Raw genomic sequence first — 114082 nt, forward strand, 5'->3', positions numbered from 1 at the left:
GCGGTGCAATCGTCGAGGGGCCGAAGCGCTCGCCCTTCGGCACGGCCACGGAGATCGCCGACCCCCAAGGCGCACGTTTCCACATCGTGGAGAACCCCAGGGCCTGATTCCCCGGGCCGGGAGGCACTCCGGGGGTGGTGGGGGTTGTTTCCTAATGGGGACGTTTCCCGTGGTCGCTCCGGTGGGACTCCGTTTCTTTAATGTTTAAACACTGTCACAAAGTTCAGAACTCCCTGTAAACGTGGTTAACATCGGGCTACCCCATGGCGCCCCGACACCTGCTGTGGGTTTAGTCCCTTTCCCGAGCAATCGGGATGCGTGCATAACACTGAAAGTTGAGCAGCATGACCCAAGCGACACAGGCGACGGACACACCTCAGTTCCGTCAATCAGAGGGTGATCTCGCCGAGAACCGGCCTCCCCGTGAAGTGAATTTCCAGTACTTCGGACTGTTCATCGGCCTCGTGCTCGCGGCGCTGATCTACGTCTTCTTCCCGGCCAACGCCGTGGAGCTGGTCGAGCAGTCCGTCGGCGCCGACCCCGAGACTGAGTACACCCACCACGCGCTGCGCGTCACCGCCGCGGTCACCGTCCTCATGGGAGCCTGGTGGATGACCGAGGCCATCCCGCTGGCCGCCACCGCCCTGGTGCCGATCATCATCTTCCCGCTGGCGCAGGTCGCCCCGATCAGCACGGTCGGCGCGCCCTACGCCTCCGCCACGATCTTCCTCTTCCTCGGCGGTTTCCTGCTGGCCATGGGCCTGCAGCGCTGGGACGTGCACCGTCGCATCGCGCTGATGGTCGTCCTCGCCGTCGGCACCAGCCCGAAGCGGCTCATCCTCGGCTTCATGGTCGCCACCGGCTTCATGTCCATGTGGGTCTCCAACACCGCGACCGCCGTCGTCATGCTGCCGATCGGCATCTCCGTGCTCAAGCTGACCGCCGACACCGTCGGCGGCATGCACAACCAGAAGAAGTTCGCCACGGCGCTCATGCTGGCCATCGCCTACGCGGCCTCCATCGGCTCGCTCGGCACCCTGATCGGCACCCCGCCCAACGCGCTGCTGGCCGGTTACATGGAGACCTCCCACGGCATCACCATCGGCTTCGCCCAGTGGATGCTCGTGGGCCTGCCGGTCGCCATCATTTTCACGGCGCTCGCCTGGCTGGTGCTCATCACGGTCTTCAAGCCGGAGATGGACGAGATCCCGGGTGGCCGTGCGCTGATCAAGGAGGAGATCGCCAAGCTCGGCCCGTGGACCGTCCCGCAGATCGCCGTCACGCTCATTTTCGCGGCCGCGGCCGTCGCCTGGATCGTCGTTCCGCTGGTGCTTGACGCGCTGGGGACCGAGTTCATCTACGACGACGCCGTCGTCGGCATCATCGCCGGCCTGCTCATGTACGCCATCCCGGGCCGCAAGGACGGCGTGAAGCTGCTCGACTGGAAGACGACCAACGACGGCGTCCCGTGGGACGTCCTGCTGCTCTTCGGCGGCGGCCTGGCCCTGTCGGGCATGTTCACCAAGACCGGCCTGTCGCTGTGGATCGGCGAGGTGGCCAAGGGCCTCGGCAACCTGCCGACCGTCCTGCTCATCTTCGCGGTCGCCGCGCTGGTGCTCGTCCTCACCGAGTTCACCTCCAACACCGCGACCGCCGCCACCTTCCTGCCCATCATGGGCGGCGTCGCCACCGGCATCGGCCTGACCGAGGGCGGCAACGAGCACAACGTGCTGCTTCTGACCATCCCGGTGGCCCTGGCCGCGACCTGTGCGTTCATGATGCCGGTCGCCACCCCGCCCAACGCCATCGCCTACGGCTCCGGCTACGTCAAGATGGGCGAGATGCTCAAGGGCGGCTTCTGGCTCAACGTCATCGCCGTCTTCCTCATCACCGCCACCGTCTACCTCATCGCGATTCCCGTGTTCGGATTAGTTTTGTAGGTATGACGTCTGCGCAGCATCCCCCGAGCCCGAACGACCGGATCGTTCGGGCTCGTCGGGATCTGGACAAGTTCCTCCGTGATCCCGACCCGAATCCCGAGCGGGCCGAGGACGTCGCCGGGCAACTGGCGACCCTTCCCCTGTCCGAGGTCATCGACATCCTCGAGCGGTCCACCCCGGTCCGGGCCGCACTGGTGCTGCGCATGCTGCCCCGCGCCCGCGCCATCCTCGCCTTCGACGCGCTCGACGCGGCCCACCAGAGCGACCTGGTCGGCGCGCTGTCCGATGACGCGGTCAGCGACTATTTCGGGGCGATGGAGCCCGACGACCGTGTCTCACTCCTCGACGAGCTGCCCGCCGAGATCGCCCAGCGGCTGCTCCACAGCCTGGATGAGCGGGACAAGGACACCACCTCGCTGGTCCTGGGCTACGAGAAGAACTCAATCGGCCGTCACATGTCCCCGGACGTGCCGATGATCCGGGCGGGCCAGACCGTGGGGGAGGCGTTGGCCAGCCTCCGCGCCCAGAACGACCACGTCGAGACCATCTACACCGTGCCCGTGGTCACCTCCGATCACCGCCTCGTGGGCGTGACCAGCCTGCGCACGCTGTTCACCGCGGATGAGGACGTCCCCGTGGTCGACCTGATGTCGGAACCGATCTCGGCGACCACCTCGGCGGAGGACGAGGAGACCGCCCGCCGGTTCCTGGCGCTGGACCTGCTGGCTCTGCCCGTCGTCGACGACAGCGGTCGGCTGGTCGGGATCCTCTCCAACGACGACGCCTTCGACATCGTCGAGGACGCCGATGACGAGGACACCGCCCGGTCCGGCGCGGCCGAGCCGCTGAGACAGCCTTACTTGACGACGCCCGTGTGGCGCCTCGTGCGCTCCCGCGTCGTCTGGCTGGCGGTCCTGGCGCTCTCCGGCCTGCTGACGGTCACCGTCCTCGACACCTTCGAGGACGCCCTGGCCTCCGCGGTCGTGCTCAGCCTGTTCATCCCGCTGCTCACCGGCACCGGCGGCAACACCGGCAATCAGGCCGCCACCACCATCACCCGCGCCCTGGCGCTCGGCGACGTCCGCCGCCGCGACGTCTTCGCCGTCATGTGGCGGGAAGCCCGGGCCGGTCTCCTACTCGGACTGCTGCTCGGCGGCACCTTCAGCCTCCTCCTCGGTTTCTTCTACGGACCCCAGATCGGCCTCATCCTCGGGCTCACGCTGCTGATCGTGTGCACCCTCGCGGCGACCGTCGGCGGGGCCATGCCGATCCTCGCCAAAGCTATTGGCGCAGACCCGGCCGTCTTCTCCAATCCCTTCATCACCACCTTCGTCGACGCCGCCGGACTCATCATTTATTTCCTCATCGCCAAGGCCGTGCTGGGAATCTGAGCGGGCGTACTCTCGGGCGCATGACCACCACTCACGGCGATCCGATCTACACGGATCTGTTCACCCGCGACCTCGCCGGCGCCGTCCACTTCTACTCCACCCTCTTTGGCTGGGACATCGTCGACTCCGGCCCCGAATTCGGCCACTATCACCTCGCCAGCTACCGGGGGACCCCCGTCGCGGGCATGATGAGCTCCCTGTTCGGACCCGAGGGCCCCTCCGACACCCCGCTCGGACCCACCGCCTGGGGCGTGAGCCTCCACGTCACGGACATCGACGCCACCGCCGAGGAAATAGTCCGTGCCGGCGGCGGCATCACCTCCGGCCCAATGGAGGTGGGAGACCTCGGCATCAGCGCCCAGGCAACGGACCCCGCGGGCGCGGGATTCGGACTGTGGCAACCGAGCGGTTTTCGCGGCATCGACGGCGCCACCGGCCCCCACGTCCCCTCCTGGTTCGAGGTCATGAGCACCGACTACGACGCCGCCTGCGCCTTCTACACGGACGTCTTCGGCTGGACACTGACCTACACCGCGGCGGACGGGTCTTCCCGGGAGGAGCCCGGCGCGGGGGATTTCCGCTACGCCACCAATACCCGCCAGACAGCCGGCATCTGCGACGCCTCCGGATTCTCCGACCGCTCCTACTGGCGCCACTACCTCCCCGTCGACGACGTCGACGCCGCCGCGGTCCGGCTCTCCGAGCTGGGCGGCACTGTCCTTGACGGGCCGACGGATTCCCCCTTCGGTCGCCTCGCCACCGTCGCCGACCCCCAGGGGGCAAATTTCCAGATCATCACCATGGCTCGATAACCTGGCGTTTTGTTGTTGAGGGTGCAGGGCGTGTAATCTCATTTCTCGTTGCCAGCGAGTCTGGCGGCAGGTACGCGCCCGTAGCTCAACGGATAGAGCATCTGACTACGGATCAGAAGGTTGGGGGTTCGAATCCCTCCGGGCGCACCACAGGACAACCCCGCGGTCGAGGCTGCGGGGTTGTCACTTTTCCCGTTCCCTGAAAGCAGTCGCCCTTTCGGTCGACTCCTTTCAGGGCGCGCGATCTAGAAGATCTCGATCCGTCCGCCCAGGTCCTCGGTCTGGGCCAGCTGGCGGACCCAGTTCGGGCCGCCCGGGTGCAGGCGCAGGACGGGGCGGGAGGAGATCTTGACCGGCGAGACGGATTCCTTGCGGGCGCCGGAGCGGGCCTCGAGGCGCACACGTGTGCGGTGCCCGGCCTCGACCAGTTCGGAGACGTCAGGTTTCTCGGAGTCCAGGCCGGCCCGGGCGTCGTGGAGTATCGCGATGAACTCGTCGAGGGCGGCGACCAGCGCGTCGGCGTTGGACTCGCACATCGCACGCTGCAATTCCGGGGCGGTGCCGGCGACGCGGGTGGCGTCCTTGAAGGAGCCGGCGGCCAGCGACTGGGCGAGGGTGCCGCCGTTGTCGCCGACGATGGAGAGCGCGGAGGCCACGACGTGGGGGAGATGGCTGACGCGGGCGACGGCGGCGTCGTGGTGTGCGACGCGGGCGGGGACGGCCTCGGCCTTGACGGCGTGGGTGAGGCGGACGACGTCGCTGAAGATGTCAATCCATTCCTGGGGGACGCGTTCTCCGGCGGCGTCGAGTTCGGCCGCGTAGTCGTAGGTGACGACCCAGGCTGCGCGATTGAACAGGCCCTCCCGGGAGGCCCGCCAGCCGGAGAATTCGGTGCCGGCCATGGGATGGCCGCCGACGTAGCGGGACTCGAGGCCGCGGGCGCGGATTTCCTCGTAGACCGGCTTCTTCACGCTGACGACGTCGGTGATGCCGCAGTGGGGGGCTAGCTCGACGATCTTGTCCAGGAGGGGGCCGACGGCGCCCATCGGTACGGCCAGGACGATGAGCGCGTTGTCCTCGGCGGCCCGCCGGAGGACGGCGTCGAGGTCGTCGGAGGCGTCGAAGCCTTCCCGCACGGCGGTGCGGGTGCCGGAGGTCGACCGGTTGTAACCGTAGACGGAGAGGCGGCCCGCGGCCGTGAGGTCGCGCAGCAGGGAGCCGCCGATCAGGCCGAGGCCGACAATGCAGACAGGACGCTTCACATCAAGAGCTTTCACGGTGACAAGTATGCCTCACACGCGCTACGCTCACCGATTATGAAGGACTACAGCTTCGCCGTCACCGTCACCCGTGACGGCGCTGAGTGGCAGGTGCGCACGTTCCGTGACGCCTTCGACGATCCGCAGGTGGCGGTCGACACGGTCCGTAATCTGCGCAGTGAATCCGCGTCCTTCGCCATGCTCTGCGTGGAGAACGAGTACTTCGTCATCGTCCGTCCCCACCCGGAGCGCACCCGCTTCCTGCTTTCCGACGCCACGATGGCCGTCGACGACGACTACGCCGCCGACATTCTCGACGAACTGGGCGTTGAGGTGCCGGACGTGGATCCGGAGGAGCTCGACGACATCGACGGCTGGCCCGACGGTGACTTCGACATTCTCGAGGATCTGGGTCTGAGCGAGGAGGTCCTGAGCGTCCTCGCCGAGGATGAGGACGCCTGGCCGGTGGAGTCCCTCATGAGGATCGCCGAGGAACTGGGTTTCGACGAGGAGCTTGCCGACGCCGCCGGCGTCGACCTGTGAGGGTGCTGCCGCGGGAGGAGGGGCGGGTGCGGGCGGAACTTCGGATGCGTCGCGCCCTCGAGATCGCCCGCACCGAGACCCCGGCGGGCGACATTCCCATCGCCGCCGTGATCTACGACGCCGACGGGGTGGAGTTGGCCTGGGGGACGAACCGTCGGGAAGCGGACGGGGACCCGACGGCGCACGCGGAGGTCGTCGCGCTGCGCGCTGCGGTCGGGCGGCACGGTGACGGGTGGCGGCTGACCGGTTGTGAACTCGTCGTGACGGTGGAGCCGTGCATCATGTGCGCGGGTGCGATCGTCAACGCGCGTGTCGGCTCCGTGGTCTACGGGGCGGCCGAACCGAAGACCGGGGCCGCAGGTTCCCTGGTCGACGTGCTGCGGGAGCCGCCGGGGCTCCACCACCCGCAGGTGCGCGCCGGGGTGCTGGCCGAGGAGGCCACCGGCCTGATGACGGGGTTCTTCTCCGAGCTGCGTGGCTGATAGACCGGGCAGGTAGCATCACGACCGGAGGCGATTCAGCGTTACTCCGCGACACTCAGGGAGAAGACATGAACTTCATCGACAAGGCCAAGAATTTGGCCGGAGAAGCGATCACCCGGGCCAAGGACGCCGCGGCGAACATCGACGCCGACGTGATCCACGAGCAGGTCGATAAGCTTCAGGAGCGGATCGGCAACGAGAAGGTCAACGAGCAGATCGACAACCTGCAGGAACGTTTCGGCGGCGACAGCATCACCGGTACCGTCGACGGTCCGCTGGACGCTGAGGCCGATCCGGAGCACCCCGCTCCGTAGACGGTCGTCAGGAATGCGCCGCCCCGTGCTGACGGGGCGGCGCATTCTGTCTTTTTCCTTGAGGTGGCCTCATAGTGTGGTGAGCGTCATAGAAAATCATGGCGGCCCGGAAAACTCGCCGTTACGCTGGTTGATGTAAGCCACAACGAATGAGTGAGGCGGGTGATCAACTATGGGAATCATGGACAGGGCCAAGGACGCCGCCCGGAACCTCGACAAGGACCAGGGGAACCGGGCCGTCGACCAGGGCCAGGAGAACCTCGACAACGAGGAAATCAACAAGCGCATCGACGACGCCCAGGAGAAGTTCCACGGCGACCGCCAGGAACGCTTCGGTGGCGAGACCAGCGAAGAATTCGACGAAGACCAGCGGTAGACAATCACCGATACACGATCACTGACCAAGGAATAAGGAGATAGACATGGGAGACATTCGAAACAAGGCGGAGGAGCTCGGCGGCAAGGCCAAGGAGGTCGCCGGCGAGGTCACCGACAACCGTCGACTCGAGAACGAGGGCAAGGCGGATCAGACCAAGGCGCAGGCGAAGGACAAGCTCTCCGACGCCGGCGAGGCCATCAAGCACAAGAGCGACGAGGCGCTGGGCAAGTTCCAGGACCGGAAGTAGGCGATTTGGCCGCGGGTCACCGCCACCAGTAGACTTCACCACGCTGGTGGCGTGTCCGAGCGGCCGAAGGTACTCGCCTCGAAAGCGAGTGTGGGTAAAACCACCGAGGGTTCAAATCCCTCCGCCACCGCCATAAACTTCAGGAAGCCCCGCATCCCACGCCGGATGCGGGGCTTCCTTCATGGGCGTCCCGTTACACTTGGGGCGTTGCGGCCGATAGGCTCAATGGTCTTTAAAGGTCTTTAAACTGGTTCGTTTTTAAGCAACCGAGCCCTTAACACCCATCAACAGTTGATTTCAGGGAGCGAGCGCACAGCGTGGCACAATTCCTCTTCCGTCTCGGGCGATTCTCTTTCCGCAATGGCTGGAAGGTCCTGACGGCGTGGATCATCCTGCTCGCGGGCGTCGCTTTCGCGGCCCTGACTCTGGCAAAGCCCTTCACCTCCGAGTTCGCCATCTCCGGCACCCCGTCCATCGAGGCGATCACCAACCTCGATGAGAAGTTCCCCGGCGCCGGCGACTCGGTCAATGCCGCGGGCGTCAACGTCGTGTTCCACGCCCCCGAGGGGGAGACACTCGACGAGCCGCAGAACGCGGCGGCCATCGATGATGTGGTCGCCTACATCCGGGACAACATGGCCGGGGAGATCACCGGCACCGAGCGCTTCGGCAATCCGCTGCAGGTCTCGCCGGCGCTGCAGGACATGGTCTTCGAGCAGGAGACCTCGATGGGACTGCCGGAGGAGACCGCGCGCGCCGACGCCGAAAATCTCGCCATGGTGTCCGAGGACCGCACCATCGCGTACACCACCTTCACCATCGACGTGGAGAGCGCGCAGGCCGTGACCCAGGAGCACCGGGACACCATCAACGAAGCTCTCGATCTGGGCCGCTCCGAGGGGCTTCAGGTCGAGGCCGGCGGTGCGGGATTCGGCGATCCCATCGTCGTCGAGGGCACCAGCGAGATCGTGGGCCTGGTCGTCGCGTTCTTCGTCCTCATCGTGACCTTCGGTTCGGCCGTGGCGGCGATCATGCCCGTGGTGACCGCCGTGGTGGGCGTGGGCATCGGCGTCCTGCTGCTGGTCATGTCGACCCACTGGGTCGAACTCAACAACATCACCCCGGTCCTGGCGGTCATGATCGGCCTGGCCGTGGGCATCGACTACTCGCTGTTCATCCTCTCGCGCTACCGATCCGAGCTGCAGCGGATGAGCAGGGAGGAGGCGGCCGGCATGGCCGTCGGCACCGCCGGCTCCTCGGTGGTCTTCGCCGGCGCCACGGTGTTCGTGGCCCTGGTGGCGTTGTCGGTGGTCAACATCGAGTTCCTCACCTGGATGGGCCTCTCGGCGGCCGTGACGGTGGCCATCGCCGTCGTGGTTGCGCTGACGATGACCCCGGCGCTGCTGGGCGTCTTCAAGGGCAGGGCTTTCGGCGGCAAGATTCCGGGTGCCGCCGGCAACCCCTGGCGCCGCGGCGGCGAGTCCCGCGGGCTGGGCAACACGATGGGATCGCGCTGGATCAAGCTCGTCCACAAGGCGCCCGGCCTGGTCATGGCCGTGGTCGTGCTCAGTCTGGGTCTGATGACGCTGCCGGTCCTGGACATGGAGATGTCGTTGCCCTCGGACTCGACCTCGAACAAGGACACCACCCAGCGCAAGTCCGCCGACCTCATGGCCGAAGGTTTCGGAGAGGGCGTCAACTCACCCTTCCTCGTCATCGTCGACGCCGACGAGGTCAACCCGGACGCCCCGGCCCTGCAGCCGCTGATCAACGCGCAGTCCTCCATGGCGGGGCAGGCCCCGGATCTGCAGGCGATCGCTCAGACCTCCTCCTTCCTGTACACGGTCAACAACCTGCAGACCGTCAACGGCGTCAAGCACGCCCAGCTCATCGCGCAGAGCGAGGACGGCACCGCCGCCCAGATCCTGGTCACCCCGTACACCGGCCCGGAGAAGCAGGTCACCGTCGAGGTCGCCAACGCGTTGCGCACCGAGACCCGGGAAATCCAGGACTCCACCGGCGTCGACATCGGCCTGACCGGACTGACGGCGGTCCAGATGGACATCACCGAGCGCCTCGGCGGGGCGATGGGCCCGTACCTGGCCATCGTCGTCGGCCTGGCGATCGTGCTCCTGCTGCTGGTGTTCCGCTCGATCATGGTGCCGCTGGTCGCCGGCCTGGGGTTCCTGCTCTCGGTCGGCGCCGCCTTCGGCCTGACCGTGCTGGTCTGGCAGCAGGGCCTGTGGGGCCTGGTCAACACCCCGGCGCCGCTGATTTCCTTCATGCCGATCTTCCTCATCGGCGTGACCTTCGGGCTGGCCATGGACTACCAGATCTTCCTCGGCACCCGCATGCGTGAGCACTACACGAAGCACCACGGCCGCAGCGTCCTCGGCGAGGGCTACAACGCCATCGAGGAATCGGTCATCGTCGGTTTCACCCAGGGCGCGCGCGTGGTCACCGCCGCCGCGATCATCATGATCGCCGTGTTCGTGGCCTTCATCGACCAGCCGCTGCCCTTCATCCAGATCTTCGGCTTCGCCCTCGGCGTGGGCATCTTCTTCGACGCCTTCTTCATCCGCATGGCGCTCGTTCCGGCGATGATGTTCCTCATGGGCCGCGCGACCTGGTGGATGCCCCGGTGGCTCGACCGCGTCCTCCCGAACATCGACATCGAGGGCACCGCGCTCGAGGAGGAGTTCGAGAAGCGCCAGCTTGTCGACGCCTGACCCCCGCCGTCTACACTCAGGACCCATGACTGAGGACCTGAAGTTTGAGGTGGGCACACGCCTGGCGGACGTCGACAAGCCCGGCGTCAATGCCCGCACCGGGGTGATCCGGACCCCGCACGGCGATATCGCCACCCCGGCGTTCATTCCCGTCGGCACGAAGGCGACGGTCAAGACGCTCACCCCCGAGCAGATCCGGCAGACCGGTGCCCAGGCCATCCTGGCCAACGCCTACCACCTGTACCTCCAGCCCGGCCACGACCTGGTCGACGAGGCCGGCGGCCTGTCCCGGTTCACCAACTGGCGGGGCCCGACCTTCACCGACTCCGGAGGCTTCCAGGTGATGAGCCTCGGGGCAGGCTTCAAAAAGACCCTGGCCATGGACACCAAGGGTCTCGAGCGCGGTGACATCAAGGCGGAGAAGAAGGAGCGTCTGGCGCAGGTCGACGAGGACGGCGTCGACTTCAAGAGCTTCATCGACGGCTCCCGGCACCGCTTCACCCCGGAGGTGAGCATGCAGATCCAGCACGGACTGGGCGCCGACATCCTCTTCGCGTTCGACGAGCTGACCACGCTGGTCGACTCGAAGCGGTACCAGGGCGAGGCCGTGGAACGCACCCGTCGCTGGGCGCAGCGCTGCCTGGACGAGCATCACCGGCTGACGGAACTTCGTTCCGACAAAAAGAAGCAGTCCCTGTGGGGCGTGGTGCAGGGCGCGCAGTACGAGGATCTGCGCCGCGACGCGACGCGGGGACTCATCGAGCTCGACCGGCGGGCACGGGAGGACGGCCGCCGCGGCTTCGGCGGCTTCGGCATCGGCGGCGCCATTGAAAAGGAGAACCTCGGCCAGATCGTCGGCTGGGTCTGCGACGAGCTGCCCGAGGACAAGCCCCGCCACCTGCTGGGCATTTCCGAGCCGGACGACCTCTTCGCCGCGGTCGAGGCGGGCGCGGACACCTTCGACTGCGTGGCCCCCACGCGCCTGGCGCGCCGCGGCGGGGTCTACACCCTCGACGGACGCATGACGCTGACCAACGCCCGCTTCAAGCGCGACTTCAGCGGCATCGACGAGGAGTTCGGCGGCTACGTCTCGCAGAACTACTCCCGCGCGTACATCCACCACCTGCTCAAGGCCAAGGAGTACCTGGCCGGCACGCTGTGCACCATGCACAACGTGGAATTCACGGTGCGACTCGTCGACAACATCCGGACGTCGATCGACGAAGGCCGTTTCTACGAGTACCGCGAGGAGTTCCTGGGGCGCTACTACGCCTCCTTGAAGTAGGGGTGCCCGATTCCGCATCCGCCGTCCTGTCCGCCCAGGTCGCGGCTCGGCTCAGGCAGAATCGGGCACCGAAACCGGCCCTAGTATTCCTCGCGTTTCTTGACCCAGCGGATCACCAGCGAGGTCAGCGGCAGCAGCACCGCCTCCATCCCGGTCTTCCACAGGAAGCCCACGACCACGTAGTTGGCGAAGTCGGCCACGGTGCTGATGCCGATGACGGGGGCGGCGATCGCGCAGAAGAGCAGCGTGTCGCCGAACTGGCCGACCACCGTCGAACCGAGCAGGCGCGCCCACATGCTCCGCTCGCCCGTGCGCTGTTTCATCCGGGTCAGCGTCCACGCGTTGAGCAACTGGCCGACGAGGTAGCCCGACAGCGAGGCCACGACGATCTGCGGCACCAGCCCCAGGGTGGCGGCGAACTCCGCCTGGCCCCCGTAGAAGTCGGCGGCCGGCAGCCAGATCGCGACGTAGAAGCTCAGGACCGCGAGGATGGTCACGCCGAAGCTGGTGAAGATGGCCAGGCGCGCGTTGCGGAAGCCGTAGACCTCGGAGATCACGTCGCCGACGATGTAGGACAGCGGAAAGAGGAAGAACGCCGCGTCCAGCACGAACGGGCCGATCTGCACCCCCTTGGAGGCGGTGATGTTGGAGACCAGAAACACCGTGGACGCCAGCGCCACGAGCACCGGGAAGATCACCGAGTTCAGTCGTACCGACCTGGGTTGAGTAGTTGTCACAGGCGCACATTATGCCCCACTAGCCTGGTGGTCATGACTTCTGCTGCCACCGGGGCTGGGCGCTACGCGCCGTCGCCAAGCGGGGACCTTCATTTCGGCAACCTGCGCACCGCCGTGCTGGCGTGGCTCTTCGCCCGCCAGACGGGCCGCCGTTTTCTCATGCGCGTCGAGGACATCGACACGCAGCGTTCCTCGCGGGAGTCCGCGCGGCGCCAGCTGGCGGATCTCGCGGCATTGGGCATCGAGTGGGACGGGGACGTGATCTACCAGTCCGACCTCTTCGACACCTACCGGGCCGCCATCGCGTCGCTGCCGCACTACGAGTGCTACTGCTCGCGCAAGGACATCCAGCGCGCCTCCTCGGCGCCGCACGTGGCCCCCGGCTCCTACCCGGGCACCTGCCGGGACCTGAGCGAGGTCGAGCGCGCTTCACGACGCGCCGAGCTCGCCGCCGCCGGTCGTGTTCCGGCGCTGCGCCTGCGCGCCGCGGCCACGGAATGGACCGTGCAGGATTTCTACGCCGGCTCCTACACCGGCGTCGTCGACGACTTCATCCTGCGCCGCGGAGGCAACGCGGACCAGGGGCGCGACTACGCCTACAACCTCGCGGTGGTCCTCGATGACGGGGCGGCGGGCGTCGACCAGGTGGTGCGCGGCGATGACCTGCTCTCCTCGGCGCCACGCCAGGCCTACCTGGCGCACGTCCTCGGCTACCCGGAGTCGTCCTACGTCCACGTGCCGCTCGTGCTCAACGCCGACGGTGCCCGGCTGGCCAAACGCGACGGTGCGGTCACCCTGCGCCAGATGCTTGCCGACGCCTCCGTCACCGACGTCGTCACCCGCCTCGCGGAGTCCGTGGGCTGTCCCGGCGTGACCACCCTCGACGGGCTGCTCGGGGACTTCGACCCGGCCACCCTGCCCCGGGAGCCCTGGGTCTGGGTCGGCTGAGGGCGTGGGCGGGGTGGGCGGCACCCCGGAATGCCAGAAACCCGGTAGCACGGGGCTACCGGGTTTCTTGAGTGGCGGAGGATGTGGGATTTGAACCCACGAGGGTCGTGAAACCCGCACGCGTTCCAGGCGTGTGACATAGGCCGCTAGTCGAATCCTCCAGCGATGCGCACTGCGCTTCGGGGGATAACTTTAGCGTAAACATGCCGCTTCCCAAAATTGCAGGTCGGAGCGGGGATGTCGGGTGCCGTCGCGCGTTTGGCCTTGCGGGTGCCTGATGGGTTAGGATGGCTGCAGGATCCCGCGTGGCGCCATCTTGTGAACTCCCCCAGGGCAGGAATGCAGCAAGGGTCAACGAGCTCTGACGGGTGCGTGGGGTCCCCTTAATTTTCCGCCGCATAGGCAGCAGGGCCAGGTCGAGTGACCTGGCCCTTTTTGTGTGCCCGGAAACGACGGAACCCCCTGCCGGGGCAGGGGGCCGCAGGGCGGGGCTTAGCCGTCCTTGCGCAGGAACTTCAGCGCGTAGTCGAAGATCTTGGTGACGGCGTAGTCATCCTCGGCGCCGGTGGAGGCGGTGACGAGCAGTTCGCCGAGCTCGTCCTGGGACCTGCCTTCCAGGAGGGACTTCTCCTCGTGGTCGGCCATGTACTTCTCGAAGTGGCCGACCAGCTTCTCCTGGGGGACGTCCTTGAAGATGTCCCACATGTCAACGTGTGCCATGAAAATGTTCTCCTTTTATATCTGGTCGGGTTAGAGGTCGATGACGAGCTTGCTGCCGCGGCAGGCGCGGGAGACACAGGTCATGATCGAGTTGTTCGCCTGCTTCTCCTTGTCGGTGAGCACCTGGTCGTTGTGCTCGGCCTCGCCGGAGACGATGCCCACCTCACAGGTGCCGCAGATGCCCTCGCGGCACTCGGCGTAGAGTTCCTTGCCGGCCTCCTCGAGGGTCTCGAGCAGGGTCATGTTGGCCGGGACCTCGAAGGTCTCGCCGGAGCGGGAGAGCTCAACCGTGAAGGCCTCGTTCTGGGTGGGGTCCAGCAGGTTGGTCGCGGTGAAGGACTCGCGGCGGACGGTGTCGGCCGGCCAGTCCTTGGTGACCTCGAGGACCTCGTTGGTGAAGCGGTCCGGGCCGCAGGTCAGCAGCTGGGTGCCCGCCTCGTAGCGGTCGGCGAACTGGCTGATGTCCATGCGGCCGTCCTCGTCGGAGACGTAGAGGTTGGCGTTGCCGCCGTGGTCGCGGACGATGCGCTCCAGGTAGGACATCGTGGTCTTGGAGGAGCCGGAGTAGTGCAGCTCGTAGTCGATGCCACGGGCCTTGGCCTCGTCGGCCATGGCGATCATCGGGGTGATGCCGATGCCGGCGCCGACCAGGATGAGCTTCGTGGCGTCGGGATCGAAGCGGAAGTTGGCGCGGGGGCCGCGGACCTCGACGATGGCGTCCTCGTGCAGGTTCTCATGAATCCACCTGGAGCCGCCACGGGAGTCGTCCTCGAGCTGGACCGCGATCTCCCAGGTGTTTCCCTCGGCGCCGACGATCGAGTACTGGCGGTTCAGGCCGCCGGCGTTGATCTCGATGTGGGAGCCCGAGAAGGTGGCCGGCAAGGCGGCGCCCTCGGACGGGGCCAGGACGATGCGACGGATCTTGTCGGTGACGTCCTCGGTCTCCACGACCTTCATCGAACGGGTCTTGAGGGCGCGATTGGGGCCGTTGTAGATGATCTCCGGGTTCTCCTCGGAGATCTCCCCCAGGCGCTCCGGGTTCTTGGTGACGTCCCACCTGACCTTGAGGGTGGACGGGCCGCGGAAGGAGACCGACGGTGCGCGACCGTAGTCGTCCTGCTCGATGAGCTCCATGTGCGGCAGGCGCTTGAGCAGCTGCTGCAGCAGGACCTGCATCTGCAGGCGGGCCAGGTTGCGGCCCATGCACAGGTGCATGCCGTAGCCGAAGAGCAGGTGCTTGGTGACGTTGTCGCGGTAGAGGTCGAAGGTGTGCGGGTCCGGGAAGACCTCCGGGTCGCGGTTGGCCATGGAGGTGACCAGCAGGATGCGGGAGCCCTTCGGGATCTTGACGCCACGGATCTCGACGTCGTTGATGGCTTCCCGACGCCAGGCGTGGGAGCCGCCGTTCATGCGCAGGGACTCCTCGACGGCGTTCGGGATCAGCTCCGGCCTGTCCTTGAGCAGGTTCCAGACGTCCGGGCGCTCCGTGAACAGGTAGATGAGCATGTTCGAGATGGAGTTGACCGTGGTGTCGTGGGAGGCGGTGACTGCGGACATGGTCTTGGAGCGCAGGTAGTACATCGGGACCGACTCCGGGTCTTTGCGGTGTGCCCGGATGGAGTGGGGGACCCAGCCGGGGGCCTCGGTGTGCTCCTCCTGCATCATCAGCTTGTGCAGGACGCGCTGGGAGTGCTGCCAGAATTTTCCGTTGTCCTCAGCGTTCTTGAGGACGGCGTCCTTGTCCGGGCGGCCCCAGGTCGCGGTGGCGTGGGCCTTGGAGTAGACGTGGATTTTGTGCATGTCCTCGGCCGGGACGCCCATGAACTTCAGGGCGACGGTCAGCGGGGAGATCTGCAGCAGCTCATCGAAGATGTCGACCTCGCCCTTGTCGATGAACTTGTCGATGTAGCCGTCGACGGTCTCGCGGACCATCGGCTCGAGCTTGCGCAGCTCCTCGACGTTAAAGGGCTCCTCGAGGGCGCGGCGACGGGGGTTGTGGACCGGCTGGTCGGTGTTGACGATGGTGTCGCGGAAGTCGTAGCCATAGTCGTCGAGGATGTCCTTGGCGTCCTCGGACATCGGGATGGCCTTTTCGAGCGCCGTGTTGGCGGTGTAGTTCTCGGTGTCCTTGAACACCTTGATGACGTCCTCGTAGCGGGTGACGACCCAGTAGTCGCGCTCGCCGTCCGCGTTCTTGGAGAAGAAGACCGGCTCGTTCTCGAAGCCGTTCTTGACGTAGTCCCACGGAGAGTCCACGAACTCCTGTGACAGCGGATCCCAGCCCTGGCCCGCCGGGACGCCGGTGTTGCCGAAGAAGTCGGCGGTGTCGACGATCTCGCCGTTGAGGTACGGGCAGTTGGACTCCGCGGCGTCCCGGTCCCGGATCTGGCCGTCGGCCGCGGCGGCGGCCTCGTTCAGCCGGTTGATCTGGTGTGCCAGAGTGTCAGTCATGGTGAGCACCCTCCTCAGGATGTGGTGAATTCCGTCGCCGTCAGGGTGGTCCGCCCCGCGCGCCGGAGATGATGTGTCGTGCGATACAAAAGGAACCATATGGGTGACCTGCGCAACAGGGGAAGTTCTTACTTGCGCGCTCGGCACAATTGCCCCATTCCGGGGGAAATTAAGGAATATTAAAGGCCGGGTATCGGAAATGCGTTTTCTGGAATAGGTCCGTATCCATGCAGCTCATCCCCCATGCACCCCCTGAAGGGGGCTTTTAATAAGATCAATAGGATGTCAATCGGGCACCCCTAATGTCCGAACCTGAACGCCGACGTTCGGAGAGCGCCCGGAATGGGCCCGGCGGCACCCGGATCCGGGGTTGGCCGGGCCGAAACCGTCGGTGGCCCGTGGCGGGCAATGGTTGGCAACTGGCTGATCATTGCGTCCGGGGTGCGGGGAATGGGGGGATAAAAGGGTAGCGTCATAGGGGAAACGTCGGGCCTGCGGCCGGATAAGCCGACGCGTGAGCGTCGTGGCGCACCAGCCCGAACCGCACCGGGAACACATAGGAAAGGACTCCCACCGTGTCACTCCTCGACCTCAACGCCGATCAGCTGGCCGACCTTGCCACGAACGTCCGCAGGGACTACGACGAGCTGAAGTCCCGCGGCCTCAAGCTGGATCTCACCCGCGGCAAGCCGTCCGCCGAGCAGCTCGACGTCGCCGAAGCCCTGCTGGAACTGCCGGGCAAGGGCGACCACGTCGACGCCGACGGCGTCGACGTGCGCAACTACGGCAACCTCAAGGGGATCCGGGACATCCGCGAGATCTGGGCGGAACTGCTGGGCATCAACCTGGATCAGATCATCGCCGGTGACGCCTCCAGCCTGAACATCATGTTCGACCTGGTCTCCTACTCCTACATCTGGGGAACCAACGACTCCGAACGCCCGTGGAAGGACGAGGAGAAGGTCCGCTGGATCTGCCCGGTCCCGGGTTATGACCGCCACTTCACCATCTCCGAGAAGTTCGGCTTCGAGATGGTCACCGTCCCGATGCTCGAGGACGGCCCCGACCTCAACGCCATCAAGGAACTGGTCAAGGACCCGTCCGTCAAGGGCATGTGGCTGGTCCCGATGTACTCCAACCCGTCGGGGATCACCACCTCCGACGAGATCGCCAAGGGCCTGGCCGAGATGGAGACCGCCGCCCCGGACTTCCGCATCGTCTGGGACAACGCCTACGCCATCCACACCCTCGGCGACTCTTTCCGGACCTCCACCAACGTCCTCGACTACGCCGAACAGGCCGGCAACCCGAACCGCTTCTGGTACATGTCCTCCACCTCGAAGGTCACCTTCGCCGGCGCCGGCGTCTCCTTCCTGGCCTCCTCCCCGGCGAACCTGGCCTGGTACACCGGCATCGCCGGCACCCGCGGCATCGGCCCGAACAAGGTCAACCAGCTGGCCCACGCCCGCTACTTCGGCGACGCCGAGGGCGTGCGCAAGGTCATGCAGCGTCACTCCGATATCCTGGCCCCGAAGTTCCGCGCCGTCCTCGACATCCTCGAGAACCGCCTTGGCCAGTACGAGGTCGCCCGCTGGACCGAGCCGGAGGGCGGCTACTTCATCTCCCTCGACGTCATCGACGGCACCGCGTCCCGTGTCGTCGAGCTGGCGAAGGAGGCGGGCATCGCGCTGACCGAGGCCGGGTCCTCCTTCCCGCTGCACGATGACCCGAACAACCGCAATATCCGTCTCGCCCCGTCCCTGCCGCCGATGGCGGAGATCACCGAGGCGATGGACGGCGTCGCCACCTGCGTGCTGCTGGCCGCCGTCGAGAAGCTGGGGGCGTAGTTTGCACCAACAGGTCGCCTACTGGCTCTCCACGCTCTTTCCCACCCAGCTCGAGATGCGCAAGGTCGACGGCTCCCGCGTCGCCTACGGGCAGTGGGGGGAAGGGAACCTCGCCTTCACCTACGACCTGCACGAGCTCGACTCCGGGCTGACGCTTGCCGACGACGCGGACACGTCCGTCCGTGTCGAGCTCGTCACCCGCACGTCTGGGCCGGCGGAACTCGCCGTCGGGGCCGTCACCCGGGCCGCAGCCCGGCTCAAGGAGATGGCGGGAGCCGTCGCCGCCCAGCCCGGTGTGCTGCTGCCGGATCTGGCCCTGCCCGGCACGACCATGACCAGCGGACTGCTCATCGCCCCCCGCTTCTGGGACGGGCAGACCCCGCACCTCAGTCAGGAGGGGATGATGATCGTCCCGCTGGAGCTGGTCATGCTGCTTGACGACGAGTACGAGATCGCCCGGGAGCGCGGGGTCGAGGGGCTCGAGCGACGCCTGCGTCGCCGCGGCACCGACGACTCCGACTGGCAGCGCGACTAGGTGCCCGCCGGCGGCGCCCCTTTAACCCGAGGTGCGCAGGCCGGTGGCCAGGCCGTTCATGGTGACCTGGATCGTCTTGGACACCAGGAAGGAATCGTCGCCCGCGCGGTAGCGGCGCAGCAGCTCGATCTGGATCGCGTTGAGCGGCAGCAGGTAGGGGTAGCGGCGCTCCACCGAACGCTCGAGACGATCGTTGCCCGCCATCAGCGAGGTGTGGTCGGTGATTCGGTGGAACACCTCACGGGTCAGCTCGTACTCCGCCTCGATGGTCTCGAAGATGCGCTGCGACACCTCCGGGTCGTCGACCAGACGCGAGTAGAGCTTCGCCAGGTCCATCGACGCCTTTCCCATGACCTGGGCCATATTGTCCAGCACCGACTGGAAGAACGGCCAGGCCCGGTACAGGGTGCGTAGATCCGCCCAGCGGGCGTCGTCCTCGCCCGCCCAGCGGGTCACGCCGGTGCCGACGCCGAACCAGCCCGGCAGGTTCACCCGCGACTGGGACCAGGACAGCACCCACGGAATCGCGCGCAGATCCGAGACCGAGGAGGTCTGCTTGCGCGCGGTCGGGCGTGAGCCCATGTTGAGGTCGCCGATCTCGTGGAGCGGCGTCGACTGCGTAAAGTAGTCGATGAAGCCCGGATCGCGGCGGATGAGGTCGCCGTACTTTCGGCCGGCCAGCTCCGCGATCTCGCGCATGATGGCGTAGGCGCGCTCCGGCTCCCGGAGGGATTCGGTGTTGAGCAGCGAGGCCTCCAGCGTGCCGGCGACGAACGCCTCCAGGTGTCGGCGGGCGGTGGGGCCGGTGCCGTAGCGGGCGGAGATGACCTCGCCCTGCTCCGTGATGCGGATGGAGCCCTGAACCGCGCCCTTCGGCTGGGCCAGGATGGCGTCGTAGGTCGGTCCGCCGCCGCGGCCGACCGCGCCACCGCGGCCGTGGGAGAAGCGAAGGTCGAGGCCGCGGGCGGCGCAGGCCTCGACGATGGCGTGCTCGGCGTCGTAAAGCGCCCAGTTGGCGGACATGTAGCCGCCGTCCTTGTTGGAGTCGGAGTAACCGAGGACCACCTCCTGGATGTCACCGCGGCCGCGCAGGTACTGGCGGTAGACGGGCACGTTCCAGAGTTCCTCCAGGATGGCGGCGCCGGCCTTGAGATCGTCGATCGTCTCGAAGAGCGGGGCGACGTCGACGGAGCCGATGACGCGGCCCTGTTCCGGGTCGAAGCTGATCAGGCCCATTTCCTTCAGCAGGACCATCGGCTCGAGGACGTCGCTGACCGTGCCCGTCATGGAGACGATGCAGTGGGGGATGACCTCCGGGCCCAGGGTGTTGACCGCGTTGGCGGCGGCCCGGAAGATGCCGAGCTCGCGTTCGGTTTCCTCGCTGAAGGGCTCGGCCCAGGGGAAGGTCAATGGCCGCGCGGAGGTCAGTTCCGCGACGAGGATCCCGCGCTTGTCCTCCTCACTCAGGTCCCGGTAGGAGGGGGTGACGCCGGCGCGGGAGAAGAGCTCGTCGAGGACGTTCTCGAAGGACTCGGAGTTCTGGCGCAGATCGAGGGCGTTGAGGTGGAATCCGAAGGTGTCGACGGCGGAGCGCAGTCGTAGCAGCCGATCGTCGGCGATGATCGCGTCGTTGAACTCCCGCAGCGAGTGGTCGATGACGTCGAGATCCGCCTTGAACTCCCCGGGGGAGTCATAGGGCTCATACTTGCCGGAGGGGGCGGAGCCGACGACCGCGGAACGAGTGGCGCGGATGCGGCCGTGGACGCCGTGGATGGCGCGTCGATAAGGCTCGTCGACGCGGCTGGGGACATTGTTCCGGCCCCGATCGGCGAGCTCCTGGAGGGCGTCGGAGCTGTCCGAGTAGCGGTCGGAGAGGCTGAGCTCGCGCTCGAGCTCGCCGAGCTGTTCGACGTAGTAGGTCAGCACGGTCTCGGCGGCCTTGCGGGTGGCGTAGGTCAGGGTGTCGCCGGTGACGAAGGGGTTGCCGTCGTGGTCGCCGCCGATCCACGAGCCGGTGCGCACGATCTGGCGGTCGGGCACCGCGTCGCCGAAGATCTCGCGCAGGCCGTCGAGGGTGTCGCGGTTGATGGCCGGGACCTCCTCGAGCAGGCTGAGCTTGAAGTAGCGAAGGCCGACGTTGACCTCGTCCTCAATGCGCGGACGCGCGATGCGAATCAGCGCGGTCTGCCAGAGCAGGGTCATACGCAGGTGAATCTCGCGCTCGATCTCGGCGAGACGGGCCGAGCGGCGCGGAGTCTCCGGCAGGTCGACGATGCCGTGCCGCTCGCGCAGCAGCTCGACGATGCGCTTCTGCACGTCAAAAACCGTGCGGCGCCGCGTCTCGGTGGGGTGGGCGGTGAACACCGGCGAGACCTGGGCGTTGGCCAGAATCTTCGCGACGTCGCCCTTCTTCACCGCGCCCGGATCCCTGAGCTTGTCGAGGACGCCCTCGAGGGTCGCGTCCGGGGCGGCCTCCCCGGCGTCCTCGGCGGCGGCGAGCGCGGACTGGTCGTCCAGGTCCTCGGCGATGTTCGCCATCAGCGCGAAGTGGCTGAAGGAGCGCGCGACGAGGTTGATCTTGTTCTCGTCGACGTTGCGGAAGGTCGCCAGCAGCGCCTCGGCGTCCGCCTCCCCGTGGGCCACCGCGAAGGCCAGCTGCCGGGTGCTCTCCACCAGCTCGTATACGTCCTCGCCCTCCTGCTCGGCGATGACTCGGCCGAGGATGCGGCCGAGGAGGCGGATGTCGTCGCGAACCTGTTCACTCACTGGTTGAGGGTCCCTTCGGGAGAACGAATGTGGCAGTCAATTGAAGATAGCGCAGCAGAGTGTGGGATGCGTCCGGTACCCGAGGTCGGGTGCCCTGGCTCACGCGTTCCCATGCGGTCGCGCCTCCCGGGCAATTGGGCGATCCGTGTCGATTCCCACCTCGGAATTTAACGGAACGGCTCGCGGCGTCCCGGCCGATCCACTGGCTAATCGATCGTGCCCGGCGGGCCGGGTAGGCTGACACCCGTGGCTCTCTACCGGAAATATCGTCCCGCGACATTCGCAGAACTCATCGGCCAGGAGCAGGTCACCGAACCTCTGTCGGTGGCGCTGGACAATGGCCGGATCAATCACGCCTACCTGTTTTCCGGTCCGCGCGGCTGTGGCAAGACCTCCTCGGCCCGTATCCTCGCCCGTTCCCTGAACTGTGTGGAAGGGCCGACCTCCACCCCCTGCGGAGTGTGCAATTCCTGCGTCTCCCTCGCGCCGGGCGGCCCCGGCAACCTCGACGTCACCGAAATGGACGCGGCCTCCCACCGCGGCGTGGAGGACATGCGCGCGCTGCGTGATCGCGCGATCTACGCGCCGGCGGAGTCCCGGTACCGCGTCTTCATCATCGATGAGGCCCACATGATCACCAACGAGGGTTTCAACGCCCTGCTCAAGATCGTGGAGGAGCCGCCGGCGCACCTCATCTTCATCTTCGCCACCACCGAACCGGACAAGGTCATCCAGACCATCCGATCCCGCACGCACCATTACCCCTTTCGCCTGCTGACGCCGCAGTCGATGAAGCAGCTCGTCTCCTCGGTGGCCGCCGAGGAGGGCGCCCTCATCGAGGAGGCCGTCTATCCACTGCTCATCCAGGCCGGCGGCGGTTCTCCGCGTGACACCCTTTCCGTCCTTGACCAGCTCCTAGCCGGCACCGGCCCCGAGGGCCTGACCTACGAGAAGGCCGTGCCGCTGCTCGGAATCACCGACGCCGGGCTTCTCGACGCCACCGTCGACGCCCTCGCCACCGGCGACGCGGGACGTCTCTTTACTACCATCGACGACGTCATCGAGGCCGGCCACGACCCCCGCCGTTTCGCCCTGGACCTCCTGGATCACTTCCGTGACCTGATGATTCTGGCCTCGGTCCCCAACGCCTTCGAACTGGACCTCGTCACCGCACCTGCCGGGCGTCAGGAAGTGCTCAAACACCAGGCCCAGCAGTTCACCGGCGGCCAGCTCGCGAACCTGGCCACCACCCTCAACGACGGCATCGGCGACCTTCGTGGCGCCACCTCCGCCCGCCTCCTCCTCGAGGTCCTCTTCGGCCACCTCCTCGTCGAATCCCGCCACGCCCCGGCCCCGGTCGCCCCGTCCGGTCGGGACGCCGCCGCCTCCGTGGCCCAGTCCCAGGCGCACGCCGCAGTGGAGTCCGCCGGTGGATCGGCGCAGAACGCTGTCCCCGGGGAATCCGCCGCCGACCGGTGGCTGCGCCAGCGCCGCGAGTCCGGCCCCGCCAGCGCCAAGACCGCCCCGCCCCGGGGAACGCCGCAGGCAGCCGGTCCCGCCCCGGCTCGTCCGGAGCAGCAGCAGGAACCGGACATGCCGCACCAGCCAGACTTCACGCCCGCCCCGGTTCAGCAGGAACCACCGGCCCAGCAGGTCCAGTCAGTCGATCAGATCGTCGATCAGGCTTCGCCGGAGTCCCGTCCGGAACCGCAGGAACCGGACATGCGGCACCAGCCAGACTTCACGCCCGCCCCGGCCCAGCAGGAACCACCCGCCCAGCAGGTCCAGCAGGAGTCTCGCGACGAACCGGGGGCGCCCCAGCCCGAACCCCGCAGGGAACCGGTGGCACCGACAGCCGGCCCGGAGGAGCTGGGGGAGAAGCTGCGCACCGAGTGGGCCACAATCCGCAGGGAGATCATGCAGCGCAACCGCACGGCCGGAATCATGCTTGCCCAGGCCAAGGTTCTCGGTGTCCGGGACGACACTCTCGTGCTCGGGCACAACACCGGGGTGCTTGCGGAGCGTCTGAACACCCCAAGCAACAACGACGACATCGTCGCGGTAGTCAACGACTACGTGCCGCAGCCGTTGCGGGTGGAGTGCGTGATCGGCACGGATCCGGCCGCCGCGGGATTTACCAGGTCGGCCCCGACCAGCGCGGCCTGGTCCCCGACCCGCTCCACCCCGAGGGAAGGCCATGCCGCAGCGACGGGCGGCGATGACGTCCCCGACCCCGCCGAGGAGCCGGAGAGACCCGCTGAGCACGGATCGCGGGAACAGTCGCCGCCGGCTCCTCAGCCGACCGCTCCCGCACCGGCGCCAGAACCGCAGGCGTCGGCATGGCGCTCACCGGCGGCCCTCGGAGGCGAAGCGTCGCAGTCCCAGCCACCGACACCGCCTCAGCCCGAGCAGCCGCCGTCCTCCCGGCAGGCGCCGACCGGGCAGTCGCTGAATCAGGAGCCCGCCGTCCCGGGCTGGCAGGAGGCCGCCCGCCAGGGAACGCAGGCGGCGGCCGAACGTGCCCAGCGCCAGCGGGAAAGCCCCACTTTCGGCAACGGCGTCCCACTGCCGCCGGAGCCGGGGGACATGGCTCCGCCACCGGAGGAGCCTCCGTATGACCCGGCGGAGCTCAGCCAGGCGGCCCCGCAGCGGCCGGCCCCGCAGGCCCAACCCGCCCAGCCGCCCCAGCAGTCGGCTGTCCGGCCGGAACAGCGGGCGTCGGCAAGCGTGCCTCCGGCGGCGCTGAGCCGCGACGAGGAGGAGGAGATGATGCTCAAGCAGGCGCAGGAACCCGGGCAGGCCGATCGTCGCGACGCGATGCAGATTGCCGTGGAGCTTCTTAGCGAGGAACTGGGAGCCAAGCGCGTCTAGCCTGCGTGCTTGTAGACTGGCCGGAAAACTATTCTCACGAATCGCAGGAGTGAACAACACATGAGCCAGCCCGATATGAACGAGATCATCGCCCGCGCCGCCGAGGTCCAGGCGCAGCTGCAGAAGGCCCAGCAGGAGATCGTCGACTCCGAGGTCACCGGCACCGCCGGCAACGGCCTGGTGACGGTGCGGATGACGGGTTCGGCGGTTGTCAAGGACATCAAGATCGACCCCTCCGTCGTCGATCCGGAGGACGTCGAGACCCTCCAGGACCTCATCCTCGGCGCCTACGAGGATGCGCACGCGCAGGCCGGCAAGATCGCCGAGGAGAAGATCGGGCCGTTCGCCCAGGGCGGCGGCGGCGACGCCCTCGGCGGCCTGTTCGGCTAGTCGGGCCCTCAACGCCTATCCTGGAACGGTTACTCAAAGCCGTGAAAGGGTGGGCGCTTTTTAATGTTTGAAGGACCTCTGCAGGACCTCATCGACGAGCTCTCCAGGCTCCCGGGGGTCGGCCCGAAGTCCGCGCAGCGCATCGCGTTCCACCTGCTCAAGGTGGATCCGGAGGACATCGACCGACTGACCGCCGCGCTGGGCGGAGTACGTGACGGGGTGACGTTCTGCCGCATCTGCGCCAACATCTCGCGCGAGGAGGTCTGTCGCATCTGCGCCGACTCCGGCCGCGACCGGGGCCTGATCTGCGTGGTCGAGGAGGCCAAGGACATCCAGGTCATCGAGCGCACCGGTGAATACGGGGGCCGTTACCACGTGCTCGGCGGCGCGCTGGATCCGTTGGCCAACGTCGGGCCGAAGGACCTGACCATCTCGCAGCTGCTGCAGCGCATCGGCGGCGTCCTGCCGGACAGGCAGCTGGCGGATTCCACCCCCGAGCACCCGCTCTACGATTCCACGCCGGACGTCCACGAGGTCATCCTCGCCACCGATCCGAACACCGAGGGCGAGGCGACCGCGTCCTATCTGGCCCGCCTGCTCAAGGACTTCCCGGATCTGCGGGTGTCCCGACTGGCCTCCGGCATGCCGCTGGGCGGCGACCTGGAATTCGTCGACGAGCTGACGCTCTCGCGGGCGCTCTCGGGCCGCCAGACGCTGTCCGGCTAGTCAGGTTCCGCACGCGCGCGGTGCCCGATTCCGCACGGGGGAACCGCGAACTGGGCTTTCGCCCCGGCCGGTGCAGAATCGGGCACCGGTACCTCTAGGCCAGGCGCTCGGCGCGCAGCCGCGTCACTGCCGGGATGTCGAGCGGTTCGAGTTCGGCGAGGGTCTTGCCCATGGCCTTGGCCAGGAGGAGATCCGCCAGCTGCGGGTTACGCGCCAGCGCCGGTCCGTGCATGTAGGTCGCGATGACCGAGCCCTGCACCGCGCCCTCGGAGGAGCGCTGGATCTGGCCGTCACTTTGGGAGATGTCCAGGAACGTGGTGTTGTCCACGTTGCCGGTGCCTTTGACCAGCTTGCCCAGCGGCTTCGCCTCGCGGCCGAGGATGGATGCGCCGAGGTGGTTCTCGAAGCCGGTGAGCTGTTCGGTCAGCTCGGCGGTCCAGCCGGCGCCGGTCGGGTTGGAGACGACCTCGCCGATCGCGCGGGTGGGCATGGCGGCGGTGGTGGCGTCGATCAGCCCCACGCCGTCGTGGACCCTGCCGCCGGCGCGGAAGGACTCGCCGAGGACCTGGAGGCCGGCGCAGATCGCGAAAATGGGGCGTCCGGCCCAGGCGGCACGGGTCAGGCCCTTGTCGGAGATGAGGTGCTCGGCGGCGAGCACCTGCGCGGAATCCTCGCCGCCGCCGATGGTGTAAACGTCGAGGTGCTCCGGGACGGGTTCACCCAGGCCGACGCGGTGAATCTCGGCGGTGTAACCGCGCATGCGGGCGCGCTGGCGCAGCACGAGGGCATTGCCGTCGTCGCCGTAGGTGCCCAGCACGTCCGGCAGAATCAGTCCAATGTGCAGTGACTCAGGCACGGTAATCCTCCTGTTGGGCGAGCGCCTTCTTAAGGTCGCGGAACGCGGTGTAGTTGGCCAGCACCTCGACGCGCCCCGGCGGGCAGGCGCGGATGGCCTTGACGGGATCGGCGATGAGCTGGTGGTCGATGTCGGCGTAGACCAGGCGCACAGAAAGGTCGGTGCCGCGCTCGCCGGAGGCCTTGACCGAGGTGCGGCCGAAATCCTCGAAGCGGACGTCCCACAGCCAGGACAGGTCCTCGCCGTCGGCGACCTGGCCGTTGACGGCGATGACCACGCCGTCGGCACCCCGGTCGATCATGGACAGCGCCTCCTGCCAGCCGGCCGGGTTCTTGGCCAGGAGGAAGTGGACCTCGCGGTCGCCCAGGTGGACGGTGGAGTAGCGCCCGGCGACGTTGTCGACGTCCTCGGCGGCCGCCACGGCGTCCGCGAGCGGCACGTCGAAGCCCTCGACGGCGGCGGCGATGGCCTGGATGGCGTTGCCGCGGTTGGCGCGGCCCGGCAGCTGCAGATCCAGCGGCACCGGCTCCGGAGCCAGGGGCGAGACGACGCCCTCCGGGGTGATGGACCACGACGGGTCCGGGCGACGGAACTCGCGGCCGTCCGGCAGCCGGCGCAGCGCCCACCAGTCGTTCTCGTGGCGCACGACGTGGCCGCCGGTGCGCGGGCAGGTGACCGAGTCACCGAGCCAGCCGGCGCCGGCGGAGACCCAGATGACGTTCTTCGCGTCAAAGGCCACCGAGGTCATGAGCACGTCGTCGCAGTTGGCGATGACGAGCATGTCCGGGTGGGCGGCGACGGCGCCGCGCAGGGCGTTCTCGATCTTGTTGATCTCGCCGACGCGGTCGAGCTGGTCCCGGGAGAGGTTGAGCAGCACCAGGGCCTTCGGGTTGATCTTGTCGGCCACGGCCGGGACGTGCAGCTCGTCGACCTCGAGAACGATGTGGGAGGCGTCCCTGCCGGCCATGAGGGCGGAAATGATGCCGGCGTCCATGTTGTCGCCGCCGTCGTTGGTGGCGACGGTGTATCTGGCGCGCATCGCGGCGGCCAGCATCCGGGTGGTGGTGGACTTGCCGTTGGTGCCGGTGACCAGGACCGCCGGTCGATCGTCGGCGAGGCCGGCCATGATCTGCGGGTCAATCGCGTTGGCGACGAGGCCGCCGATCATGCCGCCCGCGCCACGGCCGGTGGCACGCGAGGCGGCGGTGGCCGCTCTAGCCGCTGTGGTGGCCACGGTGGTGCGCAGCCGTTGCATGCGGTCGGTGAAAGAACTCATGCGCACCAGAGTAGTGCCTAGGACTTGCGCTGCTCCGGATTGTCCTTAACACGTTCGACCGCGTCCATGAAGGCGGTGTCGGCCATGAGGGGGATGCCCTTGCGATGGGCGTGCATGCCCTTGCCGTCCAGGGTCGGATCGCCGGGGGTGCGGTTGCACACGACGAGGGAGGTCTCCCGGGTGAGCTTTTCCGAGTAGACCAGCCCCTCGCGCACGGCGGCGGCGATGACGTCATTGGGATCCATCTCGATCTCCGGGGCGACGACGATCTCCATGCCCCGGATCAGGTTCTTGCCCGGTTCGTGGCGGCCGGGGTTGGGGTAGGGCCGGGGCGCCTCGACGGCGTCGACGCGCACGTGGGAGCGCTGCAGGCCGAAGCGGTCCGCACGCAGGTCCTGCGGGGAACGGGCGGCCATCTCACCGGCGGCGCGTTCGGCGAGGTAGAGCTCGCGCAGCAGGAGCGTCGACTCCCGGGCGACGTCCGCGGCGGGGTGGTTCGCGCGCGCCACCGACGCCTTCGGCGAGGCGGCCTCAATGCCGAAGTGACCGGCCACGGCCGCCAGGCGGGTGTCGTCCAGGGGCACCCCCTGCCGACGCGCGCTCACCAGCGTGTCCACGATCTGCACCGGGCGCGGGACGTGCCCCACACGCTGTCGACGGCGGCCCCGACCCCGTCCGCGACCACGGGAACGGTTCGCCCGGGCGGCGGCGTTCATCGCGCGACGGGCCTCGGACACGACGAACCCCCAGGTTCGCGCCGCGTTGTGGACGACGAGGGTGCGGTCGTCGATGAACCGGTCCAACGTCTTGAGCACCTGCGAAAAACGTCGCCCCTCGGCGACCTCCTCATGGGTCAACCCGTGCTGATGCACTGGACCCGGGTCCGCGTCCGGCCCCGGGTTGATCACCATGTGCTGGCTCTCGCCGACCTCGCCCTCATCATTGAAGGTGAGGACGTCCAGGCTGATGAGCCTGCTTGTCGACGGATGAATGCCACTCGAGTGAGCCACCAACGCGACGTAGGGGAAGGCCTCGACGGCCTCCAGCCGCTGCGCCTCCCGGGCTTCGGCGGCCTCACGACCGGCGCGCGCACGCTCTTCCTGCCCGCCCTGCTCCGCGTCGCCGGCCTGGTCCTCGGCTTGGTCGCCGGCCTGGTCGGTGGCCCTGTCCTCGGCCAGAGCGGTGTACTCGTCATCGAGGTTCGAGCTGCGTGTGGTCATTACCCCATAGTAGAACAGTGTCCGGCATACGCCGCGACCGGGCATTATGATCACCGGCATGTCCACAGACGCACCTCAGATCACCCCCCTGACCGATGACGAGCAGTCCTGGCTGACCGAGCGGCTCGCCGCCGCCCAGGAGGCCGGCCTGCTGGCCGATCCCCAGCTGCTCGCCGACTCCTTCGACACCAGCCGCGATGATTTCCACGCCCGCCCGGAACATGAGCGCGGCGACGCCTCCATGCTGGTCAACATCTACTCGGCGGCCTTCGGCGAACACTTCTCCCGCGTGTACGGACTGCAGTGGTGCATCGTGACGGCGGGGGAGAACGCCGAAATCGGACTCTTCGACCCCGCCTCTGAATCAGTGCTGCTTCCCCTGGCGACCGTCGCCGGCCGCTGGACCGACCCCGGCATGCGCCCGATGGCGGACCTCATCGCCCAGACGCAGACCTCGCTGGAGAGTATGGGGGCCGTGGCGCAGGCGTAACCGCCACGTTCCCCGGCCCCTTTCCTTGAACGGTCTCGCCATTACGGGGTACTCGGTTCAGGGAACGCCGGAAAACACCACAGGACCCCGGCCTGGACCGGGGCCCCGCACCGTCCAGGTCCGGACTACATGTCCGCGGCGCGGTTGACCGCGGAGGTGATCGCCTTGAAGGAGGCGTAGGTGGTGGAGCCGGCGATGCCGACGCCCCAGACCAGCGCACCGTCGACGGCGGCGTGGATGTAGCAGGCGGCCTCGGCGTCGTCGCCGGCGGCGCGGGACTGCTGGGAGTAGTTCTGGACCTCGACGTCGACGCCGATCTTCTCCAGGGCGTTGGCGTAGGCGGCGATGGGGCCGTTGCCGACGCCCTCCAGCACCTGACGCTCGCCCTTGTAGACGACCTCGGCGACGACGGTGGCGTTCTCGTCCTCGGTCTCGGCGTTCTTCACGCGCACGGAGACCTGCTCCAAGGGCTCCTCGACGTCGAGGTACTCGGCGGCGAAGATGTCCCACATGTTCTTGGAGTTGACCTCGCCGCCCTGCGAGTCGGTGATGTTCTGGACGACGGCGGAGAACTCCGGCTGCATGGCCTTGGGCAGGTCGATGCCATGGTCGGTCTTCATGATGTAGGCGACGCCGCCCTTGCCGGACTGGGAGTTGACGCGAATGACGGCCTCGTAGGAGCGGCCCACGTCCTTCGGATCGATCGGCAGGTACGGGACCTCCCAGGTGGTCTCGCGCAGCTCTTCCCAGGTGACCTCCGTGGAGTCGGCGCCCGGCTTGACCTGTGCGGCCATGGCGTCGAGGCCCTTGTTGACGGCGTCCTGGTGAGAACCGGAGAAGGCGGTGAAGACCAGTTCGCCGCCGTAGGGGTGGCGCTCCGGCACACGCAGCTGGTTGCAGTACTCGACGGTCTCCCGGATCTTGTTGATGTTGGAGAAGTCGATCTGCGGGTCGACGCCCTGGGTGAGCATGTTCAGTCCCAGGGTGATCAGGTCCACGTTGCCGGTGCGCTCGCCGTTGCCGAAGAGACAGCCCTCAATGCGGTCGGCCCCGGCCAGGTAGCCCAGCTCAGCGGCGGCGACGCCCTCACCACGGTCGTTGTGCGGGTGCAGGGACAGGATGATGGAGTCACGCTTGGCGAAGTTGCGGTGCATCCACTCGATCTGGTCGGCGTAGATGTTCGGGGTGATCATCTCCACCGTGGAGGGCAGGTTGATGATCATCGGGTTCTCCGGGGTCGCCTCCATGATGTCGACGACGGCGTCACAGACCTCCAGCGCGAACTCACGCTCAGTGCCGGTGAAGGACTCCGGGGAGTACTGCCAGCGCCAGTTGGTGTCCGGGTAGTCGGGGGCGATGGACTTGATCAGCTCGGCGGCGTCGGTGGCCAGCTTCTTGATCTCCGGCTTGTCCTTCCGGAACACCACGCGTCGCTGCAGGCGGGAGGTGGAGTTGTAGAAGTGGACGATGACGTTCTTGGCGCCGGCGCAGGCCTCGAAGGTGCGGCGGATGAGGTGCTCACGCGCCTGGACCAGCACCTGGATGGTGACGTCGTCCGGGATCATGTCCTTTTCGATGATCTCGCGCACGAAATCGAAGTCGGTCTGGGAGGCGGACGGGAAACCGACCTCGATCTCCTTGTATCCCATCTTGACCAGCAGCTCGAACATGCGGCGCTTGCGCTCGGGGCTCATCGGGTCGATCAGCGCCTGGTTGCCGTCGCGCAGGTCGACGGCGCACCACTGCGGTGCGGAGGTGATCTTCTTGTCGGGCCAGGTGCGGTCGGGCAGCTCCACCTCTTCCACCTCCTGGGCGAAGCTCAGGTAGCGGTCATGGGGCATCTGGGAGGGACGCTGCTTGTTCCAGGACGGCTGGTCGGCCGGGATGTCCCCGGAGGGGGTCTGAATCTCGGCGGGTGCGGAAATGAAAGCGTCGTTCGGGCTCATGGCGAGGTTTCCTTCTTCTCATCGGTTCTGCCCGTTCAAGGTTAGGGCATTAACTCAGGTCCACGGCCGGCGACGCAAAGTCCGCGACGGGGTGCCGGCCGTGTGAACTATGCCTGAGCCCCGCCGCGTGTAAGAAGGAGGTTCCCGAACGCGTGCAGCATGTGAGCAACCTTACCCAAGTCACCCCAGGCTTGTCGACGCGCGCAACTCAGGGGGTGGCGGTGATTTTCCGGGAGGGCTGCGACAACTGCCAGGTGGCCGCAAACATCGCGGCCACCGACGTGGCCAGGACCGTCCAGCCGAGGAGGCTGTCGACCTGGAATCTTTCCCCGAGCACGACGTAGCCCAGGGTGAAGGCCACGATGGGTTCGCCGATGGTCATGGCCGGCAGCGACTGCTCCAGTGGCCCCGCGTGGAAGGAGTACTGCTGCACGGCGGTGCCGACGGTCGCCCCGAGAATGAGGCCGTAGGTCTCCCAGCTGGTGATGACGCCCAGGGCCCCCTCGGAGGTCGCGATGTCCACGAAGGCCTTCGACAGAACCGCGACGTATCCGAACAGCGCGCCGGTGACCAGGCCGAGGACCAGTGCTTTTCGACGTGAGGGCTGGGTGCCGGCGAACCAGGCCATGACGACCAGGACGGCCCCGCCGATGACGATGGAGCCGATCCACCGGAACAGGGAGGCGCCCTCGGTGCCGGCGGTGGGGCGCCCCACCAGCAGCAGCAGGGTCACCGCGGACGAGAGGATGATCGCCCACATGATTTCGAATCGGCTCAGGGCGCGGTTCTGCATCCGGGCGGCCAGCAGCATCGTGAACATGAGTGAGAGTACGAGGACCGGCTGGACGATGAGCAGGGCGCCGAAGGACAGGGCCACGATCTGCAGGGCGTAGCCGAGGAGCGCCGTCGTCAGGCCGGCCCACCACAGAGGGTTGCGGGCCGCCGCCATCAGCGGGGAGCCGTCGATGGTCCCGTCGAGCGGCGCGGCTTTGACGATGCGGTGCCGCACGACTGTTCCCCAGGCAATGGTCAGCGCGGAGGCGAGCGCGAAGGCGATTGCGAGGAGAGAGTTCGTCACGGCAATACCTTAACCCCCGGATCCTCGTGCAGAGGATGTCGGACCCGGGCGGTACGATGGTCGAGGAAACGATTGACCATCGCCAACTTACGAAAGGTGGGCCCAGCGTGGCTCTGATCGTACAAAAGTACGGAGGCTCTTCCCTTGAGAGTGCGGAGCGTATCCGCGCAGTGGCCGAGAGGATCGTCGCGACCAAGAAAGCCGGCAACGACGTCGTTGTCGTGTGCTCGGCCATGGGCGACACCACCGATGAACTGCTCGACCTGGCCCAGCAGGTCAACCCTGTCCCGCCGGCACGCGAGATGGACATGCTCCTGACCGCAGGTGAGCGCATCTCCAACGCCCTGGTCGCCATGGCCATCGAGTCCTTCGGCGCCAAGGCACAGTCCTTCACCGGCTCCCAGGCCGGCGTCCTGACCACCGAGCGCCACGGCAACGCCCGCATCATCGACGTCACCCCGGGCCGCATCCGTGACGCGCTGGACGAGGGCAACATCTGTATCGTCGCCGGTTTCCAGGGAGTCAACAAGACCACCCGCGACGTCACCACCCTGGGCCGCGGAGGCTCCGACACCACCGCCGTGGCCCTGGCGGCGGCGCTCGACGCCGACGTCTGCGAGATCTACTCCGACGTCGACGGCGTGTACACCGCCGACCCCCGCATCGTTCCGGACGCCCAGAAGCTGGAGAAGCTCTCCTTCGAGGAGATGCTCGAGCTGGCGGCGTCGGGAAGCAAGATTCTGGTCCTGCGCAGCGTCGAGTACGCCCGCGCTTTCAACGTGCCCCTGCGGGTACGCTCGTCTTACAGCAACGACACCGGTACCCTCGTGTCCGGATCAATGGAGGATATCCCCGTGGAAGAAGCAGTCCTGTCCGGCGTAGCCACCGACAAGTCCGAGGCGAAGGTCACCCTCAACGGCGTCAAGGACGCGCCGGGCGAGGCGGCCAAGATCTTCCGTGCGCTCGCCGACGCCGAACTCAACATCGACATGGTTGTCCAGAACGTCTCCTCTGTCGTCGACGGCACCACCGACATCACCTTCACCGTCCCGCGCGCCGACGGCCCGCGCGCGGTCGAGCTGCTGGAGAAGCTCCGTGACGGCGCCGAGGGCACCGCGGTGCTCTACGACGACCAGATCGGCAAGGTTTCCCTGGTCGGCGCCGGCATGAAGTCCCATCCGGGCGTCACCGCCGAGTTCGCCGAGGCGCTTCGCGACGCGAACATCAACATCGAGATGATCACCACCTCCGAGATCCGCATCACCGCGGTCGTCCGCGAGAAGGACCTCGACGATGCCACCCGCGCCATCCACGCGAAGTTCCAGCTCGGTGGCGACGAGGCCGCCACCGTCTACGCGGGCACCGGGCGGTAGCGCTGGCGCGCTACCGCGGATAACAGACACAACTTAAGGAGTAATTTCATGACCACCATCGCAGTCGTCGGAGCAACGGGCCAGGTCGGCCAGGTTATGCGTTCCATCCTCGAGAAGCGTGAGTTCCCGGCGGACAAGGTGCGTTTCTTCTCCTCGCCGCGCTCCGCCGGCACCGAGCTGGAGTTCAAGGGCGAGACCATCGTCGTCGAGGACCTGACCCAGCAGACCGAGGACTCCCTGCAGGGCATCGACATCGCGCTGTTCTCCGCGGGTGGCGGCACCTCCAAGGAGTGGGCGCCGGTCTTCGCCGCCGCCGGCGCGAAGGTGGTCGACAACTCCTCGGCATGGCGCAAGGACCCGGCCGTCCCGCTGATCGTCTCCGAGGTCAACGGTGACGCCAGGTCGGGTGCGGAGAAGGGCATCATCGCCAACCCGAACTGCACCACCATGGCCGCGATGCCGGTCATGTCCGTGCTGAACCAGGTCGCTGGCCTGAAGAAGATGCACGTCTCCTCCTACCAGGCAGTCTCCGGTTCCGGCCTCGCCGGCGTGGAGACCCTGGCCAAGCAGGTCGCGGCCGTCGGTGACAAGAACGTCGAACTGACCTACGACGGTTCCGTGCTCGAGGTCGAGGATTTCGGCCCCTACGTCGCGCCGATCGCCTTCAACGCCGTCCCGTTCGCCGGCAACCTCGTCGACGACGGCTCCCTCGAGACCGACGAGGAGCAGAAGCTGCGTGACGAGTCCCGCAAGATCCTCGGCCTGCCGGATCTGCGCGTCTCCGCCACCTGCGTGCGCATCCCGGTCTTCACCGGCCACACCATGACGATCCACGCCGAGTTCGAGAACCCGATCACCCCGGCCCAGGCCGAGGAGGCCCTCGGCAAGGCCGCCGGCGTCAAGATCGTCGACGTCCCGACCCCGCTGGCTGCCGCCGGCATCGACGAGTCCCTGGTCGGCCGCATCCGCCAGGACCAGACCGTCGACGACAACAAGGGCCTGGTGCTCGTCGTCTCCGGCGACAACCTGCGCAAGGGTGCCGCTCTGAACACCGTGCAGATCGCGGAGCTGCTGGTGTAGTTCGCTCATGAGCAATCCCCTCGGCGGTCGACCGCCGAGGGGAGCCGTGTTTTCCGGGGTGGTTGACGTCGCGGGCTAGGGTTTCCGGGTGCGCTCCTCCCGGAGGCGGTGCTCCTCACTGGGAGTATGCGGCAGGAAGGACAGGGCCACCATTGTGGCGCCCAGGCCCAGGTGCAGCCAGTTGTTGGCCTCGCTGAGCGGAACAAAGTTGGCCGCGGAATCAAAATCCACGAACAGCCCGTAAAGCCACAGGGCGAGGTAGAGGATTCCGCCCCACCGCAGGAAGTTGCGGGCGCCGGAAAGGGAGCGGAACAGTGCCAGGCCGACGGCACCGAAAAGCAGGTGGACCGCATTGTGCAGAACAGAGACGTGGAAGACTCCGAGCAGCATGGCCTGACTGTCGTGGCCAAACCACCGCAGAGAGTCGTAGCTGGTCGTGAGCCCCGGGATGAATCCCGCGACGCCCACCAACAGGAAGGCGACGGCGTACACCAGGGCGATGATCTGAACGGGGGAGAACCGGGCGGTGGTGTCGGGCACGGGGTCGGTGCCGGTTCGGGCGTGGGGTCGGTTGGCGGTTGTCATTGCTCTCAGCTTTCTTCTCGGACGATCGGGGAATCGACGCGGGTAGAGTGCGAGCCGGCAAAGAGGCACACGCTGTGCAGGAGGGAGGGCGACGGAAACATGGACGTGCGCCTGCGTAGGATCGCTGCCTCCACCTCAAAGGCTAGCCAGTCAGGACAGGGCCATCAACGGCCTTTACGGCTTTGTTAGGTCGCGGAATCCGCCTCAGGAGGCTCCGGGCGTCTGGTCCTCGTCCGGAGTGACAGGGTCGATGTGCTCCACGTAGACGACCGAGCCCTGCGGATCCTCCCGGTCCCAGTCGAGGGTCTCGTCGGCCTCGAGCTCGTCGTGGATCACGTCCTCCAGTTGCTCGGTCAGCTTCTGGTCGGTGATGTTGGATTCGGCGGTCAGTCTGGCGAGTTCGCGCTGATTGCGCTTGGAGAAGCGCAGGCGGGGATCCATCCGGCGTCGGGTCAGGTCCATGGCGCGGACGCGGCGTCGCCCCTCGGCCCGCAGCTTGGAGCCGCCGCGCAGCCAGGCGGCGGCGAGGACGACGATCATGAGGATGCCCAGGTAACCCAAGGCCGGGTAGACGTAGGAGACCAGGTTCTCGAACCCGAAGAATGACAGGACAAAGCCGACGAGGCAGGCGGTGATGAAGACGGCGGGGTAGCGCTCCCGGTGGTTGCGGGTCAGGCGCTTGCCGAGGGCGTAGAACATGCCGATGGCGGTGTTGTAGATCATGCCGAAGACGATGAAAGTCATGGCGAGGCCGAGCCAGGGGTGAATGTCGTTGATCAGCTCGAGCACCGGCAAGGCCGCGCCGCTGACGGTCTCCACCTGAAGGAAGAGCGCGAGGACGAGCAGGAGCAGCATGACCAGGAAGAACATCCCGCCGAGCAGGCCGCCCAGGCCGGCGGCGCGGGTGTCGATGAAGTTTCCGCCGATGACGATCGCCATGGACACTGCGGTCATCACGCACAGGCCGACGTAATTGAGGGCGGACATCCACCAGTTCGGCAGGGTGGTCTGGACGTCCTGGGCGGCGAGGTTGAGCTCCGCCCAGTTGTACTCGGAGGTGGCCAGCGTCCAGATCGTCACGAAGAGGATGAACACGATGACGAACGGGGTGATGGTGCCGATGACCATCGTCACCTTGTTCACGTCCATCAGGCCGGTCACGATCACCAGGGCCAGCATGATCAGTGCGCCGACCCAGGTGGGCCAGCCGAACTGCTGGTTGAGGTTGGACCCGCCGCCGGCGAACATGACGAAACCGATGGCGAAGAGTGTCACGATGGTCGCGGTATCGAGGATCCGCGCGACCACGCGGTGGGAGAGGCGGGAGAGGACCGCGGTGTGTTCCTTGGCCTGGAAGTAGCTGCCGAACTGGAGGATGGCGATGCCGGAGATCATCATGAGCGCCGAGGCGAGGACGGCGCCGAGGACGCCCCAGGTGCCGAAGGCCACGAAGAACTGCAGCGCTTCCTGGCCTGATGCGAATCCGGCTCCGACGATGACGCCGGTGAAGGCCATCGCGATACCTAGGGCCTGTCTGAGCATGGGGTGGTTCGCCTCCTGGTCTTTACGTGAATATGGGCGGTGTCCGGCCCACATCTTTCCCACCAGTTAAAGGACGCGGGGTGACTATCGCTAATGGATTGCGGCTCGCACATGTCGCGGGAGAGTAGTCCGCGTCCGGAAAAGCCGAGGTGGCCAAAAGGAATGCCCAACACATAACAAAGTGGTCACAAATCGCCTGTCGGGTCCTACCGGCCGGGGGACTGGTCCTCCGTGGCGTCGATTATTTCCTTGCGGGCGCGGGCGACACGGGAGCGGATTGTGCCCACGCGCACGCCGGCGATGCGGGCGGCCTCCTCGTAGGTGTACCCGAGGATTTGCGTGAGGATCAGGGCTTCGCGACGTTCGGACGGCAGGGCGTCGATAAGCGCGCGGGCGTCCATCCAGTCGGCCCAGGCGGCGGGGTCCGCGCCGGCGACGGTGGTTTCGGAGGCCGCATCATCGTATTCGGTGACGGATTTCCGGGGCCGGGCGCGTTCATGGCGGATATTGTCCACCCAGACGCGGCGGGCCAGGGAAAGGAGCCAGGTGCGGGCGGAGGAGCGGGCCGCGAAGCGGGGCAGCGCGCTCATGACGCGCAGGTAGGTCTCCTGCGTGAGATCGTCGGCGAGCTCCCTGCCCGCCAGGTGGGCCAGGAGCCGCCAGACGTCGTCCTGGGTGGCCCTGATGAACTCCGTCAGCGCCGCGCGGTCGCCTCGGCCGGCGCGCAACGCAAGGTCGGTGACGCGCTCGTCGTCACGGCCTGTTGCGGGGGAGTTGCTCACAAAAGTACAGGTTAGCAGGAGCAAATGCGCTGGCAGACGGAATGCAGGGGTGGCCAGAAATCACTAACGTTGACGTTGCACGTCGGGATGGCCGAAGGTAGGCTATCAAACGACGACAATCCATAAGTTTGATGCAAGGAGAGATAGTCATGGCCAACGTCGATGACGTCCTGAACAAGGGGCAGCTGAACCCTGAGAAGCAGAACACCACCCGCCACAACGGCGCGCCGGTTGCTTCCGAGAACCATTCCATCACCGCCGGCAAGCAGGGCGCGGTCATTCTCAATGACATCCACCTGATCGAGAAGCTGGCCCACTTCAACCGTGAGATGGTCCCGGACCGCATCCCGCATGCCAAGGGCAACGGTGCCTTCGGTGAGCTGCACGTCACCGAGGACGTCTCGCAGTACACCAAGGCCAAGCTCTTCCAGCCGGGCACCACCACGCCGATGGCCATCCGCTTCTCCACCGTCGCCGGCGAGTCCGGTTCCCCGGACACCTGGCGCGACGTCCACGGCTTCGCCATGCGCTTCTACACCGAGGACGGCAACTACGACATCGTCGGCAACAACACCCCGATCTTCTTCGTGCGTGACGCCGTGAAGTTCGCGGACTTCATCCACTCCCAGAAGCGTCTGCCGGACTCCGGCCTGCGTTCCGCCGACATGCAGTGGGACTTCTGGACCCGCACCCCGGAGAGCGCCCACCAGGTCACCTACCTCATGGGTTCCCGCGGCACCCCGCGCACCCAGCGTGAGATGAACGGCTACGGCTCCCACACCTTCCAGTGGACCAACGAGTCCGGCGAGGCCTTCTGGGTCAAGTACCACTTCATCTCCCAGCAGGGCGTCGTCAACTTCACCGCCGACGAGGCGGAGGAGATGGCCGGCAAGAACGCCGACTGGCACCGCGAGGATCTCTTCGAGTCCATCGAGAAGGGCGACTTCCCGAAGTGGGACGTCTACGTCCAGGTCATGCCGGTCGCTGAGGCGGAGAACTACCGCTTCAACCCCTTCGACCTGACCAAGACCTGGTCCAAGAAGGATTACCCGCGCATCAAGGTCGGCCACTTCGAGCTGAACCGTAACCCGGTCAACTTCTTCGCCCAGATCGAGCAGATCGCCCTGGATCCGTCCAACCTGGTTCCGGGCATCGGCTTCTCCCCGGACAAGATGCTGCAGGGCCGTATCTTCGCCTATTCCGACCAGCAGCGTTACCGTATCGGGCCGAACTACCGTCAGCTGCCGGTCAACCAGCCGATCAACGGTGACGTCAACTCCTACTCCCAGAACGGCCAGATGAACTACCTGTTCAACCCGGCTGACCGTCCGGTCTACAACCCGAACAAGTACGGCTGGGGCGCCGGCTACCTGGACGACGGCGAGACCTCGAACCACGGCGACACCTTCGGCGCGGCCAACGACTACGGCATCGCCGACGACGCCATCCACGGCGCCGACACCCACGGTTCCGAGCCGACCCGCGGTCACTACGTGAAGCATGAGGAGGACGGCGACTTCGTTCAGCCGGGCATCCTCTACCGCGAGGTCTACAACGACGCCGAGAAGGAGGAGCTCGCCCAGAACATCGCCGGTGCGATGAACGGCGTCTCCCCCGAGGTCGAGGAGCGTTGCTACTGGTACTGGGGCCAGGTCGACGAGAACCTGGGTAAGCGCGTCAAGGAGATCTTCACCTCCGCCGCGACGGACCCGAACGCCCAGGCCAAGGGCCTCTAGTCAGATCACTTAGCTGTCGCCTCAGGCGGCCACCGCACCTGGCGTGCGGTGGCCGCCTCTGTGCTTCCTGGGGAGGTTAGTACCGGCGGGGCCCTCCTTGGCCGTGCGCCGGTCCGGCGTTGCGGGCAGCTCTCGCCCAGCTACCTGCCAATGCGGGCGCGAGGGTGGCGCCGGTCAGGGACCGTCCCTACCCTGGGTGGCAGACCGACCCGAGAATATAAGGAGCACAGCAATGGCAGAGAAGAAGTACACCCAGTCCGCCACCTCCACCGGCGGCGGCCGCGAGGGCCACGTCAAGGGCGACGGCGGCATCGACATGGAGCTGACCGCCAAGGGCACCAACCCGGAGGCGCTGCTGGCCGCCGCGTGGGCCGGCTGCTACAACGGCGCGCTGCAGGCGATGATGAAGAACCGCGGAATCGACGTCGCGAAGCATCAGCCGGAGGCCACCGCCCACGTCTCCTTCTACTCCCTCGACGACGGCGGTCTTCAGCTCGGCGCGAACATGGTCGTGAAGTTCGAGAACCAGGACGGGATCGAGGACCTCCAGGGACTGCTGGATGAGGCCCACGCGTTCTGTCCCGTGTCCAAACTGTTCCGCGGCGACCACGTGGAGCTGACCGTCTCCCCGGCCTAACTGACGAAAAAGAGGGTGTCCGCGCGATGCGGACACCCTCTTTTCTGGCCTTTAGAGGTAGATGCCGTGGTTGGCGAGCCAGGACTGCGGATCGACCGGGCCGGCGCCGCCCGGGTGAATCTCGAAGTGCAGGTGGGAACCGGTAGAGAAGCCCTCGCTGCCCATGCCGGCGATGTTCTGGCCCGCGGAGACGCGCTCGCCCACGCCGACGTTGAGGGAGACCATGTGGCCGTAGACGGAGATGGAACCGTCGTCGTGCTGGATGCGGATCCAGTTGCCGTAGCCGGAGGCCGGGCCGGAGTTGATGACGGTGCCGTCCATGACGGCGAGGATCGGGGTGCCGACGGCGTTGGCGATGTCGATGCCGTTGTGCATGGAGCCCCAGCGAGGGCCGAAACCTGAGGTGAAGGTTCCCTCGGCCGGCTTGACGACGGACGCGCCGGAGACGACCTGGGTGGAGCTGGCGGCGGTGAAAGCCTGGGCTGCGGCGGCCTGCTCGGGGGCGGCGGCTTCGGCCTGGGCGGCAGCCTCAGCTGCGGCCTGTTCGGCGGCGCGGGTCTCCTCGACGGCGGTGACCGCCTTCTGCAGCTGTGCGTCGAGGTTCGGGACCGGCTTGTACTCGGCGAGTGCGAGCACCTGCGGGGCCAGCTCCTCGGCGGCGGTGGCGAGGGAGACCGAGTTGTTCGTCATCTCGTACTCGACGGCAGCCGCCTCCGGGGCGGGTGCGGTGGTGTCCTGTGCGATGGTGGCGGCGGCGGCGCCACCCATGCCGGCGGTCGACGCTGCGCCGGCCGCGACGGCGACGAGCGCCAGTCGACCCTTCGGGGTCTGGGTGGTGACAACCTTGCGGCGGGAACCGTGGGCCTGTCGCTGTGCCTTCGTGAGCATTCTTATTCCTCTTAACGCTTGGAATTGTTTCGCCACTGGGCCGGCGTTCCGGCTACTTTCTCGTGACCAATCTGTTATTTTCTCCACGAACGATAACAATTAAGTCTCGATTGGGCAAGGTCAACGCCGAAACTATTTCCGAAAACGTCGTTAAGCAGGCAAAATCCCACATTCCGGAGACGGAATGTGGGCTTTATCGACAGCCGACGGACGCGTTTTATCACACCTTATAACGCCGGTGAATCATCCGGATCGGTGACGGTGACGCCGTAGATGGCGCGACCCATGTAGAAGGAGCCGACTGAGCCGATGATCCAGACGGCGGCGATGGCGAGGACGGCGCGGAGGAAGTCGTTGAGATCGAATCCCTGCGTACTCCAGTCGTCGATGAGCTTGGCGATGATCACCAGGGGGAAGGCCACACCGACGGTGGGGCCGATGACGTTGGCCCGGGTGAGGGCGTTCGGCGCCCGCCACTGCGCCACGGCGGTACCGGCGACCATGATGGTCGCGAGAATGACGATGACGGCGACGACAATTTCTGGGATGCTCATGCCTTACCTCCGGCCTCTCGAGATGATGCGAGACATGGACAGCGTGGGTAGCACGCCGGCGACGAGCGCGGCGAGGATCGCCACCTCGTAGTCGATCATCGTGTCGTTCGGGATGGTCCAGATCAGGTAGATCAGGACCATCGAATAGAAGACCAGGTCCGACAGGACCGCACGGGTCAGTCGGTCACGGGCGACGAGGATGAGGACGAGCCCCGAGAGGAGGCTGAGCGCGATGATGAAGATGCAGACGAGCAGAATCCACTCAAACGGTGTCATTACTTCGGCTCCTTCGGCAGGTAGTCGATGACGTAGCCCTCGCTGACGGCGGTGGCCGGGCCCTGGCCGGGCACGCCATGGTCGATGCCCTTGACCTTCGGCTGCAGCCGCTCCTCCATATCGGCCAGGCCGGCGATGATGTCCGCCGGATCGCCGCCGAAGGCGTCCTGGACGATGAGCAGGCGGGGCTCTCCCGGCTCCGCCGGTTCGCGAAAGCCGAGGGCGAGGGTCGACGGGGTGGCGGTGATCGACGTGGAGAACCAGAACAGATCCCGGTCACTGGTCAGACGCAGCGGGTAATAGACGATGACCGGTTTGAACCCGGTGGCAGGGTTGAAAGCCTTGGCCACCACGCCGAAGCCGGCGGCGAAGATCTCCTTGATCAACCACAGCACGTAGGTTATGGCGTGCATCAGATACCTCCCTGCAGATCGGTCATGTCCGGAATGCCGACGGGGTCGTCACCCAGGACGGCGTCGGAGTAGGCGTCGACGTCGAGCAGCCCGTCGGTGGCGTGGTGCACGGAACCCAGCAGCGGGCCGGCGAAGACGAACATGGCGACCGAGATGAGCACCATGACCGCGCTAGGCGCCAGGACGGACCAGCGGATCGTGACCGCGGCGTCGTAGCGCTGCATGTCCGGCCCCCAGAACACGTTCTGCCACACGCGCAGCATGGAAAGCAGGGCGCCGACCGAGGCGACGATGACGGCCGTGATGACGACGATCGAGCGGGCGTCACCCGTCGAGGCGGCGGAGACGACCAGGCCGACCTTGCCCCACATTCCCGAGAACACCGGGAACCCGACCACGGAGAAGGCGCCGGCGGCAAAGACAGCCGCCGTCCACGGCTCACGGCGCATCAGCCCCGAGAGCCGTTTCAGGCGTCCGGTGCCGTAGGTCTCCTCGATGGCGCCGGAGTTGAGAATCAGCGCCCCCATCGTGATCATGTGGTGCAGCGTGTACAGGATGGCGGCGGACAGCGCCAGCCGCGGACTGTCCGCGGCGAAGGCGAGCATCACCAGGATGAACGGCATGCCGTTAACCATCTGGTAGGCCAGGACACGACGGATGGAGTTCTCGGCCAGCCCGGCGAAGGCGCCGATCATCATGGAAATCACCATCACGACGATGATCAGCCAGTTCCACCTCTCGTCGAGGTCGAAAATGACCACCCAGATGCGCATGAGCATGTACACGGCGACCTTGGTGTGGATGCCGGAGAAGATGCCCATCACCGCCGCGCTGGTCGACGGGTACGTCCGCGGCAGCCAGGTGTGGACCGGGAACAGGCCAGCCTTGACGGCGATGGCGACGACGACGACGCCCACGGCGACGGTCGCCGGGCCGTTGCCCGCCGCCACCCCCTGGAGCGCCGCGATGTTGACGGCGCCGGTGACGCCGTAGACCAGCCCGACGCCCAGGACCAGCAGGGTGGACGCCGCCAGGTTGACGAGGACGAAGAGTCGGCCCGCCGTGAGCCTGTCCGGGGTTCCCGTCATGGCCAGCAGTCCGTAGGACGGCAGCAGCATCACTTCGATCATGACGAAGAAGTTGAAGAGGTCGGCGGTGAGAAACGCGCCGTTGGCGCCGGTGATGAGGATCAGCGTCAGCGCCGGATAGAAGCGTGCTTCGGTCTCGCCGGCGGCGGTGGCGAACCAGTTGGCGGTCACCGCCACGATCATCGAGGTGATGATCATGATCGCCGAGAACCCGTCGGCGGCGAAGACGATGCCCGCGCCACCCGGGTAGAGACCGATCACGTGCGCGACCGTGCCCTGGTCCAGGGTCACCCAGTAGAGCCAGACACCGGCGATGACGCCGAGGGCGGGAACGATGATGTGGAGGGCGTCGCGAAGCCACTTCCACGGGCTGAGGACGGCGAAGGCTGCGGCGAGCAGCGGGACACCGACGAACAGGGGGAGTGCGACGTCAACGTTCATCAGTTGCGCCCCTTTCCGTTGGCGTGGACCCGGCGGGACGCGCGGCCCAGCGTGGAGAAGGGATCGCCGCTGTGGAAGCCGTCCGGACCGCGGGTGTCAGGAACCTCCGAGGGGGCCTCCTTCCGGGTGTCCCGGGTGTCGTCGTCGTTGCCCAGGGCCGCCATCATCAGCAGCAGCGTCGTGGTCGCCATCGCGATGACGATGGCGGTCAGGACGAACGCCTGCGGCAGCGGATCGGAAAAATCGGCGACGTCGCCCCGGCCGGGAAAGGCTTCCCCGCGCCAGGCGCCGACCCCGGAGGCCAGCAACGTGAGGTTGGAGGCATGGCCGAACAGGGACATGCCGAAGATGATCCGGACCAGTCCGCGCTGCAGCACGAGGAACACCGCACCGGTGACCAGGATAGCGATGGTCAAAGCCATGATCATGGTTAGTTATCCTCCTTAATCGTTCGAACCGAGCGCGGGGGTTTCGGGGCGGCGGCGGGATTCAGCGGGACCGGGAACGGCTCGTCCACGTCCTCCGGCGCCACCACCTCCGGGGTGGTCGGCAGAGCCGAGTCCTCGTCGTGGGCGTAGTTGAGTTCGCTGACCTCGCCCGTGCCCGGGCGCAGGTAACCGCCCAAGGCGTTGATGGCCATGGTCAGCATGCCCAGCACCGCCAGGTAGATGCCCGCGTCGAAGATGAGCGACGTGGTCAGGTGTTCGCCGAGGATCTCGCCATGAATGAAGTAGAGGAACCCGCCCTCGACCAGGCCCAGGAACCCGGCGGAAAGGGCGACGAGGATGCCCACGCCCGTCAGCCAGATCGGGGTGTTCTTCGACACCACCGGCCGGTCCGAACCGTAGGACATGTACGCCAGCCCGAACGCGGTGGCCATGACCAGGGCGGCCACGAAGCCACCGCCCGGGGCGTTGTGGCCGCGGAAGAAGATCAGCACATTGAGCACCGCCAGCACCGGAACGACCAGCCTGGTCAGGTACCGCAGGGGAAGCGAATTCAGCTGCGACTGGCCGAAGGGGCGGGGGTGCGTGCCCCGCAGGAACGGGTAGCGCGGCATGGAGGAGGTGACGGCGGCCAGCACCACGGCGGCCATGCCGAGGACGGAGAGTTCGCCCAGGGTGTCGAAGCTGCGGAATTCAACGATGATGACGGCGACGATGTTGGTGCCGCCGGTGATGTCGTAACCGTTGTCCAGGTACCACATGGCCAGCTCGGAACGGTCGCGCCGTCCCAGCAGGGCATGAACCGCGGCGAAAGCGGCGATGCCGGCCAGAATCGCCACCACCAGCGAGCCAATCTGGTGGGGGCGCGACACCGGCGGGAACAGCCGGGGCTGGTGACGCACGACCATGTAGATCACGATCACCGTCAGCGCCTCGACCAGAAGCTGGGTAAGCGCCACGTCCGGGGCGCCGAGCAGCATCATCTGCAGGGACATGCCGACGCCGACGGTGCCGAGCAGCACCGCAGCCGTGAGCCGGGAGCGCGTGACGATGAGTCCAGCGACGGACAGGCCGATGATCCCCAGCGGGAGGAGATCCCAGGGGTTGTCAAGTCCCTCGGCGCGCGGAGCCATCGCTACGTTGTCCACCCCGGTGGTCAGCAGAATGCTGGAACCGGCCAGCGCGACGAGAAGCATGATGATCCACAGCAGGTGGCGGCCCGGGGTGTAGCTGTCCGCCATGGCCGCGAGGCCGCGGCCGAGGCCACGGGCCCCGGAAATGAGTCCGGCGAGGACGTCGTTGCCGTTGACGGGCAACAGCGGGCGGGACTCGGCGGCGGCAAAAAGCTTCTTCCGTCCGAACAGGGCGAGGACGCCGGCGGCGATCACCACGAGTGAGACGATGAGCGGCAGGTTGATCCCGTGCCACAGCGCCAGGTGCGTCGGCTCCGCGGCCGGGCTGATCGCCTGGACGGCCGCGGTGATCGGTTCGGAGATCGGGTTGAGCAGGAAGATCAGGACCACGGACAGCCAGCCCGGCACAGCGGCGGGCAGCCAGAGCGCGACCGGGGCCTCCTTGACGTGCGCCAAATCCCGCGGGCCGTCGAAGAAGGCGCCCAGCACGATCTTCGCGGAGTAGAGGAAGGTGAGGAAAGCCGCCACGCCGGCGACGAGGACCAGCCACACGGAGACCTCCTGGAAGGCCGTCAGCATCGACTCCTTGGAGATGAAACCGAAGAGCGGGGGAACCGCGGCCATGGAGGCGGCGGCGACGGTCATCGACACGAAGGTGAACGGCATCCGGTTCCAGAGTGCGCCGAGGCGACGAATGTCCCTCGAGCCGGCCTGGTGGTCGACGACGCCGACGAGCATGAACAGCGAAGACTTGAACAGCGCGTGGGCCAGCGTGTGGGTCAGCGCGGCGGCGAGGGCGAATTCCGTGCCGACGCCGATCGTGGCCACAATCCAGCCGAGGTGGGAGACCGTCGAATACGCGGTCAGGTGCTTCAGATCCGTCTTCTGGATGGCGAACACCGCCGACATGATGGCGGTGAACAGGCCGACGCCGATGAGCAACCAGTTCCACGTCGGGTTGTCGTGGAAGATCGTCGAGAAACGCAGCAGCAGGTAGATGCCGGCCTTGACGACCGCCGCCGCGTGCAGGAACGCCGACACCGGCGTCGCCGCGGCCATGGCCTCCGGCAGCCAGAAGTGGAAGGGGAACTGCGCCGCCTTGGTGAAGGCCGAGACCGCCACCAGGACCGCGACCAGCGTCGTCAGGCCCGGGCGCTCGCTCCACACCCCGGAGGCGAAGATGGTCTGCAGATCCGTCGAACCCGCCGCGACCGCCGCCAGCGACAGGCCGGCCAGCAGGGTCAGACCGCCGGTGAAGGTGAGGATGAGGGTGCGCATCGCCCCCGCCTCCCCGCCGGAACCGGAGCGGGCGATGAGCAGGAAAGATGCGATGGAGACGAGCTCCCACGCGGTGAACAGGACGAACACGTCGCCGGCGAACACCAGCAGCACCACCGACAGCGTAAAGGCCGTCATGAGCAGGTAGAAGCTATGGTTTCCGGTTTCCTTGGGCAGATACGCCGCGGAATAGAAGAACACGACCGCGCCGATGACCAGCGCCAGCAGCGCGAAGAAGACGCCGAGCCCGTCACCGTGCAGCGAGAGGACGACATCACCTCCCGGGCCGAGCAGGTCCGGTATCCAGACGGTTTGCCAGGTCAGCGGCTCACCCGACAGGACGTCCGGCAGGCGGACCCCCAACACGACGGCCGCGGCGGCGAGAATGAGTCCCAACGGCCATCCCGCACCACGATTGAACAGCCGCACTGCGAACGGTGACAGGATCACTGCCGCCGACGCCAAGGCGACAACCAACAAGAGGGTCACCGGCTATCACTTCCCACAGGGTCGATGTCGTGTTCACCCTCGGCCCCGCGCCCAGCCAATTTTACGCTTGGTGGCAGGCGCGACCCAAGGGCACTCCCATGTACCTTACAGACCACCAATCCCCGGTGTGCCTACCCCCGCCGTCAAAATCCTGCGGATACCTTGACACCATGAGTCGAGTTCGCGCACTAGTTCTGAGCCTGTTGACGCTGATCCCCCTTGTGCTCGCCGGGGTCTACGTCGGCGTCGGCGGTCTCGATCCCGCCCGTACGTGGACGTCCGACTCGGCCGAAGCGCCCTCCGGCGCGCCCGCTGACGCCCTCACCGCCGTCGACCTCGTCGACGCGCGCCGGGCGGCCGGTGAGGCCTCGTCCCAGGCGGGTTTCCTCACCGCCGGCACCCAGGAGCTCGTCGACGGCACCGCGGCTCTGCGTGAGGGCGCCGACCAGCTGAGCGCCGGTGCGGCCACCGCCTCCACCGGCGCCCAGGAGCTCGCCGACGGCATGATCCAGCTGCAGGCCGGCACCGCGAACCTTGGCGTGGGCGCGACCGAGGTGGCCGACGCCGTGGGCACCACCGTCGACGCCGTCATCGGCGTCAATGTCGTCCGCGGGCAGGCCGTCGGGGCGATCGACCGCACCCTCGCTGAGCTGGCGGGCAACGACGACCCCGACGTCGTCGCCGTCCGTGAGGAGCTCGCCGGTCTGCGTGACCAGCTGGGCGGCATGGAGGTCGCCACCAACGACATGGAGCGGCTCCGCGACGGCTCCCGGGAGATCGCCAACCAGTTGACCACTCCCGGTTTCGCCTTCCACGACGGCATCTACAGCGCCACCAACGGTGCCTCCAACCTCAATATGGGCCTCAACGACCTCGAGACGGGACTGACTTCCGCGGTCGACGGCGTCGTCGCCCTCGACGACGGCGCCCAGCGCGTCGACGACATGGCAGATCAGACCAAGGCCCGCGTCGACAACGTCAACCGTGCGATGCCGGTCGTCTGGCCCGGCGCGGCGGAAGACGCCGGGGAGGGGGCACTGCACTCCGTTTCGCCGATCGTCGCGATGCTGGTCGCGGCCCTGGCCATGCTCGTCGGGGTCGGCCTGGGGATCGCCGTGCGGCTGTGGCCGCAACGGCGCTGGGTCACTCTCCTCGGCGGCACCTTCGGCGCCGTCGTCGGCGGGCTGGTCGCGCTCATGGTCCTGACGAGCGGCCTGAGTGCGACGTCCGTCTGGATCTCGGCCCTGGCTCTGGCCCTGGGCGTGCTCGCCACGGCCGGGGTCACCGTCCTGCTGACCCGGCTGGCGGGTGTGGGCCTCGGCTCGGCCCTCGCCGGAGTTCTGGCGATCGCGCAGGTCGGTGTCGTTGGCTGGGTGTGGCGTAAGGCGTCCACGGCGGAGGTCGCGGAATGGGCGCAGGCCGTCTCCGGGCTCATGCCGCTGCACTGGAACACCGCGACGCTGACCGCCGCCGGCAACCAGGGCGACGCGACCCAGATGTGGCTCGGCCTGGCCGTGCTCGCGGTGATCGCGGTACCGGGACTGATCGCGGTGGCCACGGGGCCGAAACAGGCGCCCGCCTGAGGCCGAGGTCCACGCGTGCTGCCCGGGTCGCTGGTTGGCTCCGCGGATAGCGGCACAAAACCCAGGGTGAGGAACCCAGGGTCGGCACTGACCCTGGGTTCTGGACCCCCGTTGCGGACTCACCCGGGGGTTGTGACCCTGGGATCCTCACTCCGGACTCTGCGAAAGCCGTGGAAAGCAACGAACCCCAGTCAAGAATGACTGGGGTTCTCGCAGTGGTCGGGATAACAGGATTTGAACCTGCGACCTCTTCGTCCCGAACGAAGCGCGCTACCAAGCTGCGCCATATCCCGGTTGTCCGCTGCAGTGCTCTGCGGTACGGATCAGTACTTTATCCCCACTGGGCGGAAGAAACAAAACGGCTGGTCAGCTCCGTTCGGTGATCTTCAGCAGCGTCGCTGACGGCGGGCACCACAACCGGATCGGCGCGAACTTGGAGGTGCCCAGTCCGTTGGACACGTGCAGGTTCATGTCTCCGTGCTTGTGCAACCCGGCGGCGCGGGCCGGTTCGATGCCGGAGTTGGTGGTCAGGGCACGGCCACCCGGCAGGCAGATCTGGCCGCCGTGGGTGTGCCCGGCGAGGGCGAGCTGGTAGCCGTCGGCGGCGAAGCGGTCCAGCACGCGTGGGTAGGGGGCGTGCAGCAGCGCCAGAGAGAGGTCGGCGTCGGCGTTGGGGGGACCGGCGATGGTCGAGTAGTCGTCGAGGTCGTGGTGCGGGTCGTCGACGCCGGCGGCGGCCAGGCGGACGGGGCCGACCTGGAACTCGAGGCGTTTGTGGGTGGCGTCGCGCCAACCGCGTTCGATGAAGGCGGCGCGCATGTCCCGCCAGGGAAGGTCTACGTAGGAGGGTTTCCGCTTCGCGCCGGTCAGGTAGGTCAGCGGGTTCGAGAGTTTCGGCGCCCAGTAATCGTTGGTGCCGAAGATGAACATGCCCGGGCGCGCCAGGAGCGGGCCCAGCGCGGCGAGGACGTCGGGGACGGCGTGCTCGTCGGAGAGGTTGTCGCCAGTGTTGATGACCAGGTCCGGGTGGAGAGAGTCGAGCGCCGAGACCCAGGCGGTCTTCTGCTCCTGGCCCGGGATCATGTGCAGGTCGGAGACGTGCAGGATGCGAAACTCCGGGGCCCCGCGCAGCGTGCCCGGCTCGAGGAGCGGCAGGGTGTACTGGTGCAGGCGGAAATCGGTGAGCTGGCTGACTCCCCAGGCGGCGAGCCCGGCGCCCGCGGCTGCCCCGACACCGACCCCGACACCGATCCGGACACCGAGGCGGGCGGCGAGAGTCTTCAACAAGGTATTGCGGGTGTTCACGCGGGCCAGCCTACCCGGCGGTAACGGGCGGGGTATCTTGGCGCGTATGAGTGAACTGAAGGAAACCATCCGTGAAGACATGAAGACGGCGATGAAGGCCAAGGACAAGGAGCGTCTCGGCGCCATCCGCATGCTGCTGGCTGCGATCCAGGCAGAGGAGACCACCGGGGCCAAGCATGAGGTGACTGACGAGGAGATCATCAAGGTGGTGGCGCGCGAGATCAAGAAGCGTCGTGAGTCCGCCGAGATCTACACCGCCAACGGTCGCGAGGACCTGGCGGCGACCGAGCTCGCCGAGGTCGCCGTGCTGGAGACCTACCAGCCCTCCCAGCTTGACGACGCCGGCGTCGACAAGCTCGTGGAGGACGCCGTCGCCGCGGTGGCGGCTGAACAGGGTGTCGCACCGGCCGAGATCGGCATGAAGCAGATGGGGCAGGTCATGAAGGAGGCCAACGCCAGGGCGGGCGGCTCCGTGGACGGCAAGCGCCTTTCCGCGGCCGTCAAGCAGCGTCTGGGCTAGGAAAAAGGGGAAGCGCCGGTGGGAGAGTGTCCACCGGCGCTTCCGCATTTTCTAGAGACTGTTGAGGAATTCCCGGGCGGCGTCGTTGAGCTGGCGCTCCAGTTCTGCGACCGGGTCCGGCTGGGCCGGGGACGGCGCCGGCTCGGGCTCCTGTGGGGGTGCCGGCGGGGCGGAAGCCGTCGGCTGGGCGGGGGCGGCCGGCGGGTTGTAGTTCTGGCCGTCCGAGAGGATCAGGACGACGGAGCGGTCGCCGCCGGGGCGCGGGGAGACGCGCGCGACGACGCCGGCGGGCAGGCCGCCGCCCGGGCCCCGGCGGGTCTCGGCGACGGTGTAGCCCTGCTCCTGAAGGAGGGTGCGGGCCGCGGACTCGGAGAGGCCGATCGCCTGCTCGAAGGTACCGGCGGCGGTGCCCTGGCGGTATTCGGCCGGGGCGGCGGCGACGGTGCCCGCGGCGGCGGCGGGAACTCGGCTGGCCAGCTCGTAGAAGGTTTCGGCGGGCTCCCGGCCGCCGAAGAGGGAGCCGTCGCCGCACTGGCGCACCGGGGACGTGCACAGCGGGGTGGTCGTCGTGCCGTCATTGTAGATGTACGGGGCGGCGGCGAAACCGGAGTTGAAGCCGAGGAAGGCGGAGGACTGGTGGGATTCGGTCGTGCCAGTCTTGGCGGCGGCCTGCCCCGAGAATCCGGCCTGCTCGGCGGCCCGCTGGGCGGTGCCGATCTTGGCGTCGAGGGTCATGGCGTCGGCCAGCGCGTCGGCGACGGCCGGCTCGAGGACCTGTTCGCACTCGGGGCGGTCGAGGAAGACCTCGTTACCGTTGCGGTCGGTGATTTCCGCGATCGGGTTGGGCTCGCACCAGCGGCCGTGGGAGGCCAGGGTCGCGCCCACGTTGGACAGCTCCAGCGGGTTCACCGCGGTCGGGCCCAGGGTGTAGGAGCCGAGGTTGGCCTCCTTGAAGTAGTCCGCGATGGAGTAGTCCTCGTTGTAGGAGCCCTCGACGGCGTAGGAGCGCAGGCCCAGCTTGACGGAGAGGTCGACGACCGCCGGGACGCCGACCTCCTCGATGAGCATGATGAAGGTCGTGTTCGGGGAGAGTGCCAGGGCCTCCGCCAGCGTCATCTCCGGCTTGTAGGTGCCGGCGTTCTCCACGCAGTAGGTGGCGGGCGGGCAATTCCGGGCGCCGCCGGAGCCTAAGCCGCGGGCCTCGTAACGGGTGGGGACGGGAAGGACGGTGTCCAGGCCCATGCCCTGCTGGAGCGCGGCGGCCGCGGTGAAGATCTTGAAGACGGAACCGGCGCCGTTGCCGACCATCGAGGTCGGCTGCGGCAGATAGGTCTGGCCGGCCTCGAGGTCCAGGCCGTAGTCGCGGGAGGAGACCATGGCGAGGATGTTTCGGGAATCCTGGCCCGGCTCGACGACGTTCATGACCTCGGCCACGCCCTGGGCGGTGGGGGAGGTCTTGGTGGTGACGATCGCGTGGCTGGCGTCCTGGACTGCCGGGTCCAGGGTGGTGCGGATGGTGTACGCGTCGTTCTTGAGCTGCTCGTCGGTCAGCCCTTTCGATTTTGCGTAGGTCATCGCGTAGTCGCAGAAGAACCCGCGTTCGTCGGCGCCGATGCAGCCGTTGGGGATGAGGGCAGGGCTCTCCAGGGTGTTGAGCCCCTCGGCTTTGTACGCGTCCGCCTGCGCCTGGTCGAGGTAACCGAAGTTCACCATGGACTGCAGCACCGTGTTCCGGCGCTCGAGGACGGCGTCGTAGTTGGTGAAGGGGTTGAGGTACTCCGAGGACTGCACCATGCCGGCGAGCATCGCGGATTGCGGGACGTCGAGCTCGGCGGCGGAGACGCCGAAGTAGGTGTGCGCGGCGGCCTCGATACCGTAGGCGTGGTTGCCGAAGGGGACGAGGTTGAGGTAGCGGGTGAGGATCTCGTCCTTGCTCATGGTGCGGTCGAGCTCGGTGGCGGTGCGCATTTCGCGCAGCTTGCGGGGGATCGACTGCTCGGTCGCCGCCTGCTGTTCCTCGGTGCTGTCCGCCTCGACGTGCAGGAGGTAGTTCTTCACGTACTGCTGGTTGATGGTCGACGCGCCCTGGGCGACGCCGCCGGCGGCCAGGTTCGTCAGCAATGCACGGGCCGTGCCCTGGATGTCGACTCCGTTGTGCTCGTAGAAGCGGTGATCCTCGATGGCGATGATCGCGTCCTTCATGTTCTGCGAGATGGCGTCGCCCTCGACCGGGTGCCGGCGCTGGTTGTAGAGGTATGCGATGGGATCGCCGGTGACGTCGGTGACCGTGGTGATTCCCGGGGTCACCCCGCTGGACATGTCCGCCAGGTTGGACTGCATGGTCTCGTTCGTCCGCTTCAGGGCGGCCCCGGAGAGGGCCGCCGCGGGCGCGAACGCCAGGGCGCCGAGAACACCGACGACGACAGTCACGATGAGGATGGTCACGAGGGGGTGCACTCCGTTAACGCTCTTCACGAGTACCCACCCTAATGCGTGCGGTTGGCCCCGCATAGGTGGCCGGGGACCCGCGCAAACCCGACGATGAATGGAAAGACGCTCTACTTTACCCCTATGAGGTGGATCAAGTTCGACATTCTGAGAAAACCCTGCTTAAGATGAGCACTCGATTGTGACATACATGAATCGGAGGGAATGAACGTGACTGTCCACACACTGCGGGGGGCCGGGGCGGGGCGTGCTGACGCGCCCGGCCAGTACGACGGGGTGGCCTCCGACAACCTCGACTCCTTTGAGCGATCCGAATGGATCACCGAGGCCAAGTGCCGGAACGGAGATCCGGACGCGCTCTTCGTCCGGGGTGCGCAGCAGCGCAACGCCGCCTGCGTCTGCCGGCACTGCCCGGTCAAGGTCCAGTGCCTCGCCGACGCCCTCGACAACAACATCGAGTTCGGGGTCTGGGGCGGGCTGACCGAGCGTCAGCGCCGCGCGCTGCTCAAGCACAACCCGGACAACACCAACTGGGCCAAGTACCTCGCGGAGGGCGGCAGCATAGAGGGCGTCTAGTCCCCTCGGCGCTTGGTAGGCTCGTGCGCATGACTAAATGGGAATACGCCACCGTTCCGCTTCTGACCCACGCCACCAAGCAGATCCTCGACACCTGGGGTGAGGATGGCTGGGAGCTCGTCTCCGTCATGCCGGGCCCGAACCCGGAGAACGTCGTCGCCTACATGAAGCGCGAGGTCCAGTAATGGCCGCCGTTTCCGACAAGTTGAAGGAACTCGGGATCCAGCTCCCCGCTGTGGCCGCACCCGTGGCGGCCTATGTCCCGGCCGCCAGGATCGGCAACCAGGTCTGGACCTCCGGCCAGCTGCCGTTCGTCGACGGCGAGCTGCCCGCCACCGGCAAGGTCGGCGCGGAGGTCTCCCCGGAGGAGGCCGCCGATTATGCCCGCACCGCCGCGCTCAATGCGCTGGCCGCCATTGACGCGGTCGTCGGCATCGACAACGTCACCCGCGTCGCCAAGGTCGTCGTCTTCGTCTCCTCCGCCACCGACTTCCATGGCCAGCCCGCCGTCGCCAACGGCGCCTCCAATCTCATGGGTGAGGTCTTCGGCGCCGCCGGGGAGCACGTCCGCTCCGCCGTCGGCGTCGCGGTGCTGCCGCTGAACGCCCCGGTCGAGGTCGAGGTTCAGGTCGAGGTCGCCGGCTAGGTCGCGGGTCTTCCTGCGCCTATTCTGCGAATATTCAGGCGGGCGGTAGTCTGTTGGGCATGGAGCATCCCGCTTACAGTCAGCTACGCCCGGTGGGGCCGTCCGTTGGCGTCGTCCTGTGCGCCAACCCGTCCTACGCTGCCCTGGAGGGCACCAACTCCTGGATCATCCGGGCTCCCGAGGACGACGTTTCCATCGTCATCGACCCGGGCCCGGAGGACGAGGGGCACCTGAACGTGCTGGCCGCCAAGGGTGAGAAGATCGCGCTGATTCTGCTGACGCACCGTCACCATGATCATGCCGAGGGGGCCAACCGTCTGCGCCAGCTCACCGGGGCCCCGATCCGTGCTTTCGACGAGCGCTACTGCGCCGGTGGGGAGCCGCTGGCCGACGGTGAAATCATCTCGCTGGACGACATCACGCCCTCCCTCGAGGTCGTCCACACCCCGGGTCACACCGCGGACTCCACGAGCTTCTTCATCTGGTCGGGTGGCGTCGGCGCCTCGGAGCTCGAGGGCATCGTCACCGGCGACACCATCGCCGGACGTCACACCACCATGATTTCCGAGACCGACGGTGATCTCGCCGACTACTTTGAGACGCTGGCCCTGCTCGAGGAGCGCGGCGCCGGCGTCCCGCTCTTCCCGGGACACGGGTCGGATCTGGCGGACACCTCCGCCATGGCCCGCAAGTACATTGATCGCCGCAACTACCGCCTGGAGCAGATTCGTGCGCTGCGCGCGGAGGAGGGGGCGGACATCGACCTCAAGACGCTCGTGGACAAGATGTACGACGACGTCGACCCGGTCCTGCGCGACGCCGCGGAGCAGTCAACCCGCGTCGCTCTGCGCTACCTGGCGGCGCACGGCGAATAAGCGTGCCGACGCCCCAATAAACGCGGCCTCCACCCGGCGGTGGGGGCCGCGTTTCTGCGTCGGCAGGCGTGCTAGCGTGCTCGGCGCGCGAGGTGCTCGGTGTCGACGATGAGGACGGACTTGCCCTCGAGGCGGATCCAGCCGCGGTGCGCGAAGGTGGCCAGGGCCTTGTTCACGGTCTCGCGGGACGCGCCGACCAGCTGGGCGATTTCCTCCTGCGTGAGGTCGTGGTTGACCCGCAGGGCCGATCCCTCCTGGGTGCCGAAGCGGTTGGCCAGCTGCAGCAGGGTCTTGGCCACACGGCCCGGCACGTCGGTGAAGATGAGGTCGGCCAGGTTGTTGTTGGTGCGGCGCAGGCGACGGGCGAGCACGCGCAGCAGCTGCTGGGAGATCTCCGGGTACTGGTCGACCCACTTCTTCAGCAGGTCAGAGTTCATCGTGGCCGCATGGACCTCGGTGACGCAGACCGCGGAGGAGGTGCGCGGACCCGGATCGAAGATGGACAGTTCGCCGAACATGTCGGACGGGCCCATCACCGTCAGAAGATTCTCGCGACCGTCGACGGCGTGCCGGGCGAGCTTCACCTTGCCCTGGGTGATGATGTACAGGCGGTCACCGGGGTCGCCCTCCTCGAAGATCGTCGCCCCGCGAGGGAAGCGAACTGATTCCATGTCCTGAATCAGGCTTTCGACGGCTCCCGGGTCAACACCCTGAAAGATGCCGGCCCGGGCCAGGATTTCCTGTACGCCCTCCATGTGTGAAACTCCTTGACGTTGGTGTTGAAAATCGTGATCGATCGTGACCGGTGGGGGTCACTGCAGCGTCGTATACGTCACGTTCCTCGGGGACCGACGACGCGTCTCGCACGTTGTGATTGAAGCTTAACAAAGGTAACGAGGTGAGACATAGAACACGGCGGTCGGTGGCCCGTGAAAACTAGGACGCGTCCTGGTCTCCCTCCTCCGTGTCCGTGACGGGCAGTGACTCCGCGCTCGGCTCGAAACTCCGACGCAGGGCGCCTGACTCGAGCTTCTCCATGAGGATCGCGAACAGTGCCAGGATGAGTGGAACGATCGCGATGAGCAGAAGTGTCATGTCACTCATAGTAGCGGTCACGTCTGCAACTTCACGCCGGGCCTGCGGGTCACTAAGGTAACCACCATGTCTGCCCCGCGAGAAAGTGCCGGAACCACGCCCCGGAAGCGTCGCCGACCCGGTGCTCATCCGGCGGCCCGGGGAGAGGAGACGTCCCTGGGCAGGACGCGCCGGGCCCGCCGTATCAACCGCACCCTCGCGGTGGCCTACCCGGACGCCCACGCGGAGCTCGACTTCAGCACCCCGCTCGAGCTACTGGTCGCGACGGTGCTCTCCGCACAGACCACCGACGTCCGGGTCAACCAGGTCACGCCCCGGCTCTTCGCCGCCTACCCCACCGCCGCCGCCTACGCGCAGGCCGATCGCGAGGAGCTCCAGGAGATCATCCGACCGACCGGTTTCTGCAGGGCGAAGGCGGGCCATCTCATCGGCCTCGGTGAGGCGCTCGTGGCCCGCTACGACGGCCGGGTGCCGCAGGCGCTGGCGGACCTGGTCACGCTGCCGGGCGTCGGGCGCAAGACCGCGCACGTCGTCCGCGGCAACGCCTTCGGTAAGCCGGGGCTCACGGTGGACACGCATTTTCAGCGCCTGGTGGCGCGGTGGGGGCTGACGGAGGCCACCGACCCGGTGCGGATTGAACACGAAATAGCCGGGCTCATCGAGAAATCCGAGTGGACCGACTTCTCCCAGCGGGTGATCTGGCACGGCCGTCGCGTCTGTCACGCCCGCAGGCCCGCGTGCGGCGCGTGCCTGCTGGCCTGGGACTGCCCCTCCTACGGCCGCGACGGCAGCACTGACCCGGAGGAGGCGGCTGCCCGCGTCACCTCCCCGGACCGCGACCACCTGCTGGCGTTGGCCGGCCTGACCCCCACCACCGAGGCGTAGATGAAGAATCAACTCATCTGGATCAGTGTCGGCGCCGTGCTCATGACCGTGGCGGTCATCGCCGGGGCGATGTTCCTGCTTCGCGACGCCGCGCCGGTCCCGACGGACACGCAGGCGTCGGCAAGCCAGGCGGCGGACCCCGCTCCCGCCGCCGACGTCCCCGCCCGCGCGGACTGCCCCTCGACGGGCGTGGGCGGCGTCGACCTGCCCTGCCTCGGCGGCGGGAACGGGGACGCGTCGCAGGGGGAGGGGGTCACCGTCGTCAACGTGTGGGCCTGGTGGTGCGGGCCGTGCCGTGACGAGCTGCCCCACTTCGAGGAATACGCCGCCCAGAACCCGAAGGTCACGGTCGTCGGCGTGCACGCGGACAGCAACCCGGCCAACGGCGCGGCCCTGCTCAACGAGCTTGACCTCGACTTCGTCAGTTACCAGGACTCCGAGAATAAATTTGCGGGTACGCTGGGTCTTCCCGGAGTGATTCCGATCACCGTCGTGTTCCGCGGCGCCGAGCAGATCGCGATGTACCCGACGCCCTTTGACTCGACGGAGGAGCTGGCGGCCGCCGTCACCGATGCCCTGGCAGGAGGAGCCTGACATGATCCCCGATCGTCCTGACCGCCCCGGCGTGAACGTCGACCTGCACCCTGCGGCGGCCCCGGTGTGGCTGCGCCCCATGTTCGACGACATCACCGTCGAGGTTCCGCTCGTCAAACCCGAGCAGGAGGAGGTCCCCCCGCCGGAAGTCAGGCACTCGGCGGTGCTCATGGCGGTGGCCGGGGACCCGGACGCGCAGGCCCGGCCCAGGGACGCCCGCATCCTGCTCACGCACCGCTCACCGGACATGCGCAGCCACGCCGGCCAGCTCGCCTTTCCGGGCGGGCGCGTCGATCCCACCGACGTCAACGCCGTCGACGCCGCCCTGCGCGAGGCGTGGGAGGAGACCGGCCTGCAGCGTGAGCACGTCACGCCGGTCGCCCAGCTGCCGCAGATTCACGTGCGCAGCAGCGCACGCCCGGTGCACCCGGTCGTCGCCTGGTGGCACACCCCCCGCGAGCTCTACCCGGCCAGCGAGGAAGAGACGGACGACGTCTTCACCGTCACCATCGACCACCTCACCGACCCCGCCAACCGCCTCACCGTCGGCTGGGGCGACTGGCGGGGACCGGCCTTCTACGTCCAGGACTACCTGCTCTGGGGATTCACCGCGGGGCTCGTCGCCGGAGCGTTGACCCATGCGGGCTGGGACCTGCCCTGGCACAGCGAGCGGGTCTACGATCTCCGCGCCACGCTGGACAAGTGCCGGAACAATGAGGCCACCTTCAGGCGGTAGCATTAGCCCGATCGCCCCCGCGATTGCAGCAGCCGGAAGAAAGTAGCAGCCCAAACCGTGACAGCCAGCCTGATCGTCGACGTGATCGTTATCCTCGTCGGGCTCGTCGCCCTGTTCAGCGGCTGGCGGCAGGGCGCCTTCGCCTCCATCCTTTCCGCCGTGGGCATTCTGGCCGGCATCATCGTCGGCCTGGCCGCCGCGCCACCGGTCATGGGGTTGACGGAGTCCCTGGCACTGCGCTCCCTGCTCGCCCTCGGCGTCGTCGTCCTGCTGGCCAGCATCGGCAATCTCATCGGCGCCACCCTGGGCGGCTCCCTGCGTGAGGGCATGCGGCTGCGCGCCTTCCAGGCCGTCGATTCCGCCGTCGGCGCCGCCTTCCAGGTCCTCGTGGCGCTGCTGGTGTGCTGGCTCATCGCCGGCCCCCTGGCCACCGGCCTGGGTAAACCAGCCTCCGAGGGGATCCGCAACTCCACGGTGCTGCAGGCCGTCGACAGGATCGTGCCGGACGCCTGGAGCCAGGTGCCGACCCGCATCTCGGCGATGCTCAGCGAATCCGGGCTGCCGCCCCTGGTCTCACCATTTGCCCAGGGCACCTCCGCGACGGTCGCGGCCCCGCGTATCGAGGTCGCCAACGAGGAGCTCGTCGAGGACCTGCGTCCCTCGGTCATCCACGTGATGGGCAACTCCGAGGAGTGCAGTCGACGGCTCATGGGCTCGGGCTTCGTCACCGCCCCGGATTACGTGCTCACCAATGCCCATGTCGTCGCCGGCACCGAGTCCGTCCGGCTGGACACCATGCTCGGCGTCATTGACTCGGAGGTCGTCTTCTACGATCCGGAGGCCGACATCGCCCTGCTCCACGCGCCGGGCCTGGGCCTGGCGCCCCTGCCATGGGCGGCGACCCCCGCCGACAGCGGCGACGAGGCAGTGGTCATGGGATACCCGGAGTCCGGCCCCTTCGAGGCCTCGCCGGCCCGCATCAGCGACCGCATCACCATCGCCGGCCCCGACATCTACGCCACCGGCCGAGTCGAGCGCGAGGCCTACACCGTGCGCGGATCCATCCGCGAAGGCAACTCCGGCGGCCCGTTGTTCAACGAGTCCGGCGAGGTCCTGGGCATGGTGTTCGGCGCCAGCGTCGACAACACCGACACCGGATTCGCCATCACCGCCGCCGAAATCCAGGACCGTGTGGGCGAGGTGGCCGCCCACACGGCGCCGGTCGACACCCGGGCCTGCGTGTCCTAGAGGTCGGCCAGGAACCCGGCGACGAGGCCGACGAACCGGGCGGGGGTCTCCACGTGCGGCATGGTCTTCGATCCCGGCACGACCGCCGTGTCGACGCGGGCGCTGACCCTCGCCTCCGCACGGGCGTTGACATGGCGCCACAACCCCTGATCCGGGTGAATGAGCAGCGTCGGGACGGTGACTTTGGCGTTCATCAGGCGCCGGGGAACGGGCGAGAGCAGCAGGCGGGCCGTGTGCACCGCCGCGGGCCGTGTGTTGCCGATCCGCGCCGCCTTCAGCCGCAGATCGAGGAGCCGCGCGAAGCCCGTGGACCGCTGGAACGCCGACGTGGTGTTGAGCTGGAGAAAGCGCCGGTGGGAGGCGTCGACGGCGCCCTGCGAGGCCGTCAGCAGCCGCACCGGCAGTCGGGAGACCAGGCCCCGCAGCCCCATCCAGAAGAAGTTCCACGGCCGCGCCGCCACCGACCGGCGCAGGTCGGTGGGATGGGCCGCGGAGACCGACACCAGGGCGCGCACGCGCTCCGGGTGGGTCGTCGCCAGCGTCCACACGATCGAGCCGCCGGTGTCGGCGCCGACCAGGATTGCCTCGTCATGCCCCAGCGCACCGATCGCCCCCGCCAGGTCGGAGCAGATCTGGCGCAGCAGGGAGCCGGCGCCCGCGGGGGGCTTGTCCGAGAGGCCGTAGCCGCGCAGATCCACCGCTGCCACGTGGTAACCGGCCTCCGCCAACGGGGCGATCACCTCCAGCCAGTCGAACCAGCCGCCGAAAGCGTCGTGGACCAGCAGCACCAGTGGATCCGTGGGGTGACCGGCGACCGCGGCGTGCAGGCGCACGCCACGGGTGTGGATGAGCTGGTGTTCGAAAGGGCCGGGCAGCTCGACCACGCTCGGTGGCAGGGGCCCGGGAGGCGGCCCGGGGGACGGCTCGGACATCGCTGAAGCTCGTTTCTTGACGGTCAATGCACTGCGCCCGCCGCGGGAGAGTCCCCGGGCGGGCGGTCATCGGTAAATCGGAGATGCTTAAGTGTAGAGACCGCGGTCGGTCGCCGTCACGGCGGCCTGGGCGGAGCCGGGCTTGAGCTTCTTCAGCTCGTTGACGGACCTGATCGTCGCCTCGGGCTTACGGATCTTGCGCACCCGCTGGAAGCCGACCAGCGCCAACACAGCCGCAGTGACCAGCATGATCAGGAAGACGATGAGGAAGGCGGCCCAGCGCTCAAGCCAGACGGCCAGCAGCTCGGCGAGGAAGAAGAAAAAGAAGAAGGAGGAGTACAGGCCGACGACGCCCGCGACCGCGAACAGGCCGCCGCCGACGGCGCCCTTCTTGACCTCGCCGACGATCTCCGTCTTGGCGAGCTCGATCTCGGAACGGAAGAGAGTCGACATCTGGGACGTGGCGCTGGACACCAGGTCACCGATGGAGTTCTCGGCGCCCTTGGCGGAATCGACATCACTGAGCGGGATGGAGTTCACCTTCGCGGAATATGCGGATGAACCGTCTGTGTAAAGGCCTTCTTTATTGCTCACGTGAGTTACCTGCCTCTTATGGTCGTTGTTGGCGACACCTTCATGCGTGCCAGGTTTTAAGTTGATTTTAATGTGCGGATCACATTACGTGTCCATGGCCCATAGTGCCACGGTGTCGCGGCCCATGCCCGAACTTGCGCGGAACCGCGATGGAACCGGTCACTAGTGTAGTGGATATGACTCACACCGACCCGTTGGCTCCGCTCCTTGACCTCGGCGAGGTGACGGAACTGGCCACCCGCGCCCACGACGCGATCGCCGCCGCTCACCGCCGGCCGGCCGCGCTGCGCAAGTCGAATCTGCTGGTCGCCGAGTCGGTGCTGCGGGGGGCGCGACTGTCAACGCTCATCGAGGGGGAGGCCGCCCCTGTCGACGGTGAGCCCTCGGGGGTGTTCGCCCACGTCATCAGCGTCCACGGCCTTCTCTCGCCGGCGTCGATTCAGACGAGCGCCGCCACCTTCAGGCGCTCGCCCGCCAACGTCCTGGCCCGCATGGACGTCGCCGCCGGCGGGGACGGCCGACCGGTGGGGGCGCAGGCGGCCCAGCGCATCCGCATGATCGCCGGGCTTGTCGACGCCAATTCCGGAGCCCACCAGGTCCTGCTGCCTCAGGTCATCCACGCCGAGATCGCCTCGCACGAGCTCTTCGGACCCCGCAGCGGGATCATCGCCCGCGCCACCGCCCGCCTGACCGCCGTTGCCACCGGATTTGACCCCCGCGGTCTCGCCGTCCCGGAGGTCCACTACAACCGTCACAGGCGCGAGTACCTCGAGCTCCTGGCGGGGTGGACCTCGGGGAGCGAGGGCGTGCGGGACTGCCTGGAATTCCTCCTGACCGGCTGGATCGCCGGGGCCGCAGAGGCGGAGGCCATCATCAGGGCGGCCTGAGCGACGGCTCAGGCGCTGCGGTTGCCCGGCGTCTCGCCCGGTCGCCGGCCACGCTGGGCCAGCCACCACCCGCCGGCCGTCAGCGCGGCGAGAGCGGCGATGACCCCGGCGCCGATGCCCACGTCGCGGGCGTTGGGCAGCGGGAAGAGCGGGACCGGGTCCTTGAAGGAGCGGACCTCCCAGCCCGATTCCAGCGCGTGCTTCTTCATCGCCCGGTCCGGGTTGACCGCGACCGGGTTGCCTACCATCTCCAGCATGGGGATGTCCGTGGCGGAATCGGAGTAGGCGAAGCTGGACGCCAGGTCGTAGTGGTTGGCCTCGGCGAGGTCGGCGATGGCCTGCGCCTTCGCGTCGCCTTTCGCGTAGAAGAGGATCTCGCCGGTGAAGCGGCCGTCGGCGACCTCCAGCTCGGTGGCGACGACCTGGTCGATGCCCAACTCCGCGGCGATGGGCTCCACCAGCTGGGACGCCGAGGCCGAGATGATGATGACGTCGTGGCCGGCGGCCTTGTGGAAGTCGATCAATTCCCGGGCCTCGGAGTAGATCACCGGTGTGACCACGGTGTGCATGGCCTCTGTGGTGATGCGGGAGACCTCGCTGACCGACCAGCCGCTGACGAGGCTGGTCAGCTGATCGCGGCTGGCGTCCATCTGTTCCGAGGAGTGGCCCGCCACCATGTAGGTGCCCTTGGCCAGGGAAATCTGGAAGGCCTCGGTGTGGCTGATCAGCCCGTTGTGCATGAACTCCTTGCCGAAGGCGTAGGCCGAGGAGGTGGCGATGATGGTTTTGTCCAGGTCAAAGAAGGCCGCGACCCGGTGCTCGGGTGGCGGCGTGTTGACCTGTGGCGACTCTGCTGAATGGTCGTCCCTGTTCGTCTCAACCATGTCGCGCCCAGTGTACTCAGCGACCCTGGGGATGGGAAGCGCCTGCTGTGGTCGGTGGGTCGGGAGAGACGGGAGGGAAGGGTTAAAGGTGGGACTAAAACCCGTGAAAGTGGGCCAAAATGTATTGACGGATACTTGAAAACGTGCGATACTTGCCCATGCAAGGCCCCGATATACAGTGTGGCCTGCCCCGGTCCGCCCCCCGAGACCGGGTTATTGATGACCCGCGCATCCCCCCGAGGCGCGGGTCATCCTATGTTTCCGGCACGGTTCATCCACATTTTTTTGGTGACACAAACTCTAAATGAGGGGTTATCCACAGGGTTGGGGCGGGGGTCCGCGGGCCCGTCGTCCAGGGACGAGTGTGTGGGGCATGAGCCGAACGACGCCACCGTTGTCCGAACCCTATCTCCTCACCGCCGTCGCCAACCCGCTGCTCCACCCCGACGTCGGCCACGCCGCCGCGGCGACCGGCCGCCCGGTCATCGATCTCGCCGCCCAGCTCGACGGCGCGGACCGGGGCGCCAAGGCAAACCTGCTGGCACGCCACCTCCCGCGCGCGGCCGCCGTCATCGTCGACGGGGACACCGCCCGCGTCCTCGCCGGCCCCCGCACCCACGACCACATCTTCGTCACCGTGCGGGACGAAGATCCGATTCCCTGGGAGGACGTGCTCGCCTGTCATGCCGATCAGGTCTTCTACCTTCCGGCGCAGGCTGCGGAGCTCCTGGCAGCCATCGCCGATCTGCCCCGGACCGGCTCCCCGGCCGACGGGACACGCGACGCCACGCACGCGCGGGGCCGGGTCCTCATCGTCACGGCGACCGCCGGGGGAGCGGGCACCTCGACACTGGCCGCGGCGGTGGCACGGACCGCCACCCGCGCCGGCCAGCTGACCACGCTGGTCGACGGCGTGGACACCTCCGGCGGGATGGACCTCCTGCTCGGGCTCGAGGACACACCCGGGGCGCGCTGGCCGGATCTGCACATCAATCCGGAGGGCAACCTCGACGCCGAGGCCCTGCGCACGGCGCTGCCCGCCGAGGGAACCGGCCTGGCCGTTCTTTCCGCCGCCCGCCCGACTGTCGCGGAATCCTTCCAGCTGCGCCCCGAAACCATCGCGACTGTGGCGTCCACCCTGGCTGAGGCCGGCGGCACGGTCATCGTCGACGCGCCACCCGCACAGACCTGGGTGCACGGTGACGTGGAGTCCCACCCGCTCGCCACGGCGGCCGACCACCTCGTCCTGCTCACGACGGCACAGGTGCGCCCGGCGGCGGCGGCGAGTTCTATCGCGCGTCGGCTCGCGGCCGCAGGCATTCCCCACTGCCTGGTCGCGCGGCACCGGGACTGGTCGGGGCTCGACGCCACCGATCTCACCCGCCTGACCGGCCTGGACGTCTCCGCGGAGATCGCCACCCTGCCCCGCCTCGCGCGCACCACGGAGATCGCCGGACTGCCGAACCCGGTGCCGGCGGCCCTGGGCACCGCAGCCGGCGTAGCGCTGGCCGCCGCCGGACTGCCCGGAGGCCCCCGATGAGCGACGCCACACTGATTGAGCGCCTCCACCGCCGCCTGCTCGACGACCCCTCCCTTTCCGCCACCGACCCCGTGACGCTCGCGGCCCTCATCCGCGAGGAGGCGCCCGTCATCAGCGACGTCGACGTCCTCGATACCCTGCGCAGACTGCGCGACGACACCACCGGCGCGGGCCGCCTCGATCAGCTGCTGTCCGCAGACAACGTCACCGACATCCTGGTCAACGGCCCCGCAGAGGTCTGGGTCGACCGGGGCCGTGGCCTGGAACGCAGCGAGGTCACCTTCGCCAGCGACGACGACGTCCGTGCCCTCGCAGTCCGGCTGGCCACCGCCTGCGGCCGACGGCTTGATGACGCCCAGCCTTTCGCCGACGGCCGCTTGAGCCGGGACGACGGCTCCACCGTGCGCGTCCACGCGCTGCTGGCCCCGCCCTCGGCCTCCGGCACCTGCCTGTCCCTGCGCGTCCTGCATCAGGCCACGACCAGGCTCGACGACCTCGTCACCCGGGGCAGCGTCGCGGCGCCCCAGGCGCAACTGCTGCGCGGACTCCTGGGGGCGCGACGCTCCTTCCTGATCGTCGGCGGCACCGGCACCGGCAAAACCACGCTGCTGGCGGCCCTGCTGGCGGAGGTGCCCGCCAGCGAGCGCATCATCTGCATCGAGGACACCGCCGAGCTCAAACCCGCCCACCCCCACGTGCTCAACCTGGTCACCCGTGGGGCGAACACCGACGGCGCCGGCTCCATCGCGATGAGCCAACTGCTCAAACAGGCGCTGCGCATGCGCCCGGACCGCATCGTCGTCGGCGAGATCCGGGGCGGGGAGGTCGTCGACCTGTTGTCCGCCCTCAACACCGGCCACGACGGCGGGGCGGGCACCATCCACGCCAACTCCACCACCGAGGTACCGGCGAGGCTGGAGGCACTGGCCGCCCTCGGTGGCCTGGACAGGCCGGCCCTGCACGCGCAACTGGCCGCGGCGGTGGATGTGGTGTTGGCGATGCGCCGCGACACGGACGGCGTCCGCCGCCTCGGGCAGATCGCGGTGCTGGAGGGGCAGCCCGTGGTCGCGCGGGTGATCTGGGACTCCGTGAGCGGCCCCTCCGCCGACTACACGCAGACAGCCGCAGCCCTCACGGAGGAGCGATGAGCCTGCTGAGCGCACTGCTGACGGCGGCCGCTGGGATGGCCCTCGCGCCGCCCGCGCCCACGGGGCGTATCGCCGTGCTCGCCGCGCCGCGCCCCGGGCGACGAGCGAATTGGAATCGGCTGAAGCCACTCATCCCGCTCGTTTCCGGAGCCGTAATGACCGTCGTCCTGCTGGGTGACCGCCTCTCGATCGCCGTGGCCGCCCTCACCGTGGCGGGAACCGGGGCCGTGCTGGGCGCGTCGGCGCTCAAGCGTCGTCGGGCCATAGCCCGGTCGCGGGCGACCACCGCGCTGCTGGGGCATCTCGTCGCTGACCTGGAGGCCGGGGCGGACCCCGCCACCGCCCTGGCCAGGGCCGCCGAGGAGACCACCGCAGCCCCGGACATCACCCGCCTGGTTCGCTCGGCCGCCGTGCACGCCCGGCGCGGGCACAGCCCCGCACCCGTGCTCACCGGACAGGAGGAGCTCAGGGAACTGGCGGAGGTCGGCAAGGCGTGGGGGCTCGCGCAGCGGCACGGCATTCCCCTGGCCGGCCTGCTGCGGATGCAGGGGGAACAGATCACCCAGGCTCTCCGTCACGAGGCCGCCACCACGGCCTCACTGCAGGGACCACAGGCCACCGCCCTGATTCTGTCCGCGCTGCCGCTGGCCGGGATAGCCCTGGGCTCGACCATGGGCGCGAACCCGGTCGCCTGGCTGCTCGGCGGTGGACTGGGCGGGACGCTGTTGATGGCGGGCACGGCGCTCAACTGTGCCGGGCTGCTTCTCGCCCACGAGATCATCCGGAGGGCCAGGTCATGACCCTCACACTTATTCTCCTGTGCGCCTCCCTCACGCTCACCGCCCCCGGACCGGCGGGCCGGCTGCTGCCCGGGGAGGGGCCCGAACCGAGACGGAGCCCGAAGACGCCCCGGGACGGTCCCCACCCGGTGCGCACCGCCGCGGAACTGGAGATCTACGCAGCCTGCATGGACGCCGGGCTCTCACCGGCGGCCGCGAGCACCGCCCTCGCTGCCGTCGCCGGCCCGGCGACGGCCCGGGTGTGGGCGCACGTCGGGGCGCTCCTGTCCCTTGGCATCCCGTCACACCGGGCCTGGGATCAGGCCATCGGCACCCCCGGCCTGGACGAGCTGGCGCGCACCGCCCGACTCGCCGACCGCTCAGGGGCCGCCAGCGCCGACGCGACCAGGCGAATCGCCGCCGGCCTCCGGGCAGAGGCCGCAGACCAGTCCACCGCACGCGCCGAACGGGCCAGCGTCCTCATCGCCATCCCCCTCACCGCGTGCTTCCTCCCGGCCTTCCTGATTCTGGGACTCGCACCCGTCATCATCAGCCTGGCCTCGACCATGTTCTGACACCACCACCCGTACCACCCAGCCAAGGAGAAGACCCATGCTCGACCGCATCAAAAACCAGTTGACCAACGACCACGGAATGTCCACAATCGAGTACGCGATGGGATCGCTCGCCGCCGCCGCGCTGGCCGCCGTCCTCTACCTCGTCGTCAACTCTGGAGGCGTCACTGACGCCTTCGAAACCATCATCACCGACGCCCTGAGCAACACCCCCGGATGATGAACGGCCGGGTGTTCGCCAATGACCGTGGCTCCGTCACCGTGGAGGCCGCGCTGAGCATGGTCACCCTGGTGGCTGTGGCCTCCGCGGTGCTTGCGGCGTTGGCGACGATGGCGGCGCACCTCTCTGCGGTGCAGACCGCGGGCGCCGCCGCCCGCGCCGAGGCCGTCGGCGTGACCTTCGAGCCGACCCGGGGCAGCGTCGAGGTGGCGTCCACCGGCGGGATGATCACGGTGACCGCCACCGTTCCCGCCGTGCTCGGGGACGTGGCGGCCACCGCCATCGCGCCGGTGGAGGATGCGCCGTGACCAGGGCCCGGCACTTGCTTGCCGACGACTCCGGAAGTGCCACCCTCGTCACGGTCGGATTCTCGGTCGCGTTGGCCTCGCTGCTGCTGGTCATGGTCCACGCCTATTCGCAGGTCAGAGACCAACAGCTGGCCCGCACCGCGGCCGACCTGGCGGCGGTGGCCGGGGCCTGGGCGCATTCCTGGGGTGAGCCGGCGTGCGCGACGGCGCGGGAGTTCGCGGAGGCCAACGGCGCGAAACTTGTGGACTGCCGACTGGACAAGGAGTCCGGGGACGTGACGGTGACGACCGGTGTCGGCACGCGGGAGGCGGCGGCGCGCGCCGGACCGATCTAGGAGCGTGCGGTCATCGTCACCAACCCGCCCAGCAGCCTGAGTGCACCGGCCTTGTCCAGCGGGTTGTTGCCGTTGCCGCACTTGGGCGACTGCACGCACGAGGGGCAGCCGGACTCGCAGGAGCAGGAACGCACGGTCTCGAAGGTCGCCTCGATCCATTCGGGGAAGCGACGGAAACCCTCGTCGGCGAAGCCTGCTCCACCGGGGTTGCCGTCGTACACGAATACCGTCGGCAGGTTGGTGTCCGGGTGCAGGGCGGTCGACACGCCGCCGATGTCCCAGCGGTCACACGTGGCGATCAGGGGGAGCAGGCCGATCGCCGCGTGCTCGGCGGCGTGCAGGGAACCCGGGGCGTCGGCGGGGGAAATGCCCAGTTCCGTCAGCACCATCGGGTCGATCGTGTAGGCCACCGCACGGGTGACCAGTCGCTGCTGCGGCATGTCGAGCGAGACCATCTCGCCGATCGTGCCGTCGGCGAGCCTGAGGACGTAGCCGACGACCTGGTCGGTGACCTCGACCTCGACGTTGGCGACCCACAGGCCGGGGGAGTAGTTGATGATCTCCTGGTCGGCGGGCTGGCTGAGGAGCCGGATGTCGGTGACGGATCGGGCGGTCGTCGAGAAGTCCGGAACCTCCGGCCGGGCCAGCGCCACATGATCGTCCAGGTCGAGATCGTCAATGACGTAGCTGGCGCCCTGGTGCAGGTACACCGCGCCGGGATGGATCTGTGCCGGGGCCCGGCCGCCGTCGATGGTGCCCAGCAGGCGGCCGTCGGAGACGTCGACGATCATTACCTCCTCGCCGGTGCCGCCGCGCAGGGCGACGGACTGGTGGGCGGTCTCCGGGGTCGGGAGCTCGTCGACGCCCGCGGGCCGGGGGGTGGCGAACCAGCCGGTGGGACGCTGACGCAGGAGGCCGACGTCGGCGAGCTCACGGACGACCTCGCGGGCACCGAGCTCGTCGACCTCCGCCTCGCTGAGGGGTTTTTCGACGGCGGCACAGTAGACGTGGCCACGCAGGACATAGGGGTTGCGCGGATTGAAGACGCTGCGCTCGACGGGTGTGCCCAACAAGGCCTCCGGGTGATGGACGAGATAGGTGTCCATCGGCTCATCGCGGGCGACCAGGACCACCAGCGACCCCTGACCGCGGCGGCCGGCGCGCCCGGCCTGCTGCCAGAAGGAGGCGACGGTGCCCGGAAAACCGGCGGTGACCACCGCGTCGAGGCCGCCGACGTCGATGCCGAGCTCGAGGGCGTTGGTGGAGGCGACCCCGAGGAGGGTGCCGTCGTCGAGCGCCTTTTCCAGCGCGCGGCGGTCCTCGGCCAGGTAGCCGGCGCGGTAGGAGGCGACGCGGGCGGCGAAGTCGCGACGGCCCAGGGAGATCAGCTCCTCCTGCGCACGCATGGCGACGACCTCGGCGGCGCGCCGGGACCGGACGAAGGTCAGCGTGCGGGCGCCCTCGGCGATGGCGACGGCCATGATGCCGGCCGCCTCGGTGGTGGCCGCCCGCCGGACCGGGGCGCCGTTCTCACCCTCCGCGCCGTCGATGAAGCCGGGTTCCCAGAGGGCCACGGTGCGGGCACCGGTCGGGGCGCCGTCCTCGGTGACGGCGGTGACCGGGCGGCCGATGAGGCGCGAGGCGTGTTCGGCGGGGTCGTTGGCGGTGGCGGAGGCGAGGATGATCGTGGGATCCGAGCCGTAGTGCCTCGCCAGGCGGAGGAGCCGGCGCAGCACGAGGGCGACGTTGGCGCCGAATACGCCGCGGTAGGAGTGGCATTCGTCGATGACGAGGTAGTCGAGGTGGCGCAGCAGGCGGGCCCAGCGCTGGTGGTTGCCGAGCACCGAGGCATGGAGCATGTCCGGGTTGGTGAAGACGAAGCGGCTGGACTCGCGGATGCCGGACCGGGCCTCCTGGGGGGTGTCGCCGTCGTAGGGGGCGGGATGGACGCCACGCAGCTCGTCGATGTCACGGGTCATACTGAGAATTGCATGAAGTTGATCGTTTCCGAGCGCCTTCGTGGGGGTCAGATAGATCCCACACGCGGTCGGGGACTCTGCGAGCCTGGTGAGAATCGGGAGCTGGTAGCCGAGCGATTTCCCCGAGGAGGTGCCGGTCGCCACGACGACGTCGGTGCGCGCGCGGGCGAGGCGGGCGGTGTCAGCCTGATGCGAATACAGCTCCGTGATTCCGCTCTCCTGCAGGTGGGAGCGCAGGGAGGGGAGGACCCAGTGCGGCCAGTCCGCGTGCCGGGAGGCTCTGGCGGGGATGGTTTCGGAGTGGGTGAGCGTGGACTCCGGGTAGCGGCGGATTACCGCGTTCATCAATTCGTCGCCAAATTCGCTAGTCATTTTGCTACCCCCGGGGTGACGGCTTCCGGCCGTTTTCTAAGAAAGTTTGCTTAACACTAGCCATTCTCCGCCGAAACATGACACACTGACCTTGGTCGCAGATTCTGTGCGCAGTTCAACACTTTTTTCGAAGGGTGCTCGCAAAAGAAGTACCGCGAGCACCAGGCTTCCATAAGGAATGGCGGAAGCTTGGTGGTTCGGATCGACCCGGTGTCGTCAGATGACGATACTGCCTCATCATTTCGCCATTTCAAGAAAAAGGTTACACACCATGGCAACTGGTACCGTTAAGTGGTTCAACGCTGAAAAGGGCTTCGGCTTCATCGCTCCGGACGACGGCTCCGCTGACGTCTTCGTTCACTACTCCGAGATCCAGGGCAACGGCTTCCGTACCCTCGAGGAGAACCAGCAGGTCGAGTTCGAGGTCGGCGAGGGCGCCAAGGGCCCGCAGGCTCAGCAGGTTCACCCGCTGTAAGCAGTAAATCTGTCGCGCACGTCCCCGTCCCACAATCGTGGCGGCGGGGTTTTGCCGTTTCCGGCCGGCGGCCCACAGGTCACGCCACGTGCCGGCCCCTAGGCTCAGGCGTGGGAGAAGCCGCGGCGGACGTCGCGCCACTCGAAGAAGCGGTTCTGCACCTTCTGCAACAGGTAGCCGACCAGGGTGCCGGCGATGACGCCGATGGCCAGGCCCACCAGCGGGAGCTGCTGGAAGAGGAGGCCGCCGAGGTAGCCGACGCCCACGTTGATGATCGCCCACACCATCACGCCGATGGCGTCGAAGATAAAGAAGTAGAACCAGCGATAGCGCACGGAACCGAGGATGATCGTCGCCACCCAGCGGCCCCAGGGGATGAAGCGCGCGGCGACGATCGTGGAGCCGGCGCGGCGATTCATGTTTCGCCGCACCCAGCGCACCGCCTGGCCGCCCTTGGACTCGGGATTGAGCTTCGCGACGAAGCGGATCAGCCGGGTGCCCGCGAAATAGCAGATGTTGTCGCCGACGATGCCGCCGACGGAGGCCCACACGATGACGGCCCAGAGGTTCGGCTGGCCGGAGGCTCCCGCCCACGCGCCGGAAAGGTTGAGCACCGTCTCCGACGGGATCAGCGGAATCAGCGAATCCACCATGACCAGGAGGGCAACCAGGGGGTAGAAGAAATCCATCGCGATGATGGTTTCTATCCAGGCGGTCAGCTGGTCAGTCACGGGAGGCGGTCCTTGGTGGATATGCGCAGGGGCGGGTCAACGGAAAGTTTCATCCGAGTCTAGTGAGAAGGGCGCGGATCGGCTGGGTGAGCCGGTCCCCGGGACGGGGGTTATCCGCCGTCGACCTTGTGGGAAGTGCAGGACGGCCATTAAATACTGTGTACCGTAAACAGCATGTCTCAATCGCCCGTCTATCATCAGTCGGGCAAGGGTCCCGCCGGTAACCAGCCGGAGGGGCAGTCAATCAGGAGGGGTACCGGAAGTGTCTGAGAACGAAGGATCCGCCGGAGGCACCAAGACTCTGGTGATCGTCGAGTCGGCAACGAAGGCCAAGAAGATCCAGAAGTATCTGGGCAACGACTACATCGTCGAGGCCTCGGTCGGACATATCCGTGACCTGCCCCGTGGCGCTGCCGATATCCCGGTCAAGTACAAGAAGGAGCCCTGGGCCCGCCTCGGCGTCAACACCGAGGACGGCTTCCAGGCGCTCTACGTCGTCAGCCCGGACAAGAAGAAGAAGGTCGCCGACCTCAAGGCCAAGCTCAAGCAGGTCGACCAGGTGTACCTGGCGACAGACCCGGACCGCGAGGGCGAGGCCATCGCGTGGCACCTGCTCGAGGTGCTCAACCCGAAGGTCCCGGTGCGCCGCATGACCTTCAACGAGATCACGGAGTCGGCCATCAAGGAGGCCGCCGCCAACACCCGCGACATCGACTACGACCTGGTGGACGCGCAGGAGACCCGCCGCATCCTCGACCGCCTCTACGGCTACGAGGTCTCTCCGGTGCTGTGGAAGAAGGTCATGCCGCGGCTGTCCGCCGGCCGTGTGCAGTCGGTGGCCACCCGGGTCATCGTCGAGCGGGAGCGGGAGCGCATGGCGTTCGTCTCCGCCGAGTACTGGGATCTGGCCGCCGAGCTGGGCACCGGCAAGGCCGCCACGCCGGAGAACCCCAACGAGTTCACCGCCAAGCTGACCGGCGTCGACGGCAGGCGCGTGGCCCAGGGCCGTGACTTCAACGACCTCGGCCAGCTCAAGAGCACCAAGGACGAGCTGGTGGTCGTCGACAAGCAGTTCGCCGACAAGCTCGCCGAGGGCCTGCAGCAGGCCGAGATGCAGGTCGTCTCCGTCGAGGAGAAGCCCTACACGCGCAAGCCGCAGGCGCCGTTCATGACCTCGACGCTGCAGCAGGAGGCGGGCCGCCGTCTGCACTTCACCTCGGAGCGCACGATGCGTATCGCGCAGCGTCTCTACGAGAACGGCCACATCACCTACATGCGTACCGATTCGACCTCGCTGTCGGCGCAGGGCATGGACGCCGCGCGGCGGCAGGCGACCGAGCTCTACGGCGCGAACTACGTCGCCGACGCGCCGCGGCGCTACGACCGCAAGGTGAAGAACTCCCAGGAGGCGCACGAGGCGATCCGTCCGGCCGGCGACAGTTTCGCGACGCCGGGCGAGCTCAGCAGCGTCCTCGACGCCGAGGAGTTCAAGCTCTACGAGCTGATCTGGGCGCGCACCGTCGCCTCCCAGATGGCCGACGCCCGCGGCACCTCCCTCAAGGTCCTGATCGAAGGTACCGCCGCCTCCGGCGAAAAGGTCGAGTTCTCCGCCACCGGCCGCACCATCACCTTCCCGGGTTTCCTGCGTGCGCTCAGCGAAAACACCGACAAGTCGGACGTGCGCCTGCCGCAGCTGACCGAGGGCGACGCACTGAGCACCGAGAAGGTCACCGCCGAGGGGCACGCGACCAACCCGCCGGCCCGCTATACCGAGGCCAGCCTGGTCAAGAAGATGGAGGAGATGGGCATCGGCCGCCCGTCGACCTACGCCTCGATCATCAAGACCATCCAGGACCGCGGCTACGTCTACCCGCGCGGCAACGCGCTGGTCCCGAGCTGGGTCGCCTTCGCCGTCGTCGGCCTGATGGAGAACAACTTCTCCGCCCTGGTGGACTACGAGTTCACCTCCTCCATGGAGGATGAGCTCGACCTCATCGCCACCGGCGAATCCGACCGCACCGAGTGGCTGACCGGCTTCTACTACGGCAACGCCGAGGCCAGTGAGGCGACCGCGGAGTCCGTCGCCAAGCAGGGCGGGCTGAAGTCGCTCATCGAGGACAACCTCGAGCACATCGACGCCCGGAAGGTGAACTCCCTGCACCTCTTCGACGACTCGGAGGGCCGCGCCGTGGTGGTCCGCGTCGGCCGCTACGGCCCGTACATCGAGCGGATTGTCGGCCAGGGCGCTGACGGCGAGCCGGTCTACCAGCGCGCCAACCTGCCGGAGGCGACCACCCCGGACGAGCTGGACCTGGAGGCGGCCGAGAAGCTCTTCGCCACGCCGCAGGGTGGCCGCGAGCTGGGCGAGAACCCGGACAACGGCCGGATGATCGTCGCCAAGGAAGGCCGCTACGGCCCCTACGTCACCGAGCAGGTGCGTGAGGACGAGCGGGAGAAGGTCGAGGCCGAGGCGGAGAAGATCATCGCCGAGGAGCGCGCCGCCGAGGACGCCCAGCGGGCGGCGGACGGACTGCGCAAGAAGAACTGGGAGACCAAGACCGCCGAGAAGCAGAAGGCCAAGCGCACCGAGGAGATCCTCGAGGAGAAGCTCAAGCCGAAGACGGCCTCGCTCTTCGAGTCCATGGAGCCGGCGACCGTCACCCTTGACGACGCGCTCGCCCTGATGTCCCTGCCACGCGAGGTCGGCGTCGACCCGGCCGACGGCGAAATGATCACCGCGCAGAACGGCCGATACGGCCCCTACCTGAAGAAGGGGTCGGACTCACGCTCGCTGGGCAAGGAGGAGGAGATCTTCACGATCTCACTCGACCAGGCCCGTCGCATCTACGCCGAGCCCAAACGCCGAGGCCGCGCCGCCGCGAAACCGCCGCTGGCGATGCTGGGCGATAATGACGTCTCCGGCAAGCCGATGAGCGTCAAGGACGGCCGTTTCGGTCCCTACGTCACCGACGGCGAAACCAACGCGTCCCTGCGCCGCGGTGACACCCCGGAGACCCTGACCGACGCCCGCGCCAACGAGCTGCTGTCCGAGCGTCGCGCTAAGGTGGCGGCGGACGGTGGTTCGACCGGCGGGGCCAAGAAGACCACTAAGAAGACGACGGCGAAAAAGACCGGCGCCAAGAAGACCACCGCCAAGAAGACCACCGCCAAAAAGAACGGCACCCGCAAGAGCCCGCCGAAGACCACCAAGAACGTGGTCAAGGCTGGCGCGAGAAAGAGGTAGCAGCCCATGCCCGCAGAACTCGGCACCGGACAGTTCGTTCAGGAGACGCTCCGCGGCGTCGAGGCGTTCCTCGCGTCGGTGTCGGTGATGCGGAGCGAGCCGGAGCGCGCCGTCGCCCTGGCCGCCGTGGACGTGGCGGGGGCGGCGAAGCTCTTTGACTGGCGGGGCGTCAGCCGCGTCGTCGAGCCGGCCATCCTGCCCCTGATCGGCGGCGCGGTGCTGCGCTCGAGAAAGCCGCTGGGGCAGAGGCTGGAGAACGCCGCCGCCCTCGCCGGCGGCGCCGTCGCCCAGTGGGGCAAGTCCGCCGGCCCGGACAAGGGGTCCGCGCTGGCCACCGCCGGGGTCATCACGCAGTACGGCGCCTACGCCGCCACCCTGGCCGGCGACCTGGGGGCGAAGCCGAAGTTCACCGGCGCCGCCGTCCGGGGCGCGCTGCTCGCCTCCGGCGCGGCCGTCGCCGCAGCCAAGAACCGGAAGCTCGTGGCCCCAACCCTGCTGGGCGGTGCGGCGATGGTCTACGCCACCGAGGTTGCCAACGACCCGAAGATCCGGGCGCACGGCACCGGCCACACGCCCGGCATCAGCCACGGCGCCAACCTGCTGGTCGCTTCTGAGGCGCTGACCCTGGTCCGTGGTACCTTCCTGCAGGGGAAGCGGGGGTTCGGCGCCAGGTCCGTCGAGGCCGGCGCCCTAGTGCTCTCCTCCCTCGGTCACCTGCTGCTGACCGACGGACTGGCGCGCCGCTAGCTCCGATGCGGACGCCGGTCCTCGCCCTGCTGGTACTGGCCTGTGTCCTGCTGCCCGGCGTCGCGCCGGTCCGGTGGCTGAGTCAGCTACCCCTCATCGCGCATGCGTTGGCGTTTCCAGTGCTCAGCGCCCTTCTTCTGCTGATTCTGGGGATGCTGCTGCGCCGGGCGGGGTGGGCGCTGGCCGGCGTCGCGCTCCTGCTCCTGCCGCAGGGCTGGCCCGCGCTCTCGGACGGCGGTGAGCTCACCGTCGTCAGCTTCAACACCCAGGACTCGCTCAGCGGCGCCGAGCTGGCCGGGCTCATCGACGCCCACGACCCCGACCTCCTCGTCCTGCCGGAGGCGCGGGTGACCGACCCGCCGGCAGGCTACGCGCAGGTGCAGTCGCCGGAGGCGGAAGGCGTCGCGCCGACGGTGCTGCTGATCCATGAGCGGCTCGGCCCGTTCGCCGAGGTCAGCGCGCCGAACGTGACCTGGGGTGCGGTGGCGGTGGAACTGGCCGACGGCACGGTCCTGGCCGGGGTCCACCCCAGCCCACCGGTGCCGGGACAGATGGGCTCGTGGCGGCGCGACCTCGCGCATATCGGGCAGTGGGCCCGCGACCACGACCGGCTCGTCCTTGCCGGGGACTTCAACGCGACGCTGCGCCACGGCCCGATGGCCGCCCTCGACCTCGTCCACGGCGACTGGTGCGGCGGCACCTGGCCGGCCGCGGTACCGCCGCCGCTGGCCAGCCCCATCGACCATGTACTCGTCAGCCCGGACATCGGGGCGGGGGAGTGCCGCACGCAGCGGGTGGGCACCTCTGATCACCGGGCGGTGATCGCGCACGTGGGTTAAGCCACCAGCACCATCACGTACATGGCGAAGACGGCGAGGTGGCCGACGCCGTGCAGGGCGGTGGCCTGGCGGGCGGTGGCGGTCAGCGTCGACAAGCCCAGCGTCATGCCCAGCAGGGTCAGCTCCGCGCCGCTGAGGACGAAGTCCGCCTCGCGGCCGGTGGCGGCCGCCAGCAGCAGCACGACCGGGACGGTCACGCCGACGACGGAGACTAGCGCGCCCAGGGTGAGGTTGGCGACGCGCTGGCCCTGTCCGGACCAGCCGGCGGACAAGGTGGTGAAGGTCTCGGGCAGCAGGATGACGACCGCGATGAGCAGGCCCGCCAGTTCCGGGCGGGGCAGGAGCTCGGTGAACATGGGGGTCATGACCTGCCCGAGGACCACGATCGGAGCGATTGTGGCGATCAGCCACACGGCGTTCGGGAGGGCGGGTTCGTCGGTCGCCGTTTCGGGAGAGGCGTCCGCGAAGTCCGCCCGGTTCGCCCCGAGCTGGCGGTGGAGGAAGACGCCGTAGGTGAGGAGCATCAGCACGGCGATGGCGGTCTGCATGGCCCTACTCGGCGGGGCGGCCAGCAGGACCGGCAGCGCGAAAGCCGCGCCGCCGACGACCAGCAGCATCACCAGGTACTGGGAGACGCCGGCGCCGTTGATCGCCAGGCGGCGGTGCCGGAGCCCACCGATGAGAAAGGCCGCACCCATCACCAGGTTGAGCAGCAGCATCGACGCGGAGAACGTCGAGTCGCGGGCGACGCCCGGGTTGGGCTGGTCGCCGAGGAAGACGCTGGCGACGAGGATGATCTCGATGGCGGTGATCGCGAAGGTCAGCACGAGCGCGCCGTAGGGTTCGCCGAGCCGGCGGGCGAGGGCGTTGGCGCGCTGCATGACGCCGAAGGAGCAGAGGACGATGACCGTGAGGATGGCCGCCAGGGCGACGGGTCCGGAGGGCTGCAGGAGGAGAGCGGCGAGAACGGCCGCCCAGCCGAGGAGAGCAGGCATGGGAATCGAGCTTTCTGCAGGGCCGTCCCTGGCCGGAAGGAACCGGCCGTCCCGGGTCGTCCCGGGGCCGGCGTCGGAGACGGGGCCGAGCCTAGCCGAGTCCCGGCCGCCTGTCAGCTTCCGGCGGCTCCCGCCGGGCGGACCGACGCTCCTAGCGTGCCTGCGTGGGAGGGAGAACCCGCATCACCCAGGTCACGACCCAGCCCACGCCGAACGCGGCGGCGAGGGTGCCCTCCCGCACGCCCACGAAGCCACCGAGAAACACCAGGGCCAGCACCAGCGAGATCAGCACCTGGCCGGTGTCGGCGAGGACCTTGACCCTGCCGAACTCGAAGCGGGGACTGGGGCCGAAGCGGCGCTGCAGCGCGAAGGTCAGCGCCTGGGAGAAGCCGTCGCCCGGCAGGACCAGCAGCCGGGCGTGCACCTGGAAGGCGACGCCGACGCCGACGAGCACGATGCCGGCCAGTGTCAGCGCCCACTGCTGCCAGTAGGCCGTGTATCCCACCCCGAGCCGGTCGAGCGACCAGACCGCCGCGTCAATGAAGGGGCCGAACCACACGAGGCAGATCAGCTGCAGCAGCTGGACCGGCCGGAAGTCGCGGCGCAGAATCAGCGCCTGCAGCGCCAGGAGGGTGACGTTGACGAGGATGGTGGTGGCGCCCAGGCTCAGCCCGCTGATGAGGCTGCCGACCAGCGGCAGGGAGGACACCGGGGTGGTGCCGAGGTCGCTGGCGGTCGACGTCGCGATGCCCAGAGCCATGAGCGCGTGACCAAGCAGAAGCTCCAGGACCTGTCCGGCCAGCCTCATGAACGATCGGCCATCGTCGAACGGATGGGACGCGCCAGCTGCGTCATCTGGTGGCGGCCACGCAGCTCGATGGACTTCATCAGGGTCCAGCGGGCCTGCTCGGCCTCATTCGCGCCGCGCAGGGTGGCGGCGTTGGTGAGGACGCGACCCGGGGTGTCCTTGGCCAGCTCGGTCAGGCGGGCCGCGGTGTTCACGGCGTCACCGATGACGGTGTACTCGAAGCGATCCGCGCCGCCGATGTGCCCGGCGACCACGTGGCCCGCCGCGACCCCGATGCCGGCCTCCAGACGCAGGCCGCGCAGCTCCTGGCGCAGCTCGCGGGCGGTGGTCAGGGCCAGGGAGGTGGCGTCGGAGACCTGCAGGGGGGCGCCGAAGACGGCGAGCGCCGCGTCACCCTGGAACTTGTTGATGACGCCCTTGTTGCGGTGCACGACGGAGACGACGACGTCGAAGAACTTATTCAATTCCTCGACGACCTCCTCCGGGGTGTGGTTGACCGCGAAGGTGGTCGAGCCGATGACGTCGATGAACAGGACGGCGACGCGGCGGTCCTCGCCGCCGAGCTCCGGGTTCTCGTCGAGGGCGCGTTCGGCGACCTCGGTGCCGACGTAGCGGCCGAAGAGGTCGCGCACGCGCTGTCGGTCCTTGAGCCCGCGCATCATCTCGTTGAAGCCGGCCTGGAGTACGCCGATCTCGGAGCCGTCATAGATGTCGACCTCGACCTCGGTGTCGCCGCGGCGGACGCGATTGATGGCCGTCTGCAGCTCCAGGATCGGGTCGGTGACCGAGACGGTCACCAGGGAGGTACCGACGTAGCCGGTGATCAGGGCCGTTGCCGCCAGGGCGATGATCGCGGGCAGGATGTCGACGGCGTTGCTGGTGAAGTAGCCGAAGCGGTGGCCCAGGATCATCAGGACGATGCCCGCGACCGGGGCCGCGGTGGTCATCACCCAGGTCACGCGCAGGCGCTGCTTGATCGGCGGCTCCAGGGTGGAGTCCTCGAAGCGGCGGGCCAGCGCGGAGGCGGCGACCGGGCGGACGATACGTTCGGCCTGCAGGTACGTCAGCAGCACCACGACCATCGCCGCCAGGGCGATGCCGACGCCGGTGATCAGCGCGAGGCGGCCGCTGGCGGTCCAGGCGACCGCCACCGCGATGACGATGCCGAGCGCCCAGATCGCCGCGCACACCGCGGCCTGGTAGACCGGCAGCCGCATGACGAGGTTGCGGACCATGTTGGGGTCGTGTCCGTCGGGATCGCGCTGCCACTCCAGCACCGGCCGGAACAGCTGGAAGGTCACCACCGCGCCGATGATGACGGCGAAGGCCAGGTAGGAGGTGCCGATGGCGTTGAGCGTCGTGGTATCCAGGCTGACGTCCCCGTAACCGACGGCCGGCACGAGGTAGCGCAGAAACAGCATGATCGCGATGGCGCCGATGAGGTTGGCCCCCAGCACAAGGGCGGCGTACAGCGGCCAGGAGGTGCCCCACAGCCACTTCAGTCCCCGCATCAGTCTGTCCATGGTGTTCAACTCTATCCCGCCGACGTTGCCGGGGTGTGCTGTTGTCTCAGTAGGCTGTGGAGCGTGCCTACCCCCACAAAGACCCGTTCCGTCTCCGAGCGCCTCGCCGACACGCCGACCGTGCGCGAGGTCGTCCTGTCCGCGGCGGCGGCCGCCCGGGGGGTCACCGCTCATCCCGGGGGCGGGGACATTTCCAGCCACGCCATGACCCACTCGTGGGTGCTGACGGGCCCGCCCGGCTCCGGCCGCTCCATCGTCGCGCAGTGCTTCGCCGCCGCGCTGGTGTGCGAGATGCCGGGCGGGGAGATCGGCTGCGGCCGCTGCCCGTCCTGCCTCGACGCCTTCGGCGACTCGCACACCGACGTCGTCCACGTCATCCCGACGGAACTGTCGATCTCGAAGTCGGTCGTCGACAAGCTCGTCGATGACGCGCACCGCCTGCCGACGGTCGCGCAGTACCGCGTCATCATCGTCGAGGACGCGGACCGCTTCACCGGCGAGGCCGCGGACGCCTTCCTCAAGACCGTGGAGGAGCCGCCCGCGACGACGGTGATCCTCATGTGCGCCCCGTCCATCGACCCGGCGGACTTCTCGCAGACGCTGCGCTCACGCTGCCGCCACCTGTACGTGCCCTCGCCGTCGACCGGGGAGATCGTGCGCATCCTCGTCGAGGAGGAGGGGGCGACGGAGGAGGTCGCCCGGCTGGCCGCGGTGACCTCGCTGCACCATGTCGGCCGCGCCCGCCGGCTCGTCCGTTCCACGGAAGCGCAGAAGCGACGCGCCCTGGCAATCCAGCTGGCGGAGCTGATCTACCAGGGTGACCAGGCTTTTCAGGCGGTCGGTTCCCTGGTCAAGGCAGTGAAGAAGGAGGCGGAGACCTCGCACACCGAGGAGGAGGAACGCGAGCGCGAGAAGCTCGAACGCGCGCTCGGCATGGGCGGCAAGGGCAAGGGCGTGGCGAGGGCGACCCGGGGCGCCGCCGGCACCCTCAAGGATCTGGAGGAGCGGCAGAAGAAGCGCCGCACCCGCTACCAGCGCGACATCTACGACCTCGTGCTCGTCGACCTGACCGGCGTCTACCGCGACGCCCTGATGGTCAAGACCGGCGCCGCCGTCGCACTGACCCATCCGGACTTCGAGGGACAGGCGCACGAGATCGCCGCGCGCACCTCGGTGGAGGGGCTGGTGCAGTGCCTCGACGCGATTTCGCTGTGCCGGGCGCGCTTCGGACAGAACGTCCAGCCCCAGATCGCGCTCGACGGCATGGTCGGCGCCATCCGGATCGCCCTGGACGCCCACTGATTTTTAGTTGCCCCGGGCCTCGGGTAGAATCACCCATCGGTACTGCACCGCCGCCTTAGCTCAGTCGGTAGAGCGTTTCACTCGTAATGAAAAGGTCACGAGTTCGATTCTCGTAGGCGGCTCCACAACACCCCTGGCAGACGACATGTCTGTCGGGGGTTTTCTGTTGCGCCGACGGGCCCGCCCCCCGGTCGGCCTCACCTTTTCATCTGCGCCCGTTTGCTCTCGTGGAACAGGGCCGGATCCGGGTCGTAGTCGGTGTACACGGTGTCCGGCCGCCAGGTCCGGAGCGCCTCGTCCAGGTCGCGGGCGGCGGCGGCGAGGAAACCGGCCAGTTCGGCCAGCGCGGGCGGCTCGCAGGTCGGACACGAGTTGGCCTCGTACACGACCAGCTCGCCGGTGGCGAGATTTTCGGCGATGTCGACCCCGCCGATGAGCGTGCGGGCCGCCCGGGAGGCGGTGGTGGCCAATTCGGCGATCTCCTCGGTGAGCGGGCACATGGCGATCCTTCCGCCCGCGAGGACGTTGGTGATCCACTTTCCCTCGGGGGCGTAGCGGTACATCGCGAAGACGGGGTGGTGGTTGATGACGTACACGCGGATGTCGCGGCCGGGATTGTCGATCCAGGGGACGGCGTAGTACAGCTCGTCCTCGGCAAGCTCACCCAGGAAGCGGCGGGCGTCCTCGACGCCATCCAGCCGCAGCAGCCCGCGGCCGCCGAATCCGACGGTGGGTTTGATGACCACGGGGCCGTCGAGCTCGGTGACCCAGTCGAGGAGGGCGTCGTCATCGCGTCCGACGAGGACCGGAAAACGCAGCGCCCCGCCCGCGGCGAGCGTGGCGCTGTTGGTGTATTTGTTCTGCGCCCGCAGCAGGGTCAGGGCGTCGTTGATGACCGGCACGCCGGCGCGTTGGAGGACGTCGAGCTGGGCCATTCCTGGGCGGAGCAGTTCGCCGAGGACCCAGCCCACCACCAAATCGGGGCGGATCCGGCGACCGGCGACGGAGAAGGTGGCCCCCTCCCGGTCGAGGCGGGTGACCAGGTCGGCGGGGTGGACGCGGATGACGCGGACACCGAGCCGTTCGAGTGCGGGGAAGAGGATGTCGTGGTCCTCGTCGTCGATGCCGTCGCCGAGGAACATCAGCAGCGGGCGGTCGGGATCCCCCTCAAGTCCCTCGAGGCGGCTGCGTCGGGCGGTTCCATCTGGTGACATAGGCAACAACATATGCGAGTTCGCCGGGGCGCAACACCCCCGGAGGGATGACGCGGCCGCGCCCGGGGGCCGGCGGAGAATATGGTCAGGCCTCCAGGCCGTCGACGAGGTCGATGAACTCCTCGGCGTAGGCGACCTGTTTCCTGAGTTTCTCGTAGCGGGCGCGCGCTTCGTCCCTGATCTGGGCGAGGGTGGCGCGAGCCTCGGCGGCGTCCGTGTCGGCGGCGCCCTCGCGCAGGGCGTCGGCGGCGTCGAGGAAGTCCCGCATCTGCTCCAGAGTGAAGCCGAGCGGCTTCATGCGCCGGACCAGGAGGATTCGACGGATGTCCTCGTCGTTGTAGAGGCGGAATCCGCCCGGACTACGGCCGGAGGGGGTCACCAGGCCGACGCTGTCGTAGTGGCGCAGCGTGGGGATGGACAATCCTGTCTTCTCGGTGATTTCGCCGATCTTCAGACCGTCGTCCATTGCCTGTCCTGATCTCCTCGGGTCTCCGACGGCGCCGCGTTGACGGCTCGGCGGCGCCTCATTAAAGTGATGACCATACCAACCCTCAAGTAACTTCAGGGTTGTTCTTTCTTCCGGGCTTTCGCCCCCACCCGCACTCCTTCGAGAACGGATATCCATGTCTGAAACTAGCACGGCCGCTCCGCGTCCCGTCCCAGCGCCGGAGGTGGCCACCGCCCCGCTCGGCGTCCTCGCCTCCTTCCGCTACGCCTTCTCCTCGCCCGCCCGCTTCCGCGTCGAGGTGCTCGGCGGCCTGACCGTCGGCGTCGCCCTGATTCCGGAGGCGCTGGCTTTCTCCGCCCTCGCCGGCGTCTCCCCGGCGGTCGGCCTCTACTCCTCGGTGATCATGGCCATCGTGATCGCCTTCACCGGCGGCCGCCCGGCGATGATCACCGCGGCCACCGGCGCCGTCACCCTGGTCATCGCCCCGGTCGTGCGCGAATACGGCTTCGACTACTTCATCGCCACGGTGCTGCTGGGCGGGCTGCTGCAGATCATTCTCGCGGCCCTCGGCGTCGCCAAGCTGCAGCGCTTCATTCCGCGCTCGGTGATGCTCGGCTTCGTCAACGCGCTGGGTGTCATGCTCATCGTCGCCCAGTTCGAGCACCTCGTCGACGTGCCGTGGGAAGTCTACCCGCTGGCCGCGCTCGGCCTGCTCATCATGATCTTCTGGCCGAGGATCAACGACAGCATCCCGGCGCCGCTGGCCACGGTCGTCGCGCTGGCCGCGGTGGCCTTTGTCCTCCGGATTGACGTCCCGACCGTCTCAGACATGGGCGAGCTGCCGACCAGCCTGCCGTCGCTGTTCATCCCGGACGTGCCGCTGAACCTGGAGACCCTGCGGATCATCGCCCCGTACGCGCTGGGCATGGCCATCGTCGGCCTGATGGAGTCGCTGATGACCGCCAAGCTGGTCGACGACATCACCGACACCCACTCCGACAAGACCCGCGAATCCTGGGGCCAGGGCGTCGCCAACCTCGCCTCTGGCCTCGTCGGCGGCATGGGCGGCTGCGCCATGATCGGCCAGACCATGATCAACGTCCGCGGCGCCGGCGCCCGCACCCGCCTGTCGACCCTGCTGGCCGGCGTGTTCCTCCTGCTTCTGCTCCTGCTGATGGGCGACGTCGTGGGCACGATCCCGATGGCCGCGCTGGCGGCGATCATGGTCATGGTCGGCTGGACCACCCTCGACCAGCACTCCCTGCGCCCACGCACCCTCAAGCTGATGCCGCGCAGCGAGACGCTGGTCATGCTCGTGACGATCGTGGCGACGCTGGGCACCGGCAACCTGGCCGTCGGTGTGGTCCTCGGCGTGATCGCCGCGATGATCATGTTCTCCCGCCGCGTCGCCCACCTGGTCCGCATCGAGAAGGTCAACGAGCTCGACGTCGACCACGACGGCGTCATGGACGTGCGCACCTACCGCATCCATGGCCAGCTGTTCTTCGCCTCCTCGAACGATCTGGTCTACCAGTTCGACTACAACGACGAGGCCGACCACATCATCATCGACATGTCCTACGCCGAGGTCTGGGACGCCTCGACCGTGTCCACGCTTGATTCGATCGTCCACAAGTTCCAGGACAAGGGCAAGACCTGCGAGATCATCGGCCTCGACGGGCCGAGCGAGCAGCGGCTGCGACGACTTTCCGGTCAACTCGACTAACCGGGCGGGGTTCCCGACCTAGACTGGGCGGGTATGACGCAGAGTCGGCAATCAGCGCGCCCCCACCTGGTGGCGGTCCTCCTCGTGCTGCTGGCCGGCACCGTGCTGCGCACCGCCGTGGCGGCCCGCGGATGGTTCTACTGGGACGACCTGACCCTGCTGGCCAGGGCGCGTGAGTTCAGCTGGCCCGCCCCGGACCTGCTGCTCGCGCCCCACGACGGCCACCTCATGCCCGGCGCCTGGCTGATCTACTGGCTGCTCGGGGCCGCGACCGAGGGATATTCCTGGGCGGCGGCCGTGGCCACGCTCGGGCTGCTCAACCTGCTGGCGCTCGCCGCGGTGGGCTACGCGGCGTGGGTCGTGGCCAGACGCCACGCGTGGTGGGTGACGCTGCTGTACGCGGTGACCCCGCTCGCCCTGCCCGTGGCGACCTGGCTGGCGGCGGCGGTCAATTCACTGCCGCTGCACGCCGGAACCGCGGTCATCCTGGCGCACGGCTGGCTGGCGATGACGCGCCGGGAGAAACGCGACCCACTTATCGTCGCCGCAACCGTCCTGCTCACCGGCCTGTTCAGCGAGCGTGTCCTGCTTCTCGCGCCGGCCGCGGTGCTGCTGGTCCTGGCCTGGGCGTGGGCGCGCCGGATCGAGCTGCGGGCGGCCGGGCGCCTGGTGCTGGCGGTGGCGGTGCCCTGGGCGATCTGGTTGGCGGCCTACCTCGGTCTCGTCGGTGACCCCCGGGTGAGCCGCCAGGCCGGGGACGTCGGGGACTTCCTCGTCCACGGCTACGGACTGGCGCTCCTGCCGACGCTCGTCGGCGGTCCCCTCCAGTGGGACCGCTGGCACCCCGGCCCGCCCTTCGCGCAACCGCCGGCCACGGTGGTCATCGCCGGGGTGCTGGCGGCCGTCGTGCTGGTCGTGGTGGTCGCCGTACGCAATTGGCGGGGCCTGGCGAGCCTGGCCATCGTCTTCGCATACCCTCTGCTTCCCCTGCTCGCGATCGCCTTCGCGCGGAACTCGGCGGACACCGCGGCCGAGATCACCCAGACCCTGCGCCATGTCGCCGAGGTGGCGGTCCTGCTCACGCTGACCCTCGGCGTGCTCGCCACCCACCTGTCGGCGCTGCGGCGCTGGCTGATCGGAATCTACGTCGTCCTCAGCCTCATCAGCACGGTCACCTACGCGCAGGTCTGGCGGGAGCAGCCGGCCCGCGACTACTTCACCACCCTGGCCGCCGAGGTCGAGGCACCGCTCCTGGACCAGGCCACCCCGCTCGAGGTGCTCCTTCCCGTGGTCCATCCCTACAACATGCTCAGCAGGCTGACCGACTACACGGCCTCCTCGACGAGCAGTCCGGCGCTTGTCGACGCCGACGGTCACCCCCGGCCCGCCGTGCTCATGCCCATCAGGACGGTGGGCGAGACCTGTCTGGAGGGGCCGACGCGGGTGCCCCTCGACGGCCCTCTCCTCGAGAGGGATTGGGTGCTGCGACTGAACTACCTGGCGGCCGCCGACGGGGAGGCGAGCGTCGCCATCGGCGACGGGCGACCCCTGCGGGTCCCGGTCACGGAGGGGCTGCACCAGGTGCATGTGCAGCTCATCGGGGGCGGGGACAGCCTCGTCATCGAGGGCGTGGACTGCATCGGCCTGAGCGAGATCGGCCTGCTGATGCCGGAGTGACCGGCGTCGGCAAGCGTGCCCTCAGCCGGTGGGCAGGAAGCGCGCCATGACCTTGCCGGTCGCGTTGCGCGGCAGCTCCTCGACGAAGCGGACGTCGCGCGGCACGGAGTGGTCGGCGAGGTTGTCGCGCACCCACTGGCGCACGGACTCCGCGCTCAGGGACTCGCCCGCCGGGGAATCCTCGCGCACGATCCACACCGCGATGCGCTTGAAGGTGACCTCGTCGTCGACGCCCGTGGCCGCCAGGTCGGACACGCCCGGCATCGCCTCGAGAACCTCCTCGACCGACTTGGGGTAGACGTTCTCGCCGCCGACGATGATCATGTCATCGGCGCGGCCGAGAACATGCAGGTAGGAGTCCTCGTCGAGGTACCCGAGGTCACCGATCGCGATGAGGTCCCGGGCGCGCTCGATCGGGATGTCCGGGTTGGTGTAGCCGGTCAGGGAGGTGGAGTTGTGGAGGTAGATGCGGCCGACCTGGCCGCGGGGGACCTCCCGGCCCTGCTCGTCGAGGATCTTGAGGCGGGTGCCGGAAGCCACGCGGCCGGAGATGGTCGGATCGGCCGCGATCTCCGCCGCGGAGGCGCCGGCGGCCAGCGTCAGCTCGGTGGAGCCGTAGATGTTGCACAGGATCGGGCCGAAGCGCTCGATGGTGTGCTTGACGATCTCCGGGGTCAGCGCGTGGCCGGAGGAGGCCAGCAGCTCCAGGCTCGAGGTGTCGTACTCCTCGTGGCCCGGCACCTGCATCATCTGCTTGTAGAAGATCGGGGAGGACACCAGTGCGGTGGCCTGGTACTTCTCGATCTGGCGCAGGCAGTTCTCCGCGTCGAACACGCGCTGCGTGATGATCGTGTGGCGGGCGGCGATGCAGATGTTGGTCATCGACCAGCCCCAGGTGTGGAACATCGAAGCCGTCATCTGGGTGCGCATGTCCGCGTGAATCGGCACGTTCTCCAGCACACCGGCGACGACGAAGGGCAGCTTCGGCTCCGGGCGCACGACGCCCTTCGGGATGCCCGTGGTGCCCGAGGACATCAGGACGATGTCACCGTGCTTCGGGAAGACCGGCAGTTTCTGGTCGGTGACGGCCTTCGGGTTGCGCACGATCCGCTCGGTGGTCAGATCCTCGTGGTCGCCGCGCGAGTCATGCGCCACCACGACGGTCAGTCCCGGGTAGTCGCGCGGGACACGGTCGAGGAACTCGTCGTCGACGAAGAGCACGTTCATGTCGTTCTCCGCGAGGGAACCGGCCAGCTGCTCGGGGGAGGAGCCCACGTTGAGCAGATACATCGTGGCGCCCACGTAGCCTTTGGCCGCCATCGGCAGCAGGATGCCGCGGCCGTTGCGGGCCATGATCCCCATGTGGATCTCCTCAAGTCCGAGGGACTGCAGCCAGCGGGCGATGGTGCGGGCCTGGTCGCGGAATTGGCGGTAGGTCAGGGTGCCGTCGTCGTCGATGAGCGCGATGCGATCCGGGCAGGTGGCGTAGGCCTGCTCCAGCTCGCGGGCCAGGGTGAAGTGGTAGCGAGCCAGGATCGGGAGGGTGGCCAGCCCGGATTTCACGCCGGCGGTCGGGTCGACGATGCCCGATTTGAGCACGGCGGGCAGAAACTTGGCCATGGCCTTCGCGTTGAAGGCGACGTCAGCGAGTGCAGGGGGCATGGTCGGTTGTTCTCCTGATCGGGGCTGCGCCGGCGGGTGCAGGGGCTGGTGCGCAGGCCGAGGGGCTCGAGTCCGGTAATTGGCTTCTGGCAGTGTCTCATATTGTCCCCAAAAACAACTCGCCGGGTGGGGATTTCGACCCCTGGGGTTGAAGTGACTGCAGTTGCCCACGTGGCCTGTGTGCCCTCCGGGCATTATGATGTTCCCCTGAACGTCCTGCCCGGTTCCATGTGAAACCGATGTGTGAAACACTGACCGTTACCGTTCCGATACATTGCCCGGGGCCAGCGTGCCTCGTGACCCGCAGAATGCTTCAGCACTGTCGCCCGCCCGCGGTCGACCTGAGGAGAAACGAGAGACCATGACCGCAACCGCACTGCCGCTGCGCCTCGGCGCCGCGCTCGCCGCGTTGATCACCGCCGCCCTGCTCATCGTGGCCCCGGCCCCCGCCCAGGCCCAGGCCCGCAACCTGGCGATCTTCGGCGACTCCGTCGTCGCCAACCCCGCCGTCCCCGAGTACCTGGCGGAGGGCCTGTTCGCCAACCTCTCCTCCGGCAACTCCTCCCGGTTGTTCTCCGGCGACCCCTCCACCGGCTGCTCCCAGGGCAACAACTGGGGCCGTGAGGCCGCCGGCAACCTCGGGCTCGAACCGTGGGACTACTCCTGCAACGGCACCGTCTCCATGTCCCAGGGCCCGCAGGTCGCCGCGCAGGTCGACCGCGCCATCCGGGAAGGCGGCCTGAGCCCCGCCACCCAGCGCGTCGTCATCACCCACGGCTTCAACGACACCTACAACAACCGCCACCTGGGCCGGCAGCAGTTCATCGACGCCTTCGTCGCCACCAACGCCCCCCAGATCAACCGCATCAGGGCCGCCGCCCCCAACGCCCGCATCCAGATCGTCGGCTACCCGTCGATGACCGCGGGCGACAACATCTGCCTCTTCCACATCGGCCCGAACATCCACGAGACGACCCCGTTCCCGGACCTCAACTACTGGCAGTGGCTGACCCAGGACTCCCAGATCGCCCTCGCCCGCGCCACCGGCGTCGAGTTCCTCGACACCAAGGCCGCCACCGCCGACAACCACATGTGCGCGCCCGACCACAAGCGCATGTGGGCCGGTCTGGTCGACTTCTACGCCGGCCCGGGCAACATGCCGTTCCACGTCAATGAGCGTGGACACCGCCACGTGGGCCAGGTCATCGCCCGCTCCTAGAGGTTTCTCCGTGTCATTCTTCCGCCCCGGCCGACTGGTCGGGGCGGAACTGCTTTCGGTTGCCGGGGCCCGGTTGTCGGGGCCCGGTTGTCGGGGCCCGGTTGTCGGGGCCCGGTTGTCGGGGTGCAACTCTTGGAAACTCCTTCGATGGTCATTCTTTTGATTGCTAAAGTGATGGCTATTGAGAATCGGCGCCCGCAGTGCACCGCATCACAGAATCTGACGTTGAACCGCCGAACATGAGGAGAACCATGACCGAGCAGAAAAACCTGGCGGCCCGCGCCAAGAAGATCATCGAGGTCGACGGACTCGAGTTCAAGGACCTGGACGGCGACGGTCGGCTCACCCCCTACGAGGACTGGCGGCTGTCCTCCCGGGAGCGCGCCGAGGACCTCGTCACCCGGATGAGCGACGAGGAAAAGGCCGGGCTCATGATCATCGGCTCCCACTACCCGGGGTACTCGGAGTTTCTCCCGAACCCGAAGCCGGGCCAGGTCATCAACGACGAGGACGTCTGGCGCTCTCACAATCCCATCACCTCCCAGGAGTACCCGGACCCGATCCTGGTCACCTCCGCCACCGACGCCGCCATCAACGAGCGTCACCAGCGGTTCTTCATCTCCCGTGACAACCAGTCCCCGAGGGACCTGGCGACCTGGACCAACGCCGTCCAGGAGATCGCCGAGGCATCCCGCCTGGGCATTCCGGTCTCCTTCGCCTCCAACCCCCGCAACCATTTTGCCCTGGTTCCGACCTTCGGCGTCTCCGAGTCCTCGGGCGTCTTCTCCGAATGGCCGGGCGAGCTGGGCCTGGCCGCGCTGAAGGACCCGGAGCTGATCCACGAGTTCGGCCGGGAGATCGCCAGGGAGTGGCGCGCCGGCGGCGTCCACAAGCTCTACGGCTACATGGCCGACGTCGCTTCCGAGCCCCGCTGGTCCCGCTTCAACGGCACCTTCGGCGAGGACCCGGAACTGGTCTCGAAGTACATCTCCGCCACGGTCCGGGGAATGCAGGGGGAGCGGCTGAACGAAGCGTCGGTGGCCTGCACCGTCAAGCACTACCCGGGCGGCGGCGTCCGACTCGACGGCCACGACCCGCACTTCGAGTGGGGCCAGACCAACGAGTACCCGACCGAAAACGCCCTCTTCCAGTACCACATGCCGCCCTTCCAGGCCGCGGTGGACGCCGGCGTCTCCTCGATCATGCCGTACTACGCCAAGCCGGTGAACACCTCCGCCAAGCAGCTGCCGGAGCAGCACTGGGCGGGAGAGGACGCCCAGTTCGAGGAGGTGGCCTTCGCCTACGACAAGGTCATCATCGACGACATTCTCCGTGCGGAAATGGGGCACACGGGCTACGTCAACTCCGACTCCGGCATCATCGACGCCATGCCGTGGGGCGTGGAGGGCATGAGCAAGCCGGAGCGCTTCGCCTATGCCGTCAAGGCCGGCACGGACATCTTCTCCGACATGGCCGACCCGAGCGAGCTGCGCGCCGCCATCGAGCAGGGCCTGCTCGGCGACGAGGAGGTCAACCGCGCCTGCGTCCGCCTACTGACCGAACTCTTCGACCAGGGCCTGTTCGACAACCCCTACGTCGACGAGGCGGCCGCGGAGGAGATCATCGGCAACGAGAAGGTCGTCGCGATGGGCCAGAAGGCGCAGCGCAACTCCGTCACCCTGCTGCGCTCCTCCGAGCAGCTGCTGCCGTTGGACATCAACACGGGTAAGAAGATCTACGCGTGGGCCACCGGCCGCACCAAGATCGACCGGGTCAACGAGAAGTTCCTGGCCTCGTTGACGCAGACCCTGCCCAACGCCACCTTCGTCGACTCCCCGGAAGAGGCCGACCTGGCCATCGTCTGGGCCCGGCCGGAGATCGCGCTGTTCGAGGACGACAGGCCCGGCGTGTCCCTGTCGGTTGACCCGCGCGACAACGGCGTCGACGTCGACCGCGTCGTCGAGATCGAGAAGACCGTCCCGACCCTGCTGGTCGTCAACGTCACCAACCCGTGGCTGCTCGTCGAGATCGAGCCGAACGCCGAAGCCCTGGCCGTGACCTTCGAGATCGCGCCGGAGAACCTCATCAAGTCCCTTGCCGGCGTCGACGGCGGTCCGCAGGGCACCCTGCCGCTGACCTTTCCGAAGAGCGCCGCCTCCTTCGAGGGCTCCGGCCGCGACGTCCCTGGCAAGTTCCTCGGCGAGGACTACGCCTACGTCGACCGCGACGGAAACGTCTACGCCTACGACTACGGCCTGAAGTACTAGGCGCACGGTGCCCCAAATCTTCGGGGCACCTGGTGGGGGGCCCGCGCGACGCTCGTTGGCCCGCTCCTCCCGTCCCCGTGCAGGCGCGCATGAGGACGCCCCGCGCGTCCTCATGACCGCCGGGTTCAACGACTCCTGCGCCACCGGCGCCGCCGCCCGAGAACGCCCGAATCCGGGTTGATGGCCTACTGCGGAACCTGTCGTTCCATCCCGGCGACGCCGGACATGAGTATGTCGGCAGGGTCATCGCCGCCTGCTGAAAACTACTTCTGCTGGGGACGGTCGGCGAGAACGTCGAAGAATCCGAGTATCAGGTCCGTGGTGTAACCGATCGGCATGCCCGGTGTGGGGTCGTAGGTGGTGCCGGGCCAGCGGTGGGTGCCGCCCTCGTTGCGGATGTGGACCAGCGGGGCGTCGCAGCTCTCGTAGGTCACGTGCACGGCGCTGGGGGTGTCCTGGGTGAACTCGCCTTCGCCGCTGCAGCCGTTGCGTTCCCGCATGATGCGGTAGACCTCGAAGTTGCTCTTGTAGGACTGGTCGAAGCTGGAGCCGCCGCCGTAATTTTTCACCGCGTCGTCGGTGCCGTGCACACCGAGGAAAGGGATGGGCTGGTGAGAGCAGTTGGCGAAGACGTCGTCGTAGAAGGCGGCGCCGACCGGGGCGACCGCCGAGACCAGTTCCGGGGCCCGGCACCCCAGCAGCACCGCGAAGCCGCCGCCGTTGGAGAACCCGGTCGCGGCCACCCGGTTCTCGCCTACCGTGTAGTTTGCCGACACCATGGCCAGGATGTCGCGGACGTAGGTGATGTCGTCCTGGATGGAGGTCTCCGCGTAGGGGGCCGGCGCCCATGCCCGCGCGACGCCCTCGCCGTAGACCACGAGTGATTCGGAGCGGTCGAGCTGGGTGTAGGAGCGGGTCTTCGCGGCGGTCTCGTCCTTGCCGTGGAACGCGAACACGACCGGCCAGCTGACGGCGGGGTCGTAGGAGGCCGGGACGGAGAGGATGAAGCTGCGGTCGCGCCCCGCGGATCGGAACTTCACGATCGCGCTGTCGCCGGCGGCGACCGGGACGATGTCCGCTTCGGGCCACTCGCTCACGACGTTGAGCTCCGTGGCGTCCGAGTGATCTGGGTGGGAGATGTCCTCCTGCGTCGTGGTCCCGCAGGCCGTCAGCGTGAGGCTGAGCAGGAGGACGGCGGTGGCGAGGCGGACACGGGCCATGGTGGCGGGCTCCTCCATTCGGAAATGAAGAGTGGGCGTCATTCCACATTAGCGGTGTTGCGCGAGGGGGGCGTGGGCGTCGGCAAGCGGCGACCTGGGGTTTTGTACTTGTTTGTCCAATGGTCATCTGTTTGATGGCGAGCGTTCACAATTCCCGGTTATTTTCCAGAGTGTTTCTAGATTCCAATGCTTTTCGAAAGGCTCTGCCAGTGAACCGTAAGTTCGCCGCTCTTGTATCCGCCGTCGCCATCGCCTGCGGCACCGTCACTGTCCCGGCCCTCGCCCAGGAGGCCGGTCAGGTGACCGAGGGATTCCGCGTCACCCCGTACCTGATGCGCCCCTCGGCGAGCACGATGACGCTGAACTGGTTCTCCGAGACCGGCACCCCGGCCGCGGCCACGGTCACCTCCGCCGATGGGACGGTCGTCTTCGACGGGGAGGTCGCCGGTGAGGCGCAGCCGCACCTGGCCTACACCGAGGCGGAACTGAACCAGGAGATCGCCGGACTCGAGAAAGGGTCCTGGCTCTACTCCAACAGCAACGTCAAGCACCAGGTCAACCTCACCGGGCTCGAACCCGACACTGAGTACACCTACGCGGTCACCCAGGACGGCGTGAGCTACGCCGACGCCTTCCGCACCGCCCCGGTCTCCGCGGGCGTGACCGGGGACTGGGAAGCCTTCACCGTCTCCGCATTCTCCGACTCCGAGACCGAACCCGCCGGGCGCCCGGCGGTCTCCGGCGCCCGCGAGTGGGACGCCCCGACTTCCCTCGCCGAGGGCTCCGAGGATCGCCCGGGGGAGGGCTCCGCCTGGTTCGAGAAGTTCGGCTCCAACACCCGTTACGGCGAGGCGCAGCCGCGCTATCCGCTGACCCAGGACCAGGCCATGAAGGCCAACATCGCCGCCATCGAGGAAATGGACCCGGCCCTGATGCTCATCGCGGGCGACCTCACCCAGGGGTCCGGCTACCAGCCGGCCTGGGACGAGTTCTGGCGCTACACCGCCGGCGAGCACTCCGGCATCGCCGGCTCCGTCCCCATGATCACTGCGCTGGGCAACTGGGAGACCTACGCCGCCATGAACGGCGGCTACGGTGAATCGAAGCAGGGCCTGGCCACCGGCGCCGCCAAGGGCCGCACCGCCTACCAGACCTACATCGACACCTTCGGCTCCACCAACGAGCAGCACCAGGACTCCTACCACCGCGTCGACCACGGTCCACTGACCGTCATCACCATGGACTCCACCAACGGTCAGCCCGACACCCTGGCAGCCGACTACGACGGCAACCGCATCGAGGGCAACGACCTCGCCCTCGAGGCCGCCGACGCCATCGGTACAGACACCAACCAGGAGTACACCCAGGAAGGCATCCACGCCGCCGGCGCCACCGATCAGCCGGACTTCTCCGAGGGCTCCGAGCAGTGGAACTGGGTCGAGTCCCAGCTTGCCGACGCCCGCGCGGCCGGCCAGATCATCGTCGTCCAGTTCCACCACTCCGCCTACTCCTCCGGAGTCCACGGCACCGCCCACCAGTCCGCCACCCCGGACGGCCAGCCGGGCACCCCGCTGCGCGTCTACACCCCGCTGTTCGAGAAGTACGGCGTCGCCACCGTCGTCTCCGGCCACGATGAGATGTTCGAGCGCTCCTTCGTCGACATGGACGGCGACGGCGCCGGCGTCATGCACTACGACGTGGGCGTCGCCGCCGACGGTCTGCGCGGCGAGTACATGGTCAAGAACGCCGACGGCAGCTACTCGGAGGCGGACTTCAACACCTACTCCGAGTGGAACGCGCAGCAGGACTCCCCGGAGCTGTGGCGCACCGACGCCAACGGCACCCTCCAGCTCGTCGACGGCGGCAAGCACTACGGCCACCTGCAGATGGACTTCGCCCCGGCGACCTGCGAGAACTACGCCGCGGAGATCACCCTGACCCCGGTCCACCTCTTCCCGGTCCTGGACTCCGACTACAACCTCGTCGATATCGAGCGCCGCACCTACGACGACGTCCAGACCATCCGTATCAACGAGGACGGCTCCGCCGCCCCGCGCGGGACCGCCTGCGAAGCCCCGACTCCGGCCCCGTCCGCCGGTCAGCCGGCTTCCGCGGAAGGGTCCTCCACCGGCGGGATCCTCGCCGTCCTCCTTGCTCTTTTCACCGCCGTCGGCGGCCTGGCCGTTCAGGGACTGCCGGGTGTGCAGGGGCTGGTCAACGAGGCGTTCAGGCGCTAACACCCTAACCTGGGGGTCATGTACGAACAGACTTTCCAGGTCGCTGAACGCATCGCCCAGACGCTGGTGGAGTTGGGCGTCGACCAGCTCTTCGGCGTGGTCGGCAGCGGCAACTTCCACCTCACCAACCATCTTCGCGACAAGGGCGTGCCTTTCGTCGCCGCCCGCCACGAGGGCGGCGCCGCCACCATGGCGGACGCCTACGCAAGGATGTCCGGCAAGCTGGGCGTGGTCACCACGCACCAGGGGTGCGGCTACACCAACGCGGTCACCGGTATCGCGGAGGCCGCCAAGTCCCGGACCCCGTTGCTGGTGCTGACCGCGGACACCCCGCCCCACGACGTCCGCTCCAATTTCCGCATCGACCAGGACGGGCTGGCCCGCAGCGTCGGCGCGGTGGCCGAGCGCGTCTACTCGCCGGCGACGGCGGTGGCGGACACGCGCCGGGCGGTGCGCACCGCCGTCAACGACCGCCGCACCGTGGTGCTCTCCGTGCCCATCGACGTGCAGGTCGCCGGGACGGCCTACGCCTCCCCGCAGCCGATACCGCCGCGGCAGAGGCCTCGGGCGAGCGAGCGGCACACGCAGGCGCTGGCGGAGCTGCTGCGCGGCGCCCGGCGGCCGCTCTTCATCGCCGGGCGTGGTGCCCGGGAGGCCGGGCCCCAGCTACGGGCGCTGGGGCAGAAATCGGGGGCGCTGCTGGCGACCTCGGCCGTCGCCCACGGACTCTTCGTCGGCGAGGACCATAACCTCGGCATTTCCGGCGGCTTCTCCTCCGACTTCACCGCGGCGACCATCGCGGAAGCCGACGTCGTGGTCGGTTGGGGCTGCGCCCTGAACAACTGGACCACCCGCCGGGGGACGCTGCTGAACGAGTTCGCCCGCGTGATTCAGGTTGATCTGGATGAGACCGCCTTCGAATGGGACCACGGGATCGTCGGCGACTGCGCCGCCACCGCAGAATCGGTGCTGGCTGAGCTGGTTGACCACGCCCCGGACACCTGGCGCACCCCGGACATGGCGGCCGCGATCGCCGCGAAGTCGCGCTGGAAGGATGCCGAGACCGCAGACGTTTCCACCGGTGCCCTCATCGATCCGCGCATCCTGACCAGGCGGCTCAACGAGATGCTGCCCGCCGAGCGCGTCGTGTCCGTTGACTCGGGCAACTTCATGGGCTACCCCTCCACCTACCTCGACGTGCCGGACGAGAACGGCTTCTGCTTCACCCAGGCCTTCCAGTCCATCGGCCTGGGCCTGGCCACCGCGATCGGCGCCGCGAAGGCGCAGCCGGGCCGCCTGCCGGTGCTCGGCGCCGGCGACGGCGGCTTCCTCATGGGGATCGCGGAGCTGGAGACCGCCGTGCGCGAGAGGATCCCGCTGGTGGCCATCGTCTACAACGACAGCGCCTACGGGGCCGAGGTGCACCACTTCACCGGCGCCGGGGACTACGGCGCGGTGACGTTCCCGACCACCGACATTGCGGCCGTCGCCCGGGGTTTCGGGGCGGAAGGGGTCGTCGTCGAGAAGCTCGCGGATCTGGACGCCGTGCAGGAGTGGCTCGACGGGCCGCGCACGGGGCCGTTGGTCGTCGACGCGCGCATAGCCTCCGACGGGGGTGCCTGGTGGCTTGCGGAGGCCTTCGCGACCCACTGAGGAATTACGCTGTGCGCATGAGCATCCTTGCCCAGCTTGCCGACGCCCTCGCCACCGGCTCCATCGAGGTCATTGACCTGACCCAGCCGCTGGAGGGCACCACACCCATCCTGGAACTGCCGGAGGAGTTCGGCCAGACCGCGCAGTTCCGGCTGGAGGAGATCTCCCGCTACGACGACCGCGGACCCGCCTGGTACTGGAACAACTTCCGCACCGGCGAGCACACCGGCACCCACATCGACGCGCCGGTGCACTGGATTTCCGGCCGCGACGGGCTCGACGTCAGTGAGATCCCGGTGAACCGGCTGGTCGGCCCGGCGGTGGTGCTCGATTTCAGTGCGGAGGTGGCCGCCGACCCCGACTTCCTGCTCACCGTCGACCACGTTCAGGGCTGGATCGCCGAGCACGGCGAGATCCCGGCCGGCGCCTGGTTGATCTACCGAACCGGCTGGTCGGCCTTCACCCGCGAGCAGGCCTCGGCCCTGAACAAGGACGAGAACGGTTCCCACACCCCGGGCATGAGCGCCGAGTGCGCGAAGTGGCTGGCGGCGGAGACCGATGTGCTCGGCCTCGGCGTGGAAACCGTCGGCACCGACGCCGGCCAGGGCCACAGCCAGGACCCGATGTACCCCTGCCACTTCCATTTCCTGGGCAACTCGAAGTTGGGGCTGGCGCAGCTGACGAACGTCGACCGGCTTCCGGTGACCGGGGCGATCATCGTGGCCGGCCCGCTGAAGATCGCCGGGGGCTCCGGCTCCCCGGCGCGGGTGTTCGCGCTCGTCGAGCGCTAAAGGCAGCTGTTTTCAATAGTGGGTCATTAAGAGGTGAAAACAGCTAGGGTGGGCGCTGAAACCGATCCTTAAGGAGAAGAATGAGCACCACCGTCAAGGGTGTCGTGTCGCTCGCCAAGGGCGAGCCGACCCAGGTGACCGACATCGTCATCCCGGAACCGGGCAAGAACGACGTGATCGTCAAGGTTCTGTCCACCGGCGTCTGCCACACCGACCTGTCGTACAAGAATGGCGACATCGGCAACAACTACCCCTACCTGCTGGGCCATGAGTCCGCCGGTGTGGTCGAGACCGTCGGCGAGGACGTTACCCACGTCAAGGTCGGCGACTTCGTCGTCCTCAACTGGCGTGCGGTCTGCGGCGAGTGCCGCGCCTGCCGCAAGGGTGAGCCCAAGTACTGCTTCAACACCCACAACGCGTCCAAGAAGATGACCCTGACCGACGGCACCGAGCTCGAGGCCGCCCTGGGCATCGGTTCCTTCGCCGAGAAGACGCTCGTCCACGAGGGGCAGTGCACCAAGGTCAACCCCGAGGCCGACCCGGCGGCCGTCGGTCTGCTCGGCTGCGGCATCATGGCCGGCCTCGGTGCAGCCGTGAACACCGGCGACATCCAGCTCGGCGAGTCCGTCGCCGTCTTCGGCCTCGGCGGCGTGGGCATGGCCGCGGTCGCGGGTGCGAAGCTCGCCGGCGCCGCCACGATCATCGCCGTCGACATCGACGCCAAGAAGACCGAATGGGCCAAGGAATTCGGGGCGACCCACACCATCGATTCCACCGGCCTGAGCGTCGAGCAGGTCGCCGAGAAGGTCCGCGACCTCACCGACGGCTTCGGCACCGACGTCGCCATCGACGCCGTCGGCATCATTCCGACCTTCCAGCAGGCGTTCTACTCCCGCGATTTCGCCGGCCGCATGGTCATGGTCGGCGTCCCGAACCTCAGCGACCGCATCGACCTGCCCGCCATCGACTTCTACGGCCGCGGCGGCTCCCTCCGACCGGCCTGGTACGGCGACTGCCTGCCCGAGCGGGACTTCCCGGCCTACACCCAGCTCTTCGAGAACGGCCAGTTCCCGCTGGACAAGTTCGTCTCCGAGCGCATCGGCCTCGGTGACGTCGAGGAGGCCTTCGAGACCATGAAGACCGGCAAGGTCCTGCGATCGGTGGTGGAGTTCTGACATGGCCTTCCAGGTTGACCACATCGTCACCTCCGGCACCTTCGCCCTCGACGGCGGGGAGTGGGACGTCGACAACAACATCTGGATCGTCGGGGACGAGTCAGAAGTGTTCATCATCGACGCCGCCCACGAGGCCCAGCCGATCATCGACGCCGTCGGCGGGCGCACGGTCCGGGGCATCCTCGCCACCCACGGCCACAACGACCACGTGACCGTAGCGCCGGAGCTTTCCGAGAAGTTCGACGCCCCGATCTACCTGCACCCGGGCGACAAAATGCTCTGGGACATGGTCCACCAGGGCGTCGCCTTCGAGGAGCTCAAGGACCAGCAGGTCTTCGAGATCGCCGGCGCCGAGCTGCGGGTGCTCAACACTCCGGGCCACTCGCCGGGCTCGAGCTGCTTCTACGTTCCGGAGGCGGGCGAGCTCTTCTCCGGCGACACCCTGTTCCAGGGTGGGCCGGGCGCGACGGGCGACCGCTCCTTCGCGTCCTTCGACACCATCATCGAGTCGCTGAAGACCTCAATCCTGGATCTTCCGGCCGAGACGGTCGTGCGCACCGGCCACGGTGACCACACCACCGTCGGCCAGGAGGCGCCGCACCTGGAGGAGTGGATCAAACGCGGCTACTAGCTAGTTGAAGATCACCGTGCGGTTGCCGTAGACCATGACGCGGTCCTCCAGATGCCAGCGCAGCCCGCGGGCCAGGACCAGGGTCTCGGCGTCGCGTCCGATGCGGCGCAGGTCATCCGGGGTGTACTTGTGGTTGACCCGGATGACGTCCTGCTCGATGATCGGACCGTCGTCGAGATCCGTCGTGGCGTAGTGGCAGGTCGCGCCGATCTGCTTCACGCCACGGGTGTACGCCTGGTGGTACGGGCGCGCGCCCATGAAGGACGGCAGGAACGAGTGGTGGATGTTGATGGCCCGGCCCGCCCACTTCTCGCACAGATCCGGCGGCAGGATCTGCATGAACTTGGCCAGGACGATCGCGTCCGGCTCAATCGGATCGACAATCGCCGCGACCTTGTCGAAAGCCTCCCGCTTGCCGACGGCGTCCTTCGGGAAAGGCACGAAGTGGAACGGCAGGACGTACGCCTCGGCGATCGGCCGCAGATCCTCATGGTTGCCGATCACGCACTGCACATCCATCGGGTAGTCCCCGGAACGGACCCGGCCCAGCAGATCGTGGAGGCAGTGGCCCTCCCTGGTCACCAGGATGACGGATTTTTTCGCCACCGCGGTATCCGTCATCCGCCACTCCATGTCCTCCGCCACGGACTGGCCGAAGGCATCCTTGAAGGCCTCGAACTCCAGCCCCTCCGTGCGCACCGCGAGGCGGGCGAAGAACTTCCCCGACGCGTCGTCGGTGAAGAAGTCCGCTTCGTCGACCCAGCCTCCCTGCGCGGAAACGAATCCCGACAGCTCGGCGACGATGCCTGTGCGATCCGGACAGATGACGTTGAGCACGAAATGGCGTCGGTTCATTCCGCAGATGCTACCCAAGACGCCCGCCGGGGATGATTCGGGGTTGCTACCATGACAAGCATGCGCACTCTCGTCACCGGCGGCGCCGGGTTCATCGGTTCACACCTCGTCGACCTGCTCCTTTCCCAGGGGCACTCCGTGGTCGTCGTGGACAACCTCTCCCACGGCAAGCGCGACAACCTCGATGGGCGGGCCGAGCTCGTCGAGGCCGACGTCCTCGACGTCGACTTCGACGAGCTGCTGGCCCGGGTGAAGCCCGAGGTCGTGTTCAACCTCGCCGCCCAGATCGACGTCCGACACTCCGTCGCTGACCCCCTCCACGACGCCGAAACCAACATCCTCTCGGTCATCCGCCTGGCCGACGCCGCCCGCCGGAACGGGGTGCGCAAGATCGTGCACACCTCCTCCGGCGGCTCCATCTACGGAGAACCCTCCGAACTGCCGGTGGCCGAGGACACCGTCCCGGATCCGCATTCCCCCTACGCCGCCTCCAAGTACGCCGGCGAGATCTACCTCAACACCTTCCGACACCTCTACGGGCTGGAGTGCTCCCACATCGCCCCGGCCAACGTCTACGGTCCGCGCCAGGACCCCCACGGTGAGGCCGGTGTCGTCGCGATCTTCTCCCAGGCGCTGCTGTCGGGTGCGCCCACCAAGGTCTTCGGCGACGGTTCCAACACCCGCGACTACGTCTACGTCGCGGACGTGGCCCGGGCCTTTCTGCTGGCGGCCGGTGAGGTCGGCGGCGGCATGCGCTTCAACATCGGCACCTCGGTGGAGACCAGCGACCGTCAGCTGCATTCCCTGGTGGCGGCTGCCGCCGGAGCGTCAGATGAGCCCGAGTACGCCCCGGCCCGCCTGGGCGACCTGCCCCGTTCCGCACTGTCCTACGAGCGGGCGAAGAAGGTGCTGGGCTGGGAGCCGGAGGTCAGCATTGAGGATGGCGTGCAAGCCACCGTGGACTACTTCCGGTCCTGAAGTTCCTCGTCCGGGGCCACCGCGTTCTGGATGGCCACCGCCCGAGCCAGGCGCGCGTAGCGCAGCTCCTGCTCGCGGAAGCGAATCCACGTCGACATGGTGGTGAACATGAAGGCCACGACCAGGACGTAGAGCAGCAGGTCGGTGCCGCGGTCGACGCCGAGCCAGTTGGCCAGCACGGTCACGTCGTCCGGCCGGACGATCGCCCACAGCGCGGCCAGGACGAAGAGCACGAAGCCGATCTTGACCCAGGCCTTGGCCTGCGCCTTCCGGCGGTTCAGGAGGAAATAGGCCGCCAGCGCGAGGGCGGCGATGATCAGCAGCGCCTGAATCACTTGAGCCTCCTTCCCACGATGCCGTCGGCGAGGATGTTGACGCCGTTGATCAGGGACTGGCCCTTGCTCATGGAGTACTCCGTGTAGAGGATGTCGACCGGGTGCTCGGTCACGCGCCAGCCCTTCTCGGAAATCTTGTTGACGATCTCCGAGGCGTGCGACATGCCGTTCATCCGGATGTCCATCTCGTCGGCGACCCGTTTGTTGAACACGCGCAGGCCGTTGTGGGCGTCGGAAAGCCCCAGCCGGCGAGTGGTGGGGGAGAGCAGCACCACCGTCTTGAGCACCAGCCGCTTTATCCACGGGACCTGGGAGTTTTCCTGGTGCCCCTTGGCGAAGCGCGTGCCGACGATGATGTCCACAGGCTCCGTGCGCAACCTCTCGATCATGGTGACGACGTCCTTGACCTGGTGCTGGCCATCGGCGTCGAAGGTGACGAAATACTGCGCACCCGGCTGCTCGCGGGCGTACTCGATACCGGTCTGGATGGCGGCGCCCTGGCCGAGGTTCACCGGGTGGTTGATCAGGTGGGCGCCGGCGGCGTGGATGCGTTCGGCCGAGTCGTCCGCGGAGCCGTCGTTGACCGCGACGATGTTGGGAAAGGTCTGCCGGGCGTTGCTGAGCACGTCCTGAATTACGGAGCCCTCATTGAAGCAGGGCACCACCAGCCACGTATCCGAAAAGTCCTTCACAGCGGCTTAATCTACCCGCTGGCGGTGGAAGAGGCGCGAATAGACTCGCGTGATCAGGGCCTTGGGCAGGGCCCGGTACGCCATCCGGATGACCGTGTTCGCCCACGCCCGGGGGCGGGAAATCAGCCCGTAGGCGACGAGGTTGCGCTGCATCTCCCGCTCGGCGGCGAACATGCCGGTGCCGGTGCGGCGGGCGAACTGGGCGTCGTCGACGCGGAAGAAGGTCAGCGCCTCGGGCAGGTTGACGAAGCGGTAACCGCCGGCGAGCAGGCGGGCGTAGAGGTCGTAGTCCTCCATGTGGTGCACGTCGCGGTACCCGCCGACCTTGTCGACCGCCTCCGAGCGCATCATCACCGAGGGGTTGTTGACCGGGGAGTTCAGCTTCGCGTAGCGCGCGATCTCCTCGTGCGTGGCGGGCAGCGCGCGCACCTTTCCCGGGGCGTCGGCGCTGGCGTCGAACTCCGCGACCGCGGTGCCGATCACGTCGACCTCCGGGTGCGCCGCCGCGTAGCTCAGCTGCCGTTCGAAACGCTCCGGGTGGGCGACGTCGTCGGCGTCGAGGCGCGCCAGCCAGTCCGTGTGGATCGTGTCCAGCCCGGCCTGGGAGGCCGGCCCTGCCCCATGATTGCGCGCCAGCTTGACGACGCGGGCCTCCGGCCGGTCACTCACAAATCCCTCGATCACCGCGGCCAGCTCCGGCGGCAGCGGACCGTCCTCGACGATGACAATCTCATCCGCGGGCCGTGACTGGGCGACCAGGGAGTCCAGGGCCTCGGTGAGTTCTGCGGGGTCGATCCGGTGATACACCGTGATCAGCGCGGCTAGGGAGGTCATGGGCCTACTGTAGCGCGGCACCGCTGCTCACACGTGCCGCGGTGACGCTGGGCGTGCTCCCCCGGAGGGGCCCGGGCGCGGGACAGCGAAGGGAACCGCCGCGCGCCCCGTGATCACGGGACGCGCGGCGGTGACCGGCCGGTCAGGGGTCGCGACGCTAACGCTCCGGCAGCGGCGGACGCTGCACGTGGGAGTCGGAGGACGCCTTGCGCTCCAGATCCGGGGCCTCGAAGTCGCCGAGGAGCCAGTTGCGGACCTCCGGCATATCCTCGAGGTGCTCGACGATGTACTCCTCGTGGCGCTGGAGCTGCTTCTCGGCCCAGCGGTAGAGCTGGACGCCGCCGGCGGGGACGTTGCGGGCGTTGTTGAGGATGTCCATGACCAGGTGGTAGCGGGACACGCCGTTGCGGACGACCATGTCGAACGGGGTGGTCGTGGTGCCCTCCTCCTTGAAGCCGCGGGCGCGGAAGCGGTCGGCGTCCGGACGGCCATGGACCAGCTGGTGGATGGCGCCCGGGTAACCGTGGAAGGCGAAGACGACGTCGACGTCGTCGGTGAACATCTTCGTGAACTCGGACTCGCTCATGCCGTGCGGGTGGTCCTTCGCGCGGTACAGCGTCATCAGGTCGACGACGTTGACGAAACGGATCTTCAGGTCCGGCAGGGTCTTCTTGACGATCTCGGCGGCGGCGACGGCCTCCATCGTGACGACGTCACCGGCGGTGGCGATGACGATGTCCGGCTTCTCCTCGCCCAGGCCGTCGGTGCCGGCCCAGTCCCAGCGGCCGTAACCGCGGCCGACGTGGTCCTTGGCCTCGTCCAGCGACATGTACTGCAGCTGCGGCTGCTTGTCCTGGATGACCAGGTTGACCTTGTTCTTGTCGGCGAAGATCTTCTCGGACACGACGGCCAGGGAGTTGGCGTCGACGGGCAGGTAGATGCGTCCGACCGCCTTGTTCATGTTGAGCACGACGTTGAGCAGCTCCGGGGCCTGGTGGGAGAAGCCGTTGTGGTCGTTGCGCCAGCAGGTCGAGGACAGCAGGATGTTGAGCGAGGGGGTCTTGGCGCGCCAGTCCAGGTGGTTGGCCTCCTGGAACCACTTGCCCGCCTGCATCGTCATCGACGCCGAGACCATGCCGAAGGCCTCGTAGGAGGCGTACAGGCCGTGGCGGCCGGTGAGGTTGTAACCGTCGAGCCAGCCGTGCGAGTTGTGCTCAGAGAGCACCTCCATGACGCGGCCGTTGCGGGAGAGCTTCTCGTCGATGAGATCGGTGCGTTCCATGAAGGCACGGTCGGAGACCTCGAAGACCGAGCCCAGGCGGTTGGAGTTGGTCTCGTCCGGGCAGAAGAGGCGGAAGTTGTCCGGGTTGTCCTCGTAGGCGTCGCGCATGATCTCGCCCAGGGTGCGGGTGGATTCGGCCTTGACCCGTCCCCGGGTCTCGTCGGTGACCTCGCGCTCATAGTTCTTCAGGTCGCGAAGCTTGAGCTCCTTTGTCAGCAGCCCGCCGTTGGCGTGCGGGTTAGCCGACATGCGGAGAGCGCCCTCCGGGTTGTTGGCCTTGACCAGGTCGGTCAGGGTGCCGTCGGAGTTGAACAGCTCCTCCGGACGGTAGGAGCGCATCCATTCCTCGAGCAGGCGCAGCTGCTTCTCGTCCTCCTTCATGCCGTCCAGCGGAACCTGGTGGGAACGCCAGGTGCCCTCGTAGATCTTGTGGTTGACGGTGTGCGGGCCGGTCCAGCCCTTGGGGGTGCGTAGGACGATCATCGGCCATACGGGGCGCTCGCCGTCCCAGGCGCCGGAGCGGGCCTCGGCCTGGATGGCGCGGATCCGGCCGTAGGCGTAGGACAGGGCGGTGGCGAAGCGCTCGTGCATCCACGGCAGATCCTCGCCCTCGACCCAGATGACCTCGTAGCCGTGGCCCTCGAGCAGGGCCTGGACCTCCTCCGGGTCCTTGCGCGAGAGCACGGTCGGGGAGGCGATCTTGCCGCCGTTGAGGTGGAGGATGGGCAGGACGGCGCCGTCGTGTTCCGGGTTGAGGAAGGACACGGACTTCCAGGAGCCTTCGAGGGGGCCGGTCTCGGCCTCGCCGTCACCGACGACGGAGGCGACGATCAGATCCGGGTTGTCGAATGCCGCGCCGAAGGCGTGGGAGAGGGCGTAACCCAGCTCGCCGCCCTCGTGGATGGAGCCCGGCGTGGTGACCGAGGCGTGGGAGGGGATGCCGCCCGGTGCGGAGAACTGGCGGAAGAGCTTGGCCAGGCCGTCGGTGTCCTCGGTGATGCGCGGGAAGCACTCGGTGTAGGAGCCCTCCAGGTAGGAGGCGGAGACCAGCGCCGGGCCGCCGTGGCCCGGGCCCGTGATGTAGATGACGTCCTGGTCGGTGTGCTTGATCAGGCGGTTCAGGTGGGCGTAGATGAAGGCGAGGCCGGGGGAGGTGCCCCAGTGCCCGAGGAGTCGCGGCTTGATGTCGTCGGCGGTCAGCGGGCGCTCAAGCAGGGGGTTGGACTTGAGGTAAATCTGGCCGACGGTGAGGTAGTTGTTGGCGCGCCACCAGGCGTCGATCTGCTGGACTTCTTCGCGGGTGAGTTCAGGTACGGTGCTCATGCCATCCACCTTAATGGTCATATCAAAGAGCGTCAATGAAAAACTGTCAGCAGGGACCCATACTGCCTTCGGATGTGTCCCATCTCATAGCGACAGTACGTCTTCAAGGTACTGCCCGTATCCGGATTTCGTCAGAGGGCCGGCGAGGGACCGAAGGGCGTCGGCGTCGATGAACCCGGCCTCGTAGGCCGCGATCTCGGGGGAGCCGATCATCTGGCCAGTACGTTTCTGCAGCACCTCGACATATGCCGCGGCCTCCGACATGGAATCCACCGTCCCGGTGTCCAGCCACACGTCACCGCGCAGCATCCGCCGCACCTGCAACCGTCCCTGGCGCAGGTAGGCCTCGTTGACCGCGGTGATCTCCAGCTCGCCCCGCGCGCTCGGCGTGATCTGCTTCGCGATCTCCACCACGCTGTTGTCGTAGAAGTACAGGCCCACCACCGCGTGGTTCGACTTCGGGTGCGTCGGCTTCTCCTCGATGGACACCGCCCGATCTGTCTCTGGGTCGAACTCGACGACGCCGTAGCGCTCCGGATCCGAGACCTCGTAGGCGAAGACGATGCCGCCCTCCGGGTCCCGGCAGGTCTGCAGCGCGGTGGAAAAACCGTGGCCGTCGAAGATGTTGTCGCCCAGGACCAGAGCCACGTCCTCCTCGCCGATGAACTCCTCGCCGATGAGGAAGGACTGTGCCAACCCCTCCGGTCGGGGCTGTACCGCGTAGTCGATCATGACGCCCAGGTGGGAGCCGTCACCGAGCAGGCGTCGAAAATTCGGCTGATCCTCCGGGGTGGTGATGATGAGGATCTCCCGGATGCCCGCCTGAATCAGCGTGGACAGCGGGTAGTAGATCATCGGCTTGTCGTAGATCGGCATCAGCTGCTTCGAAATCGCCTGCGTGATGGGGTACAAACGGGTGCCGGACCCACCGGCCAGGATGATGCCTCTCATGTCCGCTGAGTCTAGGGGGTCAGGGCCACGTACAGCGCGAGCCCGACGCGCCAATTCTGCGGGGTGAACCCGGTCGCGGTGATCTTGTCCAGGGACAGTTCGCTGTTGGCCGGGCGGGGCGCGTGCGGGGCGTCACCGTAGTACTCCGCCGACGGGGTGGGGTGGACCTCGGCCGGGTCGTGGCCGACGGCGATGAAGGTGGCCATGGCGATCTCGTCGCGGCCGGCGGCGTCGCCGCCGCCGGTGACGTTGTAGACGCCGTACTCGGGCTTCTTCTCCAGCAGGTGGACGATGGCCCTGGCCAGGTCCTCGGCAAACGTCGGCCGGCCGCGCTGGTCGTCGACGACGCGGGGCTCGACGTCCCGCGCCGCCAGATCCATCATGGTGCGGATGAAGTTGCCGCCGTTGCCGGCGACCCAGGTGGTGCGCACCACGTAGTGTTTCGGGGCGGTCGCCGCCGCGGTGTCACCCGCGGCCTTCGCCGCCCCGTAGAAGGACAGCGGCGAGACCGGATCCTCCTCCGTGTACGCCCCCTCCTTCGCCCCGTCGAAGACGTAATCGGTGGACACGTGCACCAGCGTGATGTCGTTGTCGGCGGCAATCCGGGCCAGCTTCGCCGGACCCGTCGCATTCACCGCCCACGCCCGCGCCCGGTCATTCTCCGCACCATCGACGTCGTTGTACGCCGCGGTGTTGATGATCGCCTCATACTGGCGCCAGTTGCGCGCCGGCGGATCGGTGATGTCGAACTCGTCGTGGGTGCAGAACTCCGCGTCAGGCAGGAGCCTGCGCAGCGCCGAGCCCAGCTGGCCGTTGGCGCCGGTCACCAGCACCCTGCGCGGGGAGATCGGCTCCGCCACCGCCGGGGTGGCCAGATCCTTGGCCGAGACATTGACCGGCTCCAGCGGCCAGTCCACCAGGTTCAGCGAAATGTTGGCGTACTGCGCCTGCGCCGACCAGTAATCACCCACCAGGTAGGTGTAGACCGTGTCATCGTCCAGAGCTTGGAACCCGTTGGCCACCCCCCGCGGCACGAACACCGCCGACTCCGGCCCGAACTCGTGGGTCACGGTCTCACCGAAGGTGGCCGAGCCCTCCCGCAGGTCGTGCCAGGCGCCGAAGACCCGGCCGTGGGCCACCGAGACCAGCTTGTCCCAGGGCTCGGCGTGCAGGCCCCGGGTCGTGCCCCGCGCCGCGTTGAAGGAGACGTTCTGCTGCACAGGGCGGAAATCCAGCCAGTCCGCCCGCCAGTTCTCCTTGAACCAGCCGCGACCGTCCTCATGGACGGCCAGGTCGATGATCTTGAGTCCCTCAATCATGTTCTACTGTCCCCTCGTCGCGTAACCGGCCTCGACCCTGTCCTTGATCGGGCGCCACCACGTCTCATTGTCCCGGTACCACTGAATCGTCCGGGCCAGGCCGTCGGCCAGGCCGGTGGTGTAGCGCGGGCGCCAGCCCAGCTCGGTGCGCAGTTTGCCCGCGTCCATCGCGTAGCGCTGGTCGTGGCCGGGCCGGTCGGCGACGTGCTCGTAGCCGGGCGCGCCCATGAGATCGCAGATCAGCTCGATGACGGTCTTGTTGGTGGCCTCCCCGTCGGAGCCGATGTTGTAGGTCTCGCCGGACCGGCCGCGGTCAAGGATGGTCAGCACCGCGTCGTTGTGGTCGTCGACGTGGATCCAGTCGCGGATCTGCTCGCCGGTGCCGTAGAGCTTCGGGGTGCGCCCATCGAGGATGTTGGTGATCTGGCGGGGGATGAACTTCTCGATGTGCTGGTAGGGGCCGTAGTTGTTGGAGCAGTTCGAGATCGTCGCATGGACGCCGAAGGAGCGCACCCAGGCGCGCACCAGGTGATCGGAGGAGGCCTTCGACGCCGAGTACGGGCTCGACGGGGCATACGCGGTGGTCTCGGTGAAACGCGGTCCGGTCGGGGTCAGATCGCCGAAGACCTCGTCGGTGGAGATGTGGTGCAGGTACTTTTCGTGGGCGCGCACGGCCTCGAGGAGGGTGTAGGTGCCCAGGATGTTGGTCCGGATGAACGGGGACGGGTCGCGCAGGGAGTTGTCGTTGTGGGATTCGGCGGCGAAATGGACCACGGTGTCGGCCCGGGCCACCAGAGAGTCAACCAGCGATGCGTCGCCGACGTCGCCCTCGACAAACTCCACCACCGAAGCGTCGAGGCCGGCGAGGTTGTCGCGCCGGCCGGCGTAGGTGAGTTTGTCGAGGACGATGACGTGGTCGGCCGCGTTGCGGTCGAGGGTGAGGCGGACGAAGTTGGCGCCGATAAACCCGGCCCCGCCGGTGACGAGCATGGTGGACATGTGCGCCAACTATACGGCGAAGAGGCCGGGGTCATCATGACCGGCGGGCGGGTCGCTCGTGGCCCGGTACTTGCGCCGGATCTTGGCCCCGGCGGCGTGCGCGGCGGCGGCCCCGTCGTTGAATCTGAGGTGGTCGGAGCCGGCGTCGCGCCACCCGGCCCGCCCGGACGTCGGGTCCCGCTCGGCGTGGCCCATGTTGTTGGCCCCGTCCCGCCTGTCGTTGTTGGCGGGGTGGTGGATCCAGCAGGAGAGGGTCAGATTATCGGGATGGGTGGGGCCGCCCTCGGAGTGGGCGATGATGTGGTGGGCGTCGGATTCGTCGAGCGGTTTGCCGCAGCCGTAGTGGGTGCAGACCAGTTCCCCGGCGAAGAGGGCGATGCGCTGTTCCAGGGTGGCCGAGCGCTGCCCGACGCCCACCGAGAGGGGTTTGCCCTGCCTGTCGTGGAGGACGAAGAAGTCGCTGATGGCCGCGCCCAGGCGGTGCAGGTCGGCCGGGTTGAGGTAGATGTCCGTGTTGGTGGGGAAGACGGACTCGGGGTTCATTCCGAGGATGTCGTCCAGCGTCATCGAAATGACGAGTGAGCCCATGCCGGAACGCTGGCGGGCCGCGGAGGCGGGTGCGTTGGCCACGAGGTTGACCAGGTGGTCCGCGCGCTGCTGGCCGAGGGTGCGTTTGTCCTCCGGGTCCCGGGGGCCGGCGACCGCGTCCATCTCCTTGGCGGAGAACCGGGATTTCAGGAGGGCGGCCTCCCCCGCGGAGAGGTAGCCGTAGAAGGGGACGCCGCCCAGCTCGTCCTGTTTTCCGAAGGCGAAGTACCTCTTCTTGTGGGCGGCCTGCGGATCCCTGCCCCCGCCCGGGGTGCGTCGGCGGGAGTTGGCGGAGCGGATCTGGTCGCGCAGCCAGCGCCGCAGATCCTCCGGGGAGCGGGAGGCGGACGCCGCCAACGCCAGGTCGCGGAGCTCGTCGACGCCTGGTTGTGCATGCTCGGTGACCTGCCGCAATTCGGCGTCGATGATGCGGCGCTTCTCCTCGGTGACGGACTGGCGCCGGCGGGCGCGCTCCCGTGCCTCGGCCGCCGCCGTGGCGCGACGGGCTTCCTCGGCTTCACGGGCGGCCCGCTTCTCCGCCGATTCATCGCCACCCGGTTGCTGCCGGGGAGGCTCCGGCGGTGGGGCGAAGAGTTCATTGCCGCGGCGCAGGCGCCGGGAGGCCTCGGAGCGGGAGATGTCGAGCCTGCCGGCGAGGTAGTCGGCGGTGGTGACCCCGCCGACGAGTCTGCCGGCCTGGTGCAGGTCGGCGAGATAAGCGAAGGCGGCGTCGATGGCCGGCTTGCGGGCCAGCGCCTTTTCCAGGCGTTCGAAGTGTTCGCGTTCGGAGGAGAAGGCGACGGCGTCGGGCGTGGCCATGACCTCGGCCAGCCCCGACAGTGCGTCATCGATCTGTGTCACCAGATCGCCAATCCCCCGATTGTCCATGCCTCACATTCTAAAGGCTCCGGGGGCCGACGCAATCCTTTTATTCAAACATGTGTGCGAAATCTACCGGCGCAGCGCCAACGCGTGGACGGCGCCGCCGACCAGGGGGCCGACGATCAGCCCGATGCCGACGGAGAGTTCCAGCGGCAGGGGAATGAGCAGGAACAGGAAGGCGACGAGCGTGGCGGCGACCCAGCCGCCGACGTAGAGCCCGTGCTGCTCGCGGGCCAGCGCCGCCGCGCCGGTGATCATCAGCGAACCCGCGCAGGCGGAGGCGAAGGTGAGCGCGGCCAGGAAGCCGCCGGAGACCCAGAAATCCTCGTTGCCGCGCTGGACGGTGACCATCAGCCACGGGCCGACGAGCCAGGCCAGGCCGGCACCGGCCAGCCCCACCAGCAACACGAGCCCGATGGGCATGGCCAGCGCCCGGGCGGAACCCTGAGCCACGAAGCGGGAGATCAGCGCGGTCTGGAAACGCTGGACCGGCACGAGAATCGGTGCGCGGGTGAAGGAGATCGCCATCATCACGGCGCCGACGGTGACGCCGGTGAGTGTCTCCCGGTCGGCGGCGGTGGCCTGGAGCAGCGTCGGGAAGCCGGTGATCAGCGCGGCGGAGGAGCCGGAGGCGGCCATGGCGGAGGCCACCCGGCGGACGAACACCGGCAGGGAGACGTCGACGCGCACGGCAAGGTCCGCGCGGCGCAGAACGGCCAGCCAGGACGCCGCGCCGATCGCGGTGATGACGAAGAACCCGACCAGGCCCCAGCCCAGCAGCCACGCCACCAGCGTCAGCGCCAGACGGACGCCGGAATCCAGCGCGACCAGGGCGGAGTAGCGGCCCCATAGCCCGGCCCCGGAGAGGACGCCGGAGAGGACGGCCTGGAACGTGTAGGAGAGGAGGCCGACGGTCATCAGGGCGGTGGCGGAACGGGGCTCGTCGACAAGCAGGCCCATCCACGCCGGCGAAGTCGCAGCCACCACCAGCGCCACCACCAGTGACAGGCCGAAGCCGGCCCGCCAGGGGCGGGCGTCCCGGGCGACGGCGCCTTCGCGAACTGCCGCGGCGCCGCGGGTGGTTTCGTGCGTGATGCCGTCGATGAGCCCGGTCAGCGCGAAGAACAGGCCCCAGTAGGCCTGGAACTGCGCGTAGCCCGATTCGCCGAGCGTCCAGCCTGCGACGATGAGGACGAGGAAGCCGGACAGCGCGGCGAAGATCGTCGCCAGGCCCAGGTACTTCACCGGGGGAACTCCGGCAGGGCGGGGGACCACAACCAGGCGTCGAGAAGTTCGTCGATCTGCTCCTGGTTTCCGACGCGGTAGAGCTGGGTACGCAGGTCAACCGGCTCGACGATTGAATGGCGCCCAAAAGAAACGTAGGCGCGGAGAGCCTCGAAGAACGCGGCGTCACCAAGCAGGACGCGCAGCGCGTGCACCGTCAGCGCACCCCGCTTGTAGACGCGGTCGTCGAACATGTCCTGCGCGCCGGGATCGCCGATGACGAGATCCTGCGGCTTCATCGCCAAATCCTGGTAGTGCTCCAGGGCCGAATCCGCCGCCGGGTGGCCCTTGTGCTCGAACCACAGCCACTCGCAGTAGCAGGCGAAGCCCTCGTTGAGCCAGATGTCGTCCCACTGCGCCAGGCCCAGCGAGTTGCCGAACCACTGGTGCGAGAGTTCGTGCGCGACCAGGCGCTCCCACTCCGGCGTGACCATGTTGGAGCCGAAGATCGACAGGCCCTGGGCCTCCAGCGGAATCTCCAGCTCATCCTCCGTCATCACCACCGTGTAGCGGGGGAAGGGGTAGGGGCCGAAGATGTTCTCGTAGACCTCGAGCATCTCCTCCTGGTCGCGGAAGGCCTCGCGCGCCTCCTCGAGGAAGCGGCGGGGGACCCAGGCGTCGGTGCGCGTGCCCAGTTCGAGGCGCGTGTACTCGCCGACCTGCAGCGTCACCAGGTAGGAGGCCAGCGGCTGTGCGGTGCGGTAGTGCCAGGTCGTGGTGGAGCCGGCGCCCCGCTTGTGGACCAGCTCGCCGTTGCTGATCACCGTGAAGGGGTTGTCGGCGGTGACCCGGATGTCGTAGAGCGCCTTCTCGTCCGGGGTGTCGTCGCAGGGGAACCAGCTGGGTGCGCCGTTGGGCTGCGAGGCGACGAGGGCGCCGGACTCCAGCTCCTCCCAGCCGATGTCCCCCCAGGTCGTGCGGCGCCCGCGCGGGTTGCCGCCGTAGCGGATGACCAGCTGGAACTCCGTGTCGGCGCGCAGCGGTTCGGAGAAGGTGATGCGCAGCTTGTTGTCGCTGTGCTTGAAACGGGTGACCTTGATGGAGCGGCCGCCCGCGCCCACGGCCGTGACCCGCCGGACGCTGAGGTTGTTCATCAGATCCAGCGTCATCACTCCGAGGTCCTTCCACGTCACCACGTCAATGGTCGCGGTGCCGTCGAGCCGGTTCGGCATCACCCGGTACGTCAGATCAAGATGGTAATGGCGGGCGTGGAACCCGAGGTTGAAATCAATCCCGGTGTACGCGTCACGCGTACCGGGGACTGGCGTGGTGCGCAGGCGAAGAGTCATGATTTCGCCAATGCTACTAGGCCCTTCGCTTGTCGACGCCGCGTGGTCCCCGCCCCACACCTACCCCAGTTTCTCGACCAGCCAGGAGTAGATGAGCGATTCCACCCGGGCGACCTGGTCGTTGTCGGAGGCGCCGGCGTGGCCGCCGCCGGTGTTCTCGAAGTAGTCCACCGGCTGACCGGCCTCGGCCAGCGCCCTGGCGAAGAGTCGTGCGTGGGCGGGGTGGACGCGGTCGTCGCGGGTGGAGGAGGTCACCAGCGCCGGCGGGTAGGGCACCGTGGCGGAGACGTTGTGGAGCGGGGACCAGGATTCCAGGGCCCGGCGCTCCTCGTCGACGCGCGGGTCGCCGTACTCCGCCATCCACGACGCGCCGGCGAGCCACTCGTGGTAGCGCAGCATGTCGGTCAGCGGCACCTGGACCACCGAGGCGCCGAAAGCCGAGGGGTACCGGTTCAGGGCGCCGGCGGTGAGCAGGCCACCGTTGGAGCCGCCGCGGATGCCCAGCTGGTCCGGGGTGCAGTAACCGCGCTCGACGACGTCCCGGAGCACGGCCTCGTGGTCCTCCCACACCTTGTGCCGGTTGGTCTTGACCACCTGGGAGTGCCATTCGGGGCCGAATTCGCCGCCGCCGCGGAGGTTGGGCTGGACGTAGTGGCGGCCGCCCTCAAGCCAGGCCAGGCCCTGCACGGGTGAGTACCCCGGGGTCAGGGAGACCTCGAAGCCGCCGTAACCGCCACACAGGGTGGGGCGAGCCCCGAGGGAGAAGTCGCCGGTGATGAAGTACGGGATCTCGGTGCCGTCGGCGGAGGTGGCCCAGTGCTGGCGGGTTTCGAGTCCCTCGGCGTCGAAAAGCGCGGGCGTCTGTTTGGCGACGCGCAGTTCCGCCGCGCCCTCGGCCGGGGCCCAGCGGTAGAGGGTCGGCGGGGTGGTCGGGGAGGAGACGGAGAGCCAGATCTCGTCACCGTCGAGGTGCGAGGTGGCGACGACGGAGGCGGTGGCGGCCGCCGGCAGTTCGAGGTCGATGACCCCGGCGCTGAAGGAGAGCGGGACCAGGGAGACGGCGGTGGCGACGTCGTCGAGCACCGTCAGCACGAGGTAGTTCTCCGTGAACGCCATCGAGCGCAGTGAGGTGTGCGCCGTGGGCTGGAAGACGAGCATGAAGTCACGGCTGCCGGCGAGGAAGTCCTCCAGCAGCATGACGCCAAGGCCGCCGGCGGGGACGCCGTGCACCGCGGTCCGCGGATGAATGAGCAGGAACTGCTGGTGGATGACGGATTCGCAGTCCTCGGGAAGCTCGAGGACCTGGAGGCCGGCGTCGGTGCTCACGGCCACGCGGGAGGAGTAGAAGTCCATCGCCCGGGTGACGGTGATGCGGCCGGTGAGGGGTTCGGACCAGGCGCCGATGAGGACGTCGTCGGGGGAGCAGGTCGCGTAGACCTCGGCGTCGGCGATGGCGTCGCCGCGGCGCCACAGGCGGACCTGGGCGGGGTAGCCGGAGGTGGTCAGCGAGCCCTCGCCGAAGTCGGTGCCGACCAGCAGGGTGTCCTCGTCGACCCAGGAGACGTCGGACTTGGCCTCGGGCAGGGTGAAGCCCCCCTCGATGAAGGAACGGGAGTTGAGGGAGAACTCGCGCACGACGGTGGCGTCGGCGCCGCCGCGCGAGAGGCGCAGCAGCGCCCGGTCGTTGGCCGGAACGAGCACGTGCGCGCCCTTCCAGACCCAGTCCTCGTCCTCCTCGCGGGCCAGGGCGTCGACGTCGACGAGCACTTCCCACTCGGGATCCTCGCTGAGGTAGGAGTCGAGGGTGGTGCGGCGCCACACGCCCCGGACGTGCGAGGCGTCGC

General features: G+C 68.0%; 103 protein-coding genes, 5 tRNA genes and 1 other RNA gene (2 of these 109 running past the window's edge). 59 read left to right on the forward strand and 50 right to left on the reverse strand.

The genetic code is table 11. The features are described 5' to 3' along the window. From CGUA_RS00850 to CGUA_RS00870, 5 genes are all read left to right on the forward strand, one after another. Window positions 1-107, forward strand: the end of a protein-coding gene (locus CGUA_RS00850) for a VOC family protein (protein WP_290196761.1). It extends 700 nt beyond the left edge of the window; the window shows 107 of its 807 coding nt (coding positions 701-807); its start codon lies off the left edge, out of view; it ends in the stop codon at window positions 105-107. A 237-nt stretch (window positions 108-344) separates the two neighbouring features. Next, window positions 345-1940 (forward strand): SLC13 family permease, encoded by a 1596-nt coding sequence (locus CGUA_RS00855; protein ID WP_290196762.1) that lies wholly within the window; start codon window positions 345-347, stop codon window positions 1938-1940. Window positions 1941-1942: 2 nt separating this feature from the next. Then, complete coding sequence (gene mgtE / locus CGUA_RS00860) at window positions 1943-3331, forward strand: magnesium transporter (RefSeq protein ID WP_290196764.1); 1389 nt, start codon at window positions 1943-1945, stop codon at window positions 3329-3331. Window positions 3332-3351: 20 nt separating this feature from the next. Next, on the forward strand, window positions 3352-4143 hold the full coding sequence (locus tag CGUA_RS00865; RefSeq protein ID WP_290196766.1) for a VOC family protein: 792 nt from the start codon (window positions 3352-3354) through the stop codon (window positions 4141-4143). A 74-nt stretch (window positions 4144-4217) separates the two neighbouring features. Beyond that, window positions 4218-4293: transfer RNA gene (locus CGUA_RS00870), tRNA-Arg, on the forward strand. A gap of 95 nt (window positions 4294-4388) precedes the next feature. On the opposite strand, the gene CGUA_RS00875 is transcribed toward CGUA_RS00870, so the two are convergent. Next, entirely contained in the window at window positions 4389-5420 is a 1032-nt protein-coding gene (locus tag CGUA_RS00875) for a prephenate dehydrogenase (RefSeq protein ID WP_290196768.1), read from the reverse strand. Between the two features lie 39 nt (window positions 5421-5459). Here CGUA_RS00875 and CGUA_RS00880 point away from each other — a divergent pair, with 39 nt between their 5' ends. From CGUA_RS00880 to tgt, 8 genes are all read left to right on the forward strand, one after another. Then, window positions 5460-5945: a tRNA adenosine deaminase-associated protein gene (locus CGUA_RS00880; protein WP_290196771.1), complete on the forward strand. Its 486-nt coding sequence runs from the start codon at window positions 5460-5462 to the stop codon at window positions 5943-5945. A gap of 44 nt (window positions 5946-5989) precedes the next feature. Beyond that, window positions 5990-6427 carry a nucleoside deaminase gene (locus CGUA_RS00885; RefSeq protein ID WP_290198284.1) on the forward strand — a complete coding sequence of 146 codons (438 nt, stop codon included), beginning with the start codon at window positions 5990-5992 and terminating at the stop codon, window positions 6425-6427. 68 nt (window positions 6428-6495) lie between these two features. Then, window positions 6496-6741 carry a hypothetical protein gene (locus tag CGUA_RS00890; RefSeq protein WP_290196774.1) on the forward strand — a complete coding sequence of 82 codons (246 nt, stop codon included), beginning with the start codon at window positions 6496-6498 and terminating at the stop codon, window positions 6739-6741. Window positions 6742-6922: 181 nt separating this feature from the next. Further along, the gene (locus CGUA_RS00895; protein WP_290196775.1) at window positions 6923-7117 is read left to right on the forward strand and encodes a hypothetical protein; all 195 of its coding nucleotides are present in this window, start codon (window positions 6923-6925) and stop codon (window positions 7115-7117) included. 46 nt (window positions 7118-7163) lie between these two features. Further along, on the forward strand, window positions 7164-7367 hold the full coding sequence (locus CGUA_RS00900) for a CsbD family protein (protein WP_290196778.1): 204 nt from the start codon (window positions 7164-7166) through the stop codon (window positions 7365-7367). A gap of 45 nt (window positions 7368-7412) precedes the next feature. Then, window positions 7413-7500, forward strand: a tRNA-Ser gene (locus tag CGUA_RS00905). 184 nt (window positions 7501-7684) lie between these two features. Continuing rightward, window positions 7685-10096: an MMPL family transporter gene (locus CGUA_RS00910; protein ID WP_290196781.1), complete on the forward strand. Its 2412-nt coding sequence runs from the start codon at window positions 7685-7687 to the stop codon at window positions 10094-10096. A gap of 25 nt (window positions 10097-10121) precedes the next feature. Then, complete coding sequence (tgt, locus tag CGUA_RS00915; protein WP_290196783.1) at window positions 10122-11381, forward strand: tRNA guanosine(34) transglycosylase Tgt; 1260 nt, start codon at window positions 10122-10124, stop codon at window positions 11379-11381. Window positions 11382-11461: 80 nt separating this feature from the next. On the opposite strand, the gene CGUA_RS00920 is transcribed toward tgt, so the two are convergent. Continuing rightward, complete coding sequence (locus CGUA_RS00920) at window positions 11462-12088, reverse strand: queuosine precursor transporter (RefSeq protein ID WP_374725080.1); 627 nt, start codon at window positions 12086-12088, stop codon at window positions 11462-11464. A 63-nt stretch (window positions 12089-12151) separates the two neighbouring features. On the opposite strand from CGUA_RS00920, the gene gluQRS reads away from it, so the two are divergent. Beyond that, on the forward strand, window positions 12152-13066 hold the full coding sequence (gene gluQRS, locus CGUA_RS00925) for a tRNA glutamyl-Q(34) synthetase GluQRS (protein ID WP_290196788.1): 915 nt from the start codon (window positions 12152-12154) through the stop codon (window positions 13064-13066). Window positions 13067-13138: 72 nt separating this feature from the next. On the opposite strand, the gene CGUA_RS00930 is transcribed toward gluQRS, so the two are convergent. Then, a tRNA-Ser gene (locus tag CGUA_RS00930) sits at window positions 13139-13227 on the reverse strand. 131 nt (window positions 13228-13358) lie between these two features. Here CGUA_RS00930 and ffs point away from each other — a divergent pair. Next, window positions 13359-13456, forward strand: an RNA gene (gene ffs, locus CGUA_RS00935) — signal recognition particle sRNA small type. A 102-nt stretch (window positions 13457-13558) separates the two neighbouring features. Here ffs and CGUA_RS00940 read toward each other — a convergent pair. Together CGUA_RS00940 and CGUA_RS00945 are read right to left on the reverse strand one after the other, a co-directional pair. Continuing rightward, window positions 13559-13786, reverse strand: a complete 228-nt coding sequence (locus tag CGUA_RS00940; RefSeq protein ID WP_290196790.1) for a hypothetical protein — start codon at window positions 13784-13786, stop codon at window positions 13559-13561. A gap of 30 nt (window positions 13787-13816) precedes the next feature. Then, a complete protein-coding gene (locus CGUA_RS00945) occupies window positions 13817-16237 on the reverse strand; it encodes a cytochrome P450/oxidoreductase (protein WP_290196792.1) in 2421 nt (806 codons plus the stop codon). Window positions 16238-16812: 575 nt separating this feature from the next. Here CGUA_RS00945 and CGUA_RS00950 point away from each other — a divergent pair. Together CGUA_RS00950 and CGUA_RS00955 are read left to right on the forward strand one after the other, a co-directional pair. Next, a complete protein-coding gene (locus CGUA_RS00950) occupies window positions 16813-18084 on the forward strand; it encodes an aspartate aminotransferase type Ic (protein ID WP_290196794.1) in 1272 nt (423 codons plus the stop codon). 1 nt (window position 18085) lies between these two features. Further along, complete coding sequence (locus tag CGUA_RS00955) at window positions 18086-18619, forward strand: suppressor of fused domain protein (protein ID WP_290196796.1); 534 nt, start codon at window positions 18086-18088, stop codon at window positions 18617-18619. 21 nt (window positions 18620-18640) lie between these two features. Here CGUA_RS00955 and ppc read toward each other — a convergent pair whose 3' ends face one another. Further along, a complete protein-coding gene (gene ppc, locus CGUA_RS00960; RefSeq protein WP_290196798.1) occupies window positions 18641-21385 on the reverse strand; it encodes a phosphoenolpyruvate carboxylase in 2745 nt (914 codons plus the stop codon). Between the two features lie 246 nt (window positions 21386-21631). Between ppc and CGUA_RS00965 the strand changes: the two genes are divergently transcribed. The 3 genes from CGUA_RS00965 to CGUA_RS00975 all read left to right on the forward strand — a co-directional run bounded on the left by CGUA_RS00965 (window position 21632) and on the right by CGUA_RS00975 (window position 25372). Continuing rightward, entirely contained in the window at window positions 21632-24256 is a 2625-nt protein-coding gene (locus tag CGUA_RS00965) for a DNA polymerase III subunit gamma and tau (RefSeq protein ID WP_290196800.1), read from the forward strand. Window positions 24257-24316: 60 nt separating this feature from the next. Then, window positions 24317-24646, forward strand: a complete 330-nt coding sequence (locus CGUA_RS00970; RefSeq protein ID WP_290196802.1) for a YbaB/EbfC family nucleoid-associated protein — start codon at window positions 24317-24319, stop codon at window positions 24644-24646. 63 nt (window positions 24647-24709) lie between these two features. Continuing rightward, window positions 24710-25372, forward strand: coding sequence for a recombination mediator RecR (locus CGUA_RS00975; protein WP_290196804.1), 663 nt, complete (start codon window positions 24710-24712; stop codon window positions 25370-25372). A 94-nt stretch (window positions 25373-25466) separates the two neighbouring features. Here CGUA_RS00975 and CGUA_RS00980 read toward each other — a convergent pair whose 3' ends face one another. From CGUA_RS00980 to CGUA_RS00990, 3 genes are read right to left on the reverse strand one after another with little or no spacing between them, the layout of a single operon-like run. Continuing rightward, complete coding sequence (locus CGUA_RS00980) at window positions 25467-26228, reverse strand: type 1 glutamine amidotransferase (RefSeq protein WP_290196806.1); 762 nt, start codon at window positions 26226-26228, stop codon at window positions 25467-25469. Further along, window positions 26221-27504, reverse strand: a complete 1284-nt coding sequence (locus CGUA_RS00985) for a Mur ligase family protein (protein ID WP_290196808.1) — start codon at window positions 27502-27504, stop codon at window positions 26221-26223. Before CGUA_RS00985 ends, CGUA_RS00980 begins: the two co-directional genes overlap by 8 nt. A 17-nt stretch (window positions 27505-27521) precedes the next feature. Further along, window positions 27522-28724 carry an exonuclease domain-containing protein gene (locus CGUA_RS00990; protein ID WP_290196810.1) on the reverse strand — a complete coding sequence of 401 codons (1203 nt, stop codon included), beginning with the start codon at window positions 28722-28724 and terminating at the stop codon, window positions 27522-27524. A gap of 58 nt (window positions 28725-28782) precedes the next feature. Between CGUA_RS00990 and CGUA_RS00995 the strand changes: the two genes are divergently transcribed. After that, window positions 28783-29214, forward strand: coding sequence for a hypothetical protein (locus tag CGUA_RS00995; protein ID WP_290196812.1), 432 nt, complete (start codon window positions 28783-28785; stop codon window positions 29212-29214). Window positions 29215-29339: 125 nt separating this feature from the next. Here the strand turns inward: CGUA_RS00995 and leuA are convergent, their stop codons facing one another. Both leuA and CGUA_RS01005 read right to left on the reverse strand, forming a co-directional pair. Beyond that, the gene (gene leuA, locus CGUA_RS01000; RefSeq protein WP_290196814.1) at window positions 29340-31160 is read right to left on the reverse strand and encodes a 2-isopropylmalate synthase; all 1821 of its coding nucleotides are present in this window, start codon (window positions 31158-31160) and stop codon (window positions 29340-29342) included. 208 nt (window positions 31161-31368) lie between these two features. Continuing rightward, window positions 31369-32238: a DMT family transporter gene (locus tag CGUA_RS01005; RefSeq protein ID WP_290196817.1), complete on the reverse strand. Its 870-nt coding sequence runs from the start codon at window positions 32236-32238 to the stop codon at window positions 31369-31371. A gap of 107 nt (window positions 32239-32345) precedes the next feature. On the opposite strand from CGUA_RS01005, the gene CGUA_RS01010 reads away from it, so the two are divergent. Both CGUA_RS01010 and CGUA_RS01015 read left to right on the forward strand, forming a co-directional pair. Further along, the gene (locus CGUA_RS01010; RefSeq protein WP_290196819.1) at window positions 32346-33611 is read left to right on the forward strand and encodes an aspartate kinase; all 1266 of its coding nucleotides are present in this window, start codon (window positions 32346-32348) and stop codon (window positions 33609-33611) included. 48 nt (window positions 33612-33659) lie between these two features. Continuing rightward, a complete protein-coding gene (locus tag CGUA_RS01015) occupies window positions 33660-34691 on the forward strand; it encodes an aspartate-semialdehyde dehydrogenase (RefSeq protein WP_290196821.1) in 1032 nt (343 codons plus the stop codon). 75 nt (window positions 34692-34766) lie between these two features. Here CGUA_RS01015 and CGUA_RS01020 read toward each other — a convergent pair whose 3' ends face one another. From CGUA_RS01020 to CGUA_RS01030, 3 genes are all read right to left on the reverse strand, one after another. After that, window positions 34767-35276 carry a DUF4383 domain-containing protein gene (locus CGUA_RS01020; protein ID WP_290196824.1) on the reverse strand — a complete coding sequence of 170 codons (510 nt, stop codon included), beginning with the start codon at window positions 35274-35276 and terminating at the stop codon, window positions 34767-34769. Window positions 35277-35480: 204 nt separating this feature from the next. Further along, entirely contained in the window at window positions 35481-36818 is a 1338-nt protein-coding gene (locus CGUA_RS01025) for a YkvI family membrane protein (RefSeq protein WP_290196826.1), read from the reverse strand. A 206-nt stretch (window positions 36819-37024) separates the two neighbouring features. Then, a complete protein-coding gene (locus CGUA_RS01030) occupies window positions 37025-37600 on the reverse strand; it encodes an RNA polymerase sigma factor (protein WP_290196828.1) in 576 nt (191 codons plus the stop codon). A gap of 149 nt (window positions 37601-37749) precedes the next feature. On the opposite strand from CGUA_RS01030, the gene CGUA_RS01035 reads away from it, so the two are divergent. Both CGUA_RS01035 and CGUA_RS01040 read left to right on the forward strand, forming a co-directional pair. Further along, window positions 37750-39336: a catalase gene (locus CGUA_RS01035; protein WP_290196831.1), complete on the forward strand. Its 1587-nt coding sequence runs from the start codon at window positions 37750-37752 to the stop codon at window positions 39334-39336. Between the two features lie 232 nt (window positions 39337-39568). Continuing rightward, window positions 39569-39973 (forward strand): OsmC family protein, encoded by a 405-nt coding sequence (locus CGUA_RS01040; RefSeq protein ID WP_290196833.1) that lies wholly within the window; start codon window positions 39569-39571, stop codon window positions 39971-39973. 51 nt (window positions 39974-40024) lie between these two features. Here the strand turns inward: CGUA_RS01040 and CGUA_RS01045 are convergent, their stop codons facing one another. The 7 genes from CGUA_RS01045 to CGUA_RS01075 all read right to left on the reverse strand — a co-directional run bounded on the left by CGUA_RS01045 (window position 40025) and on the right by CGUA_RS01075 (window position 46979). Then, window positions 40025-40861 (reverse strand): M23 family metallopeptidase, encoded by an 837-nt coding sequence (locus CGUA_RS01045; RefSeq protein ID WP_290196836.1) that lies wholly within the window; start codon window positions 40859-40861, stop codon window positions 40025-40027. Window positions 40862-41088: 227 nt separating this feature from the next. Next, window positions 41089-41415: a Na+/H+ antiporter subunit G gene (locus CGUA_RS01050; protein ID WP_290196838.1), complete on the reverse strand. Its 327-nt coding sequence runs from the start codon at window positions 41413-41415 to the stop codon at window positions 41089-41091. A gap of 3 nt (window positions 41416-41418) precedes the next feature. Then, window positions 41419-41691: a cation:proton antiporter gene (locus tag CGUA_RS01055; RefSeq protein ID WP_290196840.1), complete on the reverse strand. Its 273-nt coding sequence runs from the start codon at window positions 41689-41691 to the stop codon at window positions 41419-41421. Next, window positions 41691-42104, reverse strand: a complete 414-nt coding sequence (locus tag CGUA_RS01060; RefSeq protein WP_290196842.1) for a monovalent cation/H+ antiporter subunit E — start codon at window positions 42102-42104, stop codon at window positions 41691-41693. Before CGUA_RS01060 ends, CGUA_RS01055 begins: the two co-directional genes overlap by 1 nt. Further along, window positions 42104-43633, reverse strand: coding sequence for a monovalent cation/H+ antiporter subunit D family protein (locus CGUA_RS01065; RefSeq protein ID WP_290196844.1), 1530 nt, complete (start codon window positions 43631-43633; stop codon window positions 42104-42106). The genes CGUA_RS01060 and CGUA_RS01065 overlap by 1 nt, the downstream gene beginning before the upstream one ends. Continuing rightward, window positions 43633-44061 (reverse strand): cation:proton antiporter subunit C, encoded by a 429-nt coding sequence (locus CGUA_RS01070; protein ID WP_290196847.1) that lies wholly within the window; start codon window positions 44059-44061, stop codon window positions 43633-43635. The genes CGUA_RS01065 and CGUA_RS01070 overlap by 1 nt, the downstream gene beginning before the upstream one ends. A gap of 2 nt (window positions 44062-44063) precedes the next feature. Further along, window positions 44064-46979, reverse strand: a complete 2916-nt coding sequence (locus tag CGUA_RS01075) for a DUF4040 family protein (protein WP_290196849.1) — start codon at window positions 46977-46979, stop codon at window positions 44064-44066. 203 nt (window positions 46980-47182) lie between these two features. Between CGUA_RS01075 and CGUA_RS01080 the strand changes: the two genes are divergently transcribed. Then, window positions 47183-48562, forward strand: coding sequence for a hypothetical protein (locus CGUA_RS01080; protein ID WP_290196851.1), 1380 nt, complete (start codon window positions 47183-47185; stop codon window positions 48560-48562). Window positions 48563-48778: 216 nt separating this feature from the next. Here CGUA_RS01080 and CGUA_RS01085 read toward each other — a convergent pair. Both CGUA_RS01085 and CGUA_RS01090 read right to left on the reverse strand, forming a co-directional pair. Beyond that, window positions 48779-48855: transfer RNA gene (locus CGUA_RS01085), tRNA-Pro, on the reverse strand. A gap of 73 nt (window positions 48856-48928) precedes the next feature. Continuing rightward, entirely contained in the window at window positions 48929-49867 is a 939-nt protein-coding gene (locus CGUA_RS01090) for a metallophosphoesterase (protein WP_374725057.1), read from the reverse strand. 46 nt (window positions 49868-49913) lie between these two features. Between CGUA_RS01090 and CGUA_RS01095 the strand changes: the two genes are divergently transcribed. Further along, window positions 49914-50387, forward strand: coding sequence for a GatB/YqeY domain-containing protein (locus CGUA_RS01095; RefSeq protein ID WP_290196854.1), 474 nt, complete (start codon window positions 49914-49916; stop codon window positions 50385-50387). Window positions 50388-50438: 51 nt separating this feature from the next. On the opposite strand, the gene CGUA_RS01100 is transcribed toward CGUA_RS01095, so the two are convergent. Further along, entirely contained in the window at window positions 50439-52862 is a 2424-nt protein-coding gene (locus CGUA_RS01100; RefSeq protein ID WP_290196856.1) for a penicillin-binding protein, read from the reverse strand. Window positions 52863-53111: 249 nt separating this feature from the next. On the opposite strand from CGUA_RS01100, the gene CGUA_RS01105 reads away from it, so the two are divergent. Genes CGUA_RS01105 through CGUA_RS01120 form a run of 4 tightly spaced genes read left to right on the forward strand, consistent with a single transcriptional unit; the run spans window position 53112 to window position 54932 of the window. After that, a complete protein-coding gene (locus CGUA_RS01105; RefSeq protein ID WP_290198286.1) occupies window positions 53112-53411 on the forward strand; it encodes a WhiB family transcriptional regulator in 300 nt (99 codons plus the stop codon). A gap of 29 nt (window positions 53412-53440) precedes the next feature. Beyond that, window positions 53441-53596, forward strand: a complete 156-nt coding sequence (gene sp36, locus CGUA_RS01110) for a Sp36 family protein (RefSeq protein WP_290196858.1) — start codon at window positions 53441-53443, stop codon at window positions 53594-53596. Next, window positions 53596-54057: a RidA family protein gene (locus CGUA_RS01115; RefSeq protein WP_290196859.1), complete on the forward strand. Its 462-nt coding sequence runs from the start codon at window positions 53596-53598 to the stop codon at window positions 54055-54057. Before sp36 ends, CGUA_RS01115 begins: the two co-directional genes overlap by 1 nt. Window positions 54058-54116: 59 nt before the next feature. Beyond that, window positions 54117-54932, forward strand: a complete 816-nt coding sequence (locus CGUA_RS01120) for an MBL fold metallo-hydrolase (RefSeq protein ID WP_290196861.1) — start codon at window positions 54117-54119, stop codon at window positions 54930-54932. Between the two features lie 71 nt (window positions 54933-55003). Here the strand turns inward: CGUA_RS01120 and glxR are convergent, their stop codons facing one another. Continuing rightward, window positions 55004-55687, reverse strand: coding sequence for a CRP-like cAMP-activated global transcriptional regulator GlxR (gene glxR, locus CGUA_RS01125; RefSeq protein WP_290196863.1), 684 nt, complete (start codon window positions 55685-55687; stop codon window positions 55004-55006). A 181-nt stretch (window positions 55688-55868) separates the two neighbouring features. Next, window positions 55869-56027, reverse strand: a complete 159-nt coding sequence (locus tag CGUA_RS01130; protein ID WP_290196865.1) for a hypothetical protein — start codon at window positions 56025-56027, stop codon at window positions 55869-55871. Between the two features lie 66 nt (window positions 56028-56093). On the opposite strand from CGUA_RS01130, the gene nth reads away from it, so the two are divergent. The 4 genes from nth to CGUA_RS01150 are packed head-to-tail and all read left to right on the forward strand — an operon-like array spanning window position 56094 to window position 59490. Then, complete coding sequence (nth, locus tag CGUA_RS01135) at window positions 56094-56912, forward strand: endonuclease III (protein WP_290196867.1); 819 nt, start codon at window positions 56094-56096, stop codon at window positions 56910-56912. Then, window positions 56913-57506 (forward strand): TlpA family protein disulfide reductase, encoded by a 594-nt coding sequence (locus tag CGUA_RS01140; RefSeq protein WP_290196869.1) that lies wholly within the window; start codon window positions 56913-56915, stop codon window positions 57504-57506. It begins immediately after the preceding gene. A gap of 1 nt (window position 57507) precedes the next feature. Beyond that, window positions 57508-58242, forward strand: coding sequence for an NUDIX hydrolase (locus tag CGUA_RS01145; protein ID WP_290196871.1), 735 nt, complete (start codon window positions 57508-57510; stop codon window positions 58240-58242). Window positions 58243-58299: 57 nt separating this feature from the next. Continuing rightward, window positions 58300-59490 carry a MarP family serine protease gene (locus tag CGUA_RS01150; RefSeq protein ID WP_290196873.1) on the forward strand — a complete coding sequence of 397 codons (1191 nt, stop codon included), beginning with the start codon at window positions 58300-58302 and terminating at the stop codon, window positions 59488-59490. On the opposite strand, the gene CGUA_RS01155 is transcribed toward CGUA_RS01150, so the two are convergent. Together CGUA_RS01155 and CGUA_RS01160 are read right to left on the reverse strand one after the other, a co-directional pair. Next, a complete protein-coding gene (locus tag CGUA_RS01155; protein ID WP_290196876.1) occupies window positions 59487-60422 on the reverse strand; it encodes an alpha/beta fold hydrolase in 936 nt (311 codons plus the stop codon). The two genes, CGUA_RS01150 and CGUA_RS01155, sit on opposite strands and share 4 nt — an antisense overlap. 87 nt (window positions 60423-60509) lie before the next feature. Then, on the reverse strand, window positions 60510-61016 hold the full coding sequence (locus CGUA_RS01160; RefSeq protein WP_290196878.1) for a phage holin family protein: 507 nt from the start codon (window positions 61014-61016) through the stop codon (window positions 60510-60512). Window positions 61017-61192: 176 nt separating this feature from the next. On the opposite strand from CGUA_RS01160, the gene CGUA_RS01165 reads away from it, so the two are divergent. Beyond that, the gene (locus CGUA_RS01165; RefSeq protein WP_290196880.1) at window positions 61193-61903 is read left to right on the forward strand and encodes a hypothetical protein; all 711 of its coding nucleotides are present in this window, start codon (window positions 61193-61195) and stop codon (window positions 61901-61903) included. An 8-nt stretch (window positions 61904-61911) separates the two neighbouring features. Here CGUA_RS01165 and CGUA_RS01170 read toward each other — a convergent pair whose 3' ends face one another. Further along, window positions 61912-62787, reverse strand: a complete 876-nt coding sequence (locus CGUA_RS01170; protein ID WP_290196882.1) for an HAD family hydrolase — start codon at window positions 62785-62787, stop codon at window positions 61912-61914. Window positions 62788-63160: 373 nt separating this feature from the next. On the opposite strand from CGUA_RS01170, the gene ssd reads away from it, so the two are divergent. The 7 genes from ssd to CGUA_RS01205 all read left to right on the forward strand — a co-directional run bounded on the left by ssd (window position 63161) and on the right by CGUA_RS01205 (window position 67692). Continuing rightward, the gene (gene ssd / locus CGUA_RS01175) at window positions 63161-64327 is read left to right on the forward strand and encodes a septum site-determining protein Ssd (RefSeq protein WP_290196884.1); all 1167 of its coding nucleotides are present in this window, start codon (window positions 63161-63163) and stop codon (window positions 64325-64327) included. Next, a complete protein-coding gene (locus tag CGUA_RS01180; protein WP_290196887.1) occupies window positions 64324-65475 on the forward strand; it encodes a TadA family conjugal transfer-associated ATPase in 1152 nt (383 codons plus the stop codon). Before ssd ends, CGUA_RS01180 begins: the two co-directional genes overlap by 4 nt. 155 nt (window positions 65476-65630) lie before the next feature. Continuing rightward, window positions 65631-66275 (forward strand): type II secretion system F family protein, encoded by a 645-nt coding sequence (locus CGUA_RS01185; RefSeq protein ID WP_290196889.1) that lies wholly within the window; start codon window positions 65631-65633, stop codon window positions 66273-66275. Next, on the forward strand, window positions 66272-66829 hold the full coding sequence (locus tag CGUA_RS01190) for a type II secretion system F family protein (protein ID WP_290196891.1): 558 nt from the start codon (window positions 66272-66274) through the stop codon (window positions 66827-66829). The genes CGUA_RS01185 and CGUA_RS01190 overlap by 4 nt, the downstream gene beginning before the upstream one ends. Window positions 66830-66866: 37 nt before the next feature. Beyond that, the gene (locus CGUA_RS01195) at window positions 66867-67049 is read left to right on the forward strand and encodes a DUF4244 domain-containing protein (protein ID WP_290196893.1); all 183 of its coding nucleotides are present in this window, start codon (window positions 66867-66869) and stop codon (window positions 67047-67049) included. After that, window positions 67049-67357, forward strand: a complete 309-nt coding sequence (locus CGUA_RS01200) for a hypothetical protein (RefSeq protein WP_290196894.1) — start codon at window positions 67049-67051, stop codon at window positions 67355-67357. The genes CGUA_RS01195 and CGUA_RS01200 overlap by 1 nt, the downstream gene beginning before the upstream one ends. Further along, on the forward strand, window positions 67354-67692 hold the full coding sequence (locus CGUA_RS01205; protein WP_290196896.1) for an Rv3654c family TadE-like protein: 339 nt from the start codon (window positions 67354-67356) through the stop codon (window positions 67690-67692). Before CGUA_RS01200 ends, CGUA_RS01205 begins: the two co-directional genes overlap by 4 nt. On the opposite strand, the gene CGUA_RS01210 is transcribed toward CGUA_RS01205, so the two are convergent. Further along, complete coding sequence (locus CGUA_RS01210) at window positions 67689-70043, reverse strand: DEAD/DEAH box helicase (protein ID WP_290196898.1); 2355 nt, start codon at window positions 70041-70043, stop codon at window positions 67689-67691. The genes CGUA_RS01205 and CGUA_RS01210 overlap by 4 nt on opposite strands. 271 nt (window positions 70044-70314) lie before the next feature. On the opposite strand from CGUA_RS01210, the gene CGUA_RS01215 reads away from it, so the two are divergent. After that, window positions 70315-70518 carry a cold-shock protein gene (locus tag CGUA_RS01215; protein WP_290196901.1) on the forward strand — a complete coding sequence of 68 codons (204 nt, stop codon included), beginning with the start codon at window positions 70315-70317 and terminating at the stop codon, window positions 70516-70518. Window positions 70519-70622: 104 nt separating this feature from the next. Here the strand turns inward: CGUA_RS01215 and CGUA_RS01220 are convergent, their stop codons facing one another. Further along, the gene (locus CGUA_RS01220; protein ID WP_290196903.1) at window positions 70623-71249 is read right to left on the reverse strand and encodes a DedA family protein; all 627 of its coding nucleotides are present in this window, start codon (window positions 71247-71249) and stop codon (window positions 70623-70625) included. 262 nt (window positions 71250-71511) lie between these two features. Between CGUA_RS01220 and topA the strand changes: the two genes are divergently transcribed. From topA to CGUA_RS01235, 3 genes are all read left to right on the forward strand, one after another. Further along, a complete protein-coding gene (gene topA, locus CGUA_RS01225) occupies window positions 71512-74493 on the forward strand; it encodes a type I DNA topoisomerase (RefSeq protein ID WP_290196905.1) in 2982 nt (993 codons plus the stop codon). A 6-nt stretch (window positions 74494-74499) separates the two neighbouring features. Continuing rightward, the gene (locus CGUA_RS01230; RefSeq protein ID WP_290196907.1) at window positions 74500-75240 is read left to right on the forward strand and encodes a hypothetical protein; all 741 of its coding nucleotides are present in this window, start codon (window positions 74500-74502) and stop codon (window positions 75238-75240) included. Window positions 75241-75359: 119 nt separating this feature from the next. Next, the gene (locus CGUA_RS01235; protein WP_290196909.1) at window positions 75360-76079 is read left to right on the forward strand and encodes an endonuclease/exonuclease/phosphatase family protein; all 720 of its coding nucleotides are present in this window, start codon (window positions 75360-75362) and stop codon (window positions 76077-76079) included. Here the strand turns inward: CGUA_RS01235 and CGUA_RS01240 are convergent. From CGUA_RS01240 to CGUA_RS01250, 3 genes are all read right to left on the reverse strand, one after another. Next, window positions 76076-77074: a calcium:cation antiporter family protein gene (locus tag CGUA_RS01240; RefSeq protein ID WP_290196911.1), complete on the reverse strand. Its 999-nt coding sequence runs from the start codon at window positions 77072-77074 to the stop codon at window positions 76076-76078. The two genes, CGUA_RS01235 and CGUA_RS01240, sit on opposite strands and share 4 nt — an antisense overlap. A 151-nt stretch (window positions 77075-77225) precedes the next feature. After that, window positions 77226-77882, reverse strand: coding sequence for a YczE/YyaS/YitT family protein (locus CGUA_RS01245; RefSeq protein ID WP_290196913.1), 657 nt, complete (start codon window positions 77880-77882; stop codon window positions 77226-77228). Next, window positions 77879-79405: an adenylate/guanylate cyclase domain-containing protein gene (locus tag CGUA_RS01250; protein WP_290196915.1), complete on the reverse strand. Its 1527-nt coding sequence runs from the start codon at window positions 79403-79405 to the stop codon at window positions 77879-77881. Before CGUA_RS01250 ends, CGUA_RS01245 begins: the two co-directional genes overlap by 4 nt. Window positions 79406-79468: 63 nt before the next feature. Here CGUA_RS01250 and CGUA_RS01255 point away from each other — a divergent pair, with 63 nt between their 5' ends. Both CGUA_RS01255 and CGUA_RS01260 read left to right on the forward strand, forming a co-directional pair. Continuing rightward, window positions 79469-80707 carry a DNA polymerase III subunit delta' gene (locus tag CGUA_RS01255; protein WP_290196918.1) on the forward strand — a complete coding sequence of 413 codons (1239 nt, stop codon included), beginning with the start codon at window positions 79469-79471 and terminating at the stop codon, window positions 80705-80707. 49 nt (window positions 80708-80756) lie between these two features. Next, a tRNA-Thr gene (locus tag CGUA_RS01260) sits at window positions 80757-80832 on the forward strand. Between the two features lie 72 nt (window positions 80833-80904). Here the strand turns inward: CGUA_RS01260 and CGUA_RS01265 are convergent. Both CGUA_RS01265 and CGUA_RS01270 read right to left on the reverse strand, forming a co-directional pair. Further along, window positions 80905-81921 (reverse strand): ATP-grasp domain-containing protein, encoded by a 1017-nt coding sequence (locus CGUA_RS01265; RefSeq protein ID WP_290196921.1) that lies wholly within the window; start codon window positions 81919-81921, stop codon window positions 80905-80907. Between the two features lie 85 nt (window positions 81922-82006). Then, entirely contained in the window at window positions 82007-82387 is a 381-nt protein-coding gene (locus CGUA_RS01270; protein WP_290196923.1) for a MerR family transcriptional regulator, read from the reverse strand. A gap of 157 nt (window positions 82388-82544) precedes the next feature. On the opposite strand from CGUA_RS01270, the gene CGUA_RS01275 reads away from it, so the two are divergent. Both CGUA_RS01275 and CGUA_RS01280 read left to right on the forward strand, forming a co-directional pair. Next, window positions 82545-84095 (forward strand): SulP family inorganic anion transporter, encoded by a 1551-nt coding sequence (locus CGUA_RS01275; protein WP_290196925.1) that lies wholly within the window; start codon window positions 82545-82547, stop codon window positions 84093-84095. A gap of 33 nt (window positions 84096-84128) precedes the next feature. Beyond that, a complete protein-coding gene (locus tag CGUA_RS01280; protein WP_290196927.1) occupies window positions 84129-85772 on the forward strand; it encodes a hypothetical protein in 1644 nt (547 codons plus the stop codon). A gap of 21 nt (window positions 85773-85793) precedes the next feature. On the opposite strand, the gene CGUA_RS01285 is transcribed toward CGUA_RS01280, so the two are convergent. Then, the gene (locus tag CGUA_RS01285; RefSeq protein WP_290196930.1) at window positions 85794-87434 is read right to left on the reverse strand and encodes an AMP-binding protein; all 1641 of its coding nucleotides are present in this window, start codon (window positions 87432-87434) and stop codon (window positions 85794-85796) included. 361 nt (window positions 87435-87795) lie between these two features. On the opposite strand from CGUA_RS01285, the gene CGUA_RS01290 reads away from it, so the two are divergent. Beyond that, window positions 87796-88653 (forward strand): GDSL-type esterase/lipase family protein, encoded by an 858-nt coding sequence (locus tag CGUA_RS01290; protein WP_290196932.1) that lies wholly within the window; start codon window positions 87796-87798, stop codon window positions 88651-88653. A 251-nt stretch (window positions 88654-88904) separates the two neighbouring features. Beyond that, on the forward strand, window positions 88905-90920 hold the full coding sequence (locus CGUA_RS01295; protein WP_290196934.1) for a glycoside hydrolase family 3 protein: 2016 nt from the start codon (window positions 88905-88907) through the stop codon (window positions 90918-90920). A 263-nt stretch (window positions 90921-91183) separates the two neighbouring features. Here CGUA_RS01295 and CGUA_RS01300 read toward each other — a convergent pair whose 3' ends face one another. Beyond that, window positions 91184-92140 carry a CE1 family esterase gene (locus tag CGUA_RS01300; protein ID WP_290196936.1) on the reverse strand — a complete coding sequence of 319 codons (957 nt, stop codon included), beginning with the start codon at window positions 92138-92140 and terminating at the stop codon, window positions 91184-91186. Window positions 92141-92349: 209 nt separating this feature from the next. On the opposite strand from CGUA_RS01300, the gene CGUA_RS01305 reads away from it, so the two are divergent. From CGUA_RS01305 to CGUA_RS01325, 5 genes are all read left to right on the forward strand, one after another. Further along, window positions 92350-94377, forward strand: a complete 2028-nt coding sequence (locus tag CGUA_RS01305) for a purple acid phosphatase family protein (protein ID WP_290196938.1) — start codon at window positions 92350-92352, stop codon at window positions 94375-94377. 18 nt (window positions 94378-94395) lie between these two features. Next, window positions 94396-96030 carry a thiamine pyrophosphate-binding protein gene (locus CGUA_RS01310; RefSeq protein WP_290196940.1) on the forward strand — a complete coding sequence of 545 codons (1635 nt, stop codon included), beginning with the start codon at window positions 94396-94398 and terminating at the stop codon, window positions 96028-96030. Window positions 96031-96047: 17 nt separating this feature from the next. Beyond that, the gene (locus CGUA_RS01315) at window positions 96048-96821 is read left to right on the forward strand and encodes a cyclase family protein (protein ID WP_290196943.1); all 774 of its coding nucleotides are present in this window, start codon (window positions 96048-96050) and stop codon (window positions 96819-96821) included. Window positions 96822-96901: 80 nt separating this feature from the next. After that, window positions 96902-97996: an S-(hydroxymethyl)mycothiol dehydrogenase gene (locus CGUA_RS01320; protein ID WP_290196945.1), complete on the forward strand. Its 1095-nt coding sequence runs from the start codon at window positions 96902-96904 to the stop codon at window positions 97994-97996. 1 nt (window position 97997) lies between these two features. Continuing rightward, window positions 97998-98627, forward strand: a complete 630-nt coding sequence (locus tag CGUA_RS01325) for an MBL fold metallo-hydrolase (RefSeq protein ID WP_290196947.1) — start codon at window positions 97998-98000, stop codon at window positions 98625-98627. Here the strand turns inward: CGUA_RS01325 and purU are convergent, their stop codons facing one another. Further along, the gene (purU, locus tag CGUA_RS01330; protein ID WP_290196949.1) at window positions 98628-99482 is read right to left on the reverse strand and encodes a formyltetrahydrofolate deformylase; all 855 of its coding nucleotides are present in this window, start codon (window positions 99480-99482) and stop codon (window positions 98628-98630) included. Window positions 99483-99542: 60 nt separating this feature from the next. On the opposite strand from purU, the gene CGUA_RS01335 reads away from it, so the two are divergent. Further along, the gene (locus tag CGUA_RS01335; protein ID WP_290196952.1) at window positions 99543-100460 is read left to right on the forward strand and encodes an NAD-dependent epimerase/dehydratase family protein; all 918 of its coding nucleotides are present in this window, start codon (window positions 99543-99545) and stop codon (window positions 100458-100460) included. Here the strand turns inward: CGUA_RS01335 and CGUA_RS01340 are convergent. From CGUA_RS01340 to CGUA_RS01390, 11 genes are all read right to left on the reverse strand, one after another. Further along, entirely contained in the window at window positions 100445-100795 is a 351-nt protein-coding gene (locus tag CGUA_RS01340; protein WP_290196954.1) for a DUF2304 domain-containing protein, read from the reverse strand. The two genes, CGUA_RS01335 and CGUA_RS01340, sit on opposite strands and share 16 nt — an antisense overlap. Then, window positions 100792-101487 carry a polyprenyl-phospho-N-acetylgalactosaminyl synthase PpgS gene (gene ppgS / locus CGUA_RS01345; protein WP_290196956.1) on the reverse strand — a complete coding sequence of 232 codons (696 nt, stop codon included), beginning with the start codon at window positions 101485-101487 and terminating at the stop codon, window positions 100792-100794. Before ppgS ends, CGUA_RS01340 begins: the two co-directional genes overlap by 4 nt. Window positions 101488-101493: 6 nt before the next feature. Beyond that, a complete protein-coding gene (locus CGUA_RS01350; RefSeq protein ID WP_290196958.1) occupies window positions 101494-102321 on the reverse strand; it encodes a glycosyltransferase in 828 nt (275 codons plus the stop codon). Window positions 102322-102478: 157 nt separating this feature from the next. After that, on the reverse strand, window positions 102479-104926 hold the full coding sequence (locus CGUA_RS01355) for a phosphoketolase family protein (RefSeq protein ID WP_290196960.1): 2448 nt from the start codon (window positions 104924-104926) through the stop codon (window positions 102479-102481). Between the two features lie 84 nt (window positions 104927-105010). Beyond that, window positions 105011-105877, reverse strand: coding sequence for a glucose-1-phosphate thymidylyltransferase RfbA (gene rfbA / locus CGUA_RS01360; RefSeq protein ID WP_290196962.1), 867 nt, complete (start codon window positions 105875-105877; stop codon window positions 105011-105013). 11 nt (window positions 105878-105888) lie between these two features. Then, window positions 105889-107196: a dTDP-4-dehydrorhamnose reductase gene (gene rfbD / locus CGUA_RS01365; protein ID WP_290196964.1), complete on the reverse strand. Its 1308-nt coding sequence runs from the start codon at window positions 107194-107196 to the stop codon at window positions 105889-105891. A 3-nt stretch (window positions 107197-107199) separates the two neighbouring features. Beyond that, window positions 107200-108195 carry a dTDP-glucose 4,6-dehydratase gene (rfbB, locus tag CGUA_RS01370; protein WP_290196966.1) on the reverse strand — a complete coding sequence of 332 codons (996 nt, stop codon included), beginning with the start codon at window positions 108193-108195 and terminating at the stop codon, window positions 107200-107202. Window positions 108196-108204: 9 nt separating this feature from the next. Then, the gene (locus CGUA_RS01375) at window positions 108205-109644 is read right to left on the reverse strand and encodes an HNH endonuclease signature motif containing protein (protein WP_290196968.1); all 1440 of its coding nucleotides are present in this window, start codon (window positions 109642-109644) and stop codon (window positions 108205-108207) included. Between the two features lie 90 nt (window positions 109645-109734). Further along, a complete protein-coding gene (locus CGUA_RS01380; RefSeq protein ID WP_290196971.1) occupies window positions 109735-110910 on the reverse strand; it encodes a polysaccharide biosynthesis protein in 1176 nt (391 codons plus the stop codon). After that, on the reverse strand, window positions 110907-112238 hold the full coding sequence (locus CGUA_RS01385; RefSeq protein WP_290196972.1) for a M1 family metallopeptidase: 1332 nt from the start codon (window positions 112236-112238) through the stop codon (window positions 110907-110909). The genes CGUA_RS01380 and CGUA_RS01385 overlap by 4 nt, the downstream gene beginning before the upstream one ends. Before the next feature lie 60 nt (window positions 112239-112298). Further along, window positions 112299-114082, reverse strand: partial view of a prolyl oligopeptidase family serine peptidase gene (locus tag CGUA_RS01390; protein ID WP_290196974.1) — the 3' portion only. The gene runs 202 nt beyond the window's last position; only the last 1784 of its 1986 coding nucleotides appear in the window; the start codon falls outside the window, past its right edge; the stop codon is at window positions 112299-112301.

The sequence above is a fragment of the Corynebacterium guangdongense genome, assembly GCF_030408915.1.
Lineage (GTDB): Bacteria > Actinomycetota > Actinomycetes > Mycobacteriales > Mycobacteriaceae > Corynebacterium > Corynebacterium guangdongense.

What these genes read in the sequence shown, in the direction of transcription:
- CGUA_RS00855 (WP_290196762.1), top strand. Translation starts at nt 345, where the DNA reads ATGACCCAAGCGACACAGGCGACGGACACACCTCAGTTCCGTCAATCA.
- mgtE (WP_290196764.1), top strand. Translation starts at nt 1,943, where the DNA reads ATGACGTCTGCGCAGCATCCCCCGAGCCCGAACGACCGGATCGTTCGG.
- CGUA_RS00865 (WP_290196766.1), top strand. Translation starts at nt 3,352, where the DNA reads ATGACCACCACTCACGGCGATCCGATCTACACGGATCTGTTCACCCGC.
- CGUA_RS00880 (WP_290196771.1), top strand. Translation starts at nt 5,460, where the DNA reads ATGAAGGACTACAGCTTCGCCGTCACCGTCACCCGTGACGGCGCTGAG.
- CGUA_RS00885 (WP_290198284.1), top strand. Translation starts at nt 5,990, where the DNA reads ATGCGTCGCGCCCTCGAGATCGCCCGCACCGAGACCCCGGCGGGCGAC.
- CGUA_RS00890 (WP_290196774.1), top strand. Translation starts at nt 6,496, where the DNA reads ATGAACTTCATCGACAAGGCCAAGAATTTGGCCGGAGAAGCGATCACC.
- CGUA_RS00895 (WP_290196775.1), top strand. Translation starts at nt 6,923, where the DNA reads ATGGACAGGGCCAAGGACGCCGCCCGGAACCTCGACAAGGACCAGGGG.
- CGUA_RS00900 (WP_290196778.1), top strand. Translation starts at nt 7,164, where the DNA reads ATGGGAGACATTCGAAACAAGGCGGAGGAGCTCGGCGGCAAGGCCAAG.
- tgt (WP_290196783.1), top strand. Translation starts at nt 10,122, where the DNA reads ATGACTGAGGACCTGAAGTTTGAGGTGGGCACACGCCTGGCGGACGTC.
- gluQRS (WP_290196788.1), top strand. Translation starts at nt 12,152, where the DNA reads ATGACTTCTGCTGCCACCGGGGCTGGGCGCTACGCGCCGTCGCCAAGC.
- CGUA_RS00940 (WP_290196790.1), bottom strand. Translation starts at nt 13,786, where the DNA reads ATGGCACACGTTGACATGTGGGACATCTTCAAGGACGTCCCCCAGGAG.
- CGUA_RS00945 (WP_290196792.1), bottom strand. Translation starts at nt 16,237, where the DNA reads ATGACTGACACTCTGGCACACCAGATCAACCGGCTGAACGAGGCCGCC.
- CGUA_RS00970 (WP_290196802.1), top strand. Translation starts at nt 24,317, where the DNA reads ATGAGCCAGCCCGATATGAACGAGATCATCGCCCGCGCCGCCGAGGTC.
- CGUA_RS00975 (WP_290196804.1), top strand. Translation starts at nt 24,710, where the DNA reads ATGTTTGAAGGACCTCTGCAGGACCTCATCGACGAGCTCTCCAGGCTC.
- CGUA_RS00985 (WP_290196808.1), bottom strand. Translation starts at nt 27,504, where the DNA reads ATGAGTTCTTTCACCGACCGCATGCAACGGCTGCGCACCACCGTGGCC.
- CGUA_RS00990 (WP_290196810.1), bottom strand. Translation starts at nt 28,724, where the DNA reads ATGACCACACGCAGCTCGAACCTCGATGACGAGTACACCGCTCTGGCC.
- CGUA_RS00995 (WP_290196812.1), top strand. Translation starts at nt 28,783, where the DNA reads ATGTCCACAGACGCACCTCAGATCACCCCCCTGACCGATGACGAGCAG.
- leuA (WP_290196814.1), bottom strand. Translation starts at nt 31,160, where the DNA reads ATGAGCCCGAACGACGCTTTCATTTCCGCACCCGCCGAGATTCAGACC.
- CGUA_RS01015 (WP_290196821.1), top strand. Translation starts at nt 33,660, where the DNA reads ATGACCACCATCGCAGTCGTCGGAGCAACGGGCCAGGTCGGCCAGGTT.
- CGUA_RS01020 (WP_290196824.1), bottom strand. Translation starts at nt 35,276, where the DNA reads ATGACAACCGCCAACCGACCCCACGCCCGAACCGGCACCGACCCCGTG.
- CGUA_RS01025 (WP_290196826.1), bottom strand. Translation starts at nt 36,818, where the DNA reads ATGCTCAGACAGGCCCTAGGTATCGCGATGGCCTTCACCGGCGTCATC.
- CGUA_RS01035 (WP_290196831.1), top strand. Translation starts at nt 37,750, where the DNA reads ATGGCCAACGTCGATGACGTCCTGAACAAGGGGCAGCTGAACCCTGAG.
- CGUA_RS01040 (WP_290196833.1), top strand. Translation starts at nt 39,569, where the DNA reads ATGGCAGAGAAGAAGTACACCCAGTCCGCCACCTCCACCGGCGGCGGC.
- CGUA_RS01045 (WP_290196836.1), bottom strand. Translation starts at nt 40,861, where the DNA reads ATGCTCACGAAGGCACAGCGACAGGCCCACGGTTCCCGCCGCAAGGTT.
- CGUA_RS01050 (WP_290196838.1), bottom strand. Translation starts at nt 41,415, where the DNA reads ATGAGCATCCCAGAAATTGTCGTCGCCGTCATCGTCATTCTCGCGACC.
- CGUA_RS01055 (WP_290196840.1), bottom strand. Translation starts at nt 41,691, where the DNA reads ATGACACCGTTTGAGTGGATTCTGCTCGTCTGCATCTTCATCATCGCG.
- CGUA_RS01060 (WP_290196842.1), bottom strand. Translation starts at nt 42,104, where the DNA reads ATGCACGCCATAACCTACGTGCTGTGGTTGATCAAGGAGATCTTCGCC.
- CGUA_RS01065 (WP_290196844.1), bottom strand. Translation starts at nt 43,633, where the DNA reads ATGAACGTTGACGTCGCACTCCCCCTGTTCGTCGGTGTCCCGCTGCTC.
- CGUA_RS01070 (WP_290196847.1), bottom strand. Translation starts at nt 44,061, where the DNA reads ATGATCATGGCTTTGACCATCGCTATCCTGGTCACCGGTGCGGTGTTC.
- CGUA_RS01095 (WP_290196854.1), top strand. Translation starts at nt 49,914, where the DNA reads ATGAGTGAACTGAAGGAAACCATCCGTGAAGACATGAAGACGGCGATG.
- sp36 (WP_290196858.1), top strand. Translation starts at nt 53,441, where the DNA reads ATGACTAAATGGGAATACGCCACCGTTCCGCTTCTGACCCACGCCACC.
- CGUA_RS01115 (WP_290196859.1), top strand. Translation starts at nt 53,596, where the DNA reads ATGGCCGCCGTTTCCGACAAGTTGAAGGAACTCGGGATCCAGCTCCCC.
- CGUA_RS01120 (WP_290196861.1), top strand. Translation starts at nt 54,117, where the DNA reads ATGGAGCATCCCGCTTACAGTCAGCTACGCCCGGTGGGGCCGTCCGTT.
- glxR (WP_290196863.1), bottom strand. Translation starts at nt 55,687, where the DNA reads ATGGAGGGCGTACAGGAAATCCTGGCCCGGGCCGGCATCTTTCAGGGT.
- CGUA_RS01130 (WP_290196865.1), bottom strand. Translation starts at nt 56,027, where the DNA reads ATGACACTTCTGCTCATCGCGATCGTTCCACTCATCCTGGCACTGTTC.
- nth (WP_290196867.1), top strand. Translation starts at nt 56,094, where the DNA reads ATGTCTGCCCCGCGAGAAAGTGCCGGAACCACGCCCCGGAAGCGTCGC.
- CGUA_RS01140 (WP_290196869.1), top strand. Translation starts at nt 56,913, where the DNA reads ATGAAGAATCAACTCATCTGGATCAGTGTCGGCGCCGTGCTCATGACC.
- CGUA_RS01145 (WP_290196871.1), top strand. Translation starts at nt 57,508, where the DNA reads ATGATCCCCGATCGTCCTGACCGCCCCGGCGTGAACGTCGACCTGCAC.
- CGUA_RS01155 (WP_290196876.1), bottom strand. Translation starts at nt 60,422, where the DNA reads ATGTCCGAGCCGTCCCCCGGGCCGCCTCCCGGGCCCCTGCCACCGAGC.
- CGUA_RS01165 (WP_290196880.1), top strand. Translation starts at nt 61,193, where the DNA reads ATGACTCACACCGACCCGTTGGCTCCGCTCCTTGACCTCGGCGAGGTG.
- CGUA_RS01170 (WP_290196882.1), bottom strand. Translation starts at nt 62,787, where the DNA reads ATGGTTGAGACGAACAGGGACGACCATTCAGCAGAGTCGCCACAGGTC.
- ssd (WP_290196884.1), top strand. Translation starts at nt 63,161, where the DNA reads ATGAGCCGAACGACGCCACCGTTGTCCGAACCCTATCTCCTCACCGCC.
- CGUA_RS01180 (WP_290196887.1), top strand. Translation starts at nt 64,324, where the DNA reads ATGAGCGACGCCACACTGATTGAGCGCCTCCACCGCCGCCTGCTCGAC.
- CGUA_RS01185 (WP_290196889.1), top strand. Translation starts at nt 65,631, where the DNA reads ATGACCGTCGTCCTGCTGGGTGACCGCCTCTCGATCGCCGTGGCCGCC.
- CGUA_RS01190 (WP_290196891.1), top strand. Translation starts at nt 66,272, where the DNA reads ATGACCCTCACACTTATTCTCCTGTGCGCCTCCCTCACGCTCACCGCC.
- CGUA_RS01195 (WP_290196893.1), top strand. Translation starts at nt 66,867, where the DNA reads ATGCTCGACCGCATCAAAAACCAGTTGACCAACGACCACGGAATGTCC.
- CGUA_RS01200 (WP_290196894.1), top strand. Translation starts at nt 67,049, where the DNA reads ATGAACGGCCGGGTGTTCGCCAATGACCGTGGCTCCGTCACCGTGGAG.
- CGUA_RS01210 (WP_290196898.1), bottom strand. Translation starts at nt 70,043, where the DNA reads ATGACTAGCGAATTTGGCGACGAATTGATGAACGCGGTAATCCGCCGC.
- CGUA_RS01215 (WP_290196901.1), top strand. Translation starts at nt 70,315, where the DNA reads ATGGCAACTGGTACCGTTAAGTGGTTCAACGCTGAAAAGGGCTTCGGC.
- CGUA_RS01230 (WP_290196907.1), top strand. Translation starts at nt 74,500, where the DNA reads ATGCCCGCAGAACTCGGCACCGGACAGTTCGTTCAGGAGACGCTCCGC.
- CGUA_RS01240 (WP_290196911.1), bottom strand. Translation starts at nt 77,074, where the DNA reads ATGCCTGCTCTCCTCGGCTGGGCGGCCGTTCTCGCCGCTCTCCTCCTG.
- CGUA_RS01245 (WP_290196913.1), bottom strand. Translation starts at nt 77,882, where the DNA reads ATGAGGCTGGCCGGACAGGTCCTGGAGCTTCTGCTTGGTCACGCGCTC.
- CGUA_RS01250 (WP_290196915.1), bottom strand. Translation starts at nt 79,405, where the DNA reads ATGGACAGACTGATGCGGGGACTGAAGTGGCTGTGGGGCACCTCCTGG.
- CGUA_RS01265 (WP_290196921.1), bottom strand. Translation starts at nt 81,921, where the DNA reads ATGTCACCAGATGGAACCGCCCGACGCAGCCGCCTCGAGGGACTTGAG.
- CGUA_RS01270 (WP_290196923.1), bottom strand. Translation starts at nt 82,387, where the DNA reads ATGGACGACGGTCTGAAGATCGGCGAAATCACCGAGAAGACAGGATTG.
- CGUA_RS01275 (WP_290196925.1), top strand. Translation starts at nt 82,545, where the DNA reads ATGTCTGAAACTAGCACGGCCGCTCCGCGTCCCGTCCCAGCGCCGGAG.
- CGUA_RS01280 (WP_290196927.1), top strand. Translation starts at nt 84,129, where the DNA reads ATGACGCAGAGTCGGCAATCAGCGCGCCCCCACCTGGTGGCGGTCCTC.
- CGUA_RS01285 (WP_290196930.1), bottom strand. Translation starts at nt 87,434, where the DNA reads ATGCCCCCTGCACTCGCTGACGTCGCCTTCAACGCGAAGGCCATGGCC.
- CGUA_RS01290 (WP_290196932.1), top strand. Translation starts at nt 87,796, where the DNA reads ATGACCGCAACCGCACTGCCGCTGCGCCTCGGCGCCGCGCTCGCCGCG.
- CGUA_RS01295 (WP_290196934.1), top strand. Translation starts at nt 88,905, where the DNA reads ATGACCGAGCAGAAAAACCTGGCGGCCCGCGCCAAGAAGATCATCGAG.
- CGUA_RS01300 (WP_290196936.1), bottom strand. Translation starts at nt 92,140, where the DNA reads ATGGCCCGTGTCCGCCTCGCCACCGCCGTCCTCCTGCTCAGCCTCACG.
- CGUA_RS01310 (WP_290196940.1), top strand. Translation starts at nt 94,396, where the DNA reads ATGTACGAACAGACTTTCCAGGTCGCTGAACGCATCGCCCAGACGCTG.
- CGUA_RS01315 (WP_290196943.1), top strand. Translation starts at nt 96,048, where the DNA reads ATGAGCATCCTTGCCCAGCTTGCCGACGCCCTCGCCACCGGCTCCATC.
- CGUA_RS01320 (WP_290196945.1), top strand. Translation starts at nt 96,902, where the DNA reads ATGAGCACCACCGTCAAGGGTGTCGTGTCGCTCGCCAAGGGCGAGCCG.
- CGUA_RS01325 (WP_290196947.1), top strand. Translation starts at nt 97,998, where the DNA reads ATGGCCTTCCAGGTTGACCACATCGTCACCTCCGGCACCTTCGCCCTC.
- purU (WP_290196949.1), bottom strand. Translation starts at nt 99,482, where the DNA reads ATGAACCGACGCCATTTCGTGCTCAACGTCATCTGTCCGGATCGCACA.
- CGUA_RS01335 (WP_290196952.1), top strand. Translation starts at nt 99,543, where the DNA reads ATGCGCACTCTCGTCACCGGCGGCGCCGGGTTCATCGGTTCACACCTC.
- CGUA_RS01350 (WP_290196958.1), bottom strand. Translation starts at nt 102,321, where the DNA reads ATGACCTCCCTAGCCGCGCTGATCACGGTGTATCACCGGATCGACCCC.
- CGUA_RS01355 (WP_290196960.1), bottom strand. Translation starts at nt 104,926, where the DNA reads ATGAGCACCGTACCTGAACTCACCCGCGAAGAAGTCCAGCAGATCGAC.
- rfbA (WP_290196962.1), bottom strand. Translation starts at nt 105,877, where the DNA reads ATGAGAGGCATCATCCTGGCCGGTGGGTCCGGCACCCGTTTGTACCCC.
- rfbD (WP_290196964.1), bottom strand. Translation starts at nt 107,196, where the DNA reads ATGATTGAGGGACTCAAGATCATCGACCTGGCCGTCCATGAGGACGGT.
- rfbB (WP_290196966.1), bottom strand. Translation starts at nt 108,195, where the DNA reads ATGTCCACCATGCTCGTCACCGGCGGGGCCGGGTTTATCGGCGCCAAC.
- CGUA_RS01385 (WP_290196972.1), bottom strand. Translation starts at nt 112,238, where the DNA reads ATGACTCTTCGCCTGCGCACCACGCCAGTCCCCGGTACGCGTGACGCG.